Source organism: Pedobacter sp. Leaf170 (assembly GCF_920984665.1).
Taxonomy (GTDB): domain Bacteria; phylum Bacteroidota; class Bacteroidia; order Sphingobacteriales; family Sphingobacteriaceae; genus Pedobacter.
In genome coordinates this window covers 173,015-288,357 of the sequence record NZ_CAKLBP010000004.1, presented here as the reverse complement: position 1 = coordinate 288,357, position 115,343 = coordinate 173,015, and the positions used below count along the sequence as shown (strand labels likewise).

The 115,343-nt window shown below is 35.8% G+C and carries 107 protein-coding genes and 1 riboswitch (2 of these 108 running past the window's edge); of the genes, 50 read left to right on the top strand and 57 right to left on the bottom strand.

Going from position 1 to position 115,343, the window contains the following annotated elements; translation table 11 throughout:
• On the top strand, positions 1 to 422 hold the 3' end of the coding sequence (gene glmS, locus LUA90_RS12050) for a glutamine--fructose-6-phosphate transaminase (isomerizing) (protein WP_231460525.1). The gene continues 1,417 nt to the left of window position 1, outside the view; only the last 422 of its 1,839 coding nucleotides appear in the window; its start codon lies beyond the left edge, outside the window; its stop codon occupies positions 420 to 422.
• 65 nt (positions 423 to 487) lie between these two features.
• Here the strand turns inward: glmS and LUA90_RS12045 are convergent, their stop codons facing one another.
• Together LUA90_RS12045 and mutY are read right to left on the bottom strand one after the other, a co-directional pair.
• Positions 488 to 928 carry a single-stranded DNA-binding protein gene (locus tag LUA90_RS12045; RefSeq protein ID WP_231460524.1) on the bottom strand — a complete coding sequence of 147 codons (441 nt, stop codon included), beginning with the start codon at positions 926 to 928 and terminating at the stop codon, positions 488 to 490.
• Positions 929 to 990: 62 nt separating this feature from the next.
• Entirely contained in the window at positions 991 to 2,052 is a 1,062-nt protein-coding gene (gene mutY / locus LUA90_RS12040; protein ID WP_231491079.1) for an A/G-specific adenine glycosylase, read from the bottom strand.
• A gap of 171 nt (positions 2,053 to 2,223) precedes the next feature.
• On the opposite strand from mutY, the gene LUA90_RS12035 reads away from it, so the two are divergent.
• From LUA90_RS12035 to LUA90_RS12010, 5 genes are all read left to right on the top strand, one after another.
• Entirely contained in the window at positions 2,224 to 2,526 is a 303-nt protein-coding gene (locus LUA90_RS12035) for an HU family DNA-binding protein (protein ID WP_055909222.1), read from the top strand.
• An 11-nt stretch (positions 2,527 to 2,537) separates the two neighbouring features.
• Positions 2,538 to 3,413 (top strand): M48 family metallopeptidase, encoded by an 876-nt coding sequence (locus LUA90_RS12030; protein WP_231491078.1) that lies wholly within the window; start codon positions 2,538 to 2,540, stop codon positions 3,411 to 3,413.
• A 281-nt stretch (positions 3,414 to 3,694) separates the two neighbouring features.
• Complete coding sequence (locus LUA90_RS12020; protein WP_231460521.1) at positions 3,695 to 5,245, top strand: Rne/Rng family ribonuclease; 1,551 nt, start codon at positions 3,695 to 3,697, stop codon at positions 5,243 to 5,245.
• Positions 5,246 to 5,402: 157 nt separating this feature from the next.
• Complete coding sequence (radA, locus tag LUA90_RS12015) at positions 5,403 to 6,779, top strand: DNA repair protein RadA (protein WP_231460520.1); 1,377 nt, start codon at positions 5,403 to 5,405, stop codon at positions 6,777 to 6,779.
• Positions 6,780 to 7,132: 353 nt separating this feature from the next.
• Complete coding sequence (locus LUA90_RS12010) at positions 7,133 to 7,597, top strand: DUF4920 domain-containing protein (RefSeq protein ID WP_231460519.1); 465 nt, start codon at positions 7,133 to 7,135, stop codon at positions 7,595 to 7,597.
• 56 nt (positions 7,598 to 7,653) lie between these two features.
• On the opposite strand, the gene LUA90_RS12005 is transcribed toward LUA90_RS12010, so the two are convergent.
• From LUA90_RS12005 to LUA90_RS11980, 6 genes are all read right to left on the bottom strand, one after another.
• A complete protein-coding gene (locus tag LUA90_RS12005) occupies positions 7,654 to 8,421 on the bottom strand; it encodes a ThuA domain-containing protein (protein WP_231491077.1) in 768 nt (255 codons plus the stop codon).
• Between the two features lie 25 nt (positions 8,422 to 8,446).
• Positions 8,447 to 8,881 carry a low molecular weight protein-tyrosine-phosphatase gene (locus LUA90_RS12000; protein WP_231491076.1) on the bottom strand — a complete coding sequence of 145 codons (435 nt, stop codon included), beginning with the start codon at positions 8,879 to 8,881 and terminating at the stop codon, positions 8,447 to 8,449.
• A 62-nt stretch (positions 8,882 to 8,943) separates the two neighbouring features.
• On the bottom strand, positions 8,944 to 9,750 hold the full coding sequence (locus LUA90_RS11995; protein ID WP_231460516.1) for a S1/P1 nuclease: 807 nt from the start codon (positions 9,748 to 9,750) through the stop codon (positions 8,944 to 8,946).
• Between the two features lie 2 nt (positions 9,751 to 9,752).
• Positions 9,753 to 10,307 (bottom strand): fumarate hydratase, encoded by a 555-nt coding sequence (locus LUA90_RS11990; protein WP_231491075.1) that lies wholly within the window; start codon positions 10,305 to 10,307, stop codon positions 9,753 to 9,755.
• A 247-nt stretch (positions 10,308 to 10,554) separates the two neighbouring features.
• Positions 10,555 to 11,952 carry a class II fumarate hydratase gene (fumC, locus tag LUA90_RS11985; RefSeq protein ID WP_231491074.1) on the bottom strand — a complete coding sequence of 466 codons (1,398 nt, stop codon included), beginning with the start codon at positions 11,950 to 11,952 and terminating at the stop codon, positions 10,555 to 10,557.
• A 409-nt stretch (positions 11,953 to 12,361) separates the two neighbouring features.
• Positions 12,362 to 12,706: a hypothetical protein gene (locus LUA90_RS11980; RefSeq protein WP_231460513.1), complete on the bottom strand. Its 345-nt coding sequence runs from the start codon at positions 12,704 to 12,706 to the stop codon at positions 12,362 to 12,364.
• A gap of 109 nt (positions 12,707 to 12,815) precedes the next feature.
• Between LUA90_RS11980 and LUA90_RS11975 the strand changes: the two genes are divergently transcribed.
• The 3 genes from LUA90_RS11975 to LUA90_RS11965 are packed head-to-tail and all read left to right on the top strand — an operon-like array spanning position 12,816 to position 15,529.
• Positions 12,816 to 13,835, top strand: a complete 1,020-nt coding sequence (locus tag LUA90_RS11975; RefSeq protein WP_231491073.1) for a Gfo/Idh/MocA family oxidoreductase — start codon at positions 12,816 to 12,818, stop codon at positions 13,833 to 13,835.
• Between the two features lie 15 nt (positions 13,836 to 13,850).
• Positions 13,851 to 14,624, top strand: coding sequence for a zinc-dependent peptidase (locus LUA90_RS11970; RefSeq protein ID WP_231491072.1), 774 nt, complete (start codon positions 13,851 to 13,853; stop codon positions 14,622 to 14,624).
• A gap of 14 nt (positions 14,625 to 14,638) precedes the next feature.
• Positions 14,639 to 15,529, top strand: coding sequence for a DUF6263 family protein (locus LUA90_RS11965; protein ID WP_231491071.1), 891 nt, complete (start codon positions 14,639 to 14,641; stop codon positions 15,527 to 15,529).
• A gap of 3 nt (positions 15,530 to 15,532) precedes the next feature.
• Here the strand turns inward: LUA90_RS11965 and LUA90_RS11960 are convergent, their stop codons facing one another.
• The gene (locus LUA90_RS11960) at positions 15,533 to 16,519 is read right to left on the bottom strand and encodes an alpha/beta fold hydrolase (RefSeq protein ID WP_231491070.1); all 987 of its coding nucleotides are present in this window, start codon (positions 16,517 to 16,519) and stop codon (positions 15,533 to 15,535) included.
• Positions 16,520 to 16,571: 52 nt separating this feature from the next.
• On the opposite strand from LUA90_RS11960, the gene hutH reads away from it, so the two are divergent.
• A complete protein-coding gene (hutH, locus tag LUA90_RS11955) occupies positions 16,572 to 18,101 on the top strand; it encodes a histidine ammonia-lyase (protein ID WP_231491069.1) in 1,530 nt (509 codons plus the stop codon).
• Positions 18,102 to 18,108: 7 nt separating this feature from the next.
• Here the strand turns inward: hutH and LUA90_RS11950 are convergent, their stop codons facing one another.
• The 4 genes from LUA90_RS11950 to LUA90_RS11935 are packed head-to-tail and all read right to left on the bottom strand — an operon-like array spanning position 18,109 to position 20,995.
• A complete protein-coding gene (locus LUA90_RS11950; protein ID WP_231491068.1) occupies positions 18,109 to 18,948 on the bottom strand; it encodes a hypothetical protein in 840 nt (279 codons plus the stop codon).
• Between the two features lie 3 nt (positions 18,949 to 18,951).
• Positions 18,952 to 19,326 carry a GntR family transcriptional regulator gene (locus tag LUA90_RS11945; RefSeq protein WP_231460506.1) on the bottom strand — a complete coding sequence of 125 codons (375 nt, stop codon included), beginning with the start codon at positions 19,324 to 19,326 and terminating at the stop codon, positions 18,952 to 18,954.
• Between the two features lie 19 nt (positions 19,327 to 19,345).
• On the bottom strand, positions 19,346 to 20,164 hold the full coding sequence (locus LUA90_RS11940; protein WP_231491067.1) for a hypothetical protein: 819 nt from the start codon (positions 20,162 to 20,164) through the stop codon (positions 19,346 to 19,348).
• A 3-nt stretch (positions 20,165 to 20,167) separates the two neighbouring features.
• Positions 20,168 to 20,995: an ATP-binding cassette domain-containing protein gene (locus LUA90_RS11935; RefSeq protein WP_231491066.1), complete on the bottom strand. Its 828-nt coding sequence runs from the start codon at positions 20,993 to 20,995 to the stop codon at positions 20,168 to 20,170.
• A 177-nt stretch (positions 20,996 to 21,172) separates the two neighbouring features.
• Here LUA90_RS11935 and LUA90_RS11930 point away from each other — a divergent pair, with 177 nt between their 5' ends.
• The 3 genes from LUA90_RS11930 (at position 21,173) to namA (ending at position 23,750) form a co-directional block, all read left to right on the top strand.
• Positions 21,173 to 21,568, top strand: a complete 396-nt coding sequence (locus LUA90_RS11930) for a DoxX family protein (RefSeq protein ID WP_231491065.1) — start codon at positions 21,173 to 21,175, stop codon at positions 21,566 to 21,568.
• Between the two features lies 1 nt (position 21,569).
• Entirely contained in the window at positions 21,570 to 22,559 is a 990-nt protein-coding gene (locus LUA90_RS11925) for an aldo/keto reductase (protein ID WP_231491064.1), read from the top strand.
• Positions 22,560 to 22,670: 111 nt separating this feature from the next.
• Positions 22,671 to 23,750, top strand: a complete 1,080-nt coding sequence (gene namA, locus LUA90_RS11920; RefSeq protein ID WP_231491063.1) for an NADPH dehydrogenase NamA — start codon at positions 22,671 to 22,673, stop codon at positions 23,748 to 23,750.
• Positions 23,751 to 23,817: 67 nt separating this feature from the next.
• Here namA and LUA90_RS11915 read toward each other — a convergent pair whose 3' ends face one another.
• Positions 23,818 to 26,133 carry a TonB-dependent receptor gene (locus tag LUA90_RS11915; RefSeq protein WP_231491062.1) on the bottom strand — a complete coding sequence of 772 codons (2,316 nt, stop codon included), beginning with the start codon at positions 26,131 to 26,133 and terminating at the stop codon, positions 23,818 to 23,820.
• Positions 26,134 to 26,249: 116 nt separating this feature from the next.
• Positions 26,250 to 26,582 carry a hypothetical protein gene (locus LUA90_RS11910; RefSeq protein WP_231460499.1) on the bottom strand — a complete coding sequence of 111 codons (333 nt, stop codon included), beginning with the start codon at positions 26,580 to 26,582 and terminating at the stop codon, positions 26,250 to 26,252.
• Positions 26,583 to 26,650: 68 nt separating this feature from the next.
• Here LUA90_RS11910 and hutU point away from each other — a divergent pair, with 68 nt between their 5' ends.
• The 3 genes from hutU to LUA90_RS11895 are packed head-to-tail and all read left to right on the top strand — an operon-like array spanning position 26,651 to position 29,335.
• Positions 26,651 to 28,321, top strand: coding sequence for a urocanate hydratase (hutU, locus tag LUA90_RS11905; RefSeq protein ID WP_231491061.1), 1,671 nt, complete (start codon positions 26,651 to 26,653; stop codon positions 28,319 to 28,321).
• A 4-nt stretch (positions 28,322 to 28,325) separates the two neighbouring features.
• Complete coding sequence (locus LUA90_RS11900) at positions 28,326 to 28,763, top strand: hypothetical protein (RefSeq protein ID WP_231491060.1); 438 nt, start codon at positions 28,326 to 28,328, stop codon at positions 28,761 to 28,763.
• Between the two features lie 5 nt (positions 28,764 to 28,768).
• A complete protein-coding gene (locus LUA90_RS11895; protein WP_231491059.1) occupies positions 28,769 to 29,335 on the top strand; it encodes a TlpA disulfide reductase family protein in 567 nt (188 codons plus the stop codon).
• A gap of 307 nt (positions 29,336 to 29,642) precedes the next feature.
• On the opposite strand, the gene LUA90_RS11890 is transcribed toward LUA90_RS11895, so the two are convergent.
• The 5 genes from LUA90_RS11890 to LUA90_RS11870 form a co-directional block, all read right to left on the bottom strand.
• Complete coding sequence (locus tag LUA90_RS11890; protein WP_231460494.1) at positions 29,643 to 30,320, bottom strand: OmpA family protein; 678 nt, start codon at positions 30,318 to 30,320, stop codon at positions 29,643 to 29,645.
• Between the two features lie 174 nt (positions 30,321 to 30,494).
• A complete protein-coding gene (locus LUA90_RS11885; protein WP_231491058.1) occupies positions 30,495 to 31,187 on the bottom strand; it encodes an ABC transporter ATP-binding protein in 693 nt (230 codons plus the stop codon).
• A 2-nt stretch (positions 31,188 to 31,189) separates the two neighbouring features.
• On the bottom strand, positions 31,190 to 32,662 hold the full coding sequence (locus LUA90_RS11880; protein WP_231491057.1) for a DUF5687 family protein: 1,473 nt from the start codon (positions 32,660 to 32,662) through the stop codon (positions 31,190 to 31,192).
• Between the two features lie 60 nt (positions 32,663 to 32,722).
• Positions 32,723 to 34,003 (bottom strand): replication-associated recombination protein A, encoded by a 1,281-nt coding sequence (locus LUA90_RS11875; RefSeq protein ID WP_231491056.1) that lies wholly within the window; start codon positions 34,001 to 34,003, stop codon positions 32,723 to 32,725.
• A 107-nt stretch (positions 34,004 to 34,110) separates the two neighbouring features.
• Complete coding sequence (locus LUA90_RS11870; RefSeq protein ID WP_231491055.1) at positions 34,111 to 35,418, bottom strand: MFS transporter; 1,308 nt, start codon at positions 35,416 to 35,418, stop codon at positions 34,111 to 34,113.
• A gap of 117 nt (positions 35,419 to 35,535) precedes the next feature.
• Between LUA90_RS11870 and LUA90_RS11865 the strand changes: the two genes are divergently transcribed.
• Complete coding sequence (locus LUA90_RS11865) at positions 35,536 to 36,267, top strand: class I SAM-dependent methyltransferase (protein WP_231491054.1); 732 nt, start codon at positions 35,536 to 35,538, stop codon at positions 36,265 to 36,267.
• 447 nt (positions 36,268 to 36,714) lie between these two features.
• Here the strand turns inward: LUA90_RS11865 and hisS are convergent, their stop codons facing one another.
• Positions 36,715 to 38,097, bottom strand: coding sequence for a histidine--tRNA ligase (gene hisS, locus LUA90_RS11860; protein WP_231491053.1), 1,383 nt, complete (start codon positions 38,095 to 38,097; stop codon positions 36,715 to 36,717).
• A 266-nt stretch (positions 38,098 to 38,363) separates the two neighbouring features.
• Here hisS and LUA90_RS11855 point away from each other — a divergent pair, with 266 nt between their 5' ends.
• Together LUA90_RS11855 and LUA90_RS11850 are read left to right on the top strand one after the other, a co-directional pair.
• A complete protein-coding gene (locus tag LUA90_RS11855) occupies positions 38,364 to 39,422 on the top strand; it encodes a nucleoid-associated protein (protein ID WP_231460487.1) in 1,059 nt (352 codons plus the stop codon).
• 680 nt (positions 39,423 to 40,102) lie between these two features.
• A complete protein-coding gene (locus LUA90_RS11850) occupies positions 40,103 to 40,666 on the top strand; it encodes a transposase (RefSeq protein ID WP_231491052.1) in 564 nt (187 codons plus the stop codon).
• Positions 40,667 to 40,878: 212 nt separating this feature from the next.
• Here LUA90_RS11850 and LUA90_RS11845 read toward each other — a convergent pair whose 3' ends face one another.
• The 6 genes from LUA90_RS11845 to LUA90_RS11820 are packed head-to-tail and all read right to left on the bottom strand — an operon-like array spanning position 40,879 to position 46,953.
• Positions 40,879 to 42,225: a DUF58 domain-containing protein gene (locus LUA90_RS11845; RefSeq protein ID WP_231491051.1), complete on the bottom strand. Its 1,347-nt coding sequence runs from the start codon at positions 42,223 to 42,225 to the stop codon at positions 40,879 to 40,881.
• Between the two features lie 18 nt (positions 42,226 to 42,243).
• Positions 42,244 to 43,221 carry a MoxR family ATPase gene (locus tag LUA90_RS11840; protein ID WP_231491050.1) on the bottom strand — a complete coding sequence of 326 codons (978 nt, stop codon included), beginning with the start codon at positions 43,219 to 43,221 and terminating at the stop codon, positions 42,244 to 42,246.
• Complete coding sequence (locus tag LUA90_RS11835) at positions 43,221 to 44,396, bottom strand: DUF4350 domain-containing protein (protein ID WP_231491049.1); 1,176 nt, start codon at positions 44,394 to 44,396, stop codon at positions 43,221 to 43,223. Before LUA90_RS11835 ends, LUA90_RS11840 begins: the two co-directional genes overlap by 1 nt.
• The gene (locus tag LUA90_RS11830) at positions 44,393 to 45,094 is read right to left on the bottom strand and encodes a DUF4129 domain-containing protein (protein WP_231491048.1); all 702 of its coding nucleotides are present in this window, start codon (positions 45,092 to 45,094) and stop codon (positions 44,393 to 44,395) included. The genes LUA90_RS11835 and LUA90_RS11830 overlap by 4 nt, the downstream gene beginning before the upstream one ends.
• Before the next feature lie 28 nt (positions 45,095 to 45,122).
• Positions 45,123 to 46,001 (bottom strand): hypothetical protein, encoded by an 879-nt coding sequence (locus LUA90_RS11825; RefSeq protein ID WP_231460482.1) that lies wholly within the window; start codon positions 45,999 to 46,001, stop codon positions 45,123 to 45,125.
• Between the two features lies 1 nt (position 46,002).
• Entirely contained in the window at positions 46,003 to 46,953 is a 951-nt protein-coding gene (locus tag LUA90_RS11820; RefSeq protein ID WP_231460481.1) for a stage II sporulation protein M, read from the bottom strand.
• Between the two features lie 142 nt (positions 46,954 to 47,095).
• Here LUA90_RS11820 and LUA90_RS11815 point away from each other — a divergent pair, with 142 nt between their 5' ends.
• Entirely contained in the window at positions 47,096 to 47,839 is a 744-nt protein-coding gene (locus tag LUA90_RS11815; RefSeq protein WP_231460480.1) for an RDD family protein, read from the top strand.
• A 5-nt stretch (positions 47,840 to 47,844) separates the two neighbouring features.
• On the opposite strand, the gene LUA90_RS11810 is transcribed toward LUA90_RS11815, so the two are convergent.
• The 3 genes from LUA90_RS11810 to LUA90_RS11800 form a co-directional block, all read right to left on the bottom strand.
• Entirely contained in the window at positions 47,845 to 48,570 is a 726-nt protein-coding gene (locus tag LUA90_RS11810) for an SGNH/GDSL hydrolase family protein (protein WP_231460479.1), read from the bottom strand.
• Between the two features lie 567 nt (positions 48,571 to 49,137).
• The gene (lipB, locus tag LUA90_RS11805) at positions 49,138 to 49,866 is read right to left on the bottom strand and encodes a lipoyl(octanoyl) transferase LipB (protein WP_231460478.1); all 729 of its coding nucleotides are present in this window, start codon (positions 49,864 to 49,866) and stop codon (positions 49,138 to 49,140) included.
• 15 nt (positions 49,867 to 49,881) lie between these two features.
• Positions 49,882 to 50,532, bottom strand: coding sequence for a 4'-phosphopantetheinyl transferase superfamily protein (locus LUA90_RS11800; RefSeq protein WP_231491047.1), 651 nt, complete (start codon positions 50,530 to 50,532; stop codon positions 49,882 to 49,884).
• Positions 50,533 to 50,604: 72 nt separating this feature from the next.
• Here LUA90_RS11800 and dcd point away from each other — a divergent pair, with 72 nt between their 5' ends.
• The 5 genes from dcd (at position 50,605) to purD (ending at position 57,249) form a co-directional block, all read left to right on the top strand.
• Positions 50,605 to 51,141: a dCTP deaminase gene (gene dcd / locus LUA90_RS11795; protein WP_231460476.1), complete on the top strand. Its 537-nt coding sequence runs from the start codon at positions 50,605 to 50,607 to the stop codon at positions 51,139 to 51,141.
• 84 nt (positions 51,142 to 51,225) lie between these two features.
• Positions 51,226 to 53,916 (top strand): TonB-dependent receptor plug domain-containing protein, encoded by a 2,691-nt coding sequence (locus tag LUA90_RS11790; protein WP_231491046.1) that lies wholly within the window; start codon positions 51,226 to 51,228, stop codon positions 53,914 to 53,916.
• Positions 53,917 to 54,069: 153 nt separating this feature from the next.
• Positions 54,070 to 54,831: an enoyl-CoA hydratase/isomerase family protein gene (locus LUA90_RS11785; RefSeq protein WP_231491045.1), complete on the top strand. Its 762-nt coding sequence runs from the start codon at positions 54,070 to 54,072 to the stop codon at positions 54,829 to 54,831.
• A 132-nt stretch (positions 54,832 to 54,963) separates the two neighbouring features.
• Positions 54,964 to 55,839, top strand: coding sequence for an SDR family oxidoreductase (locus LUA90_RS11780; RefSeq protein ID WP_231460473.1), 876 nt, complete (start codon positions 54,964 to 54,966; stop codon positions 55,837 to 55,839).
• Positions 55,840 to 55,977: 138 nt separating this feature from the next.
• Complete coding sequence (purD, locus tag LUA90_RS11775) at positions 55,978 to 57,249, top strand: phosphoribosylamine--glycine ligase (protein WP_231491044.1); 1,272 nt, start codon at positions 55,978 to 55,980, stop codon at positions 57,247 to 57,249.
• Positions 57,250 to 57,334: 85 nt separating this feature from the next.
• Here purD and LUA90_RS11770 read toward each other — a convergent pair whose 3' ends face one another.
• Complete coding sequence (locus LUA90_RS11770) at positions 57,335 to 58,477, bottom strand: TlpA disulfide reductase family protein (protein ID WP_231491043.1); 1,143 nt, start codon at positions 58,475 to 58,477, stop codon at positions 57,335 to 57,337.
• An 88-nt stretch (positions 58,478 to 58,565) separates the two neighbouring features.
• A complete protein-coding gene (locus tag LUA90_RS11765) occupies positions 58,566 to 59,747 on the bottom strand; it encodes a formimidoylglutamase (protein ID WP_231491042.1) in 1,182 nt (393 codons plus the stop codon).
• A 71-nt stretch (positions 59,748 to 59,818) separates the two neighbouring features.
• Between LUA90_RS11765 and LUA90_RS11760 the strand changes: the two genes are divergently transcribed.
• Positions 59,819 to 60,781 (top strand): NAD-dependent epimerase/dehydratase family protein, encoded by a 963-nt coding sequence (locus tag LUA90_RS11760; RefSeq protein WP_231491041.1) that lies wholly within the window; start codon positions 59,819 to 59,821, stop codon positions 60,779 to 60,781.
• A complete protein-coding gene (locus LUA90_RS11755) occupies positions 60,781 to 62,082 on the top strand; it encodes an HAD-IB family phosphatase (RefSeq protein ID WP_231491040.1) in 1,302 nt (433 codons plus the stop codon). The genes LUA90_RS11760 and LUA90_RS11755 overlap by 1 nt, the downstream gene beginning before the upstream one ends.
• 113 nt (positions 62,083 to 62,195) lie before the next feature.
• Here LUA90_RS11755 and LUA90_RS11750 read toward each other — a convergent pair whose 3' ends face one another.
• Positions 62,196 to 63,476 carry a voltage-gated chloride channel family protein gene (locus tag LUA90_RS11750; RefSeq protein ID WP_231491039.1) on the bottom strand — a complete coding sequence of 427 codons (1,281 nt, stop codon included), beginning with the start codon at positions 63,474 to 63,476 and terminating at the stop codon, positions 62,196 to 62,198.
• 15 nt (positions 63,477 to 63,491) lie between these two features.
• Positions 63,492 to 63,554: riboswitch (Fluoride riboswitch) on the bottom strand.
• A gap of 29 nt (positions 63,555 to 63,583) precedes the next feature.
• On the opposite strand from LUA90_RS11750, the gene LUA90_RS11745 reads away from it, so the two are divergent.
• Both LUA90_RS11745 and LUA90_RS11740 read left to right on the top strand, forming a co-directional pair.
• The gene (locus LUA90_RS11745; RefSeq protein WP_231491038.1) at positions 63,584 to 64,585 is read left to right on the top strand and encodes a tryptophan 2,3-dioxygenase family protein; all 1,002 of its coding nucleotides are present in this window, start codon (positions 63,584 to 63,586) and stop codon (positions 64,583 to 64,585) included.
• Positions 64,586 to 64,730: 145 nt separating this feature from the next.
• Entirely contained in the window at positions 64,731 to 65,795 is a 1,065-nt protein-coding gene (locus LUA90_RS11740; protein WP_231491037.1) for a branched-chain amino acid aminotransferase, read from the top strand.
• A 61-nt stretch (positions 65,796 to 65,856) separates the two neighbouring features.
• Here the strand turns inward: LUA90_RS11740 and LUA90_RS11735 are convergent, their stop codons facing one another.
• Together LUA90_RS11735 and LUA90_RS11730 are read right to left on the bottom strand one after the other, a co-directional pair.
• Entirely contained in the window at positions 65,857 to 66,264 is a 408-nt protein-coding gene (locus tag LUA90_RS11735; protein WP_231491036.1) for a hypothetical protein, read from the bottom strand.
• A 46-nt stretch (positions 66,265 to 66,310) separates the two neighbouring features.
• Positions 66,311 to 66,991 carry a hypothetical protein gene (locus tag LUA90_RS11730; protein ID WP_231491035.1) on the bottom strand — a complete coding sequence of 227 codons (681 nt, stop codon included), beginning with the start codon at positions 66,989 to 66,991 and terminating at the stop codon, positions 66,311 to 66,313.
• A 211-nt stretch (positions 66,992 to 67,202) separates the two neighbouring features.
• On the opposite strand from LUA90_RS11730, the gene LUA90_RS11725 reads away from it, so the two are divergent.
• Together LUA90_RS11725 and LUA90_RS11720 are read left to right on the top strand one after the other, a co-directional pair.
• Complete coding sequence (locus LUA90_RS11725) at positions 67,203 to 67,658, top strand: PA2169 family four-helix-bundle protein (RefSeq protein WP_231460462.1); 456 nt, start codon at positions 67,203 to 67,205, stop codon at positions 67,656 to 67,658.
• Between the two features lie 353 nt (positions 67,659 to 68,011).
• Positions 68,012 to 68,707, top strand: a complete 696-nt coding sequence (locus LUA90_RS11720; protein ID WP_231491034.1) for a bifunctional 2-polyprenyl-6-hydroxyphenol methylase/3-demethylubiquinol 3-O-methyltransferase UbiG — start codon at positions 68,012 to 68,014, stop codon at positions 68,705 to 68,707.
• A 2-nt stretch (positions 68,708 to 68,709) separates the two neighbouring features.
• On the opposite strand, the gene LUA90_RS11715 is transcribed toward LUA90_RS11720, so the two are convergent.
• On the bottom strand, positions 68,710 to 69,792 hold the full coding sequence (locus LUA90_RS11715) for an acyltransferase (RefSeq protein ID WP_231491033.1): 1,083 nt from the start codon (positions 69,790 to 69,792) through the stop codon (positions 68,710 to 68,712).
• A gap of 161 nt (positions 69,793 to 69,953) precedes the next feature.
• Between LUA90_RS11715 and LUA90_RS11710 the strand changes: the two genes are divergently transcribed.
• Positions 69,954 to 70,832: a glycosyltransferase gene (locus LUA90_RS11710; RefSeq protein ID WP_231491032.1), complete on the top strand. Its 879-nt coding sequence runs from the start codon at positions 69,954 to 69,956 to the stop codon at positions 70,830 to 70,832.
• Here the strand turns inward: LUA90_RS11710 and LUA90_RS11705 are convergent.
• The 7 genes from LUA90_RS11705 to LUA90_RS11675 all read right to left on the bottom strand — a co-directional run bounded on the left by LUA90_RS11705 (position 70,827) and on the right by LUA90_RS11675 (position 78,235).
• A complete protein-coding gene (locus LUA90_RS11705) occupies positions 70,827 to 71,753 on the bottom strand; it encodes a glycosyltransferase family 2 protein (protein WP_231460458.1) in 927 nt (308 codons plus the stop codon). The genes LUA90_RS11710 and LUA90_RS11705 overlap by 6 nt on opposite strands.
• A 13-nt stretch (positions 71,754 to 71,766) precedes the next feature.
• A complete protein-coding gene (locus LUA90_RS11700; protein ID WP_231460457.1) occupies positions 71,767 to 72,708 on the bottom strand; it encodes a glycosyltransferase family 2 protein in 942 nt (313 codons plus the stop codon).
• A gap of 13 nt (positions 72,709 to 72,721) precedes the next feature.
• Positions 72,722 to 73,612: a glycosyltransferase family 2 protein gene (locus LUA90_RS11695; protein ID WP_231491031.1), complete on the bottom strand. Its 891-nt coding sequence runs from the start codon at positions 73,610 to 73,612 to the stop codon at positions 72,722 to 72,724.
• Complete coding sequence (locus LUA90_RS11690) at positions 73,612 to 74,415, bottom strand: hypothetical protein (protein WP_231460455.1); 804 nt, start codon at positions 74,413 to 74,415, stop codon at positions 73,612 to 73,614. The genes LUA90_RS11695 and LUA90_RS11690 overlap by 1 nt, the downstream gene beginning before the upstream one ends.
• A gap of 1 nt (position 74,416) precedes the next feature.
• Positions 74,417 to 76,243: an ABC transporter ATP-binding protein gene (locus tag LUA90_RS11685; protein WP_231460454.1), complete on the bottom strand. Its 1,827-nt coding sequence runs from the start codon at positions 76,241 to 76,243 to the stop codon at positions 74,417 to 74,419.
• A 129-nt stretch (positions 76,244 to 76,372) separates the two neighbouring features.
• Complete coding sequence (locus LUA90_RS11680) at positions 76,373 to 77,359, bottom strand: glycosyltransferase family 2 protein (protein ID WP_231460453.1); 987 nt, start codon at positions 77,357 to 77,359, stop codon at positions 76,373 to 76,375.
• Positions 77,360 to 78,235, bottom strand: a complete 876-nt coding sequence (locus LUA90_RS11675; RefSeq protein ID WP_231460452.1) for a glycosyltransferase family 2 protein — start codon at positions 78,233 to 78,235, stop codon at positions 77,360 to 77,362.
• Positions 78,236 to 78,310: 75 nt separating this feature from the next.
• Between LUA90_RS11675 and meaB the strand changes: the two genes are divergently transcribed.
• Positions 78,311 to 79,216, top strand: coding sequence for a methylmalonyl Co-A mutase-associated GTPase MeaB (gene meaB, locus LUA90_RS11670; RefSeq protein ID WP_231460451.1), 906 nt, complete (start codon positions 78,311 to 78,313; stop codon positions 79,214 to 79,216).
• A 94-nt stretch (positions 79,217 to 79,310) separates the two neighbouring features.
• Here the strand turns inward: meaB and LUA90_RS11665 are convergent, their stop codons facing one another.
• Entirely contained in the window at positions 79,311 to 80,600 is a 1,290-nt protein-coding gene (locus LUA90_RS11665; protein WP_231491030.1) for an aminopeptidase P family protein, read from the bottom strand.
• Between the two features lie 171 nt (positions 80,601 to 80,771).
• Here LUA90_RS11665 and LUA90_RS11660 point away from each other — a divergent pair, with 171 nt between their 5' ends.
• From LUA90_RS11660 to LUA90_RS11640, 6 genes are all read left to right on the top strand, one after another.
• Positions 80,772 to 82,118: an OmpA family protein gene (locus tag LUA90_RS11660; protein ID WP_231460449.1), complete on the top strand. Its 1,347-nt coding sequence runs from the start codon at positions 80,772 to 80,774 to the stop codon at positions 82,116 to 82,118.
• Between the two features lie 94 nt (positions 82,119 to 82,212).
• Complete coding sequence (locus LUA90_RS19580) at positions 82,213 to 82,350, top strand: DUF6728 family protein (RefSeq protein WP_370634352.1); 138 nt, start codon at positions 82,213 to 82,215, stop codon at positions 82,348 to 82,350.
• Positions 82,351 to 82,358: 8 nt separating this feature from the next.
• On the top strand, positions 82,359 to 82,739 hold the full coding sequence (locus LUA90_RS11655) for a RidA family protein (RefSeq protein ID WP_231460448.1): 381 nt from the start codon (positions 82,359 to 82,361) through the stop codon (positions 82,737 to 82,739).
• Between the two features lie 2 nt (positions 82,740 to 82,741).
• On the top strand, positions 82,742 to 83,644 hold the full coding sequence (locus LUA90_RS11650; protein WP_231460447.1) for an EamA family transporter: 903 nt from the start codon (positions 82,742 to 82,744) through the stop codon (positions 83,642 to 83,644).
• 6 nt (positions 83,645 to 83,650) lie between these two features.
• On the top strand, positions 83,651 to 85,756 hold the full coding sequence (gene recG / locus LUA90_RS11645) for an ATP-dependent DNA helicase RecG (RefSeq protein WP_231460446.1): 2,106 nt from the start codon (positions 83,651 to 83,653) through the stop codon (positions 85,754 to 85,756).
• An 85-nt stretch (positions 85,757 to 85,841) separates the two neighbouring features.
• Positions 85,842 to 87,125 (top strand): MFS transporter, encoded by a 1,284-nt coding sequence (locus LUA90_RS11640; RefSeq protein ID WP_231460445.1) that lies wholly within the window; start codon positions 85,842 to 85,844, stop codon positions 87,123 to 87,125.
• 558 nt (positions 87,126 to 87,683) lie between these two features.
• Here the strand turns inward: LUA90_RS11640 and LUA90_RS11635 are convergent.
• From LUA90_RS11635 to LUA90_RS11605, 7 genes are all read right to left on the bottom strand, one after another.
• On the bottom strand, positions 87,684 to 87,902 hold the full coding sequence (locus LUA90_RS11635) for a PLDc N-terminal domain-containing protein (protein ID WP_231491029.1): 219 nt from the start codon (positions 87,900 to 87,902) through the stop codon (positions 87,684 to 87,686).
• A gap of 15 nt (positions 87,903 to 87,917) precedes the next feature.
• The gene (locus LUA90_RS11630) at positions 87,918 to 89,669 is read right to left on the bottom strand and encodes an ABC transporter ATP-binding protein (RefSeq protein ID WP_231460444.1); all 1,752 of its coding nucleotides are present in this window, start codon (positions 89,667 to 89,669) and stop codon (positions 87,918 to 87,920) included.
• Between the two features lie 106 nt (positions 89,670 to 89,775).
• Positions 89,776 to 92,961: a TonB-dependent receptor gene (locus LUA90_RS11625; protein WP_231460443.1), complete on the bottom strand. Its 3,186-nt coding sequence runs from the start codon at positions 92,959 to 92,961 to the stop codon at positions 89,776 to 89,778.
• A 492-nt stretch (positions 92,962 to 93,453) separates the two neighbouring features.
• On the bottom strand, positions 93,454 to 94,056 hold the full coding sequence (locus tag LUA90_RS11620) for a hypothetical protein (RefSeq protein WP_231460442.1): 603 nt from the start codon (positions 94,054 to 94,056) through the stop codon (positions 93,454 to 93,456).
• Positions 94,057 to 94,060: 4 nt separating this feature from the next.
• Complete coding sequence (locus tag LUA90_RS11615; protein ID WP_231460441.1) at positions 94,061 to 95,914, bottom strand: hypothetical protein; 1,854 nt, start codon at positions 95,912 to 95,914, stop codon at positions 94,061 to 94,063.
• Positions 95,915 to 96,106: 192 nt separating this feature from the next.
• Positions 96,107 to 97,426 (bottom strand): amidohydrolase family protein, encoded by a 1,320-nt coding sequence (locus LUA90_RS11610; protein WP_231460440.1) that lies wholly within the window; start codon positions 97,424 to 97,426, stop codon positions 96,107 to 96,109.
• Positions 97,416 to 100,439, bottom strand: coding sequence for an amidohydrolase family protein (locus tag LUA90_RS11605; RefSeq protein ID WP_231460439.1), 3,024 nt, complete (start codon positions 100,437 to 100,439; stop codon positions 97,416 to 97,418). The genes LUA90_RS11610 and LUA90_RS11605 overlap by 11 nt, the downstream gene beginning before the upstream one ends.
• Positions 100,440 to 100,553: 114 nt before the next feature.
• Between LUA90_RS11605 and LUA90_RS11600 the strand changes: the two genes are divergently transcribed.
• The 5 genes from LUA90_RS11600 (at position 100,554) to hflX (ending at position 105,810) form a co-directional block, all read left to right on the top strand.
• Positions 100,554 to 101,000, top strand: a complete 447-nt coding sequence (locus tag LUA90_RS11600) for a cytochrome B (protein WP_231460438.1) — start codon at positions 100,554 to 100,556, stop codon at positions 100,998 to 101,000.
• A gap of 480 nt (positions 101,001 to 101,480) precedes the next feature.
• On the top strand, positions 101,481 to 102,878 hold the full coding sequence (locus LUA90_RS11595; protein ID WP_231460437.1) for an anthranilate synthase component I family protein: 1,398 nt from the start codon (positions 101,481 to 101,483) through the stop codon (positions 102,876 to 102,878).
• A gap of 77 nt (positions 102,879 to 102,955) precedes the next feature.
• Complete coding sequence (locus tag LUA90_RS11590; RefSeq protein ID WP_231460436.1) at positions 102,956 to 103,558, top strand: aminodeoxychorismate/anthranilate synthase component II; 603 nt, start codon at positions 102,956 to 102,958, stop codon at positions 103,556 to 103,558.
• Between the two features lie 81 nt (positions 103,559 to 103,639).
• Positions 103,640 to 104,422, top strand: coding sequence for an indole-3-glycerol phosphate synthase TrpC (trpC, locus tag LUA90_RS11585; RefSeq protein WP_231460435.1), 783 nt, complete (start codon positions 103,640 to 103,642; stop codon positions 104,420 to 104,422).
• Positions 104,423 to 104,619: 197 nt separating this feature from the next.
• Complete coding sequence (hflX, locus tag LUA90_RS11580; protein ID WP_231460434.1) at positions 104,620 to 105,810, top strand: GTPase HflX; 1,191 nt, start codon at positions 104,620 to 104,622, stop codon at positions 105,808 to 105,810.
• A 69-nt stretch (positions 105,811 to 105,879) separates the two neighbouring features.
• Here hflX and LUA90_RS11575 read toward each other — a convergent pair whose 3' ends face one another.
• On the bottom strand, positions 105,880 to 106,233 hold the full coding sequence (locus LUA90_RS11575) for a four helix bundle protein (protein ID WP_231460433.1): 354 nt from the start codon (positions 106,231 to 106,233) through the stop codon (positions 105,880 to 105,882).
• 185 nt (positions 106,234 to 106,418) lie between these two features.
• Between LUA90_RS11575 and rbfA the strand changes: the two genes are divergently transcribed.
• Genes rbfA through LUA90_RS11555 form a run of 4 tightly spaced genes read left to right on the top strand, consistent with a single transcriptional unit; the run spans position 106,419 to position 108,583 of the window.
• Complete coding sequence (rbfA, locus tag LUA90_RS11570; RefSeq protein WP_231460432.1) at positions 106,419 to 106,796, top strand: 30S ribosome-binding factor RbfA; 378 nt, start codon at positions 106,419 to 106,421, stop codon at positions 106,794 to 106,796.
• A 6-nt stretch (positions 106,797 to 106,802) separates the two neighbouring features.
• Positions 106,803 to 107,495 carry a peptidoglycan DD-metalloendopeptidase family protein gene (locus LUA90_RS11565; RefSeq protein ID WP_231460431.1) on the top strand — a complete coding sequence of 231 codons (693 nt, stop codon included), beginning with the start codon at positions 106,803 to 106,805 and terminating at the stop codon, positions 107,493 to 107,495.
• Between the two features lie 44 nt (positions 107,496 to 107,539).
• Positions 107,540 to 108,193, top strand: a complete 654-nt coding sequence (locus LUA90_RS11560; protein ID WP_231460430.1) for a TonB family protein — start codon at positions 107,540 to 107,542, stop codon at positions 108,191 to 108,193.
• On the top strand, positions 108,194 to 108,583 hold the full coding sequence (locus LUA90_RS11555) for a hypothetical protein (protein WP_231460429.1): 390 nt from the start codon (positions 108,194 to 108,196) through the stop codon (positions 108,581 to 108,583).
• Positions 108,584 to 108,585: 2 nt separating this feature from the next.
• Here the strand turns inward: LUA90_RS11555 and LUA90_RS11550 are convergent, their stop codons facing one another.
• The gene (locus tag LUA90_RS11550) at positions 108,586 to 109,440 is read right to left on the bottom strand and encodes a diacylglycerol kinase family protein (RefSeq protein WP_231460428.1); all 855 of its coding nucleotides are present in this window, start codon (positions 109,438 to 109,440) and stop codon (positions 108,586 to 108,588) included.
• Positions 109,441 to 109,499: 59 nt separating this feature from the next.
• On the opposite strand from LUA90_RS11550, the gene LUA90_RS11545 reads away from it, so the two are divergent.
• Positions 109,500 to 110,474 carry an App1 family protein gene (locus tag LUA90_RS11545; RefSeq protein ID WP_231460427.1) on the top strand — a complete coding sequence of 325 codons (975 nt, stop codon included), beginning with the start codon at positions 109,500 to 109,502 and terminating at the stop codon, positions 110,472 to 110,474.
• A gap of 128 nt (positions 110,475 to 110,602) precedes the next feature.
• Here the strand turns inward: LUA90_RS11545 and LUA90_RS11540 are convergent, their stop codons facing one another.
• The gene (locus LUA90_RS11540; RefSeq protein WP_231460426.1) at positions 110,603 to 110,971 is read right to left on the bottom strand and encodes a YccF domain-containing protein; all 369 of its coding nucleotides are present in this window, start codon (positions 110,969 to 110,971) and stop codon (positions 110,603 to 110,605) included.
• A gap of 232 nt (positions 110,972 to 111,203) precedes the next feature.
• Here LUA90_RS11540 and LUA90_RS11535 point away from each other — a divergent pair, with 232 nt between their 5' ends.
• A complete protein-coding gene (locus LUA90_RS11535) occupies positions 111,204 to 111,554 on the top strand; it encodes a hypothetical protein (protein ID WP_231460425.1) in 351 nt (116 codons plus the stop codon).
• A gap of 114 nt (positions 111,555 to 111,668) precedes the next feature.
• On the opposite strand, the gene LUA90_RS11530 is transcribed toward LUA90_RS11535, so the two are convergent.
• From LUA90_RS11530 to LUA90_RS11520, 3 genes are all read right to left on the bottom strand, one after another.
• Entirely contained in the window at positions 111,669 to 113,960 is a 2,292-nt protein-coding gene (locus LUA90_RS11530) for a Tex family protein (protein ID WP_231460424.1), read from the bottom strand.
• Between the two features lie 273 nt (positions 113,961 to 114,233).
• Positions 114,234 to 114,605, bottom strand: a complete 372-nt coding sequence (locus tag LUA90_RS11525; protein WP_231460423.1) for an iron chaperone — start codon at positions 114,603 to 114,605, stop codon at positions 114,234 to 114,236.
• Between the two features lie 403 nt (positions 114,606 to 115,008).
• A protein-coding gene (locus LUA90_RS11520) for a pyruvate dehydrogenase complex E1 component subunit beta (protein ID WP_231460422.1) crosses the window boundary here: on the bottom strand, positions 115,009 to 115,343 show its final stretch. The gene runs 652 nt beyond the window's last position; the window shows 335 of its 987 coding nt (coding positions 653-987); its start codon lies off the right edge, out of view; its stop codon occupies positions 115,009 to 115,011.

The window sequence follows — 115,343 nt, the reverse complement described above, 5'->3', positions numbered from 1 at the left end:
TCTTAGGAAGAGGTAGCGGCTTTCCTGTAGCGCTGGAAGGTGCATTAAAGCTTAAAGAGATATCATACATCCATGCTGAAGGTTATCCTGCTGCAGAAATGAAACACGGGCCAATCGCATTAATTGATGAGGAAATGCCGGTTGTGTTTATTGCAACACAGAATTCATCGTACGAAAAGGTAATCAGTAATATTCAAGAAGTAAAAGCCCGTAAAGGAAAGGTTATTGCAATTGTTACACAAGGCGATACTGAGGTTAAGAAAATGGCTGATTACTGCATTGAAATTCCGGATGCTGACGAAGCATTTTTACCGCTGTTAGCAACTATCCCGCTTCAGTTGTTATCATACCACATTGCAGTAATGCGTGGTTGTAATGTTGATCAGCCAAGAAATCTTGCCAAATCGGTTACGGTAGAGTAGCATTGTATCCATAAAAAAAGGCAGCTTTTCTTTTGAAAGCTGCCTTTTTGCGTTTTATATGATAGTTAAAATGGTAAATCACCACTTTCATCGCCTGATCTTATTGTAAACTCATCCTCTATTTTAGTTTCTGAATTCGGTTGACTATGATTTGTGGCTTGCCCTGGTTCAAAATCACTTTTTCTACCTAGCATTGTAAAGTTTTCGGCAACAATCTCGGTTACGTATTTCTTTACTTTTTCTTTATCTTCAAAAGAACGGGTTCTAAGCTTTCCTTCAATGTAAACTAACTTTCCCTTTTGCAAATATTTCGAAGCAACCTCAGCCAAACCTCTCCATAAAACGATATTATGCCATTCAGTTTGTTCTACCCGCTTGCCGTCTTTATTATATGTTTCAGATGTGGCTAAAGGAAAGCTTGCTACTGTAACGCCTCCATCTAAGTGCCGAACTTCAGGGTCTTTGCCCAAATGTCCAACTAAAATAACTTTGTTAATTCCAGACATAAAAAATTTTTTTGGTTAGTTTTCAACTCAGTTGAACCAAAAAACCTTTAAAAGAAGGTTAGTTAAGTCTTCAAAATGCTTTCAGAAAATTCCTCAATAAAAGTTCTGATTACATTAGGTTTTGGTAATTCATCCAAGCTATTAAAAGAAACCCAATTAAGTTCCTTTTGTTTATTAAAGTTAAAGATATAATTTTTTAAAGCAAAAAATTGCACATGGATTATTTGGTGAGTTAATACATGCTTCTTATAACTTACCAGCTTAACCGCTGCAGTTTCTCCATATTCTTCTTTCAATGATTTTATAAAACTTTCATCATTGCTATCTGGAATATGCGCTGTTTCAATTGAGGGAAAATCATACAAATGTTGCCAGATATCTCCTTTTTGTCGTTCGCGAACCAAAATTTTGCCATCTGCAATGCATACGAAATAATTTAAATATCTAAATTTTTTTTCAGCTTTTGGAAGTTTAACAGGGAGCTGATTTACGATATTTTTTCTAAGCGCATGGCAATCTAAATTTAGCGGGCAAACCGCACAATTTGGAGATTTAGGTTTGCATTGAATTGCTCCAAACTCCATTATTGCCTGATTATACAAAGCCGGGTCGGGTATGTAAAGCAAATCATTAGCAAGATTGAAAAAATCTTTTTTGCCTTTTGGCGTGTTTATTGGAGTATCGATGCCGCAATACCTTGCTAAAACCCTAAATACATTCCCATCCACAACAGCTTTAGCTTCGCCCGAAGAAAACGACGAAATTGCCGCTGCGGTATACTCACCAACACCTTTAAGTTTGATTAATTCATGGTAGCTTGTTGGGAAAATTCCTTTATGTTCATTTAGCACGATTTGGGCTGTGGCGTGCATGTTTCTGCCACGAGAATAATAACCCAAACCTTGCCAGAGTTGTAAAACCTTGGCTTCGGTAGCGTTTGCAAAATCGTTAACGGTTGGAAAATTGGATAAAAACTTATTAAAGTAAGGCAGGCCTTGTTCTACCCTTGTTTGTTGCAAAATTATTTCTGAAAGCCATATCGTGTAAGCATCGTTTGTGTGTCTCCAGGGCAAATCTCTTTTATTGGCTAAATACCAGTTTATAATTTCATTTTGGAATGTCATCAGTGCAAATTACGGGCTAATAATTGGTTTTAAGAAAAAGTTGCAATACTCTGATAAGCGCATAGATAAAAAAATCATCTTTTATTTCCCTATCTCATTAAAAAGCAATACTTTTGCAACCCCAAATCAGTGATAATATTAAAATACACAATACATTATAAATAATAAAATATGACTAAGGCAGATATTATTTCAGAAATATCAACAAAAACCGGAATTGAGAAGGTTGATGTGCAGGAAACAGTTGAGGCATTCTTCAAGGTTATCAAAACTAGTATGATTGGCGGAGAAAATGTTTATGTTAGAGGCTTCGGAAGCTTTGTTGTTAAAAAGAGAGCGCAAAAAACTGCTAGAAACATCTCTAAAAACACTGCAATAATTATCCCTGAACATTTTGTACCGAGCTTTAAACCAGCAAAAGTATTTGTTGATAAAGTAAAAAGTAACTCAAAGAAAATTAAAGTAGAAGCCTAAGCCATATTAATGTGAATAGTAGCATCAGATTAAAACAAACTATCATTATCGGAGCGATTTTATTGCTTGTTGCTTTCTTATTTACAAGAGATATTAAAGGTTTAGTTAAGCCTACAGAAGAGAATGGTAAAATGCCTGCAGCTGGTCAGATTGCTCAGCAAGGTGTACCATCAACCTCTGGTTTAACGATTGAACAAACCTCTACAGCTGCTAAAAATGTAATAAATCAAAGCCTTGCTAAAGATATTACAAACTTAGAGAACAGCTATAAAGGTGCAAAAGGTGATGAAAAGGTTGAGTTTGCACAACAACTTGCCCAGAAATGGGATGATGTTGAACAGATAACACCATCGGCACTTTATTTAGAAGTTGTTGCAGAAGCAAAGCCATCTACAGCTAGCTGGTTAGCATCAGGTAACAAATTTTTAAAGGCTTTTGAAAGCACACAAGATAGTTTAGCACAGCCTGCGTTGTTGCAAAAAGCAAATGTATCTTTCAAAAAAGCACTAGAATTAGACAAAGAAAATATAGATGCCAAAACAGGATTAGGCGTAACTATAGTAAACGGCTTAGGCGCACCAATGCAAGGTATTGCAATGTTGCTTGAAGTGGTTGCTAAAGAACCTAAAAACGTAAAAGCAAACATGAATCTTGGTTTATTCTCTATTAAATCAGGTCAGTTTGATAAAGCAATTCCACGTTTTAATACGGTTATTGCAATAGCACCAACACCTGAAGCCTATTTTTATTTAGCTACGGCTTTAGAAAATTTAGACAAAAATAAAGAAGCTGTAGAAGCTTATTTAAAAAGCAAAAAATTAGCGGCAAATCCAACTTTATCATCTTTTATCGATAAGAAGGTTGCTGAACTAAAGAATAAAAATTAATTAACGGATTAATAAAAACATTTAAAACTTAAAATTATGCCAAGCGGTAAAAAAAGAAAAAGACATAAAATGGCTACCCACAAACGTAAAAAACGTTTAAGAAAAAACAGACATAAGAAAAAATAATTTCTTAGTTGATTTAGCCTTTTTAAACCTCATAGTTGTACTGTGAGGTTTAAATACTTATACAAGATTTTCTTTCGTATAGCGTTAGGGCTGTATCACTGTGTTCTTATATATTATCCATTTGTTAATAGGCGAAAGCCTTAAATCTGTAGCTGTTGGTAAAAGAATTAATTATCAATTCGACTCCTGCCGGAGTTACCATAGCGTTGATTGAAGACAAACAACTTGTTGAGCTTCATAAAGAACAAATCAATAATAACTACGCCGTAGGCGATATTTATTTGGGTCGCATTAAAAAAATTATGCCCGGCCTGAATGCTGCTTTCGTGGATGTTGGTTATGAAAAAGATGCTTTTTTGCATTATTTTGATTTGGGCCCTCAGGTACAATCTTTAATCAAGCTAACGAAGATCAAGCGAAATGGCTCGGTTACAGGCACATTATTAGATAATTTAAAACTCGAAGCCGATATAAACAAGGCTGGTAAAATATCTGATGTGCTAAGTAAAAATATGCTTTTGCCAGTGCAAATTGCAAAAGAACCTATTTCTACTAAAGGACCGCGTTTAAGTTCTGATCTATCAATTGCCGGCAGATATGTGGTACTGGTGCCATTCTCCAATACCATTTCCATATCAAAAAAAATAAAAAGTAATACCGAACGTAATCGTTTAAAAAAGATTATCGAAAGTATTAAGCCTCAAAATTTTGGGGTAATTATCAGAACCGTTTCCGAAGGAAGAGGTGTTGCCGAAATGCAAAAAGATCTTTTAGATTTAATTGCTAAATGGGAAACATTTATTAAAAAACTTCCTACTGCCGAACCTTCAAAAAGGGTTTGGGGCGAAATGGACAGATCATCAACGTTGATACGTGATATTCTGAATCCTGATTTTACAAACGTTTATGTGAGTACACCAGAATTGTACGATGATATTCGTTCTTATGTGCATGATATTTCTCCGGAAATGGAAAAAATTGTGAAACTTTATAAGCAAAAGGAACCTATATACGACCATTTTGGAATAGAAAAGCAAATCAAAAATGCTTTTGGCAAAACAGTAAACTTACCAGGTGGTTCTTACCTAGTTGTAGAGCATACTGAAGCACTTCACGTTATAGATGTGAATAGTGGAAACCGCACTGCCAGTAAAGAAAACCAAGAGGAAAATGCTTTACAGGTAAATAAAGAAGCGGCTAAAGAAATTGCCCGTCAGTTGCGCTTGCGTGATATGGGCGGTATTGTAGTTATCGATTTTATTGATATGCACAAGCCAACAAACCGTAAAATACTATTCGATTATTTGCGTGAGCTGATGTTATTGGATAGAGCGAAACATACCATTTTACCTCCAAGTAAATTTGGTTTGGTTCAAATTACCAGACAACGTGTTCGTCCGGAAATGAATATTGTTACGGTAGAAAAATGTCCGGCCTGCGATGGGACCGGAGAAATTAAAGCAAGTATTGTTTTAATGGATGATATTGAAAATAACCTGAATTATATTTTACGTGAGCAAAATGAAAAAGGAATTACACTTTGTGTACATCCATATATCGAAGCTTACATTACAAAAGGAGTTTTCAATCTTCAGCGCCGTTGGTTCTTTAAATATGGCCAATGGATTAAAGTTAAAGCACAATCAGCATATTACTTAACTGAGTTTCATTTTATATCTTCTAAAGACGAAGAAATAAAACTTTAATTTAAAATACATTTAGCAGAAAGCCTGGTTTTTATTAATCGGGCTTTTTGTTTTTCCATGATTTATTAAAGCCTTACTCGCCTAAATCATGTTCAAAAATATTACAGAATTTAAAGCCGTTTAAATTTAAATTCGTAAATCTAAAATCTAAAATCAATTGGCAAAATCTAAAACTGCATATTTCTGTCAGAGTTGTGGGTACGAATCGGCAAAATGGCTTGGTAAATGTCCTTCTTGCAATCAATGGAATACCTTTGTAGAGGAAATTGTTGAAAAAACGCCAGCCTCTGTACCAACCTGGAAAAACGAAACTACCGGAAGAAAAGTTAATAAACCAAGCAAGGTTGATGAAATAGAACAATCTGTAGAAAGACGAATATCTACTAATGATAAAGAACTAGATAGGGTTTTAGGCGGTGGTTTGGTTGAAGGCTCGTTGATATTAATTGGTGGTGAACCTGGAATTGGTAAATCTACACTGATGTTGCAACTTGCCTTAAATTTAAAAGGTAAAAAACTTTTATATGTTTCTGGTGAAGAAAGCGAGCAACAAATAAAGATGCGGGCGGAAAGAATTACCGAAAATCCATCATCTAATTGCTACATATTAACAGAAACATCAACCCAAAATATATTTAAGCAAATAGAAATTCTTGAACCTGATATTGTAGTTGTCGATTCTATACAAACTTTACATTCTGCACATATCGATTCTACACCAGGAAGTGTTTCTCAGGTTAGAGAATGTACTGCAGAACTGCTTCGTTTTGCTAAAGAAACCGGTACACCAGTTTTTTTGATTGGTCATATTACAAAAGATGGTGCGATTGCTGGTCCGAAAATTTTGGAGCACATGGTTGATACGGTTTTACAGTTTGAAGGCGACAGGCATCACGTTTACCGTATTTTACGTTCGATAAAAAATCGCTTTGGTGCAGCTGCAGAACTTGGGATATACGAAATGCAAGGAAGCGGTCTGAGAGAGGTTTCTAATCCTTCCGAAATTCTACTTTCGCAACGCGATGAAGAATTAAGCGGAATAGCCATTGCGGCAATGTTGGAAGGCGCAAGGCCAATGTTAATAGAAACGCAGGCTTTGGTTAGCCAGGCTGCCTACGGAACACCACAACGCTCGGCTACCGGTTTTGATACCAAACGTATGAATATGCTTTTGGCAGTTTTAGAGAAACGATGCGGATTTAGGCTGAGTGCTCAAGATGTGTTTCTTAATATTGCCGGCGGAATTCGAGTAGAAGATCCTGCAATAGATTTAGCCGTTTTAATTGCAATTATTTCTTCCCATCAGGATATTCCGGTATCGAGCAAAAACTGTTTTGCTGCCGAAGTTGGTTTGTCTGGAGAAATTAGGGCAGTAAATAGAATAGAACAGCGCATAGCCGAAGCAGATAAACTAGGTTTTGAAACCATTTATATCTCAAAATATAATTTAAAAGGTATTGATGCCAAAAAATATAACCTAGAAATTAAGGCTGTTAGCAAGATTGAAGATGTTTTTGGATTAATTTTTGGATAAATTAAATTAAAAGAAGAGGAATGCAATCCACAAATTTCCACAATACAGAGAATATATTCCTCACATCCCCAATTGATTTACTGTTTGCTATAATTAATTATTTTATACAATGTATTCATTTACAATGTGTTGCAATGTAAATTTACGATTTTTAAAATTTGGATTGGAAGTTGCCTAATACATTGTGTTGTACATCATGGGATGTGATCTATAACAATAGGGATGATTTTCCTCGTTAGTGAGAGCTAGCGAGGATTTTTTTTGCTTTATATTATTTAGACAAAAATTTAAATAACTTTGTAGCAGATAATTAACCGAATAAATTATAAACCAAATACTGAAAAAATATTATTATGAAAAAGATTATCCTAAGCTTGAGTTTTTGCCTATTTGCAGCAGTAACATTTGCCCAAGCTGATTTTAAAGGTCAAAAATTTGGAGCAGCTGTAACACCTGGCGATATCAAAACCGTAGCTAAAATTGAATCATCAATGGGCAATAAAAATGTTGCTGATATGAAGATTAAAGGCAAAGTGGTTGAGGTTTGCAAAAAGAAAGGTTGCTGGATGACCTTGGAAACACCAAATGGAGAGCCAATGCGTGTAACCTTTAAAGATTATGCTTTTTTTATGCCGATGGATATTGTTGGTAAAGATGTTGTTTTAGATGGTATTGCTAAAAAGCAAACTATATCAGTTGAAACCTTAAAACATTATGCTGAAGACGCTAAAAAATCGCCTGAAGAGATTGCAAAAATAACCGACCCAAAAAAGGAACTTGCTTTTGAAGCTAAAGGTGTTGTTATTTTAGATAAATAGAATACAGCAATCAAGACAAAAAGGGCTAACTGATATCAGTTAGCCCTTTTTGTTTGTTAAAATTTTGAAACTGCTTTTTTATAATTTAATCTCTTTTGATTTCCAATAGCGTATTTTATGCCGCCTAATAAATGATTTAGGAATTTCTCTTCAGTCCAACATTCTTTTGTATGCCCCATTGATGTATAAAAGGCTCTACCTCCATCGGAATTATGGTACCAGCTAAAGGGGTGGAAGGCTCCATTTTTTCCGCCTTTATATGAATTTTCATCAATAGAAATCAGCACCTTTAAATCTGGATTGATGTTCTTAAAGTTGTAAAGCTCATCTTTGTGCATCCAAACAGAATCGGTAAAAAATTTTGTTGAGGGATGGTTTTTGTCTTTAATAACAAAACGTGCTTCCTGTACTTCAGGATGGCTGATAAAATAAGCACCTACAAGCTTACCATACCAAGGCCAATCATACTCGGTATCTGTTGCGGCATGTATGCCAACAAAACCTCCTCCTGCCTGTATATATCTTTCAAATGCTATTTGTTGCTTATCATTTAAAACATCACCGGTTGTACTTAAAAAAACAACCGAAGCATATTTTTTTAAATTATCTTCAGTAAACACATCCGCATTCTCAGTGGTATCAACATCGAAATTATTTTTTATGCCAAGTTGCTGAATGGCTAATTTTCCGGTTTCTATTGAATTGTGCCTGAAACCCTTGGTTTTGGAGAAAACTAAAATTCTGGCCTGTTTTTTTTGAGCTGCGGAACTTTGTAATAGAATAATCGAAATAATAATAAAACAAAGGGCTAAAATTTTTTTCATATAGGTTTTGGTTAGGTTGATAAATTTAAGAAAGTTGTTTGATAATTTCTTTGCATCTTTCTTCAACCTGCAAACAAACTGGATTAAATAGTGCATTATCCCAATATGGGTCAGTAACTTCATCGTTATCCAAAAATAGTTTCACCTTTTTACGTTCCTCATCTGTTAAGGCCAAACTTTGAACATCCTTCAAATTGTTTTTATCCATTACAAAAATCAAATCGTAGTTTGCAAACATGCTGTGGTTAAATTGTTGCGCTTTTTGGCTGCTGATATCATAGCCTAGATGTTTTGCAGCGGCTACACTTCTGCTATCAGGTGCTTTACCAATGTGCCAGTTTCCTGTTCCGGCAGAAGCAATTTCCCAGTTTAAATTTCCCTTATCAGATAAATGACGCATAATACCTTCTGCTAAAGGAGAACGACAAATATTGCCGAGGCACACCATTAAAATTTTCATTTTTTCAATTTGTTAAAGTTTGAACAAAAAAAATCCTTCAAAAAGAAGGATTTTAATATTAACTATCCGTAAATATCGTTTAGCATTTTTGCTAAACGTATTCCACCTTTTAGCAATTGTTCGTTTAATGTTTCAACCCAATCAAAGTTATAACGGTAACTTAATTTTGAATCAGGTTTTGTTTTATCGTAAATTTTTGAACAAACCTGATACGATTCGTAAATACAATCTTTTAATGTTGTGTTTTGCCAGTTATAAAGTTGAACAGCAGATGGATGATTAATCGCTTTAGTATATTCTGTATAACTTAATTGTTGGTATTCGATTAACTGCTCATCCCAAACGCGGTGAAGGTTTGATTTTTCGTTAAACCAAAGCACTGAAATTCTATTTCCGCCTAAATCTTCTTTATGTGCAACATGCATAGGCTGACTTAAATCTCCAGCCATGTGAATTAACATACGTAAGGCTAATTTTTTTTCTTCCACAGTGCTGCCGGGCTTTTTTAAAATTGCAGTTAAATCAAGTATTTTGTTGTAAAGATTAGGTGCTTTCTCTGTTTCTAAAATGTTGTAAACTCCTTGTTTATCTAATCCTCCCGGGAGGTTAACAAAATGCCAGTTATAAAGGTAATTGTAAGCAGAATCTGATTTAATGAAATCGCCCCAGTTGGCCGACATTGCGATAGATTCATTGCCTAATATTGCCTGAATGGCTTTACGCGTTTTAGCTTTTAGGTAGCTATCAGCAATTTCGCCTACAACGCGGTGTCCAATCATGCCCCAGGCGTTCGCCTGTATTGGTAAGTAAGCCAGTAAACCTACGGTTGCAATGGTTGTAAGTTTCTTTTTAATTGATTTGATTATCATTTTTATAATTCTTTTTGTACGCAGGTTATTTTTTGTTTTAAAGAAAGCACAATTTCCCGTTGGTCGCTTAAACTTTCTAAAATTAAACTGTCGGTTGTTTTTTTCTTAATCAGGAAATTCTTGTCGTAGCGCCCAATACGATAGCAACCAGAAATTTTTTGTTTATAATTTGCATGGGTAAAGGTTGCGCCAACAAATAAAGTATCGCCTTTTACAGCATAAACACCTTTTGCATATTCTTTCCATATACCATTATTATAGCAAGAGTCTTCGTATAAATTTAACTTGCTTTTAGTTACTAAATCTATGTAGATAGAATCGCAAGAAATTTTGAAATGGTGTTGCGTGTAATTGCTTAATTTATCGCTAAAGGCAACAGAATCTTCATTCCAAACACCTTGCATAAATTCTTCTCCTTTACCTTGAATGTTAGGGCGAGGAGAACAAGCCGATAATAAAAGTAAAAAGTAAAAAGTAAATTGTAAAAAGGAGAAAATAGGGAGACGAAAATTGAGTCGCCAGTATTTCTTTAAATGATTTAGTTCTGTTTTTAGCATTTTTCGCAAGGCGATTATTTTTTAAGCACTATTTTAAGTTTACTAAACCCGATTGGAAAGGAAATACTTTTAATAAACCAATAAGGTTTTTAAAACCTTATTGGTTTGAGAAAGATTGAATTGTAAAGCGGGGCTGTCGTACCCGAAGAACGATTTGCCCTGCTTTACTAAAACCCTTAAATTCTCTAACATTTTTTATAGACGATAGAGAGAAGTTCCTCCCGTTGGGAAGGCTAGGTTGGGCTGATTACTTTAAATTTCCAACCATATCTTCCGGTCTTACCCACTCGTCAAACTGTTCGCTGGTTAATAAGCCCAATTCTACAGCTGCAGCTTTTAAAGTTTTGTTTTCTTTATGTGCCTTTTTAGCAATTTTAGCAGCGTTTTCATAACCAACATGTGGGTTCAAAGCTGTAACTAACATTAACGAGTTTTGTAAATGCTTTTCAATTTCCGGCAAGTTTGCTGTAATGCCTTCCGCACATTTAACAGTGAAAGAAACACAAGCATCGCCAATTAAGCGGGCAGATTGTAAAACATTGGCTGCAATTAAAGGTTTGAAAACGTTAAGCTCAAAATGACCAGACATACCGCCTACAGAAACCGCAACATCGTTACCGATAACCTGAGCGCAAACCATAGTTAAAGCCTCTGGCTGTGTTGGATTAACTTTACCAGGCATAATTGATGAACCTGGTTCATTATCAGGAATAACAATTTCGCCGATACCACAACGCGGTCCAGAACTTAGCATACGTACATCATTAGCAACTTTCATTAAAGCTACAGCCGTACGTTTTAAAGCGCCAGAAAGCTCAACCATTGCATCATGTGCAGCTAAAGCTTCAAATTTATTCGGAGCGGTAACAAAAGGCAAACCTGTTAGCTCGGCAATTTTCTGTGCCACTAAAACATCGTAACCTTTTGGTGTATTTAAGCCTGTACCAACTGCAGTACCACCTAAAGCCAACTCGGCAACCATAACTAATGCATTTTTAATTGCTCTAATACTGTTATCAATTTGTTGTACGTAGCCCGAAAACTCTTGCCCAAGCGTTAAAGGCGTAGCATCCATAAAGTGGGTGCGGCCAGTTTTGGTAATACCCGAAAATTCCTCAACTTTTTTTGCCAAAGCATTACGTAAGGTTTCTAAACCCGGGATAGTATTTTCTACTGTTAATTTATAAGCTGCAATGTGCATTGCAGTTGGGTAAGTATCGTTAGATGATTGCGATTTATTTACATCATCATTCGGGTGAAGCACTTTTTTATCATCAGCCAATGCGCCACCGTTAATTACATGAGCACGGTTTGCAATTACTTCGTTTCCGTTCATGTTACTTTGCGTACCCGAACCCGTTTGCCAAATCACCAATGGAAATTGGTCATCTAAATCGCCAGCAATAATTTCATCGCAAGCTTTAGCAATTAATTCCGCTTTATCGGCAGCAAGTACACCAAGCTCGGTATTTGCCAAAGCAGCAGCTTTTTTCAAATAACCAAAAGCATGAATAATTTCTTTAGGCATCGAACCTTCGGGCCCAATTTTAAAGTTATTGCGTGAGCGTTCGGTTTGTGCACCCCAGTATTTATCGGCAGGCACTTGAACCTCGCCCATGGTATCGTGTTCTATTCTGAAACTCATTATAATTTGATTTTTGTTGTCGCAAATTTAAGTTTTTTGCCTATAAAGCAAGGTATTATATTCGATATTTCCTTCGGGTTAATTACACTGATTTTAAGATTGCATTGATTCTTGTTTTGGAAAGGTGCTGGAGAGGTTTTTGGGTTTGGTTCGGCCCCGCTGATTCGCTACAATCTTTTTGTGATTGTTATGTTGAACTTGTCGAAATACTGCAACAAAAAGTATTTTCGCTGCCATCGGGTTTAGGAACAATGGAAACTGCACAAAACTGCAAATTTTAGATTTGGCTAAAGCCAATAACTGCATTTAAATTTACCCTTGGTTGAAACCAAACAGCAAGGATGGAATTACATTAGTAAACTCGCTCATTATTCATTGCCGTTTGGTTTCAACCAACGGAGAATATAAACTAAGAATAAATATCTTCGAAATAGCGAACCACTAAAGATTTCATTAAAAGCTCCTGCTCTAGCATTGTGTACGGAGGAATTGGTTTTATCAGTTTCCAATGCGGCCAGCCATCCTGGTCTACACCTTCTAATTCATAAAAATCCATCTCGCTTAAAAGTCTGCAGGTTGCAATATGCATCAACTCTTCTTTTTGGCGTTTGCTGTATTTTTTTGGTCCTTTTCCTAACTCCTGAACGCCAATTAAAAAAAGCATTACTTTTAAGTCAGGGAAATCAGAATCAAATTCTTGCGAAATCCTTTCTTGTAAAACTTTCCATTTAGCGTTAATCTCCGACGGTTTCATATAAGCAAAGATAGCGTAAAAACATTTACGCCTTAAAGTAAAAAGGTTATCGATAAAGAACAAAGCTTAATTGATAATTGTATTTTTACCTGTATTATAACGAGTAAATATGAATCAAGATAAAATAATAACAGCAGGTTTGTTGGCATACGGAATGTCTGGTAAGGTATTTCACGCACCTTTTTTAAATGCACATAATGGATTTAAATTAAAAGCTGTTGTAGAACGAAATACTAAAAAAGCTGCTACAGATTATCCTGAAATTTTAAGTTACAATAGCGTTAATGAATTATTGAATGATTCGGAAATTGAGTTGGTGGTTATTAATACACCAAATAATTTACATTACGAACATGCAGAAGCTGCCTTAAAAAGCGGGAAACACATTTTAGTAGAAAAACCTTTTACAGCAACTTCTGCACAAGCAAAAACTTTATTTGATGTGGCAGATTCAGTTAGGAAACAGATTTTCTTTTACCAAAACCGCCGTTGGGATAGTGACTTTGCTTCAGTAAAAAAGGTGTTGGCGAGTGGAAAATTAGGTAAACTTAATGAATTTCATCTGCGATATGATAGATACAGAAATGTTATCGGTCCGAAGGCTTTTAAAGAGCAAGCTATTGAAGCCAGCGGATTACTATATGATTTGGGTCCACACCTTTTAGACCAGGTTATCAGTCTGTTTGGTAAACCTGTTTCTTATCACAAAACCCTAGGCAAAAACCGAAAAGATACTGTAGTTGATGATTATTTTACCATTCAGCTGAATTATGAAGATAGCGTAAATGTTTTTGTAACCTCGAGCATGTTAGTTGTAAACCCACAGGCAGCCTTTGTTTTGCATGGTGTAAATGGAAGTTTCATAAAAGACCGCAGTGATAGCCAGGAAGAACAATTACTTTCTGGAATGAAATTAACTGATGATGGTTACGGGGTAGAAGCAAAAGGTAAGGAAGGTTTATTAACAACAATCGATAAAGAAGGTAATAAAACCGAAGAAATTATTCCTTCGGAAATTGGAAGCTATTTGCCGCTTTTTGAAGCTGTTTATCAATCGATAACAAACCATATTCCTTATCCGGTTAAGCGTGAGGATGTTTTAATCCAATTAGAAATTTTAGAAAGCTAAGCCTTAATTGAGAATATGAATTCACTACCATTTGCGTATTTAATACCAATTTTTTTAATTGCTTTGTATTTTATCCTTCGAAAAAAAAAGCCAAAGGTTGAAGCTTTAACAGCGGTTGACAAGCAAATTTTAAATGATTATGTAGGCTTTTATCAAAAATTAGATAAGGCTGATAAACTTCGTTTTGAGCAAAAGGTGGCCGATTTTTTCGCTTCCGTTCGGATTGAAGGCATTGAGCTGGAGTTAACAACTTTAGATGAATTGCTAATTGCCTCTAGTGCTGTGATACCGATTTTTGGTTTCGATGATTGGCAATATAAAAACCTGAGCAGCGTTTTGCTATATCCTGATACTTTTAACAAAGATTTCCAGTTTGAAGGTGGCGAAAGAAATATTATGGGTATGGTTGGTAGTGGATACATGAACGGGCAAATGATTTTATCGCGGTCGGCGTTAAGGCATGGATTTTCTAAAAGCGCTGGTAAAGAAAATACTGCCATTCATGAATTTGTACATTTATTAGATAAATCTGATGGAGCAACTGACGGCGTTCCAGAAAATTTAATGGCCCATGAATATACTTTACCCTGGCTAAAAATGATGCGTGAAGAAATTGAAAGGATAGAAGATAATAAATCGGATATAAATCCTTATGCAATAACAAATGAAGCAGAATTTTTTGCAGTAGTTTCAGAATATTTCTTCGAAAAACCAGATTTGTTTAAAGAAAAACATCCGGAACTGTACCTACAACTGAGCAGGATTTTTGCCCAGCAACCAGCAAAATAACAAAAAATCATTCTATGAAACTCTTAACCACAATTGCCTGCTTTTTAATCGTTACAAGCAGCTTTGCTCAAAAAACTTACACGCTTAAACAAGCTTTTCCGGTAGGTAAAAAGTACGCTTACACTATAAATTCCGACCAGATAATTAGTCAGAAAGTTGATGGAAAGGAATCCAATTATATTCAAAATGTTGGTACCGATTATACATTTGAAATTACTGAAGCCAAAGCTTTGGATAAAAATATAAAAGTGGTTTACAATCGTGTTCGGATAAAATCTGCCGGCATGGGCAACGAGCTAATTCTGGATTCGGATATTAATGAAGTTGGTAAACCAAACCCTTTTTCCGGGTTAAAGAATGCAAGTTTTAGTATGCTTCTGAGTGCAAACGGTAGCGTTAAATCGGTTTCCGGTGTAGAAAAAATGGTTACCGATATGGTTGGTAAAATTACAACCGATACGGCTCAAACTAGAGCAGTTAAAGCTTCGCTTTCTAAGCAGTTTAATGCCGAAGTGATTAAACAAACCATGGAATCTGCGTTAAAAATTTCCCCGGATAAACCGGTTAAAGTTGGTGATAGTTGGACAATCGTTTCGAAAGTAAACATTACCATGCCGATAGAATCAACAACGAAATACACCTTAAAGGAAGTGAAAGGAAATATTGGCGTACTAACGGTAAGTGGTAATCTTTTATCCAAGGGCGAATTTGAAGTTATGGGAACAAAAACTCAAACCGATTTAAAGGGTTTAAACATTGGGGATGCCCAGGTTGATTTAACCACAGGAATGATATCTAGCGGCCATACCAGATTAGAACTTTATGGTAAAATAAAATCCGCAGGCTCTGAATCTGATTTCGACTTAGAAGGCATCACAAAAATCACCGGGAAAGAAATTAATTAAATGTTATAAGCTTCCAGTTAAGGCTACCAAAAATTCTGTCGTAATTTCTATGTGTGGAATGTGTCCGCAAGCATCAAATTCTACAATTTTTGAGCCTGGAATTTTTAAAGCTGTATTCTTTCCTAAAAACCGGTATAACCCGTGGATGGCTTGTTGGTCGGGATTGAGCAAGCCTTTTCCAACAATGGTTTTATCATCTTTGCCAATAAATAAAATTGTAGGTACTTTAAGATTTTTAAACTCATCAACAACAGGCTGGTTGTAAATCATATTGTAAGTCAGCGCTGCAACTTTCGCATATCTTGGGTAATCGGCGCTAAAAGTTACACCCGCACCAATGTTTACCAAATATTCGTAATCAGGTTTCCAAACGGTAAAATATGAACTTCTGTAATATTTGCGAATGCTTTCGGCAGTATTTTTCAATTCGCGTTGGTACTGTTCCTCAACGGTTGATGCCGGTACAAATGTTTTGTAATCCTCTAGTCCAATTGGGTTTTCCAAAAGTAGTTTTTCCATCCTATCGGGATACATTAAGGCAAACCTGATTGCTAACATACCGCCCATGCTATGCCCTAAAATGGATGTTTTTTGGATACCCAAGGTATCTAATAGCTTTTTGTTCCAATTAACAAGCTGCTCAAATGTATAATTTATAATGGGTTTAGATGAACGTCCAAAACCAATCTGATCCGGAGCTATTACTCTAAAACCAACACCTGTTAAAGCCCTAATTACGTTGCCCCAATAGTAGCCGCCAAAATTTTTCCCATGAAAAAGCATTACCGTTCTGCCATTAGGTTTAATAGTTGGTGCAACATCCATGTAAGCCATTTTGATGTCCTGCCCATCAACATTTAGAGGCAAATATTTTAATGCATAAGGATAATTTACATTTTCTAAATTAATTGATAATGTATCTATTTTTTGTGCGTAAGTTGCTGATAACGGAAGAACGGTAATCGATATGAATAGGAAAAGTTTTCTCATGTGTAAAATATTTTATTGCAATTTAATTTGCTAACCGACTTAATTTATAATTTTGAGCCAACCAAATAGACTAAAAACCATGCCCGTTTTTTATATAGGTGAGCAGCCTTTGAGCATAAAAATTATTTCTAAAATCATAAAAGACGATTATATCATCGCCCTTGGCGATGCGGCAAAAGAGAGAATTACGAAATGCAGAACTTACCTTGATAACAAGTTAAAGCTTAATAATGAGCCTGTTTACGGAATTAATACTGGCTTTGGTTACTTACAGAACGTTAAAGTAGAACACCAGCATTTAACAACTTTGCAGCATAATTTATTGCTTTCTCATGCCTGCGGAACGGGTGCAGAGGTGCCTCAGGAAATTGTAAAGTTAATGTTGCTGTTAAAAATACAATCACTTAGCTATGGTTTCTCTGCAGTTTCGCTTAAAACCGTAGAACGTTTAGTAGATTTTTATACACACAATATTTTTCCTGTTGTTTATACGCAAGGTTCTTTGGGTGCATCTGGAGATTTGGCCCCGCTAGCCCATTTGGCTTTACCACTTATTGGCGAGGGAGAAGTGATTTATCAAAATAAAAAAATTAAAACTACCGAGCTTTATAAAAAATTAAGCTGGCAACCACTGGCGCTGCAATCTAAAGAGGGTTTGGCTTTAATAAACGGAACACAATTTATGAGTGCCTATGGTATTCACATGTTGATAAAAACAAATCAGTTGCTAAGCTGGGCAGATAAAATTGCTGCAATTTCTATTGATGCTTTTGATTGTAGAATTGAACCTTTTGATGCGTTAAGCCATCAGATTAGGCCGCATAAAGGTCAGCTGGAAACCGCTGATTTTATACAAAATTTTTTGAGTGGTAGTGAGATTATACAACAATCAGGCAAGCAAACGCAAGACCCATATTCTTTCAGGTGTGTGCCACAAGTACATGGCGCCAGTAAAGATAGCATAGCTTATATTAGCTCTGTTTTTGAGACTGAAATTAATTCTGTTACGGATAACCCGAATGTTTTTCCGGAGGAAGACAGAATTATATCTGCCGGCAATTTCCACGGACAACCTTTAGCACTGAGTTTAGATTTTCTAGGTATTGCCTTAGCAGAACTTGGCTCAATATCCGAAAGAAGAGTTTTTCAATTAATATCCGGACAACGCGGTTTGCCGCCATTCTTAGTTAAAAATGCAGGCTTAAATTCTGGCTTGATGATAGCGCAATACACTGCTGCATCAATTGTTAGTGAAAATAAACAACTTTGTACACCATCATCAGTTGATAGTATTGTAAGTAGCAACGGACAGGAAGATCATGTAAGTATGGGTGCAAATGGCGCAACCAAATGTTTACGTGTAGTTAATAACTTAGAAAATATACTGGCGATCGAGTTATTAACGGCTTGCCAGGCTTTGGATTTGAGAAGGCCTTTAAAATCATCAAAAAGAGTAGAAGAAATCTGGAATGCATACCGCCAATGTATTTCTTTTAATGATGCTGATAGAATTCTTGCTGATGATATAAAAAACTCAGTAAATTTTATGCAGAAATTTGAAGCACAAAACTTACTGAGTTAGAATTTATCTATTTATTAAACATTGATTTAATTATTGATGCTGAAGCATTTACCTTCGTCGAATCGGATAAACTGCCTGAAGATTTCAGCACTTGAATAGCATCGATGTTTAATTCTGTTTTGCCGGCTGTTTTAATCATCAAATCACTAAGCTGATGTTTTTCTTTTGCATCACCATAAATTTCGATGTTCGATTTCCCTAAAGCATCAATATTAATGGTTTTGAACATTGATTTTAAACTTCTAAAATTTGAATTATTTAAAATTACATCAACGTTGTTAATTTTATTGCTGTCGAAACTCAAATCAGCAACTTTATCGGTATTAATTTTTAAATGGTCTATCTCCGTTAATTCTTGAAAATTTAAACGATTTATATCTTTCGCATTAATAATAACCGAATCGGTTTTAATATCTAAAGTAAACCCGGTGGCTTTTGCAATATCAAAAGCCTTAACATTATTGGAATAAATATAGGCTGTTAAAGAATATTTTAATTTCTTGTCTGCATTTTTCAACTCAAACTGAAGGATACCATTATTATCAACTTTAACACCATAAATTTCCATTAAATCAGTTGGGATTTTGATGCCGGGTTTATCACTTTTTATAATAACAAAATTCACATAAGCATCGTTGCCATCTTTTAAACTTACGGCAGAAAATTGTGGTAATTCTTTGCTCGTGTAACCATCTAATGTAGATTTAAGTTCTGTATTTTCTTTTAAATTTTTATAGAAAGCCTTTTCGTTTTTGTAATTCATTTTAACATTTACCGCAATTACAATGATTGGTATTATGATTAGCGAAACGGCTAAGGCGATTAATAATTTATTACTTGTTTTCATGTTTTAAGCGTTAAAATTTTCTTTAACAAATGATTTGTATTTGGCCTCAAGTTCATCAAAACCGATGTTTAGTAAATAGATGTTTCTAAAAACCACCGGTAATTCATCATCAATAAACTGAACTTTACGATAACTTTTAACATTATCGATTGCATGTTCATCAACAAAAAAACCAATGCCTCTCTTGTTGTTAATAATGCCCTTATTTTGTAGTAATTCGTAAGTGCGCATAACAGTATTTGGGTTTACTTCCATTTGTACAGCTAATTCTCTTACAGAAGGTACTTTCTCGTCGGCTTTCCATTTTCCTAACAGAATGTGTTCGCAAACATAATCTGCTATTTGAAGGTATATTGCCTTATTATCTCTAAATTCCATGTGTATACCAATTAAAAAATTAAACCTCTTTTTCTTTTAGGCGGATGTATGCAATGGCCCAAAAAATTAATGTTAAGGCTGTTGTTATCAAGAAGATTAGTAAAAAGGCAAGGTCCTCTTTATGCTCACTAACATTATGATTTACATTTACCATATTGCGTGTAAAAAAGCTTGCCGACTTATAAATGATGTAACTCGCGGCCCCGATAAAAAGCATTACTGAAATAGCTGTTTTTATATAATGAAATCGGTTGAAATAGATTGATCCCAATAAAAATACGCTGGTAACCAAAAAGGGTACAGAAATAAAATACAATAGGTAAGTTCTGTAGTGTGCATCATCAAAAAGTTGAGCTGCAATGCTTTCTGCGGGTTTTACTGCCGAAATTCTAGCCTCATCAAATTTAAATTCAGAAAGGTTTGAATTAATGTATTTTACGAAAGATAAATCGACCAGGTAAAATAGTATCAGGTAAGTAGCCAAACTAAAAATTGCAGTGTAAAAAACACCTGCTAAAAATTTTTCAAATGAAGATGCTGGGTTCATTAGCTCAAGAATAGCCCTTGCTTTTTGTCCGAGTGAGGCAAAATAGCTGCTCGCAACAATACTTATAAAAAGAAAGCCTAACATTAGGAATAAACCATATCTAAATCGCATATCAAGATTGCCATCATTATCATAGTTATTAAATCTTAAGGGCGATGGCGCATTCCAGGCGTAAAAGCCTATAATTATGCCCATAATTACAAGCAGACTTACCAGGTATATCTTTCCAAAATCTAACCATTGTCTTTTTAGTAATAACCCGAAACGGTTAATGTTAAATGTATTGTTCATCGCTTAATTAAATAATGGTTTAAACTTGGTTTTCTCTGCCAGAATAGCATTAAATAGCAATTCCATATCCAGTCTGCTTTCTTCGTTATGATAGTTGGGCATTACGGCGTTAAAGCCAGATAATGATGGCTCTGCATAAATGATGCTTTCATCAACTTCTTTTATTTTTTTAAAAGTCAATTTTTCAGTAATTTCTTGTACCGATGCCTTCAATGCTACATCATTATCATCAAGCATAATAACGGTGTCTATGAGATTATCCAAATCTCTAACCTGGTGTGTTGAGATAATTATACATTTATCTTCGGTTAAAGCCGAAGCCATTATTTTTCTAAACTGAGCTTTGGAAGGGATATCCAAACCATTTGTGGGCTCGTCCATAATAATCAGCTTTGCTTCCGTTGCCAAACCAAACGCAATAATGAATTTCTTCTTTTGGCCATAACTCATATTAATAAGTTTGTTGCCTGCCGGGATATCGAATTCTTTAATTAACGAATCAAAATATTCATGATTAAAGTTTTTGTAGAAAGGTGCATTTGCTTTCAAATACGCATCAATTTTTACCGATGGCAAATACAATTCCTCAGGTATAAAACAAATTTGCTCCAGAAGCTGTGGCTGGCGCTTCGCAGGGTTAAAACCCATTACATCCAAAGTTCCGCTTTGGGCATAAACCAAACCAGCCAAATTCTTTAGGAGCGTAGATTTGCCCGCACCATTTTTGCCAAGCAAACCATAAATATGGCCATTGCTAAGTTGCATGCTCATATTTTTAAATAATAGCTTATGCTTGCTGTAACCAAAATTAAGATTGTCAATTTTTATCATCTCTACTGTATTAGTTAAATAATACACTAAAGTATCTTCTATTTTTCACATCACCAAATTATTTCTGATCTTTTTTCTCTTCCATTATAAAGTTTATGTAAAATGTGAGTTTAATATACTTTACAACCAAACATCAGGCCTTAGCCAATTGTATATTTATATGATAATAATGTTGCTATGGATAAAAATTTAGGCTATTTAATTAGCAGATTGGCCATTGGTTTAAGCTTTTTTGGACATGGATTGGTGCGTTTACCTAAGCTTGATGGCCTTAGTAAGTGGATGATGGGCCAGTTTGAAAAATCTATTTTACCCGATGCGCTGGTTTTGCCATTTAGTTATACGCTTCCAATATTGGAGTTTGTAGCAGGCTTAATGATTTTAATTGGCTTGTTTACCAGGCAAGGGTTACTGCTAGCTGGCGTAACATCGCTGGCATTAATTTTTGGTACAACTATGATAGAAAATTGGGAAGCTTTACCATCGCAGCTTATCCACGTGGCATTTTTATCAATCTTATTGGCATACCTTCCGTATAATAGTTATGCGGTTGATAAAATTTTAAAGAAATAATATGGAATACAGAAGAATTGGAAATTCAGATTTAGAACTTTCGGTAATTACGTTCGGTGCATGGGCCGCCGGTGGTTGGATGTGGGGAAGCACTGATAGAAATGATGCAATAGAAGCCATCAAAGCTTCGTATGATTTAGGTGTAACTTCTATAGATACCGCTCCAATTTACGGTCAAGGTGATAGTGAAGAAATTGTTGGTGATGCAATTAAAGGAATCTCGAGAGACAAATTGCAAATTGTTACCAAATTTGGGATGCGTTGGGATTTAGCCAAAGGCGACTTTGGTTTCAAGAGCAAAGATAATTCTGGTAAGGAGATTGATATTTACAAATATGCAGGTAAAGAAAGTGTGATTTACGAATGTGAACAGTCTTTAAAAAGATTAGGCACAGATTACATCGATTTATATCAAATTCATTGGCCAGATACAACAACTCCAATTAGCGAAACTTTTGAAGCGGTGAGCAAATTAATTGAGCAAGGAAAAGTTCGTTACGCCGGAGTTTGTAATTACGATGTAGCGCAACTAAAAGAAGCTGATAAGACCTTGGAAATTGTTTCAAATCAAATTCCATTCAGTATGGTTAATCGTGGTGTTGAGGACGAAACCGTGCCATATTGTATTAAAAAAAACAAAGCTGTTTTGGCTTACAGCCCAATGGAAAGAGGCTTATTGACAGGTAAATTAAAAGCAGACCATAAATTTGAAGCAGGAGATCATCGTCAGGGAAACCCATTTTTCACGCCAGAAAGCATAGAAAAAACAAATGCTTTTTTGGCAAAAATTAAGCCTTTGGCTGATGAAAAAAATGCAACATTGTCTCAATTGGTTTTGCGTTGGACAATTGAAAGACCTGGTATAACAATAGCCTTGGCAGGTGCCAGAAATGCAGATCAATCTAAACAAAATGCTGAGGCAGTAAAAGTAAAATTAAGTTCTGAAGAAATTGAATTTATAAACAAAGAACTTAAAAACGCAGGATTTTAAATTCAAGCTTACTACTTTTACTTGTCAGTTTGAGCCTTTCGAATACAATTATTAAGTCTCCGATAGGCTCAGACTTACATATTTCAATATATTACAAAAATCAAAACACGCATGTCTAAATTATTTTCTCCTTTTAAGTTAAAGGATATCACCCTAAAAAATAGGATTGTAATCTCACCGATGTGCCAGTATTCGGCGGTAGATGGTTTTGCGAACGATTGGCATTTAGTGCATCTTGGAAGCAGAGCTGTTGGTGGCGCCGGATTAATCATTCAGGAAGCTACAGCTGTAGTGCCAGAAGGTAGAATTACTCATGCAGATTTAGGTATCTGGAAAGATGAACAGCTCGATAAATTAAAGCAAATTGTATCTTTTATTCATGAAAACGGAGCAATTGCCGGTATTCAATTGGCTCACGCGGGAAGAAAGGCAAGTTGCGAGTTGCCATGGAACGGTGGAGAACAAATCGCCGAAGGAGAAAACAGTTGGCAAACAGTTGCGCCATCTCCAGTTCCGTTTAAAAGCGGTCAGAAAGCACCACATGAATTGAGTATTGAAGAAATTCAGGAAATTGTTTCTGCATTTAGAGCTGCGGCAAAGCGAGCAGTAGAAGCAGGCTATAAAGTTGTAGAAGTTCATGCGGCACATGGTTATCTTTTACATCAGTTTTTTAGTCCGATTAGCAATAAACGAAATGATATTTATGGCGGAAGTTTCGAAAACAGAATTCGTTTCGTGATAGATGTTGTTGAGGCAGTGCAATCGGTTTGGCCACAGGAATTACCATTATTTGTACGCATTTCTGCAACAGATTGGACAGAAGGTGGATGGAATGAAAATGATTCGTTGCAACTGGCTGCGGTTTTAAAAGATAAAGGCGTTGATTTAATTGATACCTCATCTGGTGGCAACGTTCCGGATGCGTTTATCCCGGCAGGACCAAATTATCAGGTTCCTTTTGCCGATAAAATCCGCAATGAAATTGGTATTTACACTGGTGCTGTAGGTGTTATTGTAGATGCAAATCAGGCAGAGGATATTTTGCAGCAAGGAAAAGCCGATTTGATTTTTATTGCTCGCGAATCTTTAAGAGATGCTTATTTTCCAACTCATGCCGCACAGACTTTAGGTGATAATATTGAATGGCCAAATCAATATGTAAGAGCTAAAAGAGAAACTTTTAAAAAATAGGTTTTCATAAAAAACGCTCCCAATAAATCGGGAGCGTTTTTGAGTTAAATCGGGATGATCTTCCTCGTTATTTTGCCAAAGTAAATGGCACATACAACCCAAAGGTTATATTTCTTCCTGGGTTAAAAACACCAAGACTCGGGTTTTCATAGTCGAAGCGACCAGGTTTATATCTGCTCAGAGCATCATAATATCTTTGATTTAATAAATTATTTGCCGATACTGAAAAACGTATCGGCTGTTTGCCTAAGTTAAAGGTTGCGCCAATTCCGGCATTTAAAAGTGTGTAACCACTTGTTGGCGTTTCGAAAACATCGTCAACACGATTTTGTTTGAAAGCAGAATTAATTCCAACAGAAACATACGCATCATTTGTACCTTTAATTTTTGGTTCAAAACGTAACTCATTTCTTAATGTACCTGCCGGGATAAAAGCCAAAGGACGATTTAGCGTAGTGTTTTGCGCATGTACATAACCGAAAGTATTTTCAAAATGAATGAAAGAAACCGGGTGAATGGTTAACGTTGCCTCAGCCCCATAAAGGTTCGCATTAACTTGTCCGTATCTGTAAACAGGGTAAACATCGCCTTCGGCAACAATGGTTTCGCCATTGTTTGATGCATAAATAAAATTATCAACGTAGTTGTTGTAAATGCTCGCGCTAGCGCTTACAATTTTACCCTCATATTCTAAGGCGGCATCAACCTGGTAACTGCGCTCCGGACTTAAATTTGCATTGCCGATTTCATATCTAAAAGTTCCTTCATGAATACCATTCGAGCCTAATTCTGCCGGGTTTGGTGCCCTGAATGCAGAACCAGCGTTTGCTTTAAAATTCAATTCATCATTAAACTGATGCGTAAAGCCTAAAGCACCGCTAACATTCGAAAATTTATTTTCAAACGGCGCAAAAACTTCTTCGCCTTCGGCAATTAATTGTTTTCCGTTATTTTTACGAAAATCATAACGTGCGCCAATCCTGAAAGTGTTTTTTTCCCAGTTCTTTTTTGCATAAGCAAAAGCACCAATACCATAAGTATTATAATCTGGCACTAAAAACTCTTCGCCTTTGTTTAAGCTTTTGCCTGCATCGGCACTTAAACCAAAAACTGGCTGCCATCCATTCGTTTCGTGGATGTAGTATTTTAAATCGCCTGTGTAAGTTTTAAGGTCGAAAAATAATGATGGGTCTGGTCCGTCTTCCAATTCTCTACGTTGATTTTGCTGGTAACCAAAATCAGCTTTTAAATTGCCATTACCTAAAACAAAATTGTTATTTAAAGCAATTTTAAAATGTCTAATGTCCTGCCGAGGGTAATCTAAAGTTCTGCTTTTAAAATCGCTATCTAAAAACGGGTCGCCATCTTCTTTAACAAAATTTCCATTGGCATCTGTTCCTCCTTCAAAAAAACCAATGTTATTTCTAAAATTTGAAACGTTTAAATGCGTGTATCCCCAGCTTTTATTTAAGCCAACCATTCCACTTAAAGCAGTTTCATTAAAACCAGAATTTGGGAAATAACCTGTGGGTGTGTTAAAAGAGTGGGCATTTTTATAAGTACCCCTGGCTCTCCACACAAAGCCATTTTCATTGCCATTCAGCATTAATGAATTTGCGGTTAAGCCGTTGTTGGTCGAGTAATTGGTTACAAACTCACCTTTCACTTGCCCTTCTGGTGCGGTGCTAGGCTCTAGTAAATTTATAACGCCACCAAGTGCATCCGAACCATACATTAATGATGCAGCACCACGTAAAATTTCTACCCGGTCAGATTTAAACTGGTCGATTTCTATTCCGTGTTCATCGCCCCATTGTTGCCCTTGTTGTTTAATTCCATCATCTAAAGTTACAATCCTGTTATAGCCTAAACCTCTTATAACTGGTTTTGAGATTGATGGACCCGTGGTAATTTGCGAAACCCCCGGAACTTTAGCTAATGCATCAATTAGATTTGTAGATGGTGCTAAAAGTTGGTCTTTCCCTACAACTGCAGATGAAGCGCTGTTTCGTCTGCTTGTACTACTAATCAGCGTTCCGGTAATTACTACTTCTTTGGTTTCAATCGCTGTAGATTTTAACGAAAATTCAATTGGAGCTGTACTGCTAAAATTTACAAGTTTTGCAACTTCTTTATATCCAATGTAATGAACTTCAACAAGATAAGTTCCTTTTGATGGAAGGTTTTTCAAAGTAAATTCTCCATCGGCATTGGTTACGGCGGTAACTTTCAAATCGGGAATAAATATGGTAGCACCTGGCAATGGCTGGTTACTTTCCGAATCAAGAACTTTACCTTTTATATCTTGCAGGGTGTTGGCAAAAGTGTTAATGCTAAATAATGTATATAGAATTACGAAGCCTATAAGCTGTAATTTTTTCATGTCTGTTTGTTTAAAATTTTGAAATAGAAAATTTAAGCATGCAAAGCGATGCCTTTTCTATCTCACAATAAAAAATGAATAATTGTTGTGGCATGAATATGCCTCAGAAGAAAAAATTAAACCAGCGGTGGTCCTCGTAACGAGGTTCGCTTTATCTCGGTGTAAAAACTTTTTAAAGTGGCTTCGGTTTGTCCGAATATTTTTACCGAAAGGTAAATTTTATAAAGAAACGCGGTATGAACATAGTTCTTTTCAAAGCCGGCATTACAAATTAGACAGTTATCTGCATGCGCCTGTACATGGCTTAAATGTTTACAGTTAACTTCCTTTACCGTTACCGGCGCTTGCTGGTGATGGTGGATAATATTCCATGGCGTTAATGCAATAGCAAAAACCATCAGCATAAATACCGATAGCAAATGGTTAATATGTTGCTTGTGCTTTTTCAACTTGCCAAAATTAGCAATTAGTATGCAATTATATATCTTTGGAAAGTAACATTGCCTTTATAGTAATTATGACGACAAAGCTAACCAATGGTTTAAACTTAAGCCAGAAACAAACGCCAACAGGCGCTGAACTGACTTGTAAAGGTTGGATACAAGAAGCCGCCTTACGTATGCTGTTAAACAACCTGGACCCTGATGTTGCCGAGCGCCCGGAAGATTTAATCGTTTATGGTGGTAGAGGTAAAGCTGCAAGGAATAAGGAATCGTTAAGTTTAATTGTAGCTGCACTTAAGGATTTGGAAAATGACGAAACGCTTCTAATCCAATCGGGCAAACCTGTTGCCGTGTTACCAACGCATGCTGATGCACCTAGGGTTTTGATTTCCAACTCACAACTTGTTCCAAAATGGGCAACGCAGAAACATTTCGATGAATTGGAAGATAAAGGTTTAATGATGTACGGGCAAATGACCGCCGGCTCGTGGATTTACATCGGCTCTCAAGGTATTGTTCAGGGTACTTATGAAACTTATGCTGCATTAGCAAAAAAGCATTTCAATGGCAGTTTAAAAGGTATGCTAAATGTTACTGCAGGTTTGGGTGGCATGGGCGGGGCACAACCTTTAGCCATTACCATGAATGAAGGCGTTTGTTTAGCTGCTGAGGTTGAAGAATGGCGAATTAAGAAGCGTTTGGAAACCAGATACATCGATGAAATTATTTATGATATAGATGAAGCGATAGATAAGGCACTACAATATACAAAAGATGAAAAGGCCATTTCTATTGGAGTTGTTTGCAATGCCGTCGAGCTTTTACAAAGATTGATCGACAGCAACATTACACCAGATACTTTAACCGACCAAACATCTGCTCATGATCCATTAATTGGCTATTTTCCACAAGGCTTAAACGTTGAAGAAGCGGCTAGTTTACGTAAAAATAATCCTGATGAATATGTGTCAAAATCGTATTCAACAATGGCAAAACATGTTCAATTGATGCTTGAGTTACAAAAAAGAGGCGCCATCACTTTTGATTACGGTAACAACCTTTGCGGTCGTGCTTTAGAGGTTGGCGTACAAAATGCTTTCGATTTTCCAGGTTTTGTTCCGGCATACATTCGCCCTTTATTTTGTGAAGGAAAAGGACCATTTCGTTGGGCAGCTTTAAGCGGCGACCCACAAGATATTTATCAAACCGATAAACTGATATTAGAGCTTTTCCCAGAAAACGAAAGCTTACACCGTTGGATAAAAATGGCTCAGGAACGTATTGCTTTTCAGGGTTTGCCAGCACGCATTTGCTGGCTAGGGCAAGGCGAAAGAGAAAAAGCCGGACTTGCTTTTAATAAGTTGGTTGCAGAAGGAAAGGTGAAAGCGCCAATTGTTATTGGTAGAGATCATCTGGATACCGGCTCGGTTGCTTCACCTAACCGCGAAACAGAAGCCATGCTCGATGGCTCTGATGCGGTTGCCGACTGGCCAATTTTAAATGCCTTGATTAATACCGCTGGCGGTGCGAGTTGGGTTTCTCTGCATCATGGTGGTGGCGTTGGTATTGGTTATTCAATCCACGCCGGTATGGTAATCGTAGCTGATGGAACGCCAGAGGCTGAAAAAAGAATAAAACGTGTTTTACATAATGACCCCGCAATGGGCGTTATCCGCCATGCAGATGCCGGTTACGACATTGCAAAAGATACTGCCAGAAAATTTAGGTTAGGATTAAAAGATTAGATAAATGTCGATATTTGAATGGTTATTTGAAATAAATAATCCCGGACCAACCGGTGATTTTGAAACTGGTCACCGCAGGTTAAACTGGCCACGAATTTGGATTCTTGCTGCTGGTTTAACTTCACTTCTTGTCGTCGGGTTTATCATTTACATAGGGCCTTTCAATCGCTTTCACTATTACGAATTATCTAACGCAATGCTCATCACAGGCTTAATAATTATCTATTTATGCGTTTCCTATTACGTTTACCCAAAACCCAATTTAGATAATATGGGTTTTTTAGGTTTTATAGATAATCCGTTTCGTTATACCGATGATATTAACCGTTTTATAATATACAGTCAAATACTTTTATTTCCTGGAAAAGTTCTTGCCATACCAATTGTTAATCTTTGGTTTGTATTTATTGCTTTTAAAAATGAGAAAAATAATATAAATTGAAACTCATGAAATTCATCAAGAAAAATATAGTTAGCACCTTATTAATCGTTTTCTTTTTACTTATAATTTTTGTGCCCGATGCTAAAGCCTTTTTAATGCGAGGCTTAATGGAAGTTGGTTTATTCTCGCCAAAAGTTGAGAAAACTGAAACTCCTAAAATGGATTTGTCGGGTATAAAATTTAGTAATGCAAAAGGAGAAATAACTGATCTGCACAGCTTAGAAGGTAAGGTAATTTTTCTAAATTTTTGGGCAACCTGGTGTCCGCCTTGCAGGGCAGAATTACCATCAATAAATAAATTATATAATCAGTTCAAAAACGACAAAGATGTAGTTTTTTTATTCGTAGATGCAGATAGTGATTTGCCAAAATCGATAAAGTTTATGGCTAATAGAAAATATGAAATGCCTGTTTACAAGGCAGAAAGCCAAATTCCTGAGCAAATTTTTTCCGGGTCTTTACCCACCACTGTAATTTTTGATAAGAAAGGTCGCTTTGCTTTTAAAAACGAAGGCATTGCAAATTACGCTAATAAAAAGTTTATTGAGTTTATAAACCAATTAAAGAAATAGCACGATAGTTTTTTGAAAAGCAACGATTGGTTTTTATGGCGGCCTTCAGTCCCGCTATCACCCATAGTCCCGAGAAAATCGGGAGCTATTTGGTTCTATCGGGTTTAGGCACAATGATTTGTGCTAAGAAAACCAGCAATATCGTCTTCTCGATTGACTGCAGCGAAACATAAAACCTAACTTAAAAGATTTATCACTGCGGTCGAAATAACGGTAATATTATTTTTATATTAAACAAAAAAAATCCCGATGTTTTGACATCGGGATTGGATATATAATGACCTCATAGGTAGAGGGAATTTTTAAATTATCCTTGTTTTTGTGCAGTAGATTTTAATGCATCATTTGCAACAATAACAATCTCAACACGACGGTTAGCCGCACGGCCAGCATCTGTTTCGTTATCTGCAATTGGCTCTGCAAAACCTTTACCAATTGTTACTAATCTTGATGAAGGTACACCTTGAGAAACTGCATAAGCTTTAACCGCTGCTGCTCTTCTTTCTGATAAACCTTGGTTATACTGTTCAGTACCACGGCTATCTGTGTGGCCAATCACTTTAATATCTGTATCAGGATATTGATTTAATGAAGCGGCTAAGCTCTGTACATTTGCTTTTGCTGCATCTTTTAAAGCAGTTTTATCGAAATCGAATAAAATACCACTATCAAATTTTACAATAATACCTTCTCCCTCACGAATTACTTCTGCATTAGGAATGGCTTTCTGAATTTCAGCTGCTTGTCTGTCCATTCTACGTCCGATGAATGCACCAGCTGTACCACCAATAGCACCACCAATTAATGCTCCTACTGCTGTGTTACCCGCTTTTTTACCAATTAATGCACCCACTACACCACCTGCAGCAGCACCAATACCTGCACCTTTTTGAGTCTTAGTTAAACTATCGCAGCTTTGCAATGCCATTGAACCTACTGCTAACCCTATACTTAATGTTGCTATTCTTACTTTTGAAATATTCATAATAATCTTGATTTATAATTCTGAATTGCATTATTCAAACACAATGCCAAAAAATATCTGTGTAGAGAATTAGTGTAATTTTCTTAATTCAGAGCAATAAAGAATAATTTAAAGCATAAAAAAAGAGCGTCCGGCTGTAGAACGCTCCTCATTTGTATCATTATTAGTACAAGGTTATGCAGAAAAATAACTTTCCAGTTCTTTCAATGTATTTTCGTCTGTTTTAAAATCTTTAATAACTACGCCTTTTTCTACAAGAATAATCCGGTTACAAACATCAGTTACGTGGTTTAAATCGTGACTAGAGATAAAGGTAGTCATGCTTCCAGCTTGAAGCTTTAATAAATTCTTTAAACGAATTTGCGTTGTAGGGTCTAAATTTGCAAACGGTTCATCCAGAATTAATATTTCTGGCTTTTGCATTAAGGCAGCGGCAATACCAACTTTTACCTGGTTTCCCTTACTAAAATCGCGAATATATTTGCCACTATTTAAAATCTCCCCATTAAAAAATTCCCCATATTGTGTAAGGTAAGCAGAAACATCAGCTATGCTTAAATTGTGCAAGCTGCCAATAAAAGTAAAATATTCTTCAGGTGTGAGGTAATCTATTAAAAAACCCTCATCTAAAAACGAAGCGGTATAATTTTTCCAATTATCGTTTTGCATTACGTTCTCGCCTTTTGATAATACTTCGCCACTGGTTGGGCGAATTAAATCTAAAAGCATCCGAAAGAATGTTGTTTTACCAGCGCCATTATTGCCTACTAAACCAACAGTTTCTCCGGCTTCGATATTTAAATCCTGAATGTTTACAACGGTTTTATCGCCATAAACTTTTTGTAAATTCTTAACTTCTAGTATCATAATTATTCTCTAAAGCCTTCGGCTATTTTATAACGTTGTAATTCTAATCTTTTAGCAATGTAGTTTACCCAGAAACCACGCATTAATAACATAATAAGGCCGAAAATGGAAACGGCAATTAAACCCCAATATGGTTTATCCAACATCCCGAAAGGAACATAAATTAATATCGGCGTTAATGCGTAAGGAAACATTAATAACCATTGTGTAGCGCCAGTTCCCTGATAATTAAAACTTGCCGCTTTTGTGATATCAAGGCGTTTGTAGTTTAAGGTAGCCAGGTATAAAACCACCACTGTACCAAAACCAATGTTGTATAAATATGCTGCAACATGTAACAATAATAACTTCGGACTCAAAAAGCCGTAAAAACTTGCCAGCAAAGTAATAACTGTACAGCCAATTGTAAAAAGTAAAAATTTTGCTCTGATAAAATCTTTGAAATTGATTTTGTTAGCCAAAATACCATCAAAATGTGCGCTTTGCCATGCGAACATGAACTGACCGTATATGATGATAGAAATGCCAGTCATAAAAATTGCACCGAACATCATTTGTCCGAAAGCATCTCTATCAATGGCTTTTTCTTTGTAAAAGATGAATCCGTAAAACAGAAAAAAGAAACCCATTATTACAGAAGAACGGGGTCTTTTATGGCGCAAAATTAATTTTAATTCCAATGCTGCAAGTTCGCCAACTCTACCAAATCTATTTAAGAATGCATAATCGGTACTTGCTTTTTTCTCTTGTTTACTGCTTAATTCTTCGGTATACAAGTTTTTAAGCAGGAAGCTGGAGTTAATGTAAAAAATTGCAACAGCAGCTAAGGTAAAGGCAAAGCCGATAAATGGCATTTTGGCGATGGTTTTAAAAACATAATCGGATGCAGCCATTACCGAAATAACTTTATAGTACTCCAGCGCAGCAAAAACTGCAAAAATAATTAGGCCAACAAGTGTATAGAGTACATTGCTTATCGATTTACGCTTAATGTACAGCGCCAAATAATTGTTAAAAATAGTTATAGAAAGTATGGTTACTACATACATTAAAGCGGTAAATATGCCATAAGTTGTACCGATTTTTAAAAATATAAAAGGTAAGAAAATAAATATCGGCCATAAATTAAAAGCAGAAAATAATGCCTTTAGGTTAAGGAAACTAATAATTTTACTTCTTGAGATTCTTAAATGCAGATAAGGAATTATACTTAGCGTTGGTAATTCTTGCAGTTGCAAGCGCATAATAAAATCTAGTGCGAAATAATAAAGAATTAAGCCGTTAAAACTTTTAATAACATCTTGATTTGGGAAGATTTTCGGCAGTAAAAATTGCATTCCGAAACCTGCACCAAGCGCAAGAACAAGAAAGTAAAGCATAAAAAAGCCCAAAACAATTTGGCCCGCAATACTGCTGCCCCGGTTCCGCGAACGCCAGAATGATTTCCATTGATGGCTTAAAAAAGTATTCAGCATATAGTTTTAGTTATTGATGTTGGTTTATTATTAGTATGCATTAGGCCAAAAATGTTACAGTTAGTAATTGTATTTTTCTTTCCAGTTTTGCCGTAACTTCTCTCTAAGTTTTTCTTCTGCCGGATTTTTGCCCGGATCGTAAAGTTTTGTTCCGCTCAATTCATCCGGAAAATATTCTTGCGTTTCGAAATTACCATCGTAACTGTGCGAATATTTATAATCTTTTCCATAACCAATATTTTTCATCAACTTGGTTGGTGCATTACGTATGTGCAGGGGCACAGGTAAATTGCCGGTTTGTTTAACCAAGGCTTGCGCACGGTTTATTGCTTCGTAAGATGCATTGCTTTTTACCGAGCTGGCTAAATAAGTTACGCATTGCGATAAAATAATTCTCGCCTCGGGATAACCAATTACATTTACTGCCGTAAAACAATTATTGGCAAGGAGTAAAGCGTTTGGATTTGCATTTCCAATATCTTCTGAAGAAAGAATAAGTAATCGTCTGGCGATAAATAAGGGGTCTTCTCCGCCTTCAATCATTCGGGCTAGCCAGTAAACTGCTGCGTTTGGGTCGCTACCGCGAATAGATTTTATAAAAGCAGAAATAATATCATAATGTTGTTCGCCCGCTTTATCGTACAATGCTAAATTCTGTTGTGCGTGGGCAAGCACATTTTCATTGGTGAGCGTAATTTTATCGCCACCAATTCCGTTTATGGCAATTTCCAGAACATTTAAAAGTTTACGGGCATCGCCACCAGATAACCTGATTAAAGCTTCGTGCTCTTTAATCGTTATTTTTTTTTGAGCCAGTACTGTATCTTTTTCAATGGCTGTTTGTAGTAAACCAGACAATTCATCTTCTGTTAATGATTTTAAAATGTAAACCTGGCATCTCGATAACAAAGCGGATATAACTTCGAAAGATGGATTTTCGGTTGTTGCACCAATTAAGGTTACTAAACCCCGTTCAACAGCGCCAAGCAAACTATCTTGTTGCGATTTACTAAAACGATGAATCTCATCAATAAATAAAATAGGCAAACCTAAAAAGCTATCTTTTAATTGGGCAGCTCTATCGATAACTTCTCTAATATCTTTTACGCCACTATTAATTGCACTTAAATTAAAAAATGGTCGGTCTAATGTTTGAGAAATTATGTAGGCAAGTGTTGTTTTGCCCACGCCTGGAGGTCCCCAAAAAATCATCGATGGTAGCTGGCTACTTTCAATCGCTTTGCGTAGAACTGCATTTTCGCCTACCAAATGCTGTTGCCCAACATATTCATTTAGGTTTTGCGGGCGCATTCTTTCGGCTAAAGGTGGCAGGTTTTGCATAATCGTAAATATATGAAAAATGATATTTGCCTGCTGATTATTACTGCGAATTTTAGCTTAGCCTATGTAACAAACCTATAATTGTTAGAATTAAAGCATCAGTAGCTTCAATCCTCAATTTTAGAATGATGTTTAGTGTCTTTCATGGTGGTATAAAGGATTAGGGAAATTAAAATGCATCCGGTTACATACCAATAAAAATAATTCTCGTGGCCAATGTTTTTAAACCAAAGCGCCAAATATTCGGCAGTTCCACCAAATATTGCTACTGTTAAAGCATAAGGCAAACCCACACCAAGTGCTCTAATTTCAGCAGGAAATAATTCTGCTTTTACCACTGCGTTGATGCTGGTATAGCCGCTAACAATAATTAATGCGGCTATCATTAATAGAAAAATAAGGATGGTATTGGTTTCATTTGCTATTCCGGTTAATATTGGATAAGTAAGCAATGCGCCTAAAACGCCAAAGCCAATTAGAAGAGGTTTTCTTCCAATTTTATCGGATAATAAACCAAATAAAGGTTGAATAATTGCAAATACCAATAACGAAGTAAAAGATAATGTTGTTGATGTTTCTTTACTTAAATGAACCGTGTTAACCAAAAATTTTTGCATGTAAGTGCTAAAAGTATAAAACGCAATTGTACCACCCAAAGTTAAGCCAACTACGGTTAGCACTTCTTTTGGGTATTGCATTAAAACGGCTATGCCGCCTTTTTTATCATCTACAGATTTACTTTTAAAAGCAGAAGTTTCGGCAATGTGCCTTCTTAAATACAAAGCAATGAAAGATAAAATTGCACCAATAAAAAATGGAATGCGCCATCCCCAGGCTTGTAATTCTGCCGGACTTAGCAGCCAATTCTGCAAAATGAGCTGTATGCCTAATGCCAATAACTGACCGCCAATTAACGTTACATATTGAAAGCTTGAGTAAAAACCACGATGCTTTTTCGCCGCCATTTCACTTAAATAGGTAGCAGATGTTCCATATTCGCCACCTGTACTTAAACCTTGAATTAGCCTGGCGAAAACCAATAATAATGGTGCAGCAATTCCAATTTGTTTGTAGCCTGGCGTTAATCCGATGATGAGTGAGCCAATGGCCATGATAAAAACCGAAATCGCCATTGATTGCTTTCTGCCAAATTTATCAGCAATGCTGCCGAATAACCAACCGCCTATTGGTCGCATTAAAAAGCCTACTGCAAAAATACCCGCACTGTTTAATAATTGTGCAGTAGCGTTGCTATTAGGGAAAAATGCAGGAGAAAAATACAATGCAAAAGCCGAATAGGTGTACCAATCGTACCATTCTACCAAATTCCCTACCGAGCCGCCAAAAATAGATTTCAGCCTGTATTTCACTTCATCAATTTCTCCGGCTTTAAAATCAGTTAAGGTTTTGCTCATCTTACAAGTTTATAAAACACAAATGTATGTTTTATGGTAAGATAGCAGTAGAATAATGTTTTTGCAAACAAATGCATAACTTCAATTATTCTGTTACTAAAAGTTAAGCATTTTGATATGAAAGATAATTTCTCTAACCAGGCTGCGGATTATGCAATATATCGCCCAACTTACCCGAAAGAGCTTTATGATTTTTTATTTTCTTTAGTTGTTAATAAAAAAGCTGCGTGGGATTGCGCAACAGGAAACGGGCAGGTGGCGAGAGAATTAGCTTTGCATTTTGAAGGCGTTTATGCTACAGACATTAGCAAAAAGCAGATTGAGCAGGCTTTAAAATTGCCAAACATTGTTTATCAGGTAGAATCATCTGATAAAGCAAATGTTGATGATGATAGTTTTGATTTGATTACCGTAGCGCAAGCGGTACATTGGTTTAATTTCGATGCTTTTTACAGCGAAGTTAAACGAACCTTAAAGCCTGATGGGATTTTTGCAATAATCGGCTACGGAATTATGCATATCGATAAAAAGGTTGATGCTGCTGTACACAAACTTTACGAAGATTTTTTGGGTAAATATTGGGACCCCGAAAGAAGGTACATCGAGGAGAATTATAAAACCATTCCGTTTCCTTTTGAAGAAATTACACCGCCTCATTTCTTGATAAAAACCCGTTGGAATTTTAATCAGCTAATCGGCTATTTAAATACTTGGTCTGCGTTGCAACATTACAAAAAAGCGAACGAAAGAAACCCGATAGAATACATGTTCACCGAGCTAAAAGAAGCCTGGGGCAGCGACGCTGAAAAAGATGTCCGTTTCCCGGTTTTGTTGAGAGTTGGAAGATAGATACTTAGTTGACCACAATGCTTTAGACAATATTCATTGCGAAATACGAAGCATCTTGGCTTAAAGACCTTCCAATAATTGCCTTTAAAAATATTTGAAAACGTTATTTCAGTAATTCTTCGGTAATTTCAGTCCCGCTTTCCTTTACAAGTCCGCACTCGTTCCTCGCTTACGGGCTTTTCAACCAATCGGGTTTAAGAACGAAGGTTTTTGGCTAAAGCCGCTAAGTGCTTAATATAAAACAGGCAGCTAAAGCAGCCTGCAATGAATGCCTTGTTATCTATTTTGCAGTGCTAATAAACTTGCAGACATTAATTGCCGTTGGTTTCAACCAACGGATAATAGTATAGGTAATTAATACACTAATATATTCGCAATGACGACCGTTTTTACAGAGGGACAAATTTTTTTAAATGGCCTGTGTCTTCACAGATCATTTATTAATTTCTATTTCAATAAATCCATAATGGCTAAGGCCGTCATTTTTTTCTGCTCGCCACTTTGCATATCTTTTAAAGTAAGCTCGCCGCTTGCAATTTCATCGCCACCAATTAACACCACGTAAGGTATTTTTTTTGCATCCGCGTACGACATTTGTTTTTTCAGCTTTGCTGATGTTGGGTAAAGCTCTGCAGCAATGCCAGCAGTTCTAAATTGTTGCAGAATTGGCAATGCAAATCGTTCAGCTTCATCATCAAAATTGCTGATTAAAACCTTTGTTCCAACTTCTGCAGATGCCGGGAATAAATTCAGTTCTTCTAAAACATCATAAATTCTATCCGCTCCGAATGATACACCAACGCCGGTTAAATCTTTTAAACCAAACATGCCGGTTAAATCATCATAACGGCCACCGCCACCAATGCTGCCCATAGCAACTTCGTTAGTTTTAACCTCAAAAATACAACCAGTATAATAATTTAAGCCTCTTGCTAGTGTAATATCGAGTTCTAATTTTGCAGTTAAAGGTAAAGTGTAAGATATAAGGCTTTCTACATATTCAAAAACCTGCTCAATTTCAGCTATGCCTTTTAATCCGGTTTCTGATTCTGCCAATACAGTTTTTAAGCTGGCCAGTTTCTCCTCGTTATTGCCTTCAAGCAATATTACCGGACGAAGTTTTTCTAAATCAGTTTCGGTAAAACCACGTTCCAATAACTCTTTACTTACACCATCCAAACCAATTTTATCAAGTTTATCTATGGCAACAGTCATGTCGATAATTAAATCTGGTTTGCCAATAATTTCGGCAATGCCCGATAAAATTTTACGGTTATTAATTTTTATATTGAAATCCTTTAAACCTAATTTGCTTAAAGCTTCATCGTAAATTAAAATAAACTCAGCCTCATTTAATAAACTTTTTGATCCAACCACATCAACATCGCATTGGTAAAATTCGCGGTAGCGACCTTTTTGTGGCTTATCTGCACGCCAAACGGGTTGTACCTGGAAACGTTTGAAAGGAAGTGTGATGTCGTTTTGGTGCATTACAACGTAACGAGCGAAAGGAACGGTTAAATCGTACCGAAGGGCTTTTTCAGATAGTTTTGATGTTGCCAGTTGTGAGTTGCGTGTTGCCAGTAATTGCTCATCGATTTTACTCAAATAATCGCCGCTATTTAAGATTTTAAATATCAGTTTATCACCTTCATCGCCATATTTTCCGGTTAAGGTAGAAAGGTTTTCCATGCTTGGTGTTTGAATTTCTGCATAACCATATTTCCTGAAAACCGTTTTAATGGTATCGTAAATAAAGTTGCGTTTCACCATTTCTACAGGAGAAAAATCGCGGGTACCTTTTGCTAAACTGGGCTTAATAACTGACATAGCCGCAAAAGTACAAAAAGGTTTATTAACCACAGAGATTTTAAAATAGACTATCTGTAAATTAAAATGGGAGATTTGCCTAATCACCCGTTGTTTTTTAAACCCGGTAGTAGAGGATACCGGCCTGTGCTTAAGGCCTGCGGGCGTATGAGCGAATAACGGGGCTACAGCTGCCAAGAATTACTGCTGAAACATTTTCAAATTATTATAAAATTTTAAAAAATCTGCATCTTTCTTTCCCATGGCTTTTACTTACTTTTGCCGCCATGATTTCATTTTTCGAAGCTTCGTTAAAGCAACTTTCTATACACCATACCGGCAATAAATTACTGGAAGAATATTACAAACTATCTGACGCACCTTTAAAAATTGAGGACGAAATTTTGGGTAATTTATTAATGCAGTATTTTTTAAAGCCTTTTGAAAAGGTGAATGAAGTTTTTCGCTTTTACCATCCGAGTGATAATTTGCAATTGAACGAAGTGTACCATTTTGCGAATGAGATTTTTGAAAATAACTCGCTTTTTCACGAAAATTCGGAACAGCTGGCAAAACATTTATATGATGTGGCGAACCATCCGAAAATTAAATCGGGCGAATTATATGTTGCCTATTTCGAAAAAGTGCAGATTGAAGGCGAGCAGCTTGATGTTTTAGGTATTTTTAAATCGGAAAATAAAGATACTTATTTGAAGGTTTACCCTGAGCAAGACGGTTTTAATGTGAGCTACGAGCAAGAAGCCATCAATATTAATAAATTAGATAAAGGTTGTTTGATTTTTAATGTTGAGAAAGAAGAAGGGTTTAAAATTGTTGTGCTGGACCAATCTAAGAGCAGCAATGATAGCGCAGTTTATTGGAAAGATGAGTTTTTGAAACTGAAAATTAGAAACGATAGTTATAACCAAACCAACAATGTGTTGGGCGTTTACAAAAACTTTGTAACTCAAAAGCTTGATGATGATTATGAAATAAGTAAAGCTGATAAGATTGATTTGCTTAACCGTTCGATGAAATATTTTAAGGAAAAGGAAACTTTTGATATTGAAGAATTCGGAAATGAGGTTATTGGTAATGCCGAAGGAATAGAATCTTTTAAAAACTACAAGAAAAATTACGAGGAGGAATATGAAAGTCCGATTGCGGATAGTTTTGAAATTGCCGATGCCGCGGTTAAAAAACAAGCTCGGGTTTATAAAAGTGTTTTAAAATTGGATAAGAATTTTCACATCTACATTCATGGAAATAAAGAAATGATTGAGAAAGGTTACGATGATGAAAAATCTATGAACTATTATAAAGTTTATTTCAGGGAAGAGGAGTAGTTCTGTTTAGTAGGTTTTTTAGGATAATTTTTATATGCAATTCTGTTTGTGAAGACACGGACCATGGTTAGGTTTGCATATATAATCTAATCTCTGCACCTCGGTCTGTGTCTCCACAGACCGAAATGTTGCAGGGAATTGCCCGATAAAAGTCATTAATAATTAATTTGTAATGGTCTGTGGAGACACAGACCATGGATTTGAAACATTTAGTTGTTTTAATTTTTTGCTGCACCTTGGTCTTTGTTTCCGCAGACCGAAATGTTGCAGGGAATTGCCCGATAAAAGTCATTAATAATTAATTTGTAATGGTCTGTGGAGACACAGACCATGGATTTGAAACATTTAGTTGTTTTAATTTTTTGCTGCACCCTGGTCTTTGTTTCCACAGACCGAAATGTTGCAGGGAATTGCCCGATAAAAGTCATTAATAATTAATTTGTAATGGTCTGTGGAGACACAGACCATGGATTTGAAACATTTAGTTGTTTTAATTTTTTGCTGCACCTTGGTCTTTGTTTCCACAGACCGAAATGTTCGTGGGAATTACCCGGTAAATGTCATTAATAATTAATTTGTAATGGTCTGTGTCTCCACAGACTGAAATAGTTAATAACAATCCTTCACTCAATTCTGTAAGAAGGATGTCTTTATAACCAAACTAAATATTAAATTTAAATATGCCTATCAAAGACTTATTTAAACAACGGCGCAATTCTGCAATGAATTTAGGCCAAATATATTTTTGGACAAGTACAATTAAAGATTGGAGCTGTGTATTAACCGATGATATTTATAAGCTAATCATTTTAAACTCATTAAAAGAGCTTATTGCAAGAAGAACCATCAAAATTTACGGATACGTTATAATGCCTAATCATATTCATATCATTTGGGAAATGCTGCAAATGAATGGCAAAGAAATGCCACACGCTAGTTTTACGAAATTTACCTCGCATAAAATAATTGAGGATTTAAAATTTAGAAACCTAATCTTACTCCAAAAATTTATTGTTAAGGAGTCAGATAGAAATTTCAGATTATGGCAAAGGGATTCACTAGCTATCTTAATTGATTCAAGAGATATGTTAGAGCAGAAATTGGATTATATTCATAAAAATCCATTACAAGAAAGGTGGAATTTAGCTCAGATTCCCGAAGATTATTTATGGTCTTCTGCGAAATTTTATATGAATGAAATTGACCCTTTCGAATTAATTTCTGATTATAGAACAGTTTTTTAAGAGGAAATAATTATCGAAAAGGTCTTTAAATTACTGGATGGTCTGTGAAGACACAGGCCATGGATTGGGTTACAGAGTAAATTTAATTTCGACTCGCCGGTCTGTGTCTCCACAGGCCGAAATGTTCCTGGGAATTACCCGATAAAAGTCATTAATAATTAAGTTGTAATAGTCTGATTCTCCACAGATTATGGGTTTAAATATTTAGTTTTTTAAATTTTTTGCTGCGCTTTTAATGCCAAGTATTGATTGATTACACTAATGGTTAATTTTTGCGGCGGAGTTAAAATTGATAAAATGCCACATCTGTTTAACTCTTTAACCATTAATTTCTTTTCGTAGATAAACTTTTCTGCTATGGTTTTATGGTAAATACCTTCGATATCTTTGGCGGGTTTGTTACTTAAACTTTTTAGCTCGGTATTTTCAAAAAACACCACTAAAAGCAAATGATATTTTGCTACCCTTTTAAGGTAAGGCATTTGCCTTTGCAAGGCAGATAAACTTTCAAAATTTGTGAAGAAAACCACAAGACTACGCTGTTTTATTACCGAACGGATAGTGCTGTAAAGCGCCTCCATATTGCTTTCTAGATAACGGGTTTTCTCTTTATAAAGCACTTGCATTATGTGGCTAAGCTGGGTTGATTTTCGCTCAGCCGGCACAATTGTTCCTATCGTTTCTGATAACGTTATTATTCCTGCTTTATCTTGTTTAAGCATGGCGACTTTTGATAGCGCAACGGTTGCATTAATGGCGTAATCGAGCAGACTCAAACCTTCGAAAGGCATACGCATTACTCTCGATTTATCGATTATGCAGTAAATATTTTGCGAACGCTCATCGGTATAAGTATTAACCATTAAACTATTTTTTCTAGCCGTAGCTTTCCAGTTTATGGTTCGGATGTCGTCGCCACCAACGTAATTTTTAATCTGGTCGAACGCTGTACTTTGTCCGATTTTGCGGATTTTTTTTACACCAAACTCGGTTAAATGATTAGAGGCGGCCATTAATTCATATTGGCCTAAATTTATAAAGGACGGATAAACCGGAAGGATTTTTGAGCCATCAAAATTAAATCTGCGGCTAACCAAACCTAATGCTGAGCTTACGTAAACCCTTATAAAACCAAAATCGTATTCGCCACGTTTTGTTGGCCTTAAATTGTAATGGATAGATTTGATGTCTCCGGATTTTAAACTTAATCGAAAATCTTTATCGCGTAATTGAAACTGAAAAGGAACTTCATCTATCACCCGAAGATTTACCCCAAAACCATATTTGTTTTTAAGCTCAATTTGAATCGGATTTTCATCGCCATTGCTTAATCTTTTCGAAGTTAATCGGCTTGCTTCAATTCCATTATTTATTCGATAAAGAATTACGATATTCAAAATCAATAAAATAAAAACAACACCAGTAAAAATTTCAGGAATTTCGCCCAACCAGTTAAAGAAAAACTTTAAAATAAATAACAATACACAGGTTGCCAATGCGGCAAATAACCTGTTGCTTAGAAATAAATTTTTATAATACTGTTGGAATATGTTTTTCAATTGGTTTTTGAGCTTAACTTATCTTGGAACTTCTATTCTTTTAATAATTTGATGAACAACGTCGGTTGTTGTAATGCCTTCCATTTCTTTTTCTGGCGATAAAATAATACGGTGTGCCAAAACCGGAACGGCAACGGTTATAATATCATCTGGCGTAACAAAATCCCGGTTTTGTATTGCAGCCAGGGCTTTTGCACTATGAATAATGGCCAACGAAGCTCGTGGTGAAGCACCCAAATATAAGGATGGGTTATTGCGTGTTTCATTAACAATTTTTGCAATAAATTCAATAAGTTTTGGTTCTACAAATAAACTCCGAATGGTTTCTCTGGCCGACTTAATTTGCTGAACCGATAAAACTGGTTTTACTTCATCAAGCAAGGTTTTGTTTACCAAGCTATGCTGCTTCATCAAAATCTCCGTTTCTTCTTCCAAGGATGGATATTTAACTTCAATTTTAAATAAAAACCTATCCAGTTGTGCTTCGGGTAAGCGATAAGTGCCTTCTTGCTCAATCGGGTTTTGCGTTGCCAAAACCATAAAAGGCTCTTCCATCAGGTAAGTTGTACCATCAATGGTAACCTGGCGTTCTTCCATTATTTCGAAAAGTGCAGATTGTGTTTTGGCAGGGGCACGGTTAATTTCATCAACCAAGATAATATTGCCAAAAATTGGACCTTTTCTAAATTCGAAGTCGCCGCTTTTGGTATTGAAAATTGGTGTTCCTAATACGTCAGAAGGCATTAAATCGGGTGTAAATTGCACCCTCGAAAATTGTGCATCAATTGATTTTGCCAATAATTTTGCACTCAGGGTTTTGGCAACTCCTGGTACGCCTTCAATTAAAATATGTCCGTCAGAAAGCAAGCCAACAATTAAAAAATCGATAACCTGTTTTTGCCCGATAATAATATTGCTAAGTACCGAGCGAATGTGATTTACGGCATCAGTTAATGCTGATAAATCTGTACGTTGATTAAATTGTTCCTCTTCCATTAGGTTTTTGTGTTTTTATAAAAATCTTCTATAATCTGGTTTAAGCCAATTAATTCTGAATCGCTGTAATTTTTAAGCGTTGGAATTTGAGTAATGTAGCGTGTTAGCGATTTCGCCATCGCTTCATTAATACCGGTTTTTTGCATCAGGGTAATTGCAAAAGCGCTGTCGATTTCATTTGTTCTGATGTAATATCGGCTTCGTAAATGCTCTAGCAGATAACTTATTTTCTTTTGAGCGATGTCAAGATTGTTATGCTCGTGGTAATATACGCTACCTACAACCTGGGCATATTCTACAGATGTGTTCGTGTAGGGATCTGCAATCGGGATTATTCTCTGTCTTCTTTTTATATCATAAAAAACAAAAAGCAGCAAACTAAAAATACACAGATAATAAGCATATTTTAATTCAGGATGTTTAAAAAATACCCTTAAAATATTAGTTTCTCCGGCATCAACAATGTTGTAGTAATCATCAAAAATTAAAGTGTTTGTACCTTTTAAATAACTCAAAGTTTTGGCAGCATATTCAGGACCATATTTATCGAGCATATTACAGTTGCTGTAAAAGCCTGGCCCGGCAATTACATAAAGAGCACCTTTACCAAAATTATAACTGATAAAATTTGGTTTATTGTTCGCATCAACACCCAATACTGTTGCTTTTGCAGTATCTATACTTCGATAATATTGATTGCCAATGCCTTTATCAAAACCATAATTTACAACTGTTTTTAAGGCCGGATTTGTAAAATTTATTGAACTGCCATCCTTATTGAAATTATAAGCAGTTTTTATTTTTAATGCTTCCTCTGCATGATTACCCAAGGTGTAACTGGCAATAAACACTTTGTTTCCAGCGCTTGTAAACTTCTTTATCTGCTCAAAATCGACTTTTGTAATTTTTATTTGCGGCGCAATAATTAAATAGCTTGCATTAGTATAATTTTTGCCTTTTAGTGTGTTGTAAATTGGCATAGCCGATGCTTGCTTTTTTACGCCCGGCAAAACATCCTGAAGTTGGTTGTACAGAATATACGTTCCGTAAGGAATTTTGCTCTCTTTTTTATAAGATGGAGACCAATCTGTTGGTGTTGGCTTATTAAACTGAGCAATAAGATAAACCAATATCAGTATTAAGCCAATGGCAAAATATATTTTATAACCCTTCATTTTATTGCCGAGTTAAACTGGTTAAAAGATTGGTTAATTGGCTCGAATTTATTTTCATCAACAGGGAAATCTCCATACCAGATATAATCAAAGTGGTGTGTAAGCTTTCCGAATTCCGATTTCAACTCTGGTTTATTAATTTCTGTTAGGTAGTTATAATTGGTTTTCTCTGGTTTCCAATCAATGATGTTGGAGTCGCTTAATTTTTTTAAAGTTTTTAAATACAACAGCCTCACCGCAAGACGATATTTTCCTCGGTCGATTAGCTTTTGAAGCTCTTTTTCGTAGTCAATTTCATGGATATTTTCATTTAAAACATCGTATTGAAGAATGGTTTCTTTTGATTTTTTACTAAAAATATTTTCTGAGCCAATTATTTTTACGATGATGTAAACCAAAATGGCTATGCCGATGATAATGAAGAAATATTTTGAGCCAGGTGTAGAACCTGCAGTGGTTATTAACCTCGAAACCATTTGCCAAAACCACATCCAAAACCTATCCCACAGAGATAAATCTCGTGTTTGAGCTTCATCATATTTAAATTCTTTTTGTTCTTCATAGGTTTCAATTGCTTTTTTATCAAAAGCTAAGGGCGAAACTTTACTGCTATCTATTTTTACAGCTAGCTGTGGTTTTGGTTTATTATTTTGCGCAATAGCCTTCGCTCCTGCAAAAAGCAATAGAAAACAAATCAAGAATTTAAAAACCAATTTTAGCATGCGCTTAATATTCTTCGGGGCGGTAATCAACTGGTTTTTCTTCGTTTCCAAATGTAGAGATACGCTCCATTAAGCCAGCGCTTTCCTTTTGCTCAACCAAACTAAAGTAAGATAGTGCTATGGTAATGATGGGTATAACGGTACACACCTGGCAAAGGTATTGTAAAACTGTGCTCAGCATTGTAAATACTAACGACATTTGTGGCTTGCTGCCCGAAAATAAGCCAAGCATGCTAAATAATGTGGTGGGCAAAACTACAAATGACATGCAAGCGTATACAATTATCCAAATGATAAACAGCGTACCGAAAGTTATCCAAAAGTTATCCTTTATTAATTTGAAACTTCTGCCAAAGGCGTAGCCTAAAGTTCCATTTTCGATAACAATAATGGGGAAAACCAGCGAAATGATTGGTAAGAGCCAAAAACCAGGTAGTAAGCAAAAAACAAAGCCAACAACAAGCAGTAGGCCTAATAAAAGTGAACTGCCAAATACTCTAAAGAAATAATATTTAATATAGCCCCAAACTTCATCGGTAGTTGGTGTTTGGTTACCTTTTTGTACATAAATTGCTATATATGATAACGTCGTAACCGTAGTGCATGCATAACCCGCTAAGGAGAATAGTATTGCCATGAAATATTCTACGCCATATAATTGCGACCTATATCCTCTATTTCTTAATCCATCCATATTATTTATAAAATTTACGGCTTTGTATTGTTGCAACAGCATTGCCAGCATTCCGGCTAATACAAAAAGCCCGCAAAATATATAGTAGGTTTTAATTAATGGTTTAAAATTTTGTCGGATAAAGGTGAACGTATCATTAATTATCTGGCCGAAATCGCGTATTTTCTTAAATTCAATTTTATTGAGCATATTAATTTAGTTGTGTTTGCAGATAGATTTTTTTAGGATAAATAAAAACATACCAGATTATAAAAGCGGCAGAGCCGATTAATATAGAACCACTTAATGTCCAGTGCATTTCGGTATGTCGGGTAATAAAACTCTCAAAAAATGCGGCAACTATGAATATTGGTACAAGTCCGAGCACAATTTTTAAACCATCTTTAGCGCCTTTTAAAACAGATGCCATTCTGGTATATGTTTTTGGAAACAGGAAGCTATTGCCTAAAACTAAACCTGCAGCACCGGCCAAAACGATTGCCGATATTTCTAAAGTTCCATGAATCCAGATTACTAAAACCGATTGAATACCTAAACCTTTGCTAAAGAAAAAGTATTGAAACGAACCAAGCATTACCCCATTTCTAAATAGTGAAACAATGCTTCCGAAAGAGAAAATTATGCCTAAAACGTAGGTGTACAAAGAAACGAAAATGTTGTTAGCGCCAATCTGGATAAACATAAGCACTGGGTTTTGTTGTTTATAAACGCCAAATGGGTCGCCCTTTGCAATGTTATCATTCGTCATATTTACATAACCATCGCCTAAAATTAGTCTGATAAATGTATCATCATATTTTGCCGAAATAGCGCCAATTGCACAAGAAACTAAGAAAAAGGCCAATGCGTAAAAAACCTGCTTTCTATGTTGGAAAAAGAGCAATGGAAGTTCAGTTTTCCAGAATGTTAGAAAGCGGTTTGATTTTTCCTTCTTATTTTTATAAACCGAACTGTGAAGTTTTGAGGCTAAGCCATTTAAATAAGCTGTAGTTTTCGAGTTTGGATAAAAAGTTTTGGCGTAGGCTAAATCATTTGTTATTTCCGTAAAGCGATCGGCCAATTCATCAGGACTAGCCTGTTGCAAATCATTAAATCGTTGCCACTTTTCGGTATTTTGTTTAACAAATAAAGCTTCTCTCATGAATAGCTGCTCAAATCTGTGGTTAAAATAGTTTAATTTTTTTCCCTAACAAAATATAAAGCAAATGCTTAATTATTTTACAGATGAAAAAATTACGTTTGTTAAACTACTATCTATCCATAAAAAAAATTATGTTTGAGACATGGAATCCATTATAATTAGCACTGCTCAAAACGTTGATATTGAATATGAAATTGCTGGATTAGGCGAGCGCATTGCCGCCAGACTAATAGATCTTGCTGGTTTTGCTGTTTTATATATTGTGGTTTTAATTTTAATGGTAGCCGCTCAATTTAGCACCTCTGGTAATGTTTCTATCGTATTAATAATTTTATTTGCGGTTATTTTTATTTTTTACGATTTGGTTTGCGAAATGATGATGAACGGGCAAAGCTTCGGAAAGAAAATTATGAAGATAAAAGTCATTAGCCTTGATGGCGGCCAACCAACTTTTGGACAATATTTAATGCGATGGATTTTCAGAATTGTTGATTTTGGTGTGTGGTTTGGTTGGGGTGTTGTTGCACTAATTTCGGTGGCGGTAACCGAAAAACACCAGCGTATTGGAGATAAACTAGCGAAAACAACACTGATTAAAACCGTACCAAGAACAAAAATTGATAATGTTGCTTTTAGCTTTTCGCTGCCTGAAGATTACCAGCCAACTTTTAAAGAGGTTTTGCATTTAAACGATAGAGATGCAGAACTTGTTTATGAGGTGTTGACGGGTTATTACACCACTGGAAATCCGGATTTAATTTATGCCATGTCTGCGAAGATTAAAAACCACATGGCTGTAAATCTTCCTGCCGGGATGAATGAATTACAGTTTTTAGAAACCGTTATGAAGGATTATAAACATGTTACCGCAAACATGAATGTTTAGTGGATTTATTTAAGCACGCTAGATATTTTCGGCTCGAGTGCAGATGCCCAATTGCTGTACATTTTGCCACTTGGGTGTAAGCCATCGCTTGCAACAAGTGTTAAATCGTTTGCAGCCATCCGTGAGCCAGGCGTAATATTGGTAAAACTTACGCCAGTATCATTAGTTATTTTTTCAGCAGCGCTGTTAAAAGCGTCAATTTCTTTTGCAATAGCATCTGCAGATTTAAAGCCGCTTTTGGCAAAAGGAGTTACACCCCAATCCGGAATTGAAACTACAAAAACCCTTGCTTTTTTTCCACCGGCAAAACCAATAGCGGTTTCCAACAGCTCACGAAATTCTTTTTTATAGGTTTCTAAACTATAACTTCGGTATTGGTTGTTTACACCAATAAGTAGCGTAACGAAGTCGAATTTTTGAGAAATTTTTGCTTGTGCTATTGCGCCTTGAAGTTCATCAGTTGTCCAGCCGGTTTTGGCAACTATTTTTGGGTTTTCAACCGTAAAACCGTTTTTAACTAATAAATTTTTTAGCTGATAGGGGAAAGAATCATTTTGTTGTACTGCCTCGCCAATGGTATAAGAATCGCCCAAGGCCAGGTAGGTAAATACGCCTGTAGTATTTTTGGTTACTAATGAATTGTCGGTCGAATTTTTTGCAGGCATCGTTTTTACTTTAGTGCATCCCGAAGATAGAAAAGAAAATAAAATGACGCTTAATAAAATTTTCATAAGGCAATTTACGGAAAAGGAGCTTATGTGGTTTTAAGTTATTCTGTGATTTCGAACGTTGATAGCGCAAACTGCTCATCGAAACCTTTTCTTTCTTTTATAAAAATTTCTCTTCTTAAAATAAAGATGTTATTCTTTTTTTAATTAGAAGCGCAATGTCTGTGATTCTTTGGTTGGGTTCTGTCCCGCCAATGCTGCAATCTTTAAACAACTTCTGTGTTGCTGCGGCACGAAGCAGCTATTTCATTGTTTGGAGACCCAATAATTTCAAGGTTACTGCAATTAAAGTATTTCCGCTTATGTCGGGGCTATTTTTAAAGCATGTACAAACTAACCCAAAACCGAATCGAAAAATTCTTTATGGCTTTCATCTATTAATCCGTTTGTTGAAACCAACGGCAATGAATATTTGGCATTATGCGGGCTTTAGGCGGAAAACTTTGTTCTTAAACCTGATAGAGCCAAATAGCCCGGAGCGAGGCACGAGCGAGGACTATAGGCGATAGCAGGGCTGTAAGCCGCCAAATGAACAGAACCTTACATTTTCAAAATAAAAAACGTAGAAAATTAAATCAGTTTCATTTTAAAGAGTGCAGCAATATGATTTTTTAGTTTCTTCTTTACGTCTTCAATATCGGGTTTGTAGCCCAGCTCATGGGCTAAAGATGTAACGGCTTTATCATCAATACCGCAAGGAACTATGTTTTTAAAATAATCTAAATCTACGTTAACATTAAAAGCAAAGCCATGCATGGTAACCCATCTGCTGCAACGAACGCCCATTGCGCAAATTTTGCGGGCTTTTTCATTATCGGCATCTAGCCAAACGCCGGTGTAGCCATCGTATCGGCCACTTGCAATACCATAATCTTTTAGTGTCAAAATTACCGCTTCTTCAAGCGTTCGGAGGTATAAATGAATATCGGTAAAGAAATTATCTAAATCTAAAATCGGGTAGCCAACAATTTGGCCCGGACCATGGTAAGTAATATCGCCACCGCGATTTATTTTGTAGTAAGTGGCTTGCTTATCTTTAAGTCCTTGCTCATCTAAAAGCAAGTTTTCCGGATGCCCGCTTTTGCCCAGTGTGTAAACATGCGGATGCTCGTTAAAGATAAGATAGTTTGGAGTTGGTAAATTTGTACCATTAACGCGGTTTTCGCTTTTAATGGCAACAGTTTTATTTAACAAATCTTCCTGTTTATCCCAGGCTTGCTGGTAATCTGTTAATCCCCAATCTAAAAATTGTGTTAAAACTAACTTATCCGTATTATTTTGCTCGCTTGCCTCTTTCATTTTTCTTTTAACGGATTAGTTTTGCGCAGCTTGTACATAGCCAACCATATATCCATCTGCCGTTTTAAAATAGTTTACGGTTAATTCGCGGGTGCCGGTTGGTAATTCTACAAGCGCATTTAAACTGCCTGCACTTTTTAACTTAAACGGTTTGATGTGTATATGTGCTTTAAATTCAAGTACTTTTTTGCCGTGCCACTTGTAAATGGCTTCCTTTGCACACCAACATACGTAAAGTCCTTCGGTATTATCGCCAATTTGCCTTTGGGCAAGCTCAATATCGTTTAAAAACTTATGCTTAATGCTTTTTATTTTATGTTTTATCAGCTCAATATCTACGCCTACCGCATAATCTTTGCTAATCATAACAGCCGCATAATCGTAAGAGTGGCTTAAAGAAATTTTGTAATCGAAGTTTACCAGATAAGGCTTTCCATCTTCATCAAATTTACAATCTATGTACTCTGCAGTATTTAGTAAGGTACGAAGTAGCAAGCGGGTGCTTAACCAATGCAGCAATCGTTTTCCATTGTTTAAAGATGAAATGATATCAAGTTCGTGCTGTTTTAATTGTAACCCGGCTAAGAGTTGCGCTTCCGTTTCCTCAATTTTCCAGATGGCCAGAACAGAATGTTCATCGATATTTTTATTATAAACTATTGGCATTTATAAAATTGAAATTTAACATGCAAAATTATCTTAAATAAATGATAATTTAGGCCAAAAATACGCATAAAAATGATATTATCTGATAAAAGGATTTTAGAAGAAATTGAAAAGGGAACGATAATAATTGAGCCTTTCGATCGCAGTTGCTTAGGTACCAATTCGTACGATGTACACCTTGGAAAATATTTGGCAACGTATAAAAACCGGGTATTAGATGCCAAAAAACATAATGAAATAGAGCATTTCGAAATTCCGAAGGATGGTTTTATTCTGCATCCGGGTACCTTGTATTTAGGTGTAACTTTAGAGTATACAGAAACGCATAGCCATGTGCCATTTTTAGAAGGTAAAAGCAGCACCGGAAGATTAGGTATCGACATTCATGCTACAGCAGGTAAAGGCGATGTTGGTTTTTGCAATACCTGGACATTAGAAATTTCTGTTGCGCAACCTGTAAAAGTTTATGCAGGTATGCCTATTGGGCAATTAATTTACTTTGTTGTAGAAGGCGATGTAGAAACGATGTACAACAATAAAGGCAATGCAAAATATAGCAATAAAACAACTAAACCGGTAGAAAGTATGATGTGGAAGAATAACTTTTAGCGCTTTCTATTTTCATGTAAAATTCATAATTATATGCCTCAGGTTTTGTACCTTGAGGCATATTTTATTTATAAACTACGCCAGATGAAAATCAAAATCTCGCTCCTGCTCGGTTTTTTTGTTGTGCTTTTAGGTTTCGCAGCATTTAAATTGGATGATGATCCTTTTACGCAATTGCTTAAAAAGCTAGAGGATTATTCTGCCAAGTATCCTCAGGAAAAAGTATACCTGCATTTAGATAAACCTTATTATGCCATAGGCGATGATATATGGTTTAAAGCCTACACCGTTAATACCAAAACCCTCGAGCCATCTCAAATCAGTAAAATTTTATATGTAGAACTGATTAATGAAAAAGATTCTTTAAAACGACTGATTAAGTTGCCCATAATTGGCGGTATTACCTGGGGCGATTTAAAACTTATAGATTCGCTTGGCGAAGGTAATTATCGAATCAGAGCCTATACCAACTACATGCGCAATTTCGGAACAGATTTTTTCTTCGATAAGAATATTAAAATTGGTAATGGTTGGGCGAATAAGGTTTTCACTTTTACGCAGTATACATTTAGTAAAGAGAATAGCGCAGATAAGGTAAACGCAACGATAAAGTTTGAAGATAAAGACGGAACGCCTTATAAAAATAATGAGGTAAATTACGAGGTGCAACTGGATTATAGAACAGTTGCTAAAGGCAAAGCCACAACAAACGACGCTGGAGAAGCAAGCGTAAGTTTTACCAACAATCAATCTTTTCTAAATAAAAAAGGAAAAATTGTTGCCACCATTACTTTAGATAATAAGCAAAAGATTGTTAAGTCTATCCCAATTACTTCAACAAGTAATGATGTAGATGTACAATTTTTACCTGAAGGTGGCGCAATGGTTGAAGAGCTGCCACAAAAAATTGCGATTAAAGCCATAAACGGTGCTGGGTTGGGCGAAGATATTAAAGCAAAAATTGTTGATGACACCGGCTTTGAAGTAATGAGCCTGGCCACTACACATTTAGGTATGGGAAGTTTCGTTTTAAACATGCAGCCAAACAAAGCCTATACTGCAAAAGTTACCTTTAAAGATGGTTCTCAAAAAGATTTTAAATTGCCTTTAGCGCTAAAGAGTGGCAATGCTTTATCTGTAAATAATTTAGATACAGGAAAGGTTACTGTAAAAATTATGACCAGCGCCGACAGGATTAATGGTGATGAATTGAAGATTGTGGCACAACAAGGTGGTAATATTTACTATGTTTCAAAAGCTAAAGTAGATAAACAGTTATTAACAGCTACAATTTCTAAAAGCAAATTGCCGGCTGGTATAATACAGTTTACTTTGTTTTCAAATGATAATACGCCTATTGCAGAACGATTAATCTTTAATAAAAATAGAGGCGATATAATTGATTTAAAAGTAAATTCAGCTGAGGTTTCTAACTTAAAGAGAGGCAAATCAACAATTAGTTTTAATGCCTCTAATAAACAGCAACCTTTAATCGGCAGTTTTTCTGTAGCAGTTACCAATACCAACAAAGTTGCTCCTGATGAAAATAATGAAAGTAACATTTTCGCAAATCTATTGCTTACTTCGGATTTGGCAGGTTTTGTAGAAAAGCCAAATTATTACTTTTTAAAGGATGATGTTACAACTTCAAAAAACTTAGATGATTTGCTCTTAACGCATGGCTGGAGAAGGTTTTTGTGGAGAAACGTAATCAACAATGTTGGTCCGGCATTAACTTACAAAGCTGAACAATCAACTTCAATTAGTGGTACGGTTACAAAAGGAGGCAAGCCTGTTCCGAATGGAAAAGTAATGATAATGGCTACAAAAGGTGGCTTATTTATCCAAGATACAATTACAAATGCCGAAGGTAAATTTAGCTTTGATAATTTAGAATTTAACGATAGTGTAAGGTTTGTGGTGCAAGCCAGAACGAAAACAGATAGAAAGTTTGTAGAAATTAAACTTGATGCCGTACCCAATCAAATCATTACCAAAAGTAAAAATGGTGCCGAAATTGATGTAAATGTTAACAATACTTTGATGAAATATATTAAAGAAAGTGATAATTACTTTAATGAAATGACCAGGTTAGGGTTGCTGGAAAGAACTATAAAACTAAACGAAGTTACGGTAACGGAGCAGCGAAATCCAGCAAAAAACTCTGCTAATTTAAATGGCGCTGGTCGTGCAGACTTTATCATAACTGCAAAAGATTTATCGGCTTGTGTTATGCTTTCGCAATGTTTAAACGGAAGAATTCCATTTGTAATTTGGCGAAACGGCATCCCTTATTCAACAAGAAGTCAAAATACACCTATGGCTGTAGTGGTTGATGGTATGAATGTAGAGCCTGATTTTTTAGATATTCTTAATGCTAATGACGTTGAAACGATTGAAGTGTTGAGAACGCCTGCTAATACAGCTATTTATGGAAGCAGAGGCGCTGGTGGCGTATTAATTGTGACTACAAAACGTGGTGGAAGTGATAATTTAGCAAGTGTATATGCACCAGGTGTAGTAACAGTAAATCAAAAAGGCTTTTCTATTTCCAGAGAGTTTTATGCTCCTAAATATGACGATGCAACAAATAGCACAAGAGCTGATTACAGGAGCACAATTTACTGGAATCCGCAGGTGGTGAGCGATAAGGAAGGTAAAGCATCATTCAGTTTTTATAATGCAGATGAACCCGGAACTTACCGCATGGTTATAGAAGGCATTGATGCTGAAGGCCATTTTGCCAGGTCGGTATCAACATTTGATGTAAAATAGCAATATCAAATACTCTATTGGAGAGTATTATCTTAAAATGGATTTCCCATTTTTGATATTAACTAGCTAAAAAATAATAAATTTGAATTAGTATGCATGCATACTAATTCAAATTTATTATTTTGCTTAACATTCAACACTAATACCAATACTATGAACACGATTAAAGTTAGCGTAAAAGATCGCCTGGCCACCATTACTTTAGATAGAGGCAAGTCAAATGCCATGAACAGGGAGTTGGTTACCGAGCTTAACGATATGCTGGATAATATATCGAAAGATGATAACATTGGTGGTGTTATTTTAACAGGTAAAGCCCCTTTCTTTTCAGCAGGATTAGATCTGGTAGAGCTTTACGGCTATAACGAGGAGGAGGCAAAAACTTTCTTCGAACTATTTTTCAAATTTACAGCAAACCTGGTTGGGTTTAAAAAGCCAATTGTAGCGGCAATTAGTGGCCACAGCCCTGCGGGTGGCTGCGTTATGGCTTTAGCTTGCGATTATAGAGTAATGGCTGAAGGCCAGTTTATCATTGGTTTAAATGAAGTTCCGGTTGGAATTATTGTGCCTAATAGCATCTTCCAATTATACTCATTTTGGATTGGTACTGCAGAAGCTTCAAGAAGTTTGTTAACCGGTAAATTATTTAATCCGGAAGAAGCTTTAAAGATTGGTTTGGTTGATGAGGTGGTAAAAAACGAAAGTTTATTAACCGCTGCAGAACGCAAAATAAAGAAATTTATGGAGCTTGAAAGCAACACCTGGTCGCAAAGCAAGTTAAATATCCGAACGGATTTAATCGCTGCAGTAAGCGGTGAGCAATCTGAAACTTTAGAGAAAATATTAGCACAATGGTGGGCTCCATCTACCAGGCATATTTTAAAAACCATTTTAGAAAACCTGCAAAGGAAATAGTTATGTATTCATAAATTAACAATTGTTCAATTACCAATTCGGCAATTAAACGCTTAATCAGTTCAATAACTAACCAATTGAACAATTATTCAGTTCAACAGTTAAACAATCAACCAGTAAACAACCAGATATATGTTAAATTTTAATCAACCAATGTTACGCGATGATGCCTTAAAAGGTAAAACAATAGTAATTACCGGAGGTGGAACAGGTTTAGGAAAAGCGATGGGCGTTTATTTCCTCAAACTTGGTGCTAATCTGGTCATTACAAGTCGTAAGCAAGATGTTTTGCAAAAGGCTGCTGATGAGATGGAGGAAAAAACGGGAGGTAAAGTTTTAGCTGTAGCATGTGATGTTCGGGAAATTGAGCAGGTTGAAAATGTGCTTGCTAAAACGATAGAAAAATTTGGCAAGGTGGATATCCTTTTAAATAATGCTGCGGGTAATTTTATATCTCCAACAGAGCGATTATCGGCCAATGCATTTTCTTCAATAATCGATATCGTGTTAAAGGGAACGGTTAATTGTACTTTAACTTTTGGTAAACATTGGATTAAAGAAAAACAAACTGCTACAGTTTTAAATATCGTTACAACTTATGCTTTTACGGGTTCAGCTTATGTTGTGCCTTCGGCATGTGCAAAAGGTGGAGTTTTAGCATTAACCCGTTCTTTAGCGGTAGAATGGGGCAAATACGGCATCCGGACAAATGCAATTGCACCTGGTCCTTTCCCAACAAAGGGCGCCTGGGAAAGGTTGCTTCCAGGAGATTTGGCGAAGAAATTCGATTTTAAAAACCGTGTTCCTTTAAAAAGAGTGGGCGAGCATCAGGAACTTGCAAACCTAGCTGCATTTTTAGTAAGCGATTTCTCTGGTTATATTAATGGTGAGGTTGTTACCATAGATGGTGGCGAATGGCTGCAAGGCGCTGGTCAAATGAATGGACTCGAAGCTATCCCAAATGAAATGTGGGATATGTTAGAACAAATGACACGAAGCGCTAAATGATGTAAAATGTAATTATGGAAAATGGATAATGAAATGCTTGCCCATTATACGCTTGCAGCTATGCATCATCCATAATTTTATCATATTTTCCATCATCCATCTACCATTTTCCATCCCTCATTTATTATCTTTGCCAATATGAATATCTTACTATTAGGTTCAGGTGGCAGAGAAAGCGCATTCGCCTGGAAAATGAGCCAGTCATCACACTGTGATAAACTAATAATTGCACCGGGTAATGGCGGTACTGGTGCTTATGGTACTAATATCAACATCAGCGTTAACGATTTCGATTCAATCAAAAAAATTGTTTTAAAGGAGCAAATTGATATGGTTGTGGTTGGGCCTGAAGAACCCCTGGTAAATGGTATTCATGATTTCTTTTTAGCCGATTCTACTATTGCACATGTGCCAGTTATCGGACCAAAAAAAGAAGGCGCAATTTTAGAAGGTAGTAAAGATTTTTCTAAGCAATTTATGGAGCGACACGGTATTCCAACCGCTGCATCGCGTTCATTTACTCCAGATACTTTGGAAGACGGTTTAGCCTATCTGCAAAACCATGCTTTACCAGTTGTTTTAAAAGCTGATGGTTTAGCTGCGGGTAAAGGTGTTTTAATCTGTACTGAAACTATCGAGGCCCAGGAGGAATTGAAACTAATGCTTGGTGGCAAATTTGGCGCTGCCGGAGCAACAGTTGTAATCGAGGAATTTTTAAGCGGAATAGAACTTTCAGTTTTCGTTTTAACGGATGGCGAAAATTACATAACACTGCCAGAGGCTAAAGATTATAAACGCATCGGTCAGGCCGATACAGGTTTAAATACTGGCGGAATGGGTTCGGTTTCTCCGGTACCTTTTGCATCTGCAGAATTTCTAAATAAAATTGAAGAAAGAATTATTAAACCAACTGTTAATGGTTTAAAGAAAGATAACATCGATTATACAGGCTTTATTTTCTTTGGCTTGATAAAAGTTGGCGATGAACCTTACGTTATCGAATACAATGCCCGTATGGGTGATCCGGAAACGGAAAGTGTTATCCCAAGGATAAAAAATGACTTGGTTGAGCTTTTCATGGCAACTGCCAATAAAACTTTAAACCAGGTTAAGTTGGAAATTAGCGAAGAAACGGCGGCAACGGTTATGATTGTTGCAGGTGGTTACCCTGGCGAATATTTGAAAGGAAAAGCGATTTCAGGAATTGAAAATCTTCGTCACTCTAATGCTTTCCACGCCGGAACATTGTTAGATAACGATGTTGTTAAAACAAATGGCGGACGAGTAATTGCAATTACAAGCTTGCAAAAAGATTTATTTACTGCGCTTCAATCTGCAACTGCCGATGCCGGCAGAATTTATTTTGATGGTAAATATTTTAGAGAAGATATCGGTTTCGATTTGATTTAAAAATCAGTAAAATATAAAAGCCACAGATTAACCGATTTTCTTCAATTGAAATCTGCTAATCTGTGGCTTCTTCGTTTAAAAGAACTTATTTCGTTTTACTTCCTAAAAGTTCTTGTAATTTACTTTGTAAAGCTTCTTCTCTTAAACCTTTGGCGATAATTTTTCCGGTTGGGTCTATTAAAAAGTTAGCAGGAATAGAACGTATGCCATACATTACAGCAACTTCATTTTCCCAATATTTTAAATCTGAAACATGTGTCCAGGTTAATTTATCATCTGCAATGGCTTTAACCCAAGCATCTTTAGCGCCTGGTCTATCCAATGATACACCTAAAACGGTGAAACCCTTGTCTTTAAATTTATTGTAGGCAAGCACAACATTAGGGTTTTCTTGGCGGCAAGGGCCACACCATGATGCCCAGAAATCAACCAAAACATATTTGCCTTTAAAATCTGATAATTTTACCGGTTTTCCATCAACATCATTTTGTGTAAAATCCATAGCCATAACACCAACAGCAGTTTTTTTGGTTGCTTCTAAAGTTTTTGCTAAAGTTGTACCAATTTTGGTTGCTTTTAGTTCCGGACTTAAACCTGCGTAAGCCATTTCAACCTGGGCTTGCGCATCCGGGTCGCCAGAAAGTTGACTAAGCGTCATTAAGCTAACGTATGATTTTGGGTTACTTTTCGCGAAGTTTAAATATACCGGAGTCATTTCCTCTGAAATCTTCGAATATTTTTCTCTTAAAGCACCAACAATCGCATTATCCTTTTTTTGCTCTGCAGAAAGTTTTTCATATTCTGCATCAATTGCGCTTATCCGCTCTGCAATAGGTTTTAAATTAGCTTTTAGTTTAGCATTGTCATTATTTGCAGGTGTACCACTAACGGTCATTGATTTTATCGAATCTACCGAACTTACAGTAATAACTCCTGGCTCTAAATATAAATTAGCGAAATCTAAATTTTTTGTATTTGCACCTTTAACATAAGGATTTACTTTGCTGAATAGATTTGCTGATAATGGATCGGTAACGGTTCCTTTAAATTCAAATTTACCGTTGCTTACCGTTGCCGAATCTGTTTTACGCTGACTATTTTCGCTGTAAATCAGATAAATCTTGTTGCCGGTTTTTAATGCTTTGGCATCACCTTTAATTGTAAAAGGCTTTTGAGCCATTGCAGCCAAAGGCAAAATTGCCATAGCCGCTAAAATTATTTTTTTCATTGGTTTATTTTATTGGTTGTGAGGGATTTAAACTCTAAAAATCAAATGTATAAAAATGTAAGCTTAACAAATTAAAAATTTTGTAAAATTATGCAAGCTTTTGATAAGTGCGCCACCACAAATCGGGCATTTCTCCGTTAACGGCGGTTTGATAGTCGTCATAGCGACAAGGAACCAAATGATATCGTTCATTTTTCGATTGCTGCGCAGGATAAGGTACCTGCATCCACCACCTGTCAGATTTTTTGCTTTTCACAAATGTCATCTCTCCCGAACCATCTTTTAAGCTCGTTCTGTAAATGATAAACTGAGATTTTGGTGTTAGTGGAAAGTCTTTTTTACGGGCGTAGAAACCATCTACAAAATACCAAACCATTTGCGCAAGTAAAAAGGCCGTCTGTCCGTTATTATCGTAAGCCGGATTAAATTCATAAAAACCGATAGAGGTTAACTTATCATTCATGCCTGCATATCGGGCAATTCTGCATGCCTCTTCCCCGTCAAATCCGTTGGGTGTGGTATTTGCATTGGCAGCAGCATCCGCAGAACGTATGGCGCCAATATCAAAACTTACCATATTCGCATTGCGGATAATTGGTTCTGTGAGTGTTATATCCTGAGCAAATTCGCCTACACGGTGAGCATCAAAATAAAGCTTATCCATAACATTTAAGCTCTCTTGATTTACAAAATAGGTTTGATAACCCAGGTTGCTGAAATTGAAAAGATAGTTAGGTTGGTGTAAGAATATTTTGTTTAAATAGCAATCAGAACGGGTTTCTATGCCTTCACTTTCGTGTCCATCAATATCAAATTGATTATCTACCACTACTAAATCAACTTTCTGCTCCAAATCTTCGTAGCCCAAATATTGTGCATAGGTAAGGTCTTGGCCGCCGCCAATAATTACCGGAATTATATTGTTTTTGATCAACTCAGAAACCGCCATTTTTACGGCAATATATGTGTCGGCAACAGAAGCACCTGGTCTGATGTTTCCTAAATCAACGATTCTGCTTTCGAATGCGCCCTCGTTTAGCTTGTAAAATTTTTCTCTCAAATAATCCGGAGCAATACCACAACCTTCATTATTCACTGCATTTCGTCCATCTAGCACACCAAAAATAGCAATATCAAATTTGTTTTCCTCCAAATCTGGAAATGATTCAGTATAAAATTCGGCTTTTAATCCCAGCTGACTGGTAAGAAAACCTTGTTTTGGTGTAAACTGATCAATATTTAAGGGAGAAAAGAAATCGGTTAATGACATATATTTAAAAACTATCGCCTCAAATATCTATTTTTGAAAGCGTATTTTCACCAATAGCCCAAAAAAATATAATGATACTCGTAACCGGCGGAACGGGATTTTTAGGATCTGAATTAATAAAACAGCTTACTGATAATGGTTTAGCCGTTCGGGCGTTGAAGAGAGAAACTTCTAAAATTCCATCCTTATTAAAAGGCATTAAATTAATAGAATGGGTTGATGGTGATATAAATGAACCATCATCGCTTGAGGATGTTTTTGTGGGCATTACAAAAGTTTTTCATTGTGCAGCTTTTGTTTCTTTAGATTCGAGCTATAAAAAGCAGCTTTTTCATGTAAATATCGAAGGCACATCAAACATTGTAAATCTTTGTGTGGATAATAATTGCCGGTTGCTTCATGTAAGTTCTATTGCTGCATTAGGCGAGCCTAAAAAGGGAAAGCAAATTACAGAAAAGGATTTTCGGGAATATGATGCAAAAGCTGATGCATACGGGCTTTCGAAATATGAAGCCGAAATGGAGGTTTGGCGTGGCATAACCGAAGGTTTGGATGCTGTAATCGTTAATCCATCGGTAATTATTGGTAAAAACGCTGGTTTTGAAGGCAGTGGCGCAATATTTAAATTGGTAAAAGGTGGTTTTCCGTTTTACACAAATGGCGCATCTGGTTTTGTAGATGTAGATGATGTAGTAAAATCTATGATTGCACTAATGGATAGTGAAATTACTGCAGAACGTTACATTGTTTCCTCAGAAAACATCCATTACAAAGATTTATTTAGGGCTATTGCAAATGGTTTTAATGTTAAAGCGCCAACTAAAGAAGCCAAACCCTGGATATTGGGTATAGCCTGGAGAGCGCTCAAATTTTTCTCGGTTTTTAGCAGAACTCAACCCTCAATAACAAAAGATACAGCACGTAGCAGCGTTACTTTAAGCTACTATTCAAATGATAAAATCGTTAACCAAATCGGCATACAATTTAAGCCACTTTCAAATAGCATTGCAGAAATTACCCAACACTTAAAATAATGCCTAAACAAAAAGCCTACTACATTATTGATTTTGATAGCACTTTTACGCAAGTAGAAGCCTTAGATGAATTAGCCAGAATTTCACTAAAGAAACACCCTCAAAAAGAATCAATTTTTCAAAAAATTGAGGATTATACCAATCTGGCAATGGAAGGAAAATTATCATTTTCAGAAAGCCTGGCTCAAAGGGTAAAATTGTTAGAGGCCGATGAAGAGCATTTAAAACAGCTGATAAAACATCTAAAGAAAAAGGTTTCTACTTCTTTTTCTCGAAATGCTGAATTTTTTAAAAAACATGCTGATGAAGTTTTAATAGTTTCTGGCGGATTTAAAGAGTTTATAACGCCGGTTGTTAGTCAGTATCACATAAAAAAGGAAAATATTTACGCCAATACTTTTGTAACCACAGGCGATGGCAAAATTATAGATTATGACCATGCCAATCCTTTAAGTGAAGAAGGAGGAAAGGTTAAACTGCTTCAACATCTCAAGTTAGAAGGCGAACTCTTTGGCATTGGCGATGGTTATTCTGATTTCCAATTAAGAGAAAGTGGCTTAATAAATAAGTTTTTCGCCTTTACAGAAAATATTGCACGTGAAAGTATTGTGGCAAAAGCCGATCACGTTACGCCAAGTTTCGATGAATTTTTATATGTGAATGATTTGCCAAGGGCGATATCGTACCCTAAGAATCGAATTTTATGTTTAGTTTTAGGTGATGTTGATCCAAAAAGCATTGCATTATTAAAAAATGATGGCTTATCTATCAGACATAAAGCAAGTTTTGAAGAAAAATATGTTAAAGATGTTGGTGTAATTTTGCTGGCAGATGGTGAGAAAATTGATAAAACACAATTAAAAAATGCAGTGAAACTGAAAACCATCGGTTATCTGGGTAATTCAAAAAACAAAGTTGATGCAGAGCTTTGTACCAAAATGGGTATTATAATATTTGATGACCCAAAAGCAAATCCGCGTAATTTCGATTTTATACCTAAAAGGATGATTGATTTTATGAATAGTGGTGCAACATATTTAAGCTCAAACTATCCTAATTTGCAATTGCCTAAAATCGATAAATCACATCGCTTAATTCACATTCACAAAAATGTTCCGGGTATTATGGCACAAATTAATACCGTTTTTGCTAAACATAACATCAACATTGTTGGACAATTTTTAATGACAAACACTGAAATAGGTTATGCCATCACAGATATTAACACCGAATACGATAAGCAGTTATTTAAAGCGCTGAAAAAGATTGAGCATACTATAAAATTCAGGGTTTTATATTAGGTCATCTTAAATTTTAAGCCTCGGTATGTATCTTATATCCCTCAGTCTGTGTCCTTGCAGACTGAATTAAATCAATATACCTCATAATTTGTATCCTCACAGAACGATAAAAATTATAAGATCTTTTTAGGTAAGTAGAATTTAGAACTCCCAATCTTTTGAGCACTGTAAATGCCGTTGTGACCAGAAAATAAGTACGCAGCAACACAAGCTATCGCGATGTAAATCCCGCTTGTGCTGCCAAATAGCTCTATACCCATTATCATACAGGCTAATGGTGTATTAGCAGCGCCAGAGAATACAGCCACAAAACCCATTCCCGCTAATAATGCAACAGGTAATGGGATAAAAATGCTTAAAAAACTACCAAGTGTGGCGCCAATAAAAAACAATGGCGTTACTTCTCCGCCTTTAAAACCTGCACCTAAAGTTAATGCTGTAAGAAATATCTTTACCGCAAAGGCATAGTAAGGCTGTTGTATCTGGAATGATTCAACTATCGCCGGAATTCCTAAACCAATGTATTTGAAAGCATCTGTAGCAAAAATTATAATCACCAGAATTATGCCTCCAATAACGGGCCTTAGCGGAGGATATTTTATCTTGGAAAAAAGCGTACTAAAGCCATGATTTAAAGATGAAAATAGGCGGGCGGCTAAACCAAAAAGTACTCCGCCACATAGGGTATAAATTAAATTTAAAGCATTTAGTTGAGGTACAAAATCTACATGATAATGGGTATGGCCAACGCCCCATATTTTGCAAACATAATCGGCAATTACCGCCGTTAAAAAAGATGGTAATATGGCGGTGTAAAATAAACTTCCGATGATAAAAACTTCTAAACCGAAAATTGCACCGGCCAACGGCGTACCGAAAACAGAGGCAAAGCCGGCACTTATGCCGCAAATTAGAATAACTTTTCTATCAGCCGGGCTTAGTTTAAACAGCTTTGTAAACTGATCGGCAAATGCTCCTCCAATTTGAACGGCAGTACCTTCTCTTCCGGCAGAGCCGCCAAATAAATGAGTAATGATTGTGCCGGCGAACACCAGTGGCGCCATAATAAGCGGGATAACCTTTTTAGGGCTTTGAAGTTCTTCTATTAAAAGGTTATTGCCTTTTACTACCTCTTTTCCGAAGTAATGATATAACAATCCAATTGCTAAACCTGCAAGCGGGAGCAAATAAATGATTTGAGTATGCTGTTCGCGGTAATCGGTTACATATTCTAAGCTCACTAAAAATAAAGCCGAAGCGCTGCCAACAATTGCACCTAAAATAGCAGAGATTAAAAGCCATTTAAAAAGGTTTAAAAATAGAACTCGAAACTCTTGTTTAAAGAATTGAGAAACAGACAGAAGAAAACCTTCCGTTAATTTTTTAACAGGCATTTTTATCAATTTAAATAAATCGTAGGAGTCATCAGCCTGTTTTGGCGGTTTTGGCGGTACCCCATCGCCATCAGTCAAAAGTATAAATTTTAGCCTTTTGTTGCAAAATGTTTATCACCTTTGTTTGGAAACAAATTACGCAATGGATTTTACCCCTGAAATTAAAGATAAACTTAACCAGTTTGCAGGAAAAATATACGGCAATGGGACAGGATATGGCTTCATATCTGGATGGTTTGTTATATGCTGATTTTTTAACATATTGGGATTATATTCATCTGGATACTTTATTAAGTCTGCAAAGTCCTAAAACGCCTTTCCCTGATGAAGAAATTTTCATCATGTATCATCAAATAACCGAGCTTTACTTTAAGCTTGCCTTGCATGAATTTAATCAGGTAGCAGAACACAAAAACCTTAACGTTGAATTCTTTACAACCAGAGTAAAAAGGATAAATGCGTATTTTAATGCGTTAACAACTTCTTTCGAGGTGATGGTTGATGGCATGGAAAAAGATCAGTTTCTAAAATTCAGAATGTCGCTTTTACCCGCAAGCGGATTTCAATCCGGGCAATACAGAATGATTGAAATTAGTGCAACAGATTTTATTCGTTTAACGGATAAAAGTAAAAGGGAAGCGTTAAAAGAGGCATCGATAGAAGAACAGTTCGAACATATTTACTGGAAATTTGGCGCTACAGAACTTTCATCTGGCAAGCAAACACTTACTTTAAAACAGTTTATAAAGAAATACGCCGCTCAGTTTTTGCAACTGGCAAAAGACAGAACTTTAACTAACTTTTCTGCCCTTTACCATAACCTCGAAGCACAAGGAGCGGATGTACGCCTATTAGCCGAAGAATTAAGAAAGCTTGATTTGTATGTGAACGTTGAATGGCCTTTATCACATTATAAATCAGCAGTTAGATATTTAGAAAAAGACCCAACTGACATTGCCGCTACAGGTGGTACAAACTGGCAGAAATATTTGCCGCCGCGTTTTCAAAAAAGAATTTTTTACCCTTTTTTATGGACTGATGAACAGATGGATGAGTGGGGTAGAGGATGGGTGCTTAGTGTGCTTAAAACACTAAAGAACAAAGATTAATATGCTCAAATACTATTAAAATCGCTCGTTTTTTTATAACTTGCAAAAAAATATTGACTGAATTAGAACCTTATAAATGATTGAATTTCCAGAATTCAAAACCATTCATTCATTCAAAATTCAATCATCCAAAATTTAAATTACAATGACTGAAACATTAGATATTAACATAGTTAAAGCAGATAAAACCCGTTTATCAGTTACAGATTTTTCTCAGCTGCCATTTGGGAAGGTTTTTACCGACCACATGTTCACAGCAGATTACGAAGATGGTGAGTGGAAGAATTTACAGATTTTGCCTTATGGTCCAATCGAAATGAGTCCGGCTATTTCTGCTTTACATTACGGACAGGCAATTTTTGAAGGTTTGAAAGCTTACCGCCAGCCAGATGGTAAAATTAGTGTTTTCCGTGCTGATAAAAATTTTGAGCGTTTTAATAAATCTGCAGCCAGAATGTCGATGCCATCTATCCCTGAAGAAATTTTTATGCAAGGTTTAGCTGCTTTAATTAATATAGATGAAAAATGGGTGCCTGCTCAAGATGATTATGCATTGTATATTCGTCCGGTAATGTTTGCAACAGACCCATATTTGGGTGTTAGAGCTTCTGATACCTATAAATTTGCTTTGCTTACCACACCAACTGGTCCATATTACAGCAGCGCTTTAAAGGTTAAAATTGAAACCGAATTTACCAGAGCCGATGAAGGTGGTGTAGGTTATGCGAAAACTGCCGGTAACTATGCCCGTTCTTTGTATCCATTTGAACAGGCAAAAAAAGAAGGTTACGATCAGTTAATATGGACAGATTCTGTTAATCATGAGTACATTGAAGAAGCAGGAACCGCAAACTTAATTTTTGTTATCAACGGTAAATTGGTTACACCTTCGGTACGAAGTACTGTTTTAGATGGTGTAACTCGTGATACAATTATTAAATTGGCTAAAGCTGCTGGTGTGGAGGTTGAAGAGCGAAGAGTTTCTGTAAAGGAAGTTATTGATGGAATTGAGAGTGGTACTTTAACAGAAGCTTTTGCAGCTGGTACAGCGGCTACTGTAACTCAAATTGGTGAGATTGGTTATTTAGGCAAAACCTACAAGTTAACTGATTCTTCTACCAGAACAGTTTCTAATGGCATTGCTAAAAAGCTTAATGATATCCGTTACGGATTGGCAACTGATGAATTTGGATGGAACTGGGTGTTATAATCCGAAAATTATAAATCAAAAGCAAAAAGCTCCAAATTTTAAATTTGGAGCTTTTTGCTTTTTAATAAAATAACTGTGATAAAACGTTAGAAGCCGTGTTGTTGCTTGGTTTTAAAGCGGCAAACTTTGTAAGTTGAGCAACTGTCAAAACGGTTCCTAATTTAGATTTTAAACCGCTTGTTAATTTTGAAAATTTGCTCTTGTAAGCTGCCGGATCTGTTTTTTGAGTGGACATAATACCAGCCTTTTGTATAAGAAAATCTTTTATAATAGATGTTACGGATGGTTTTTGAGCAGGTGTTAAATTTAATGCAGGTGTTAATTTACCCAAAATGCCCGACGTTAAACCATTAATATTAAAACCAGAAGCCGCTACCGCCGCGGTGCCAACTTTGTTTAAAATACTTTGCGCCTGTGCTGCAAAGTTTAAGCTCATTAAAAGAGCTGTTGCTACAAATAATTTTTTCATTTCGTGTTGTTTTACGAATATAAAATTTTTTACTCCTTTCAGGAATTTATTTGTTTGCTAATTTCTTTTTGGCATTATCCAAGTAAATATAATTGAGCATGCAATAAGATGCGATGGCGCCAAAAGTATGCCATAAAAAGTGAGTTCCAACATCGAGTATTTCCCATTTATCGGCAATTCTAAAAGTTAACGCAAATATAAATGCAAGCAATGCAAAGCCTACCCATTTACCGTTTCTCCATTCGTCTTTTAACAAATATCCAAATACCGGGAATAAAACCAATGCAGCCATAAATGCATAATTTAGGTTTACAAATATCTGGAAATCGCCACCGGTAAACTGTTTACGCAACACAAACTGAAAAACTGCATATAACAACACTATCAACAACGCAAAATACCATCTGGTAATTTTAGCCAGAAAATAAACCCCGGCAGATAAGCATAGCAGCATTATGGGCACCCAGTCCATCATGATAAATATTGGCCACCTTCTTAAACCGTGATACGTTGTGCCTCCAATACCACCAATGTAAAGCAGAATTAAAGCAAATGATAAGAACTTATGTGTTTTAAAATTGCCCCAAACTTTAAAGCTAAAGTAAATTGCAATAGCCAAAAAGAAACAACTTGTTATGGTATTTAGTGGTTCAGGGAAAAAGTTCGCCAGGTTGGTCTCGGTATAAATTGTTCCGCCATCTGGCGGATTCTGGATAAGTTCGCTCATATTAACAAATGCGTTTTTGATTATTTGCAAGGTGCATTTATAAACCTGGTATTTCAACCTTTTTGCTTTATCATTAGGTAAAAAAACTGCGACCAGAATTTAACGGCCTGGTAACATTATAGCCATTAGGTGTAAGCTTTTTAGATTAGCACAAACATTTTTTTGGATAGCGATGTTGCTTAAATACATCAAAACTATAAAAATTAATAACATGAATACGACAACATTAACAGCAGAGGTTTTGAACGATTTAGTTCAAATTAATAACGATAGAATTGAAGGATATGAAAAGGCTCGCAAAGAACTTAAAGATGGTGATGCCGATTTGAAATCTTTATTCTTAAGCATGATAGAAGAAAGTCAGAAATATAAGTTGGCCTTAGCCCAAGAAGTTGGCGTATTGGGTGAAGACATTGAAACAGGAACTACAAATTCAGGAAAAATTTACAGAGCCTGGATGGACGTTAAAGCATTATTTACCGGCCACGATCGTAAAACGGTATTAAATAACTGCGAATTTGGTGAAGATGCAGCCCAAAACGCTTACAAAATGGCTTTAGAAGTTGAAGGTGTTCCTGCCAATATCAGAGAATTAATTTCTGAGCAGAAAGCAGCTTTGAGAGTTTCTCATGATAAAATTAAAGGATTACGTGATGCGGAGGGGTAATCGTTATAAGCGATTTAAATTCCAGATGATAATTTAGGTATTCGTGATGTTTTATTTATTATTGTAAATAAAATTAATCTACTTTGAATACAGAAAACGCATTAAAGGGGAATAATAAATTATGTAAAATTTGTTATTCCCCTTTTTCAGATACCTACCTTGTTAAAGAAATGATGTTCGGGTTTAGAGATGAATTCTCTTACAATCAGTGCTCAAGCTGTGGTTGTTTACAAATTGCCGAGTTTCCTCAAAACATTGATAAATATTATCCCCCATATTATTATTCTTTTAATGCTGAAACGGCGCCCTTAAAACGGCAGCCATTTATAAAAAGAATTGTAGGTAACTTCAGGTTGAAAAAGCTTTTCAAAAAGGACCGTCCAGCCCTACGTTATTTAAAGCCTATTGATGTAAATTTTTCTAATAAAATTTTGGAAGTAGGTTGTGGGAAAGGAAGGCAGATTTGCGATTTATTCAATCTTGGTTTCGAAAATATTGAAGGTGTTGATAAATTTATTCCTCAAGAAATTGATCATGGCTTCGGCGTTCGTATACTGAAAAAAGATATTGAAGAACTTAAACCTAACAACTATGATTTAATTATTATGAATCATGTTTTGGAACACATGCCAGAGCAACTGAATGTACTAAAAAATTGTAGAAGACTTCTAAAAGATGAAGGATGCTTGTTAATTGCCATTCCAATCATCGCGGAAGCTTTTGAAATATACAAGGAAAATTGGGTTCAACTAGATGCACCAAGACATTTTTTTCTGCATACTGTTAAAAGTATGAATATTCTGGCGGAAGAAACAGGTTATGAGATTAGACATAAACTTTTTGATTCATTAAGTTTTCAGTTTTGGGCAAGTGAATTATACAAAAAGGATATTCCGCTTTTTCCCGAAGAAAATAATCGACTGGCTTACCCGGTAGAAAAATATTTTTCTGAAGAAGAGATAGAAAATTACCAGACTAAAGCAGCTAAATTGAACGCAGAGGGAAGAGGTGATACGGCAGTTTTTTACTTATTTAAGAAAGCAAATTAACACTACTGTCCAACTATCCATTTTATTTTATCGAATTTATTGATGACGTAAACAATAAAGTAACTAGCTAAATACACAATGAAAAATCTGACGTATTGAAGAATTACTAATTCAAATGAGGTCTTCCCTTCTGGCCCGATTTTTAAAGGATTAAAAATTTGAGGCAATATTTGCATAATAATTATAAAATGGATTAAGTGTATTCCATAAGTGCTGCTTCTTGGATTCAACTTTTTTATCCATTTTGGGTTCCCAAGGCGATACAAAAACAAAAAGCAAACCAGAGAGTAGATGATGTTTGAAAATCTTAATGTATTATAAGGATCGCCTTGTATATTAGCATTAATTAAATAATAACTTTCCCAGCACGAAATTATTAAAGTAATCGTTGCAGCTAAGCCTAATATGATTACAGAACGTCTTTTAATCCATTCATTAAATTCTTTAAAATATTTATGAAGTATAACACCTAACCACAAATAAAATACAAATCCAAAAATGGCTGTAGTATGCGTACTGTAAATCCACTCATGATATAGATTAATAGAATAAAAAACAGAGCAAATGCCTAAAAATATACCGAGTTGATATTTATACAAGTATTTTCTAAATATCAATAAAAGTGAAATACTTCCAAGGAAATTGAGAATAAACCAAAAACTGGTTTTAACTATAATGTCATAAATCTGGTTGGCTAAACCCCAAATCGGTTTCTCGAACATTGGCGACCAACTTCCCTTTAAATACACAACAAGTAAATTGGCATATATTAGAATTAAAAATACAATTATCCAAAATAACCAAGGTTTAAAGGTTCCATCAAATCGTCTTTTTAAGTATTGTAAAGAAGTTGTTGTATGAATTTTATCACCAATCAGGAATCCTGCAAGTAAATAGAACAATATTGTACCGAATTTAAAAACCTGCATGGTGAAGAGCTGAATTGATTGCTCCATAACATCCTTAAAGAATTTAGGCTCCGGCCACATGTAAGTATGTTCTAAAACAATTGTGATAATTGCTATGAATCTTAGCGAATCAATGAAATCGTAATTTAATTTTTCTTTTTTAATAGGATCTGACATAATTATTTTGCAATAATAAGAACTATTGATTGATTATTGCTTTTTTAAGTAATCCATTCCTTTGGAAAAAACATTTTTAACATCTGTGTAATTGCAGAATATATTTTTCAAATACTTACTTTCGTTAGCTTTATACATTTATTCTTATATAATTCTTTACGATGATATCAATAATTATATCTTCAACGGATCCTCACTTTCTAGAAAATGTAACTAAAAATATTACTGAAACTATTGGAGTACCATTCGAAATTATAAGTTTCGAAAACAGTGAAGGTAAAAAAGGTCTTTGTGAACTCTATAACTCCGGCGCTAAAGTGGCAAAATATGAATTACTCTGCTTTATGCATGAAGATGTTAATATAAAAACTCGTAGTTGGGGCGAAATCGTTAATCAAGCCTTTATTGCTAATACTAAATTAGGACTTTTAGGGATAGCTGGCAGTGTCTACAAGGCATTAAGTCCATCTGGGTGGCATAGCAACTCAGAAAATACAGAAAGAAGCAATATTATTCAAACATTTAAATTTTCTGATAAAACGAAGCTACATCATACAAGAAATCCTGATGAGGAAGAATTTACCAAAGTGGTCTGCGTTGATGGTGTATGGTTTTGTGCTTTAAAAAAAATAGTATTTGAAAATCCTTTTGATGAGGAGATTTTTAAAGGTTTTCATGCTTATGATATTGATTTTTCATTACAAGTTGGAAAAAAATATGAAATCAATGTCCGTTACGATATCCTTTTGCAGCATTTTTCTGAAGGCAATTTTAATAGATCCTGGTTAAATGAAATCATCAAACTTCATCAAAAATGGAGCATATTTTTACCAATTACAACGGTTGACTTAGATAATAAAACTTTGCAAGGTATTGAGAAAAGAACATTTAAAGATTTTATAAATAAAGCCTTATTCTACGGAATTTCAAAGAGACAACTTTTTAAGGTATTATGGATAAAGAATGGAATCAGAAGATATAACTTCGCCTTATTTCTAAAACTAAACCGCTATTTGATAAGAAAAGTGTCGAGCTCATAACTCATTCAAATTAGCTAAACTTAACTTCCTTGCAAAATTTATCTTACTTACTGAGCTTTTTTTCTTTCGGTTAGCGATAAAAAATAGATTGTCATAATGCCTAACGATAAATAAAAATGCACTCAATCGTTTCTTACCAGACAATAGCATTTTAAAAGTGTAGTACGCTTGCTGTATTAGCTCTGGATTTTTATTGTTTGGATAATCAGAACATTTTTTTATCCAATTTAGGTTAATTTTAACCCGTTTGCCTGTATTTTTTATGTCAGGTTTTAAACCTAAATTATCTGTAATGCTATTCGTATGCTGGCGATAGCTGACTAAAATTTTGTCAATAAATTTAATAGTACCAACATTAACGGCTACATAGGCTAGCCACCAATCATGAAAGAATCTTGTGTCAAAAGGCAATAAATGCTTAGTTAATTCTTGCCTAAACATCGACGCATGCCCAGATATGCAGTTGAATAGCAAAAATGGCAAAGCATCCTTACCTTGGTACATATGGTATCTATTAGCCATCGAAGCTACATTTAATACTTCACCGTGTTCATTAATAAAATTAGAGTCATGATATATTAATTGATTAGTGCCTATTTCATTTAGTAATGTTTCGACTTTATTTAAATTCCAAATATCATCTTGATCACATAAACATATGTATTCACCAGAACATTTTGTAATAGCTTTTTCGAAATTTTTAGTATATCCTAAATTTATCTCATTTGAAAATATATGAATGCGACTGTCATTATAAGATTTACAGATTTTTACGGTCTCATCACTAGATTTATCATCTATTATGATAATTTCTAAATTTTGGTATGTTTGATCAAGAATACTTTTTAGTTGTTCTCTTATAAATAAAGCACCATTGTAAGTACATATCGCAATAGAGATTTTTGGGTTTTGGAATGTCATCAGCTTTAAACGATTAACTTTTACACTCTTTAATTATTAAAATCAACGTGCTTAAAAAAGATTTGTGGTACAATTTAAACAGCCGCTGTTGGTGGCAAGCTAAAAAAAAGAATAAAGAAAAGGCAAATCCATTTTTAGGTTTGTTCACTAACAACCGAATTATCTTATTGATGAACTTTAATTCCTTATTATCATTTTCGTAAAATGATTTGATTGTTATCAAATGCTTAATCCTCAGATTGTTTAAGTTTAATTTTTCAGCTTTTTTATCATTATTTTCAACTACTAGTCGTTGATTGTCTTTTGAATGCTCCGTAAATGTTAAGGAAAAATTATGTTGACGGTATTCGACTAAAGTTTCGGGAAGATATTGTATCTGTCCTGTAACAGTTGCGACATAAGCTAGCCAATGGTCATGAGGAATTGTATTAGGAAAAGGTAAAATTTTATTTCTTAAATCTCTTTTGAACATAATTGAATGACCGGCAATACAATTATTTAACAATAAATTTCTACCGTCATTATTATCAAGATAACCTATTGTTTGCGAAAGCGTTTTATTAAGCAATTTTCCTTTCTCATCAACTAAAGCTGAGTTATGATATATTAAAAGTGAAGCTTGATTAAAGCTATCCTTAAGTTTACTTAGTTTTTGTAAATCCCAAATATCATCTTGGTCACTTAAAGCAATGTAATCACCATTGCAATAAGAAATTGCCTTTTCAAAGTTTTTTATGTAGCCTAAATTTGTTGGATTCTGATAAATCTTTACGAATGAAAATTTTTGCTCATAATCTTTCAAAATTTCTAAAGTACCGTCTGTTGATCTGTCATCAACAATAATAATTTCTTTGTTAATATAATCTTGATTGACTAGGCTTTGCAGTTGTTCATGTATATGAATTTGCCCATTATAGGTGCACACGGCAATACTTATCAAAGGCAGATTTAACATGGTTCAAAATTAACTAATTCGATTTGCTTTCTCTATACATTATCTTCAATAACGAAAAAACTGAACGCTTTCTGATGTAATAAAGGGATGTGAAATTTGTTAACAGCAGTGTAAAAAGTTTTAAGGAGAAAGTATTCCTATTTAATTCATCGTAACCAATTAATAAAGATTGAATAAATTCTTTTAGTTTTTTTGGCGTTAGTGGATGACTTAAAAATAGATTCAGATGCATTTTTCTTAGTGATTTTGCCTCAATTTTATCTTTACTTGTTGAACTTTCTGTATGCTTACGGTGGCGCACAAGTTTATCTGTTAAATAGCTTATTTTACCGGTGCAAGCTGCTGTATAGGCCAACCACCAATCATAATAAAGTCCTGAAGGGAAATTTTGGATAAGTTTTAAAAGTTCTTTTTTAAATAAACAGGTATGGCCAGAAACACAATTATAGTAAAGGAGGTTTTTACTACAATTGCCTTTAACAAATCGGTGATGAGAAAGTGTACTTTTTCCTGTCGGCACGTCCTGGTCATCTATAAATTCCGAATCGTGATAAATTAAAAGATCATCTCCGATGTTTTTAATCAAGAGTGTAATTTTGTTTTCGAGCCAGATGTCGTCTTGGTCTGCAATTGCAATAAAATCGCCCACACAATTATTAATCGCCTTTTTAAAGTTTTGGTTAAAACCTAAATTAGAATCATTTATCCAGAATTTAATATTTCGATTTTTTGCTGCATAATCCTCTAAAATAGCAGCAGTTCCATCATTAGATAAGTCATCGCTGATGATGATTTCTACATTCGGGTAATCTTGATTTAGAATGGAATCAAGTTGTTTGGCAAGGAATTTCTCGCCATTGTAAGTGCATAGAGCAATAGAAACAAGCGGTTGTTTCACATCCATTATTTTCTGCGCTTTTGTAATCCGTTCCACATCCTAACAAAAAACAAGAACAAACCATTTCCGGTTAACTTGCCTAAAAAAGAACCTGATAAATGAAAAACCGTAGAATTCGTTTGTATCCAACGCGTTCTAAAAAACCTATTATATTTGTTTATTAATTCTTTTCTGATTCGGAAAAAATCGCCATCCCGATTTCCACGACTTTTGTGCGTGAGGTTAAAAGGGATTACGTAAGATGAAAAGCCATTCAATTCGGCTTGCAATACTAAATCAGTTGCGTACAAATGGAAGCCATTTAAATTATTCGAAACTTTAAGGTTTGCGCTATTTTTTACCAGCAGAAAATTTTCGTCCAAACCTGTTACTTTCAAAGGAAATTTGCCTTTGTTCATAAAGGTTCCGTCTGGGTAAGAAATATAATACACAATATGGTTTGGTCCGGCGGCCCCAGCATTCCCGCAAACACCCCAAGCGGTATCTAAATTATCAAGCTTAGCCAGGCAATTTATTAAATCTTCATAACCATCTTGATTAATTAAAACATCCTGATGGCAGATTATGATATACTTCCCTTTTGCTTTCTTTAAAAATAAATTAATAGCAGAAAAGGCATCAAAATTATTTTTTTCAGTGTTGTCGGCATAAATAAATTCACATTTATCATTGCTAAAGCCTTTGGATAAAAATGATTGAAGCATTTCATTGTACTCTTGCTTACGGGTAACAAGCGTACACACCGAAAATTCAAAAGCATAATTTTCTGCCTGAATCGAAGTGGCAATATTTAAAATGCTTGTGCTCATTTTAATCGTTAAAGGCTTGCATATCAATTAATCGTTTATATAAGCCGTTTTTAAGCATCAAATCCTGATGAGAACCTGTTTCAATTACTTCGCCTTTATCAATCACAACAATTTTATCAGCATGTTGTATGGTGCTTAAACGGTGTGCAATCACGATTGAAGTTCTATTCTTCATTAAATTGTTCAAAGCTTCCTGTACTAATTTTTCTGATTCAGTATCTAATGCAGATGTTGCTTCATCCAACAACATAATCGGTGGGTTTGCTAAAACCGCTCTTGCAATACAAACCCGTTGTTTCTGTCCGCCTGATAATCTGTTACCTCTATCGCCCACAAAAGTTTGATAGCCGTTTTCGGTATTTTCGATAAAGTCATGCGCATTGGCAATTTTTGCTGCCGCGATAACTTCTGCTTCGGTTGCATCTGGCTTGGCAAAAGCAATGTTATTGAAAATAGTATCGTTAAAAAGAAAAGATTCTTGGTTTACCGTACCCATATTGCTTCGAATACTTTCAACCGTTAAATCTTTATAATCAATACCGTCAATTTTTACAATTCCTGATTTTGGATCGTGGAAACGCGGAATCAAATCCATCAGCGTACTTTTTCCGCCTCCTGATGGACCAACCAAAGCAATGGTTTGTCCTTTTTCTATCGTTAAATTAATGTTTCTTAGAACTTGTTTTTCGCCATAATTAAAAGCTACATTTTCAAAAACTAGCGATTTTTCGAAAGTATTTAAGGATTCTGCGTTTGGCTTATTATTAAGCTCTGGTTTTGTATCAATTAATTCTAAAACACGCTCTCCAGCCGAAATACCAGAATGGATGCCGCTAAACGAATCTGTTAATGCCTTAATGGGTTGCATAACCTGACTAAAAGTAGCAAGGTAAACCACAAATTCACCGCCATTTAAACTTCCCTGACCGGTTAAAATCATGGTTCCGCCATAAAGCAAAATAAATACGACAACCAATACGCCTAAAGTTTGCGATACTGGAGAAGCAAGCTGTTGCCTTCTTGCCATTTTTCGATTTAAAAAAGAGTAGAATTTGTTCTCTTCTCCAAATTTTTCCTTAACTCTGTTTGATGCATTAAAGGCTTTAATGATTTTTATGCCACTTAAAGATTCGTCCAGAAAGCCAATCATTTTTGCAAAAGATTCATGTGATTGCGTAGCTTGTTGCTTTAACCTTTTCACTATTTTACTGATGATAAAACCTGAAACCGGAATAATCAACAATGAGAACAGAGTTAATTTAACTGATATAGACAACAATACAGCAATGAAAAATATTAATTGTAAAGGCTCTTTAAAAACTACCTGTAGTGTATTGGTTACCGTAAACTGTACAACCTGAACATCAGAGGCAACTTTAGAAATAATATCTCCTTTTCTTTCGTTATTAAAGTAACCAACATGTAAATTCATCACATTATTAAAAACGGTTTTGCGAAGATTTAGTAGGGTATGTACTCTTAAATCTTCCATATAACGTTGAGAGAAATAACGGAAGAAATTTGCAAGAAAAACGGTAATTACAATTACTACACAAATTATCTGAAGGGCATAAACATCGCCATGTTGTGCAGTAATTTTATCAATATAAGATTGAAAAAGCTCTCTCGGATCTAATAAAGAATGCTCTCCTGAAGTTGTGAAAGGCTTTGTGGTACTATCTTTTAAAAAAATAGCTTGCATTAAAGGCCCTAGTAAAGTAAATAGAAATGTATTAAATATTATGGCAAAAAGCGTTGCGATAACATAAGGTATAGCAAACTTTTCAATCGGTTTTGCAAAAGATAATAAACGAAAATATGTCTTCATTTTATGTAAAAGGGTATATGTAAAATGGAATAAGGATTAAAAATGTATCCAAGAAACCAAATTTAAACTTTGCAAATGTACGGTTTTGAAACAGACCTATAAGTTTTTCACAGCCATACAGGTTTAAAATTACAATCGTTTTATGTTCTTACCTTCAAGCGATTGATTGATGATTTGCATAATGCCGCTTACATCAATAGTAGAATTGTTCTTCTTCTTTAAATTGCTTAGTCTATTTCTGCTTGCCTCAATCTCGATTTTTAAATCTTTATATTCCTGTAAAGCATTCCAAATCCAGTATTTACCGGTCAGTATTTTTGGTATAATTTCGGCAAAAAGCAAATGCAATGGTAATAAAGTTAAGCGCAAGCCATTTAACTCAATTGCTTGTAATAAAAAGCGATTTCGGTAATATATTTTCTTAATAAAGTTTGATTTTATCTGCGTTTTGGTACTTCCACTAACGTGATGATAACAAACTGATTGGTGCTCATAATAACATTTCCAACCCAATTGCCATGCCCTTAAACTTAAATCAAAATCTTCTGAAGAAAATGGCGAGAAAATTTCATCAAAACCACCTAATTCTTTCAGTTTTTTTGCATCAACTAAAGCATTTGCACCAGAAAGATAAGCCGTATAAACATTATCATCCGTTGGGTTTTCGCTGTAATAAAACTTACTGGCTTTAATTCGGCAACCGCTGAAATATAAAAGCCGGGCAGCATCTTCAATTTTACTACCATCAACACTCATAATTCTCGCCATTACCCCAAAAGTGTCTGGTTTTTCAAAATACCTCCATTGCTGCTCAAAATAATCTGGTGTTAGCTTCACATCCGAATTTAAAAGTAAAATCAATTCATATTTCGCCTCGCGGATGCCATGGTTGCAGGTATAAGAAAAACCTCTGTTTTTATCGTTAACTAGAAGTTTAATGTTGGGGTAAACTTGTTGAATAAAACTGATGCTATCATCTTTCGAGCCATCATCTATTACAATAACTTCAAAATCAGTTTTTGCATTTTGGGCTGCAGTAAATACCGATGGCAGATAATTTTCTAACAAATGCTTGCCATTATAATTCGGAATTACAATTGAAACGCTTTTCTGCATCTATTTCACAATTTTATAATTACGGTACTCAAATAAGCGCAAACCGGTTAGGTCTTCAATCTTTTGCAGCAGTTTTCTTCTAAAATTCATTTTTGATGGAAGCTTGGTTAAATCCTGCTCAAACTTCCAGTTGGCTGCCTCAATTCTTTCGGTCATCACCTTTGGGTGACTTCCATTAAAATGTACCAACCTATCAGCATTATGCATATCAAACGAATTTTGAACCGGATAACGTTCTTCAATCCATTCTTCAGTTTGATAATATTGGTTAAAATTTCTAACCTTGCCTTGTAATCCTTTAGGAGGTTTTACCCAGCCATAATGGTAAATGTAGGCATCAATTAATTTAACTTTTAACTTCCTATCGTTAATTCTAAAGCCTTGCGCATCGCGGTAAGATTGTATGCCAGGAAGATTTTTTAAAATCCTGACTTCCCGTCTGTACCATCTTCTCGATTCCGCAAGGTAATCGTAAGAAGCATAGAAATGTTTGTATTTTAAAAGCAGCGCTTCAACGTTGTTGTTGTTTAGCTCCTGCTCCATTTCTTTCCTTATCAAAGGCAAATAATCTTCGTGAATGGCTTCATCACCCTGGATGTAAACCATCCAATCGGTATCTTTGGATATCTCGGCAATGGCTTTATTAGTTTCATCGGCAAAAACGAAACCACCTTCCTTTAGGCTGTCATCCCAAATTGTGTTAATGGTTCTGATTTTCGGGTCGATGCTTTTAACCAAAGCCGAAGTTTCATCGGTCGAATTCCCTAAGGCAACTACAAAATCATCACATAAGGGTAAAACAGAAAGTATAGCTTCCCGTACCGGATAATCGTTTGAAATTGCATTTCTGATAAAGGTAAATCCGGTAACTTTCATTTAAAAAATTAGTTGATGATTTTAGATTCTTAACGGTTTATATTTTTGTTTATTTGTACAAATATAGTTTTATTGATGAATACCAGTCTATCTGTAATAAGCGAAATTAAGCAGGGAAATATTAAAACACTTGCCCGAACTTTGAGTTTGGTTGAGAATAATATTTCGCCATCGGCAACGATTTTGCGGGAATTGGATAGTAAAACAGATGTTAAAGTTATCGGTATAACGGGGCCACCTGGAGCAGGAAAAAGTACGCTTGTAAATGCCATTACCGACCATTTTACACAACAAAATAAACGCATAGCGATTTTAGCGATAGACCCAACTTCGCCATTTAATTTTGGCTCTTTGCTAGGCGATAGAATCAGAATGGCTAATCAGTTTAATAAGCCCAATGTTTTTATTCGTTCTTTAGCCACCCGTGGTGCATTAGGCGGTGTTTCGGTAAAAACAATTGAAATGGTTGATGTTTTAAAAGCCAGCAATTTCGATTTAATTTTGGTGGAAACGGTTGGTGTTGGGCAATCTGAAGTGGAGATTGCCGGTTTAGCTGATAAAACCATTGTTGTTTTGGTACCCGAATCGGGCGATGAAATTCAGAATATAAAATCTGGATTGATGGAAATTGCAGATTGCTTCGTGGTGAACAAGGCAGATAGGGAAGGTGCCGATACTTTTGCTAATAACCTCAAAAAGATGGTTCATCAGGGCGTTAAAGAGCTATCTGTTTTTAAAACAATTGCCGATAAAGGTTTAGGTATTGATGATTTGTGCAATTGGATGATGAAATCTGATATCGATAATCAATCAGAAAGGAAAATATTTTTATTTGCCGAAAAAGCCCTTAAGCTTATCCAGCAGGAAAAAATGAAAAATATAGACAAAAAAAAGCTCCGCGATGCCGTTCGCGAAGCTTTAAAAAATGATAATTTTAATATCTATCGTTTTGCTGATGAATTTCAATCATCTCAAAATTAGTTTTGTGAGGAGATTGCTTCGTTCCTCGCATTGACGATGTGGCGGCCGTTACTACGATGAACGAAGCAATCTTTAGACTATAGCACTGCCATTTTTAACCATTCATAATATCTTCAATCTCATCAGCCTCAACAGGTATATCGGCCATTAAATCGATGTTGCCATTTGATGTAATTAGGATGTTATTTTCCAAACGAATGCCCAAACCTTCTTGAGGGATATAAATACCAGGTTCTACAGTTAATATATTTCCAACGGCAAATGGCGTGTACCGTCCGGCAAAATCATGAACATCAATACCTAAATGGTGCGATGTTCCATGCATAAAATATTTCTTGTAAGCTGGCCAAGCAGGATTTTGTTTTTTTACATCATCAGTTGATATCAAACCAAGATTAACGAGTTGTTCGGTCATAAGTTCGCCAACTTGTTCATGATAAGTATTCCAAACGGCACCATCAACCAACAATTTAGTAGCGCCTTTCATTACATGGTGTACGGCTTTGTAAACCTGTTTTTGCCTGTCTGTAAATTTACCGCTAACCGGTATAGAGCGACTCATGTCTGCATTGTAATTCGCATATTCTGCTCCAAAATCAAATAAGATTACATCACCATCTTTACATTCCTGGTTGTTATCATTGTAGTGCAAAATGTTTGCATTATGGCCGGAGGCAATTATTGGCGTGTAGGCATGTCCGGTTCCGCCCTGGCGGATAAATTCATGGATAATTTCAGCTTCAATCTCATATTCTTTAACGCCTGGTTTTGTAAATTTTAAAACCCTCACAAAAGCATCACGGGTAATTGCACAGGCTTTTTTTGTTAGTTCTATTTCAACATCAGATTTTACAGCCCTAAGCTGGCGCATAATGGGAGCAGAACGCTCTAAATGATGTAATGGATATTTAGTTCGTATATCATTTATAAATCTGATATCCCGATAGGGAACTGTATGCGCATATCTATCGTTTTCATTTGCGTTTAAATAAATATTGTCTGCGTAGTTAACTATGCTGTGTAATATATTATCGAAATCATCTAGCCAATAAATGCTTTTAATGCCCGATGAAGCCATGGCTTGGTCCTTTGTATACTTATATCCTTCCCAAACTTTTATGTAATCGTTGGTCTGTCTTAAAAATAGGACTTCCCTATACAAAGGATTAGGACAATCGGGATAAAGCAGCAATATTGTCTGTTCCTGGTCAATACCCGATAAATAAAATAAATCGGGATTTTGCTTAAAGATGAAGTTTTGATCGCCGCTTCTAGGGAATTCATCATTCGATTGAAATATAGCTAATGAGTTGTCTTTTAAATGTTTAACGAAATTTTTTCTATTTAAAACAAATAAATCCTGATTGATTTGGGGATATTTCATAATTATTATAGTGTAAAACAGGTAATGGCCAAATGTAAGAAAATGATAAAGGATAGTGAAGTTTGGAACGGAGTTTGTATAAAAGTTTGAAAATTTAATATTTTGTTTAATTTTGCAGTTACTAAAAAATTAATCAATTAAATTGTTTAACCCTTAAAAAAGAAAAAGATTATGAATTATTCTACTTTAAAGAAAAGTGTTGCGCTTTCTTTAGTGGCATTAACAGGAGTTGCTTCTCTTGCTGTCGCTCAGGATGCTCCTGCAACAACTTCTGCTGTCAAGGTATTTGGCGGTAGAGGACAGTACAGAACATGGTCAATTGGCGTACACGGTGGTGTATTAATGCCGATTGTTGCTATTGGTGGTACTAATGATTTTAACAAATGGGATGCTAACTTAGGTTATGGTTTAAATATCCGTAAGCAATTAGGTCACTCTTTTGGTTTAGAATTAAACGGAACTCGTGGTAAATTATCAGGTACTAACGAAGGTATTACTGGTGCTACTGTAAGAGAATTCGAAACAGAAATGCAATATGCAGTTGATTTACGTGGTGTAGTTAACGTTGGTTCTATCGATTTCTTACGTCGTGAAAACGCTGTAAGTTTCTTCGTTACAGCTGGTGCTGGTTATATGGCTTATGCTCCAAAAGTAACTTATACTAACGGTACAGTTGTAGACTGGAAAGGTAAAGCTTTAGGTCCTGCTGATGACAGACACGATTCCCCAAAAGATTACGTAAAAGCTATGTATATCCCTGTTGGTGCTGGTGTTAAATTCAAAGTTTCTGAGCGTGTTAACTTTAACTTAGGTTACACTATGAGCTTTGTTGATGCTGATAACTTAGACGGAGTTTATGCTAAAGGTCAAACTAAAGATAAATTCTCTTACGGTTATGCTGGTTTAGAATTCTCTTTAGGTTCTTCTGCAAAACCAAGTTTAGAATGGTCTAACCCATTAGCTACTATGTACGATGAGTTAAAAGATCCTACTTTACGTCAAGAAGTTGAAGCGTTGAAAAACCGTGTATCTGCTGTTGAAAAATCTGTTGAAGATTTGAAAAAAGATACTGATGGTGATGGTGTAGCTGATCAATTCGACAAATGCCCAGGAACTCCTGCAGGTACTGCTGTTGATGGTTCAGGTTGTCCTCTTCCTAAAATGGTTGCTGATACTGTTGCAAGTAATGTAACAGGTTTCGAAAAAATCTCTTTTGATTTCAACTCATCTGTATTAAAAACTGAGTCTTACCCTACTTTAGATAAATTATCTTCAGTGTTACGTGAAAACGGTGGTAAAGCAACTGTAACTGGTTACGCTTCAAGCGAAGGTACTGCTGCATATAACATGAAATTATCTAAAGACAGAGCTAACTCTGTTAAAACTTACTTAGTAAACTCTGGCGTTAACGCTAGTCAAGTTACTACTAAAGGTTTAGGCGAAGCTAATCCAATTGCTTCAAACGATACTGAAGAAGGTCGTATCCAAAACCGTCGTGTTGAAACTGCTAGAAACTAGTATTTCAATATAAAATTTTAGAAGCCCCGATTTATCGGGGCTTTTTTTATGCCTTTTAATTTTAAGGCTTCGCCTTTTTTGTTAAGTTTGCTTTATGTACTTCTTTAGAAAAAAGAATCCCGATAGGCCAAATAATATAAATTTAAAAATCATGCATTTTATAAATGCATTGGCCATCATTGTTTTTCTGGCAGGTATCATCTATAAGCTTGTTGAATGGCTTTCTAAATAATAAATAAAATGAAACAAATTATTAATACCACCAATGCGCCAGCGCCTATTGGTCCATATAACCAGGCTGTTATGGCTGGCAATTTCTTGTTTGTATCTGGTCAGGTTGCCATAAATCCTGAAAACGGTGAGTTAAATATGCCTAATATTGAAGAAGAAACACACCAGGTAATGCGAAATCTAAAGTCGGTATTATTAGAGGCTGGTTTAACTCTAGATAATGTAGTTAAAAGCAGTATTTTTTTAACAGATATGGGCAACTTCGCTGCGGTAAATGAAATCTATGGTAAGTATTTTACTTCGGATTTTCCTGCTAGAGAAACCGTTCAGGTTTCGGCACTACCAAAAAATGTTAATGTAGAAATTTCTGTGATTGCAGTTAAAGGCTAATTTTGGCAGCAAGCAAAGCGAAATATTTTACTGCCGGCATTATTCCTTACATTATATGGGGAACAATGTCGGTTCCTTTACGTAACATAAAGAGTTTTCCTCCTCAGGAAATTCTTTTTTATCGCCTCCTGGTTTCGATTATATTGGTGTGGGCAACAATTTTTATTTTTAGAAAAAAAGCATTATCAAATGATTTAAACTTTCTAAAATCGATATCCAGCAAGGAAAGAAACAAATTATTCGTATTAACCTTTCTTTCTGCAGTATTAATTACCGGTAACTGGTTTACTTACATTTATGCCGTTAATAGCGTAAGCTTAAAAGCCGCTGCATTCGCTTACATGGTTTGCCCTTTGCTTACAGCTTTATGCGGCTTTATAATCCTTAAAGAACAATTATCAAAAGCAAAAATTATAGCCTTAATAATTGCGTTTGTTAGCATTGCATTGCTGGCAACCGGTTCCTTACACGAAGTATTATGGGCAATAGTTGTGGCATCATTCTATGCGCTATACGTTATTGTTTTAAAAGTGATTAAGCATTTCGATAAGTTTAATTTTTTAGGCGTACAATTAATTATATCTGGTTTATTGCTGTTGCCCTTGTACTTTACTAATGCTGCATCTTTTCCGGTAAGTGGATTTTTTTGGGCACATATATTTTTAATCGCCATAATATTTACCATTATACCTCTATTCTTAAATTCTTATGCGCTTTTGGGTATGCCATCATCGGCATTGGGCATATTAATTTACCTAAATCCAATTGTAGCTTTCGCTGTAGCTTTTTTCTACTTTAAAGAACAGATAGATGTTCATCAGCTTTTTGCTTATTTGCTTTTGCTAGTCTCTATTGTTATTTTTAATGCACAATTGATTAAAAGTTTGGTTACTAATAAGCAGTAAGATATTTTGTTCAACTCGATTTTAGATACACCTGTTGAATTTATAAAAGGCGTTGGTCCGAGCCGTGCAGATGTGCTTAAAAAGGATCTCGGTCTTTTTACCTATCGGGATATGCTCTCGCATTATCCATTTCGATACATCGATAGAACAAAGTATTATAAAATCAATCAGATAAACCTCGATTCGCAATACATTCAAATTATTGGACGCATTGTAAGTAAAACGCTTGTTGGCGAAAAACGTACAAAACGAATCATTGCTGTGTTTAAAGATGAAACCGGATTAATGGAACTGGTTTGGTTTCAAAGTTTAAAATGGGTTGAAGAAAATATAATGGTTGGTGCAGCTTATGTAGCATTTGGAAAGCCTGCTTTATTTAACAATACCTTCAGTATTTCTCACCCTGAGATGGAATTATACCAAAGCAAGGTTGCAGGCAGGGGAAACCAGACACTGCAGCCCGTTTACAATTCTACCGAAAAGCTTAAAAAATTTAATCTCGACTCAAAAGGTTTGCAACGTTTAATTGCCGGATTGCTTGATCAGGTAATTCCGCAAACTGATGAAAATCTTCCGGCATACATTTTAAAGAAGTATCAGCTTCCTGATAAGCGAACCGCGTTATTGAACATCCATTTTCCTAAAAATCAAACTGATTTAAATGCTGCAGAACGAAGGCTGAAGTTTGAAGAATTGTTTTATATCCAATTACAGCTTTTGCACAATAAACAACTCAGGCAGTTAAAGTTTAAAGGGGTTTCGTTTGATAAAGTTGGCGAAAAGGTTAATCGTTTTTATTCAGAATTTTTACCTTTTGAACTCACAAATGCTCAAAAAAGGGTTATCAAAGAAATTAGGATAGATACGCAGCGAGGCATACAAATGAACAGGTTGGTACAAGGTGATGTTGGAAGCGGTAAAACCGCCGTGGCCTTGATGAGTATGCTTTTGGCTAATGATAATGGCTACCAAGCTTGTATGATGGCGCCAACAGAAATTTTGGCCCGTCAGCATTACGCGTCCATTACAGATTTGGTAAGCGATGATTTGGTTAGGGTAGCCATTTTAACGGGCAACACCAAAAAGAAAGAAAGAACCATTCTTCATCAACAATTGGAAAATGGTGAAATCGATATTTTAATAGGCACCCATGCTTTAATTGAAGACAAAGTTCAATTTAAGAATCTTGGTTTGGTTGTTATCGATGAACAACATCGATTTGGAGTAGAGCAACGTGCAAAGCTCTGGCGAAAGAATGTAATTCCACCACATATTTTGGTCATGACGGCCACGCCAATTCCACGTACGCTAGCCATGACTTTATATGGCGATTTGGATGTTTCGCAAATTGATGAACTTCCTGCCGGTAGAAAACCAATCGAAACCCGACACTTATTTGAAGGTCAGCGCTTAAGGATGTTTGGTTTTATGAAACAGGAAATTGCTAAAGGTCGCCAGGTTTATATTGTTTATCCATTAATAAAAGAAAGTGAAAAACTCGACCTTTTGCATCTTGAAGCCGGAATTGAGCAATTAAGCTATCAATTTCCACGGCCAGATTACCAGATTAGCATTGTACATGGTAAAATGCCTAATGCAGATAAGCAGTTTGAAATGCAACAGTTTATTGATGGTAAAAGCCAGATTATGGTAGCCACCACCGTAATTGAAGTGGGTGTTAATGTGCCCAATGCTTCGGTTATGGTGATAGAAAATGCCGAGCGTTTTGGCTTGTCACAACTACATCAGCTTCGCGGCCGTGTTGGTAGGGGTGCAGAGCAATCTTTTTGTATATTAATGAGCAGTAACAAACTAAGCAAAGAAGGTAAAATAAGGCTCGAAACCATGGTGAGAACCAATAATGGCTTTGAGATTTCTGAAATCGATTTGCAATTGCGTGGCCCTGGTGATATTACCGGAACACAGCAAAGCGGTGTATTAGATTTAAAACTTGCCGATTTGGCTAAAGACCAAGCCATATTATCTGAAGCCAGGAACACGGTGATTTCAATCTTTGAAACGGACGTAAAATTAGAAAAACCCGAACATGCAATTTTAAAAGCACATTTGCAGAGATTAGAAAGGGGCATTTCTTTTGATAAAATTTCTTAATTGCATTAGAAATAAATTACAATCTTATGCAAAAAGCTAATGAAGTTTTAATTTTTCAAAACGTAGTTTTGCATAAAAATTTCTAATGGCAGATTCCGAACCCAATACCAATGCAATAAAACCTGATACCTTTGCGGCATTGCGCTATAAAGAATTTCGTTCGTTTTTGGGCATGCGTTTCTTTTTTACCCTTGCCTATCAAATGCAGGCTGTTGTAATTGCCTACCATATTTACGATTTAACACACGATCCATTAAAACTTGGTTTAGTTGGCCTTTGTGAGGTTATTCCAGCCATCTGTATTGCACTTTACGGCGGTTACATTGCCGATAAAAGTGAAAAACGAGCTTTACTCCTCAAAATATTTTCGGGTGTTTGGTTTGTTTCTGTTTTAATGCTGATTATCACCAGTAAATATCTCCATTTAAAGGAAGATGTTATTGTGCTGATTATGTACGGTTTGGTTTTTTGCATAGGCATTGCAAGAGGTTTTTTCGGTCCGGCCACGTTCTCTTTAATGTCTAAAATTGTACCCAGAGAATTGTACCCAAATGCCAGCACCTGGAGCACCAGCAGTTTTCAACTGGCAACAGTAATTGGCCCATCTTTGGGTGGTTTAGTCAATTGGATTTGGGGCATAACCGCAGCTTATACCGTAATTGTGGCCTTTGTTACCATTGCGCTTATCTGTATCCTAAGCTTTAAAAAGCACGAAGCAACATACCTTCCAACCCAAAACATTTTTAACAGTTTAAAGGAAGGAATTCAATTTGTATTCAAAACAAAAATGATGGTTTGGGCAATGAGCCTGGATTTATTTTCGGTATTTTTTGGTGGCGCAGTGGCCTTATTGCCAATTTTTGCAAAAGATGTTTTTAACCTCGGCTCATTCGGTTTGGGTATGATGCGTGGCGCTGCTTCATTAGGCGCTGTAATCACTATGCTTGCCATGACACGCTTTTCGCCAATGGGAAAACCCTGGAGAAATTTATTAATTGCAGTAACGGGTTTCGGTTTAAGTATTATCTGTTATGGACTATCGAGAAATTTTTATTTAACCCTGTTTTTCTTGTTCTTAGAAGGTTCATTTGATAGCGTAAGTGTACTTATCCGCCAAACAATTATGCAGTTGCTCACGCCCGATGAAATGAGGGGAAGGGTGTCTGCCGTAAATAGTATGTTTATCGGTTCATCAAACGAAATTGGTGAATTTGAATCAGGGCTTACTGCAAAATACATGCGCCTTGTACCTGCCGTTGTTTTTGGCGGCAGTATGACTGTGGCTATTGCATTTATCACCTGGCTAAAAACAAAACCGCTTACAAAACTAAGTTTGCAAGATATTAACGAGCAAACTGCTAAAGGATAAAGAATTAATTATATTGATTTGGAAAGGCAGAACAGCACCAAAATTTAAGCATCCTCCTGCTTTTCCTCCAATCTTTTGTCAATGTAAGTATGAGCTTGTCGAAGACCTGCTCCAAAAAGTATTTCCGTGCAATCAGGTTTATTTACAAAAAACTGTGCTCCAACGTTGGTTTCCTTAGAAAAGAATCCGCGAAAATCTGCGATTCTTATCAATTAAAATCTGCGGGAAAAAACCTTAAAATTTCCTGTTCTTTCCCCAGATTAAATAAGTTATCGAGCCTAGAAACTGCGCCATAATAATTATGATAAACAAACCTGTGCTACAATGTTCGTTTCCTTAGAAAAAAATCCGCTAAAATCTGCGATTCTTATCAATTAAAATCTGCGGGAAAAAACCTTAAAACTTTCTGTTCTTTCCCCAGATTAAATAAATTATCGAGCCTAAAAACGGCGTCCTAATAATTAAGATAAACAAACCTGTGCTACTGTGTTCGTTTCCTTAGAAAAAAATCCGCGAAAATCTGCGATTCTTATCAATTAAAATCTGCGGGAAAAAACCTCAAAACTTTCTGTTCTTTCCCCAGATTAAATAAATTATCGAGCCTAAAAACGGCGCCATAATAATTATGATAAACCATAAAGCTTTAACACTAAATGCCATTTCACGATTTCGGGAAATATGATAAAGCGCAATTAAAATTAATATCAGCCATAAAATAGCCGGAATAACAATAAATAAAGCAATCTGATTGCTGTTAACGGTGGTTTGTAATAGCATAAATGTGTCGGTATATTATGCTTCAACAATCCGCTCGCCAATTTGTTGGCGCCACATTGCCTGATATAAGCCTTGTTGAGCAATCAGTTCTTCATGTTTACCTTGCTCAATAATGTGCCCTTTCTCCAAAACATAAATCACATCAGCATGCTTAATTGTTGATAAACGGTGCGCAATCAAAATGGTTATATGGTCTGTTAAGTCAGATACATTTCTAATCGTTTTGGTAATTTCCTCTTCAGTTATCGAATCTAAAGAGGACGTTGCCTCATCAAATACTAATATATCTGGTTGTCTTAATAAAGCTCTTGCAATAGATAATCGCTGTTTCTCACCACCTGAAACTTTTACACCACCTTCGCCAATTAGCGAGTCTAAACCTTTATCCGCACGGGCTAATAAAGTTTGGCAAGCGGCCTGATTTAATACTTTAAAACATTCCTCATCGGTTGCCGTTGGGTTTACGAAAAGCAAATTCTCTCTAATTGTGCCCGAAAAAAGTTGTGTATCCTGCGTTACAAAACCGATTTTTTCGCGTAAAGCATCTAAATCAATCTGCTTGCTCGAAATACCATTGTAAAGCACATCGCCATCTTTAGGTTGATATAAACCCACCAACAATTTAACCAAGGTTGTTTTGCCAGAACCTGATGGACCAACGAAAGCAATGGTTTGGCCATTGTGCGTTTTAAATGAAATATTTTCGAGTGCGTTTCTGTTAGCGGTTTGGTGCTTAAAACCTACATCACTAAAAGTTAAATCTTTTATTTTTTCTATGGATACCGGATTATCTGGCTTTTTATCAATCGGTGTGCTCAAGATTTTCTTGAAATTTCCTAACGATACTTCTGCCTCCCTCCAGGCTAAAATTACATTTCCTAGTTCTTGTAATGGTCCGAAAAGGAAGAAAGAGTAAAACAAGAAGGTTAAATACTGACCGGCGGTAATGGCATTATCGAATATAAGCAAGAGCAGAACTAAAATCATTGTACTTCTTACCAGGTTAACGGTAGTGCCCTGAACAAAGCTCATGCTACGAACATATTTTACCTTTTTAAGCTCCAAACCTAAAATTTTGTAAGTAGTTTTATTTAACCTTTCAATCTCCTGATCTGCTAAACCTAAACTTTTTACCAATTCAATGTTTCTTAGCGATTCTGTTGTAGAACCCGCCAAAGCTGTAGTTTCGCCAACAATAGAACGTTGAATGGTTTTAATTTTTCGGCTTAAAAACCAACTTACAAAACTGATGATTGGAATGGCAGTAAAATAAACCAGCGTAACTTTATAGCTTATCGAAATCGAATAAACAATAACGAAAATCATCCCGATTAAGCTTACGAAAAGAATGCTTATAAATGATGTGATGAATTTTTCTGAATCTAAGCGTACTTTTTGCAAAATGCCCAAAGTTTCGCCACTTCGCTGATCTTCAAAAACCTGATAAGGTAATTTTAACGAATGCTGCAAACCATCGGCATACATTTTTGCGCCAACCTTTTGTACAATAACGCTGGTAAAATAATCCTGAAAGTTTTTGGCTATTCGCGAAACCATGGCCGCACCAATAGCCAAGCCGATTAAACCTAAAGAGCCCCATAAATATTGGCTGTAGGTAAGTTTGTCTTTCTGATTTATAAAGCGATCTAAAATTCTGCCCGTTATATATGGGTCTAAAAGTGAAAAACCTATATTTAAACCTGCAAGCAATAACGCTAAAACCACAATCCATTTGTGGTTTTTCAGGTAGTCTAATAATAATCCCATTAAAGTTTTGTTGTTTGTAAGTGCAAACATAAAAAAAGGGAACGGATAAAAATCCATTCCCTTTTTTTATGACTTTTTAAAAAGATACGAATGTATCCTTCTGTTACTAAAATCCGTATCTCAAACCAATTTGAGCTTGCCATGGATTACCTGTTGGAATTACTACACCAGTGTTATTTAAACGGTAGTTGTAATTTGAGGTTGCAGCATCAAACCCGGTAACCGCATAAAGTGCTTGTGTACCTAAAGTTTCTGATGTGCCCCAGGTTTTCTTAAACAAGTTGGCTACGTTAAATAAATCGCCAGAAATTTCCAGGCTTTGTTTTTTGCGTGGTCCGAATCTAAACTCGTAAGCTAATCTTAAATCGAAAGTACCGTAAAAGCCATTTATACCGCCGTTACGTTGAGCAAAAGTACCTTCGTATTTGGTTATATAATCTTTTAAACTCTGGCTTGCATCGCCATTGGCTAATAATGTTTGTAAAGCTGTTCTTAACGCTGCCGGCACATTTGTATTTGATGGACTAAAGATGTATGCTAAGTCATTTGTGGCAACGAAATCGCCGTTTGTATTGCCTCCAGATAATAAACTGTATCTGGTACCACCAATACCCGAATATCGAATACCCGCTTTAATTCCATGGAATGATGGCAATGTACCATAAACTACAACTTTGTTTCTAAACTGACCATTTGAATAAGTCATATTACTTAAATTTCTAGGGTCATCAACTACAGGTAAAGATAAAGTTGCCGAATTTGCTACGTTACCATTAAACGAAGTATTGTCTTTCGAATCGTTGTAGGTAAAGCTGGCAGAGATTTCACCATCTTTAAAGTATCTCCATGTTCCATCTACAACTACAGCAAACTGATTAACTTTACCTTTGCTGTTTAACTCTAAAACTCTACCAAACGCATTTGTTAAACGACCGGTTTTCCAATCCGTAGTTCCGTTACCCGGAATAATTGTATTAGCAGGCACATATACGCCTCTGTTTCCTTCATTTGATAATGTAAAGAAAGGATTTGCAACCATGTTTCTATCAACGTACATGTAGTTGTTACGTGCTAATGTTACGTAGCCAGTAATACCAATACGTATTTTATCATTTATTAGTTTGTTGTAAGATAAGTTTGCTTTGTAAACCACAGGTACCTTAGCATCATCAGCATAAGTATTAATGGTTGGAATTTGTAGCGCTGCTAATGTTGGCGCTGTTGCGCTTCCGTTTCTGTAGCCAATAAAGTTAGGCGTTGGTACGCCTGTACCCGTAACATCAACCGTTGCGAAGTGTTTACCATCAAAGGTAAGGTTGTTAATGGTCATGTAGTTGTTAATATCTGAACCAAAAATACCTGCTCCAAAACGAACGAAATCTGTTCTGTTTTCATTAATATCCCAATTCAGCTGAACTCTGGGCTGAATTAAAAATTGTTTTAATTTATTATCAGTTCTTACCCCAATCGCATCAAATAACTGTTGGTTAAGTGGCGAAGTTGGATATTTACTAAAGTCTAAACGTATACCGCCTGTAAAGTCTAAACCTTTGCCAAGTTTAGTTTGCATTTGACCATAAATTGCAGAATTCCATAAATTTCCAACAACAGTTGGATCAGCAACTAAAGGAACTTCTCTGTAATAGCTGATTGGGATTAAGTTGTTAAAATTTTGTAAGGAGGTTTGTTGATTTCCTGCCGCGGCAGTACCCGATCTGTTAAATGTGAAACGACCATTAACCTCACTACCGTATAACGATTTGGCGTGGGTGTACATAATGTCTATACCGAAAGTATATTTAATTTTATCGGTGTTGTAATAGAAATTATCTACTAACTGGAAAACGTTATTGGTAAAACCTTCTTGCCCGAAACGGTGCCCACCAATTTGAACTGCTGTAGCTAATGTTGCCCCGGTAGTAGGAGAAATAGACTCTAAGTTGGAAACAACAGCCCTTGGTATAGCAAAACCTAATTCATCATTTTGAGTACTGGCCTGATAGGTATATAAATGTTGTAATTTTAGTTCGTTAGTTACTTTGCTGCTAATTGTAGAACGCAATGTTGCCAATAAACTGTTATCAACATTTTTATCGTTACCATAACTTTCATAGAAATTTATCGCAGTATTATCGCCTAAACCTAATGGATTTCTATCATTGGTGTAGTTATCTCTAACTGTTAATAAATTCTTATCATTAATTTGCCAGTCTAAACGAAGAAAACCTGCATCTGTACCTCTTTTTTTAGCAAAAGAACCAAATTGTTGGGTATTAGCAACGCCATATTTGCTTCTTGCAACTGCTAAGAAGTTATTTAACGTACTGTTTGTAATATTAAAACGAGCAACATCTGCATCAGAATTAATATCTGCAATTATCAAAGGACGAGAATCTCTTTGATGATCCCAGGCTGCGAAATAATGTAATTTATCTTTAATGATCGGTCCACCTAAGCTAAAACCGTATTGGTAAGTAGAGAAATCGTTAGTTCGAGGATTTCCTCTGATGTCATACTTACTTGCCAGGAAATCAGCACGGTTATAAGCAAATGCACTTCCGGTAATTTCATTTGTACCAGATTTTGTTACCGCACTAATGGTTCCGCCACCCGAACGACCCAGGCTAACATCATATTGGTTTGTAACCACTTTAAACTCTCTAACACTTTCTATCGAAATAGAATATGGAGCGCCACTACGGCTGGTTGTGCTGCCGGAAGATGTAGGGTTTTTAGCAGTCATACCATCAATAGTGAAATTGGTGGATGAACCTAGCTGACCAGATATACCACCAGGACCCGCCAAGGGCGATAAATCAGTTAAACTAGAAAAGTTACGACCGTTTACTGGTAAAATGTTCATCGTTTTTGATGAAATTTCAGTTGAAGCGCCAAATTGTTGTACTTTATTTTTTAATGAAGTACCGCTAACTTCAACATCGGTAAGGTTTTGTGAAGCTTCTTGCATATTGATAGAAACTTTAACCACATCACCAAGATTTAACATGTAACCACTTCTTGTTTGTTCGCCATAACCAATATAAAGTGCTTTAATTGAATATGGTCCACCTAAAGGAAGTTCTTTAAATGTGTATTCTCCTTGTGCATTTGTTGATGTTCTGGTTGTAAAACCTGTAGAATTGTTTTTAACCTGAACGGATACACCAGGGATTGGTTGTTTTTTTTCATCGGTAACAATACCGGAAATTGAGGCTTGGGTTGTTTGTGCTTTTAGGGAATTTGAAACACAAAAACACAGCATTAATACTGCTAGGAGTAAATTTTTTACCATGATAAGTTTTTCTGATTTTATGCTGCAAAGTTGCTGTAGTAGTATTAATTGAAATTATATTTATCATTAAGAAATGGTTTAGGAATAGTGTTTTTTTACCTTCTTTATTCATAAAAAAACGGCCAATAAATTAATACTGACCATTACTTGTTAAGTTTATGTTAGCTTATTTCTTTTCAGCTTCGCATTTATCGCTGAATTGCTGTTTGGGATGTTAGCAAAGTGCATCCTTAATAGGAATGATTTTAGGATTTCAAATCCTTGTTTCATCAAAACTTCGAGATGCCTTTCAGAACATCTCAGTCTGGTTTAAGTGTTCCTACGGATCACTTAAATTCCATGTGAAAAACAAGGTCTCCTGACCGACATTTGGCATTGAGTTGTATTAATTCACTCTAGGTCTTCGTTTTTTAATAATAATTTAAGTGACCGCTGAAAAAGCGAACACTTAAACTAGAGGGGGGTTAGGATAATTTGATACGTGTTACTTAATTATCGTTCAATATTTGTTCTATCTAATCCAAAGTAATCTATTAACCATCTGTTATCAACTTTTGTGAGCGTAAAAATGTATTGGTTAATATTAGTAATATCAAACTTTACTAATGCTTTATCATATATTATTCGAATTTTTGCAAAACGTCCCTCTTTTATGTGGTCCAATATATCTTCAGGCTCGAAACCAAAAATGGCATCAACATTCAAACCAGGAATTGCAAAGTCCCCCTCTCTGGCTGAATAAGGCTTTGAACCCTTGATATCATCAGCAATCTTTTGATGATACTGCCTTAAATCATTTATAAAAGATTCTGATAAATAATTACTTGATCTTAAGTGAACCAAATATTCTTCAACTGCTTTCATGTCTACACTTAACTTTATCATTGTATCTATTTGCTCACGAATAATAATTGGATGATATTCTATGCTCGGGTCGTTTTTTTTTGTTGTATCTAAAATTTGATCCATCCGATACCAGTTTAAAAAATTCAGAATTGTGCCTTTAATTTTTGCTATATCGTCATTACCTTTTTTTTGGCCATAACCAAAAGTTGAAAATATAGAAAGTATAAGTATAAATATTGGCTTCCTCATGATTCTATTTTTTTATGCTTTTCCGAACTTGAGTTATAATATAATCATGCATTCCTGCTAAATTTCTATAGCCTACTATAGCCGTTTTTCCTGTGATTTTTCCGGTTGCTGAATTATAATATAACCTATTATTATAACTTGCTCCGGTAGAAGGATTATTCGTTGCACTATCTACAAACTGAAAGTACTTACCATTAATATCGGTTCCCATTCCAACTATAACCACATAATGATCGGTGGAATTGTCTAGATTGGCAGCTGGTGGACCTGGTCTATTATCGACTCCTATTAATACTGGTATTTTTTGATTTAGCGAACTAATCACATAACTAATGGCTTTTTTAGTTTCAGCCAAATCTACGCCGTTTTGAGTAGTATAAATTGAAAATGTCTGCGATCCTGGCAAATAACCAGAACAGGTGTAACCCGCTTTACCAAGTTGTTCCTTAGCTAATATTAAACAACTTACATCTTTCGGTTGTCCATTAGGACCAATTGTTTGTCTTAATGGCACAAATTTTTCAAATTCTATTACCCTATTAACAGTAGGCCATGGCTGATTATCCTGATATTGCTGATAAACAGTTTGATCAGAATCAAATAATATTTGATCATCAGGGTCTGTCCAACTGTCTGCATCAGGATTGGTGATGATCGTAGTAGTTGGAAAAAACTGATTTGTAAAATCATTGAGATTTACACTAGGATTTTGCATTAAATACCCTACTGCCCAATTAATAAAATCCTTATTTTCAGGGGTATCTCCATTGGCAAGTGTATAATCTACAAGAGCACCATACACATTGCTATTTGATAATAAAAAGTTTTGTTTATTTAAATCGGTTATGCCCATATAGTTGGCCATATATTCTCTTGCTTCGAATATTGGACTCTCTGGCAAGGGTAGCCCATAACAAGACATAACCCACTCCTGCCCATTAGGAGCAGGATAATTTGGAACAGTATAATTTGGGTCTGGATTACAACTTGGCAGATAGTCCGTCCAGTTAGTAACGCCTCCACCACCTGAATGCGATGTTGGAGTCCATCCATCGTAATTTTGGCTATTATTATTTTCAGGCTCCTGGTCTGGTTCATCCCCTCCACCACCGCTCCATACAAGGCCACAAATTGTTTTGCCACAAACATTACAACTTCTCCAATCGCAAGGAGGCGCTGTGCAAGTGCAAACACCTGCAGGTAATCGTATACAGTATGATTCAGCATAAACAGGCAGAGTTAAATGCGTTTCGGTTGCAGACATTATTTTGCCTTTAGCTCCTAGAGCAGTTTTAGGTTGTGGCTGAACTGTGTTATAGGAGTAACACTTTATCAGTTTGCCAGCCCAGTCTTTTACAAATACTTGTCCTCTGTAAGCATTACTTTGTTTCTCAAGCCATGAAGCTTGTGGAACAAGCGACACCCACTCTGCATGAATTTGCTCAAGACTGTCTTTGTACATTAACAAATAATTTAACGAGCTAAAAGGTATAACTGATTTTGTTTTTGAATTAACAATTATTTCCGCTTTCCCGAAATCTAGAGGTATTTTAACCGCTTTGCCTGTCGAAATTAATTTTTCGTAAGCTTTATCCCAGATTGGTTGTTTACTATTTAGCAAATCATGTAAATTTACGCTGTTTGATAAAGGGCCATTGCTCATCAGCTTCTTAGGCTTCGCATTCTGCCTTAAGTTCGAATCAAAATAAGCTTTTGCCTCAGCAATAGAAATACCGTTATGAAGGTCATTAGATTCGGGTTTTAATAAATCTTTCTTACAACTTTGCGCCACAAATAGGCACATTAAGATTAGGCAAGCCATAGCTTTGCCTTTGCTGAGCATTAATTTATTCATCATTTTTTATAATTAGTTTCTGTTTGGTTAGGGATGATGAATACTTAAATATAAAATAATAAACTTAAACTTTAGCTAAAATGACATGAACGACATACGTGGCCACATGAACGACATAAAATAGCCTAAAAAATAAAAATCCCTCCACCGAAATGAATCGGTGAAGGGATTAAAATGATTTGTTAGATGATTAACTTATTTCTTTTCAGCTTCGTATTTATCGCTGAATTTTTTATCAAGCTGTTTATGTAGGTTATCCAGGTTAATATCTCTTCCCTGGATAAAAGCCTGCTCCACTTTGTTTGTTCTCATGTCCAAAGCATCACCTGCTGAAATAAAGAAAGTTGCATCTTTTCCGGTTTCGATACTGCCGGTAGTTTTATCTACACCCATAACCTTTGCAGCATTTAGCGTAATGGTTGATAAAGCTTTTTCTTTATCTAAACCCCAAGCGGTAACTGTTCCGGCCATAAATGCTAAATTACGTTGTTGCCAGTAGCCATCGATACTTAACACCACATTTAGTCCTGCGTTAGCTAAAATAGCTGCATTTTTATAAGGCATATTTACGTCATCGTCGTTATTATTTGGTAGTGCATGAGGTTGTTTTACCACGACAGAGATGTTATTGTCTTTAAGGAAATCGATGACCAAATAAGCCTCATCTGCGCCGGTGATAACCGGCGTGATTCCGAACTTTTTAGCAAAATTTACTGCCGCAACAATATCTTTCTGACTTTCGGCTGCGATGAATAATTTTTCTTTACCAGCGAAAACAGGTTTCATTGCTTCAAAACGCGTGTTAATTACTTCTGCTTTTCCCATTTCTGAGTATGCTTTTGCTTCGGCAAAGAAAGAAGTTAACTGGTTAATTGCTGCCTGCGTTCTTTCGTTAAGCATTTCCGGAGAAACCTGCGGGCGACCAAAACCGCCAAAACCACCACGGAAACGAGGCGTAACCGGCCAGGTCATGTGCATAGCATCATCCTTTTTAATCGCTGCATCTTCCCAGTTCCAGGCATCCAGTTGTACAACAGATGAACTACCAGATATTGTGCCGCCTTGTGGTGTAGGTTGTGCCATTAAAACACCGTTACTACGTAAGGTTGCCGGAACTTTCGAATCGGTATTGTAAGCCACAATAGAACGGATATGTGAGTTGAAATCACCTATTTCCTGATAATCTAAAGTTGCTTTTATAGATTCAGTTTCTGCTAAACCTAAATTTGTTGTTGCTGCAATTAAACCCGGATAAATGTGCTTACCCGAGGCATTGATGCGTAAAACATCATCTTGCGGAACCTGTCCATTCGCCACTACCGAGATAATTTTTCCGTTACCAAAAAGGATAGTTCCGTTTTCAATAACCGTTCCGTTGCCAACATGAACTGTTGCTCCGGTTATGGCAATGGTTTTAGTTTGTTTTTTTGCTGGCGATATGTTTGCCTGAGCAAAGCACATCAGGCTAGATGTTGATAAAGCCAGACTTAAGATATACTTTATGTTAGTGTGCATGGTCTGTTTCGTTTAAGTCTGCTGAATAATCTCCTAAAGTTTCGCAATTGTATAAACGTGGTGCAGGGCCAAACGGACGTTGTGTACGACCGCCGGTGTTTTTGCTTTCCAACATTTTTTGAATTAAGCGAGCTTTTTCTCCTTGTTGTGTTTTCATTACCTGAGCATCTTTTTCCAGATCCCAATAAGCCACGCCATCAACAAAAGTTTTTTCTGCTTTTGCATAAATAGATAATGGGTTTGCCGACCAGATTACTACGTCAGCATCTTTACCAGGCTTTAAACTGCCAACCTTATCATCAATATGAAGCATACGAGCCGGGTTTAAAGTCACAAATTTTAAGGCATCTTCTTCCGGAACATTACCGTATAGCACTGATTTTCCAGCTTCCTGATTTAAGTGACGAGCCATTTCCGCATCATCAGAGTTAAATGCTGTTCTTACACCAACGTTGTGCATAATTTTGCCATTGTATGGAATTGCCTCTGCAACTTCGTTTTTGTAAGCCCACCAATCAGAAAAAGTAGAAGCTGCAATGCCATGCGCTTTCATTTTATCAGCTACTTTATAACCCTCTAAAATGTGCGTAAAAGTGTTGATTTTGAAACCTAAACTATCTGCAACATGAATTAACATATTGATTTCGCTTTGCACATAAGAGTGGCAAGTGATAAAGCGTTTGTTATTTAAAATTTCAACAATTGCATCCAATTCTAAATCGCGGCGAACAGTATTACCTTTAACTGCTCTTGCTTTTTCGTACTCTTTTGCACGTGTAAATTCATCTACAAATGTTTGCTCAACGCCCATACGGGTAACCGGGAAACGTGCGCCAGTACCAAAATTACTTTGCTTAACGTTTTCGCCTAAAGCAAATTTGATGAAACCATCAGCACCTGCAAATTTTAATTCTTCTGGTGCTTTACCCCAACGTAATTTTATTAATTGAGATTGCCCACCAATGGGATTTGCCGAACCGTGTAAGATTTGTGAAGTAGTAACACCACCAGCCAACTGGCGATAAATGTTTACATCTTCAGAGTTAATGATATCCGCAATACGTACCTCAGCAGAAACAGACTGTGCACCCTCGTTAATGCCTCCGCTACCTGCAATGTGTGAGTGCTCATCAATTATACCAGCAGTTACGTGTTTGCCTGTACCATCAATAACTTTTGCACTTCCTGCTGATAAGCTTTTTCCAACGGCTTTTATTTTGCCGTTTTCTAAAAGCACGTCTGCATTTTGCAAAATTCCTTCTTTTTCGTTAGTCCAAACGGTTGCATTTTTAATTAAAACACTCTCTTGTTTTGGTATTTCTGTATTTCCGAAAGCACCGAAAGGATAAAGTAAAGAACCCATAGCTATTGCTGGTTTTGGTTCATCGCGTTTTGGCGTTTCTTTTGCAGCTTCTTTATAAGTTGCTGTAAATTTTCCAAAAGTTCCATCAGGCAAAGCTACTTCGCCTTTAAAAGTTAGTGGATTTGCAGAGGTTAAATAACCACTTAAACGAACATCTCCTTTAGGGTTTTTCTTTAAATTGAAGTTGATGCTTAGCCAGTCGCCGTTTCTGGTAAAAGTTGCAGTTGTTTTTGTGCTGTCTGCACCAGTTCTTTCAATTGCTGCACTAGAGCCGCTACCAGTTCCGGTAACTTTTAAAATTAATGCTCCAGCAATACCATCAACATTTAAATTATAAGTACCACGAACATCAGAAACATCCATTTTATTTACAATGAAACGTTTTCCTTGTACCCAGTTTTCGAAAATGATATTCTCTTTTTTAAATAAATTATCAGATGATATTAAGAAGTTGGCTACTTTACCTTTCTCCAGTGAACCCACTTTATCGTTTATACCTAATAAAGTAGCTGGTATCTCCGTTACCGAAGCTAAAGCTTGTTTCTCCGTTAATCCATTTTCTATCGCAGTGCGGATGTTTGTCCAGAAATCGCGTGTGTTATCTAACCCGAAAGAGGTTAATGCAAAGTTAATACCTGCTTTTTCTAAAGCTGCAGCATTAGTTGGTGCCATTTCCCAGGCTTTCATTTGAGTTAATGTAATGTTTCTTGCCTCTGCCGGGTCTTCTACATCATATGCTTTAGGGAAAGTTAATGGAATAATTAAACTTGCACCAGTCGCTTTTACTTCTGCAATTCTTTGGTATTCATCGCCAGTAGATTTAATAATGTATTGTTTACCAAACTCTTTACCAATTTTATCGGCACGAAGTACGTTTGCCCAACCATCAACCTCAAAAATTTGAGGCATTGCCTGTTGCTTGGCAAATTCATCCAAAGAAATATTATACTCTTCTTTTTGTTTGCCATACCATTGCGCATCGTAATAAGTTTGGCGAAGCAAAGCGATAGAACCCATTAATGAAGTCGGGTAATCGTTTGATGATGTTCCTTTATTAAAAGAATAATTGGCTGCGGTTTGATCTTTTAGATAAACGTTGTTATCTGCACCATCATTTAAAGTTACAGCGGCTGATACGCCGCGGGCAATACCATCGCGACTGATAGCGTTTACACTACCAAAGCCAGCTTTACGTAAATCATCTGCTTTTTTGCTATCAACTGTAAAAATATTTTTTACATAGGTTTCAGGTCTGATAGATTCGTTCCAACCGTATGCTCCTTTTTTGGTTGATACAAATATAGATTGGCGCTGACCGCCAAATCCGCGAGCCTGAGTGGCTGCATCTGGTGTACCATAACTCGAAAAGGCATCAACAAGTGATGGGTAAATAAATTTTCCTTTCAAATCTACAATCACATAACCTTTTGGAACAGCCAAACCAGCACCAACGGCTTGTATCGTTTGTCCTTTGATTAATAATGTTGCATTTGACAAAGTTTTTGTGGCATTTACTACAATTGTTGCGTTAGTAAAGGCAAACATTCCTGGTCTTGTATCGTATGAGCCATTAACAGGATAGGTGGTTTGCTGTGCAAACAGAATTGTAGAGGAAAATACCAGCGCTAAGGCGAGTAAAATTTTCTTCATAATATGTTTAGGGGGTTTATTTGCTTTAAAACTAATATAAATTACTGTTCAATTTGTTAATTAACCTATTTTTTACAATAAATATTTATTTTTGAGGGTTATAAAAATAAAATCATGAACGAAATTCTAAAAAGTGCGCATTCAGGTTGGCGCTATGTTGTTTTTGCATTACTAATTGTTGCCGTAGTTAAAGCATTATCGGGCTGGTTTGGCAACAAACCTTACACTGAAGGCAATAGAAAGTTAAACGTGTTTACCTTAATTAGTGCACACATCCAGTTGCTTATCGGATTGGTGCTTTATTTTACCGAAGGTTGGTATGCTATGAGCAGTAAAGGTGCGCCTGCGGTTCGTTATTTTAAAATGGAACACATCAGCATGATGATTATCGCAATTATTTTAATTACCGTTGGTAATGCGAAATCAAAAAAAGTTGCCGATGCTGTGGCTAAACATCGTACTATTGCCACCTTTTTTGGTTTGGGTTTACTTATCATCATTGTATCTATTGCCCTTATGGTTAAAGAAGTTCCGGGAAGAAGCTTTTTTGGTATTTCTTAATGATATGTTAATCAAATTTATTTGAAAAGCAAGTTTCAGCATATATTAAAGCAAAGCCCTGCCATTACTGCAATCTTTTTGTTTAAGGCAGGGCTTTAATTTAAGTTTCTGAAACAAAAAGTATTTTCGCGCTGTCAGGTTTATAAACTTAGGCCTCGTACATCTATTCATAGTCATACCCCTCAATTTGGTTAATAAATCAAACCATACATTAAACTATTTTTATAAAAATTTTCATTTTTCAAAATTCTTTATATTTTTGCTCTATATGATTAACAATATACATGCATGGCTTTGGCAAGGTAATTCAAAACAGAATTGCGCCGGCTGCGTATGATGAAAATATTCTATCATCCTAAATCTTAAAAAGAACCATTAAAGCCCGGCGTAGAACCACACGCCGGGCTTTTTATTTTTATAATAATAATTCAAAAGGGGAGAGATTGCTTCGTCGTTCCTCCTCGCAATGACGAAAAGATAATGTTTAAAATAAATACACAATACAAGAAAATGCTTGCCGATACCACTACTCCGGTTAGTATTTACCTTCGCCTTCGCGATGTTTATCCGAATAGTATTTTATTAGAAAGTTCTGATTACCATAGTAGAGAAAATTCTATGAGTTTTGTTTGTGCAGAGCCTGTTGCCGGAATTATTTTAAAAGGAAATCGGTTGGAAACTTATTTCCCCGACGGAACCGTTGAGATTAAGGAAACAGAAAACTTAACTGAAGAAATTGTGGATTTTAAAGATAAATTTAAGGAAACCGAAATCCCTGAAATTAAATTTATTACCAGCGGTTTGTTTGGCTATTTTACCTGGAACGCCGTACAGCACTTCGAAGATATTAAGTTCAGTTCTGAAACACCAGATGGTGAGGAAATTCCTGAAATGCAGTACCACTTATACCGATATATTATTGCTATAGACCATTTCAAAAATGAAATCACTTTGTTTAGAAATTCATTTGAAGGCGAGGAAGAAAGTGGTTTGGAGAAAATGGAATATTTAATTCAGAATAAAAACTATCCTGAATATAAATTTCAAACCAAAGGCGAAGAAAAATCAAACCTTACCGACCAGGGCTTTATCGATTTGGTAGAAAAACTTCAAAAGCATATTTACCGTGGTGATGTTTTTCAAATTGTGCCATCAAGAGCTTTTAAGCAAGCATTTACTGGCGATGAATTTAATGTTTACCGTTGCCTTCGTTCTATAAATCCATCGCCGTATTTATTTTACTTCGATTACGGCAGCTTTAAGCTTTTCGGTTCATCGCCGGAGGCACAAATCACCATAAAAAATAATACTGCAAATATTTTCCCAATTGCCGGAACCTTTAAACGTAGTGGTAATGATGTGGAAGATGCAGAGCAGGCAAAAAAGTTAGAGCAAGACCCAAAAGAAAGTGCAGAACATGTGATGCTTGTAGATTTGGCTCGAAACGATTTAAGCAGGCATTGTAATCGCGTTGAGGTTAAATCATTCAAAGAAGTTCAATATTATTCTCACTTAATACACCTCGTTAGTAAAGTTAGCGGCCATTTGCAAGATGATGTTAGCGCTTTTAAAGTTGTGGCAGATACTTATCCGGCCGGAACTTTAAGTGGTGCGCCAAAATATAAAGCCATGCAATTAATTGATGAAAACGAAAAACTAGGTAGAAATTTCTATGCAGGTGCAATAGGTTTTATGGGCTTTAACGAAGATTTTAATCATGCCATAATGATTAGAACTTTTATGAGTAAAAATAATGAATTGCATTATCGTGCTGGCGCCGGAATTGTAGCCGATTCTGTACCTGTAACTGAAATGCAGGAAGTGAATAATAAAATTGCTGCGCTTAGAAAAGCAGTTGAAATGGCGAAAGAGATTTAACCCCCAAACCCATAAAGGGGAGCTTAATAGCAAATTTTGAAGATTGTATATAAAGGATTTTTTTAGAAAGGATAGAAATGAATAATAGTAATATTCCCCCTTCAGGGGGCAAGGGGGTGGTTCTTGTAATCGATAATTACGATAGCTTCACCTACAATCTGGTTCATTTGATTAATGAGGTTGGTTATGAAGCTGAAGTGTGGCGTAATGATAAATTTGAGCTTGCTGATGTAGATAAATACGATAAGATTTTGTTATCTCCAGGTCCGGGAATTCCGGAGGAAGCGGGTTTGCTTCTTGATGTAATAAAAACTTATGCAGCCACAAAAAGTATTTTTGGCGTATGTTTAGGTCAGCAGGCCATAGCCGAAGTTTTTGGAGGAACGCTTTTAAACCTTGGCAGACCAATGCATGGTATTGCTACTCCGGTTACGGTTGTAGATGGCGATGAATCTTTATTTTGGGAATGCCCGCAAACCATTAATGTTGGGCGATACCACAGTTGGGTAGTAAGTAAAGAGAATTTTCCGGATTGTTTAAAAATCACAGCAAGAGACCACAAGAGCGAAATCATGGCTTTAAGACACGAAACACTAGATGTTCGGGGTGTACAATTCCATCCTGAAAGTGTGCTTACCGAATATGGTAAACAAATGATGGAGAACTGGTTGACCAGTTAAAAATAAACACGTCATTGCGAGGCACGAAGCAATCTCATCAATAGATTGCTTCGTGCCTCGCAATGACGATAGCTTAGAAAAATGACTATTTTAGATAAAATTGTATTACGTAAAAAAGAAGAAGTTGCTGATGCAAAGCAGTTGGTTTCAGTTGCTGATTTAGAGCAATCGACTAATTTTAACCGTACACCATATTCTTTTAAAGATTTCCTTTTGGCTGATGATAGAAACGGAATTATTGCAGAGTTCAAGCGTCGTTCACCATCCAAAGGTTTAATAAATGGAATTGCTGATGTTGCTGAAGTTACCAAAGCCTACAGCGATGCCGGTGCTTCTGCGCTTTCTGTTTTAACAGATGTTGATTTTTTTGGCGGTAAAACCGAAGATTTAATTGCAGCCAGAGCAGCCAACAATATTCCGGTTTTAAGAAAAGACTTTATTATTGATGAATACCAGATTCTGGAAGCTAAAGCCTGGGGTGCGGATATTATTCTCTTAATCGCTGCAATATTAACTCCAAAGGAAATTAGCGATTACGGCAAATTTGCACAAAGTTTGGGCTTAAATGTATTGTTAGAAGTTCACGATTTGGAAGAATTAGAACGCAGTATTTGCCCTAATTTAGATGCAATTGGTGTTAACAATAGAAATTTGGCTGATTTTACGGTTAATATCCAAACTTCTTTTGATTTGGTTAATAAAATACCGAATGAGTTTATGAAGATTTCGGAAAGTGCAATTAGCAATCCGGAAACGATAAAAGAACTTAGAAATGCTGGTTTTAACGGCTTTTTAATTGGTGAAAATTTTATGAAAACCGATAATCCGGGTGCTGCGATTAGGGATTTTGTAACGCATCTGTAATTCTTTCTTTGCCACGGAAGTACGTAATTTTTTCGTCATTGCGAGGCACGAAGCAATCTCAGTAGTAGATTGCTTCGTGCCTCGCAATGACGGCTGCCTTATGCAGGTCGCTTTTCTGTCTTTATAAAACTTTTATTACATCTCTATGGTTTCTATGTGAAATCACATTTTACAAATTTTGTATCTTTGTTGCATTAATGGGAAAACAGAAATTTTATGATACTGCGATAAAGCAGGAGCGGGTAATTTTGGTTGGTGTGGTTACACCCGGCGAAAAGGAAGAACAAACAAAAGAATATCTTGACGAGCTTTCCTTTTTGGTTGAAACCGCAGGCGGAAAAGTGGAGAAGGTTTTTACACAAAAAATGCTTAAGCCAGAGCGTGCTACTTTTGTAGGTACAGGTAAGCTCGAGGAAATAAAGGCCTATGTAAAATCAGAAGAAATTGATACGGTTGTGTTTGATGATGAATTGTCGCCATCGCAACTGCGAAATATTGACAGAGAATTAGGTGTTAAGGTTTTGGATAGAAGTAATCTGATTCTGGATATTTTTGCCAACCGGGCACAAACAGCTCAGGCTAAAACACAGGTAGAGTTAGCGCAATTGCAATATGTTTTACCGCGTTTAACTGGTATGTGGACGCACCTTGAGCGTCAAAAAGGTGGTATTGGTATGCGTGGTCCTGGTGAAACGCAGATTGAAAGTGATAGAAGGATAATTTTAAATAAAATCTCGCTGTTAAAAGAGCGTTTAAGAAATATTGACAAGCAAAACGAAACGCAACGCAAAAATCGCGGTCAGTTAATTCGTGTAGCGCTGGTAGGTTATACAAATGTTGGTAAATCAACGATTATGAATATGCTTTCGAAATCGGAAGTATTTGCAGAAAATAAACTTTTTGCTACGCTTGATACTACTGTTCGTAAAGTGGTGATTGAAAATCTTCCATTTCTTTTATCTGATACGGTTGGTTTTATTCGCAAACTTCCTCACCATTTGGTAGAGTGTTTTAAATCTACTTTAGATGAAGTTAGAGAAGCTGATTTATTGATTCATGTTGTTGATGTTTCGCATCCGAATTTTGAGGATCAGATAAACACCGTAAACGAAACTTTAAAAGATATTGGTGCAATTGATAAGGATATGATTTTGCTTTTCAATAAAATTGATGCCTATGTTTCGCCGGAGGTTGATGATGAAGACGACGATGGAAAATTAACGCTTGAAGAATTTAAACGCAGCTGGATGAGCCATGATAAGGTTCCGGTTTTATTTATTTCAGCAACTGAAAAGGAAAATATCGAAGAGTTTAAAACATTATTATACGATAAGGTTAAAGCAGCGCATGTTGCAAGGTACCCGTATGATAGTAATTTACTTTATTAATTGATAGAGTAAGCAATTTTCAAATTTCAATTATCAAACCAGCAAGGTGCGAAGTTTCGTAGATAATAGCTAAGCTGATTTTTTAATGATTGCATTAAAGATTAACATAAGTTGTTTTGCTTCATCAGCTAATGTAGATTTTACCAAATTAAGTTCAGGTTTGTCTTCTATGTCGATTAGATTTATCCAAAGTGCTGTTTCTTTAGCTTCTTTGCGACAAACTTTTACACGATATATAAAATCAGCTTTACTCAATGCTTCATTAGCTTCAATGTAATTCGCGGCAACTGAGCCTGATGAGCGTACAACTTGTTTAATATCTTGAATGTTGATGATTGTTTGACTAACGTTTTTACAGTATTTTCTGATAGATTGTGCAAAGTGAAATGTTCTATCTTCAAGATTGAAATTTGTTTCATTCATAATATGGCTTAATAAAACTTGGGATATTAGTTATCGAGTTTGATATTAGGAATGTTCTTAAATAAATATAGTATTTTTACAGCAATAAAGAATTTTGTAGTTGTTTTTCAGATACAATCGTTATTTTATTTTTTTGGCGTTTGTGGTTTGATAATTGACTATTGAAATTTGAAAATTTTAATATTATGGAAAGTAAACGTCAGCAAAAATTTGCAGGAGTGCTACAAGAAGAGTTAGCACAGGTTTTTCAGCGTGAGGGTGCTGCATTTTTGCCAAACACATTGGTAACCATCACTCGTGTGCGTGTATCGCCCGATTTAGCGGTGGCAAAAGTTTATTTAAGCTTTTTTAATACCAATAATACTACGCTTTCAATCAATACAGTAAATTCACATGCCGGAGAAATCAGGTATAAATTAGGGTCTAGAATTCGCCATCAGGTAAGGGTTGTTCCAGAACTTACTTTTTTTGTTGATGATACCAACGAATATGTAGAACGGATGGATCATCTTTTTGATAAGATTGCTAAAGAACCAAGACAACCAGACGAAGAAGCAGAATAGTTTTTGATGAAAACTTTTGAAGAAGTTATTTTAGCAAATAAATCTGTAGTTGGTAAAGTTGTCGATTTCAATCTACAAAGTGATAAACTATTAGCACTTGATTTTACCGCAGCAAATACGGCTTTAACAGATGAAATTTTAGATAATACAGATTTATTTTCGGCTTGGGTAAATAATGAACTCGAGGCGAATGGCGCCAAATATGGCATTGGCGGTTATAATGAACATAGAACCATCTACTCTAGAAGCAGACATTTTGATACTGGCGAAGAACCCAGACGATTGCATTTAGGTGTAGATATTTGGGCGCCTGCTTTAACTCCAGTCTATAATTTTTACGATGCTACCGTTCACAGCTTTGCCAATAACAATAATTTTGGTGATTACGGCGCAACTATAATTTTAAATTACAAAATAGACGGTTACGAATTTCATGCCTTATACGGTCATTTAAGTCTGGCCTCTTTAGATGGTTTAGAAACCGGTAAATTTATCCCGGCAGGAAAGGCATTTGCAACTTTAGGCATTAAAGAAGAAAATGGTTTTTGGCCGCCACATTTGCACTTTCAAATTGTAAAAAATATGGAAGGCTGTGAAGGCGATTATCCCGGCGTGTGTAAGTTTTCTGAACGCGAAAAGTATTTGGCTAACTGTTTAAACCCAAACTTGATTTTAAATTGCAGCCTGAAATCACTTTAATCTTTACGCTTTAGCCTTTTACCTTTTTTACGTAAATTAGATAGATGAAAAAGTTAATAACCCTTTGCTTTATTTTATGCACTATATTTGCACAAGCACAATTGCAGTTTAAAAATGGGCCGTCTGGTTTTGCAACTTTCATTAAGAATAACACCATTTATCCGCAATTTTCAAAACAGAATTGCATACAAGGCAGTGTAAACATCAGCTTTAAGTTAAATAAAAGCGGTAAAGTATACTCATCTAAAATTACAAAAGGAATTATTTCTGATTTGGATAACGAGGCGTTGCGTTTAATTCGCCTGAGTAGTGGAAAATGGCAGATACCGGCAGGTTATGATACCACTGTTACTGTTGTTGTTCCGGTAAACTTTAAACTTTCGGGTTACGGTTGCGAGGGTAAATCAAGTAACGAAATAAAATCTGCAATTAACGCTTTTTTAGCCGAAGAGGGATTAACAAATGCAGTAATTAATTTCTATAAAAACATTGATACAGCTAAACCTGGTCAAGAAGGTCAGATCTTAGCCATCAAAACGCAATTAGGCATTGATGATGAATATTTCGACTCGTTGATAAATATGGGCTTGAAAAAAATAAAACAGGGAGATAAACAAGGTGCCTGTGAAGATTTTACTACGGTTAAAAATCTGGGTAGCGATAAAGCAGATAATTATCTTTCTAAACATTGTAAATAAATGCGTTTAACCGTTAGAATTTTTGCCCTTTTAGATATTATCAGTATTGCTTTGTTAGCGCAGCCTTTTTGGCAAATTATTACGCACTTTAAAGAAATTCCACAAGAAACGCTATCTCAAGTTAGAGTCGTTTTAACACTGCCAATGTTCTTGCTTCTTTTTATATCGGCAGCAGGCTTAATCATCTATAAAAAGTTTGTGCTTATTGCTTATTACGTTCAATTTCCTATCCGACTTATCATCTGGGTTTTTACGGTAGGTTTCATCACGCTACTGCCCGAGCTTTTCAACCTGAAAGAACTCTGGTTTGATATCTTTTTCAAAATTTGTTTCATTGCAGAATTTTTCAGATTATATTTTACCATCAAAATTCATCGTGAAACATTTTAATGTTACACAATTACTGAAATAGCAGCAGGTAGTATCTCTGCTTCAACAGTGTTAATTTTTCCGATATATTCTCCGTCAACCTGGAAATGCGCTTTATGTTTCGATGCTATTTTTACGCTAGATGTTTGAAAAACCTCGATTTTTTTTGGGTTAAATGGAAGTTTGGTAAACCAGATCTTCAAAATTTCTAAGTACGAATAATCCTTTACCAATATAATTTCGAAAAGGTCATCGTCTAACTTTCCATCCGGATTTATTTTTAAACCAGTGCCGTACATGGTAGCATTTGCAATGGCAACCATCGCAGCTTTAGATTTTACGCTTTCGCCTTTAATTTTAATTTCTACATCCATGCGTTTGTGGTTCCATAAAGCATGCCAGGTAGCCTTTGCATAACCCCACATACCACGGTTGGGTAAAGTATCAAACTTTTTAACCAGATAAGCATTAAAGCCTAAATCAGACAAATGAATACAAATTTCATCATTTAACTTAACCAGGTGAATTTTTTTAGGCTTTCCATGTTCAATAATTTTTAATGCCTCTTCAATGTTTGTTGGTATGCCAAGTTCCTTTGCCATACCATTTGCAGACCCCGCTGGAATTATACCGATTGGCGTATCAGAATTTAGCAAGCATTCGGCCACGAGTTTTAATGTGCCATCACCACCTGCAGCAATTACTTTATCAGCTTTTGATTGGTCAATTTTAGATTTAATTTTATCCATCGAGCAATCATCCGGCAATTCAAATAAATCTATTTCAATATCTTTATCAATAAAATATTTCGAAATAACATCTTTTAGATCGATATCGTGGCTGCCTGAACCAGGGTTAATAATGAATAGTAATTTCATGAATGCAAGCTAATTTGCTCCTTTCAAAACAACTAAACACAAAGTCTGTTTTAAAATAGATGAATAAATCTACAAGCGTAAAGATATATCATGGTTACGGGCATACCCAAAATTTGGTGGTGTATGGTCACGTGTTTAAGCGGAAAGCAAAAACTGAGCAGATTTACAGCGAAAATCTATTTGTAAACATTGTTCACTTACTTAAATTATTCATTTTAAAACCTTATGCTTTTGTTAAAATACGCTTGCAATTTTTCGATCAAATCATCTACAATAAAACAGAAGCTGATGGCTTTTTTAAATTTGAATGGAAGGCAAACAGTGACGTTGAAGCCGGTTGGCATTATGTAAAAGTTGAGGCTTTAGCCGCAGATGATACCGTTTTAAGCTGTAGCGAGGGCAAAGTTTATGTGCCGCACATTACGCAGTACGCCTTTATTTCTGATGTTGATGATACCGTAATGGTATCGCATTCGGCAACCATAGGACGTAGATTACGGGAGTTGTTCATTAAAAATCCGCGAACGCGAAAAACATTTCCTGATGTGGCTAACCATTATCAGCTTTTGGCCAAATCTCATACGGAAGAAAACCAGCCAAATCCTTTTTTTTACGTGAGTAGCAGCGAATGGAATTTGTACGATTACCTTTTAGAAACTTTTAGATTTAATGAATTGCCTGAGGGGGCATTCCTGTTAAATACTTTAAAGAGATGGAAGGATTTGATACGTACCGGTAAAACCGGACATGAGGGGAAATTAATTAGAGTAATGCGGATTTTAGACGCTTTCCCTAACCAAAAGTTTGTGTTTTTTGGCGATAATTCGCAGCAAGATCCGGAAATATATACGTCTATTGCCGAGAAATATCCAAAAAATATCGAAGCCATCTACATTCGGAATATTAGACCCGAAAAGGTTGAAGAAAGCCTTAAATTATTCGAAAGGGTAAAGCCTTTTCCAATTAAGACCTGCCTTTTTAACAATAGCTTAGAGGCTATTGAGCATTCTAAACGAATAGGTTTAATTTCTTAGAATTTGGAGCGCAATTGTATTGCTCATCGGTTTCGATAGTCCCGCTTTCATTTCGCCATGAAAAATGGCTTCAATTCAATCGAGGGCTATTTAAATAAATTTGCTGCTTTTGGCAAGAAACAAACTGGTTATGAAATAGACTTTCCGAATGGCGTAAAAGCCAGGTTCATTAATTTAAAATGCTGCCTGCCAAAAGGAATACCAACAATTGTGATGCAAAGTAAAATACCGAAGAAAAGGTGTGTTAATGCAATCCAAAAACCTCCACATACTATCCAGATTAAATTCATAACGGTTGATAAACATCCGGTATTTGATGAAGTATCCGTAATTTTTACCCCAAATGGAGCCAGGCCAACAATTGCAAATTTAAAACATTGAATCCCGAAGGGAATACCAACAATAGTTAAGCACAATATTAATCCACCGATTATATATTCAAAGAATATAAATATTCCGCCAAAAATAATCCAGATAATATTGCCTATGAAATTCATTGTATATTTTTGTTTTAAATTATTTATACTGCATTTTTTTGCAATATATTATCCAATTCCGTCATTGCGAGGCACGAAGCAATCTATATGAAAAGAGATTGCTTCGTGCCTCGCAATGGCGATACCGTATTTGTTATTTTAAGATAATTCAAATGTAATTTTGTTACAGATAGCATAAAACAGAACACTATAATTTCTTTATTTTGGGATACACACAAAATGAGACCTTATTATGAAAAAAATTACTGCACTGGCAACGGCTGTTGCCTGCTTTGCACTATTTAGTGCTAAGGCCCAAACTATTAACGGCGTTCGCCTAAGCGATATCCATGCTGATTATGTTGAAATTAAGGGCTCGGGCAAACTATTTTCGGATAAAATTCTAATTTCTTTAGAATACGGACAAATTGTTACCGAATTTAATGACGTTGTTGTTAAAGATGATGCCGGTAAGCGAATGGAATTTAATTCTACTATAGATTTTATTAATAAATTTAAAAATTATGGGTACGAACTTTTTCAAGTGTATTCAGAACATGGGAAAGATTCAAGTAATGCTGTTTATGTTATGAAAAGAAAATAAGTTTTAGTCCGTTATTGCGAGGCAGAAGCAATCTCACTTATAAGAGATTGCTTTCCCGAAAAAACGGGACAAACGGTGCCTCGCAATGACGGAAGTAAAACGACGAATTAAAACCTATTTGAACATACCTTTCAGCTTCGCTAATTTTTCCTGTAAATCTCCATCAGCATCTTTTTGTTCATGCTTAGGCTTAAAATTAGGTTTTGAATTGTTCTGTTTAAAATCTTGCCTTGGCTTTTGTTCTTTAGACTTCGGACTTCCGACTCCCAACTTCGGATTATTTTCAGTCTTCATCGATAAAGAAATCCTTTTACGGGCAGCATCTACTTCCATAACCGTAACTTCAACCTTTTGGTGTACTTTAACAATATCGTTTGGATTTGCCACAAAACGGTTTGCCAGCTGACTGGTGTGAACCAAACCATCCTGGTGAACGCCGATATCTACAAAAGCGCCGAAATTGGTAATATTGGTTACAATTCCAGGCAACTTCATGCCGATTCGTAAATCAGCAATTTCATTTATGCCATCCGTAAAACTGAAGGCTTCGAATTGTTCACGCGGGTCGCGGCCGGGCTTTGCTAACTCTTTCAAAATATCTGTTAGTGTTGGTAGGCCGATTTCATTTGTAACGTATTGTTGCAATTTAATCTGCTTTTGCAAAGTTGTATCTTTCATTAATGCAGAAACGGTGGTGCCTAAATCTTTAGCCATTTTATCAACCACAGCATATCGCTCTGGGTGAACGCCGCTTGTATCTAAAACATTTTCTGCATTGCGAATACGTAAAAAACCGGCTGCTTGCTCATAAGCTTTACCGCCTAAACGTGGAACTTTTTTCAAACTTTCGCGGTTTTTAAAAGCTCCGTTTGTATTTCTATAATCTACTATGTTTTGTGCTAACGTTGGTCCTAAGCCAGAAACATAGGCTAAAATTTGTTTCGAAGCTGTATTTAATTCTACACCAACCGCATTTACAGCACTAATTACGGTATCATCCAGGCTAGCCTGTAATTTGTTTTGGTCAACATCATGCTGATATTGCCCTACACCTATTGATTTTGGATCAATTTTTACCAATTCTGCTAAAGGGTCCATTAAACGGCGGCCAATTGAAACCGCACCACGAACGGTAATATCCTGAGTTGGAAATTCTTCACGGGCAACTTCCGAAGCTGAATAAATCGAAGCACCACTTTCATTAACCATCACAATTGTAACATTTGGTAAATTTAAATTCCGCACAAAAGATTCCGTTTCTCTTCCAGCAGTTCCATTACCAATTGCAATAGCTTCTATATTATGCTTTTCGCAAAGCTGCACAAGCGTAGTTTCAGCATTTTTTACATTTCCTTGTCCGGTATGAGGGTAAATGGCCGTATTTTCCAAAAGTTTGCCTTGCTTATCTAAGCAAACTACTTTGCAACCTGTACGGAAACCAGGGTCAATCGCTAAAACATTTTTCTGTCCCATTGGTGCAGCCAACAACAACTGACGAGCATTTTCTGCGAAAACTCGAATGGCCTCTTCGTCAGCTTTTTGTTTAGTAAAAACCCGCAGCTCAGTTTCCATTGCAGGCTCTAACAAACGTTTATAACCATCTTCTAAGGCGTGTTGCACTTGTTTAGATGCAGCGTTATTTCCGGCAATAAACTGGTTTTCTAAAATTGATAAAGCTCCTTCAGCTGGTGGTAGTGCATCTAAGCGTAAAATCAGTTCTTTTTCGCCACGGCGCATGGCTAAAACTCGATGAGATGCGGCCGTTTTGACTGGTTCAGTCCACTCAAAATAATCCCTATATTTAATACCCTCTTCTTCTTTTCCTTTAATAACTTCCGATTTAAATTCGGCCTTTTCCTGGAAATAAGTGCGCATTTTGGTGCGTGCTTCAAGATTTTCCGAAATCATTTCAGCAATAATATCCCGAGCGCCCGCTAAGGCTTCATCCAGCGTATTTACGCCTTTTTCAGCATCTATAAATTTATCTGCCGCAGCATTTAAATCAAAATTCTGTTGGTCGAAAATTTGCAAAGCTAAAGGTTCTAAGCCTTTATCTTTCGCCATCGAAGCACGGGTTTTGCGTTTTGGTTTAAAAGGCAAATAAATATCTTCTAAAAATGAAATGGTTTCGGCTTCATTAATCTGCTTTTCGAGTTCAGGTGTAAGTTTACCCAATTCGGTCATCGATTTTAAAATCGCTTCGCGGCGTTTGTCTAAATCCCGTAATTGTAAAACTCTATCGCGTATTGCGGCAACCTGAACTTCATCTAAACTTCCGGTTAATTCTTTACGGTAACGCGAAATAAACGGAACGGTTGCGCCTTCATCTAATAAGTTTACTGTTGCGCTTACTTGTTTTTCTGCAACTTTTAGTTCGGCTGCAATTATTTTATGGTGAGTTAGCATATTCAAAAATTAATGCGGCAAAGCTAATCAGGATTTAAGGATTTTTAGAAATGATTTTTCCACCTTAAATTTTGAGTATTTAATCTTTAAGTGTACTAAGACTTGAATGTTTTAGATTTATTTTTTGGAAAGCAAAAACAGAAGATTTTATGATGGTCCGTCGGGCTTTACGCTATATTCCCGATGAAAAATCGGGAGATGCCGCTTCAATCCCGTTTAGATAACTTAAGTTTTTGCTGCTATGAAGGGCTACAAAGCGTAAAATTTAAACATTTATTTTTTCTCCTCTGCCTTCATTAAATCTCTTTGCGCTTTAAATTTGGTTATTTTTGCAATCAAATCCAGCGGCATTGGTTTATCAATTGGAAACTGAACTGCACCTTTGCTCCATTTATAATCTCCAAATTCGTGTTGAAAAGCCTCGATGCCTGAACCAGTAGGATAGAAGCCAATGTGTTTTTTATAGGCAGCAAAATAGACTAAAACCCTATTTTGCTTAAAAGCCGGCATTTTATAGCTGATTACTTCTGTAGCGTTTGGCACCGCATTATGAATAGTTTCTCTAATCTGCTGTAAAATTTCTTGCGTTTTAGCAGGAAATAATGCAATATATTCATCGATGGTTTTTGGCTCTATTTTCTCCATAATAATAATTTTTGCTGAGCTAATATAAAAATTATCGTTTGGTTTTTTGGGTTTGAGTAAGAACCGCACTGCGTTTTTTGCACAGGTTTTTGTAAAATAAACCTGACAGGAATGGAGATACTTTTTTGTCATACCAACGAAAAAGATTGCCACGTCGTTCCTCCTCGCAATGACGACAATTTGAGCATACAAAAGTTATAAAAAGATTGAAATGGATGGCGGGGCTACTGAAGGCGAAGAATTACTGAAGGTTGGTTTTCAAATTATTTGCCACTGAAATACAGAATTTATTTATTAAAGTAAGATTGCTTTCTGCCTTGAAATGACGTATAACGTAAAAATCCCCCAAATTGCTTTGGAGGATTTGTATATGTTTTGTCTTCGATTTGTTCAGAATGACAATTTATTTTGTTGCGTACATAACTTCTTTAACCGCTTTAATTACTTTCTCAGCATTTGGTAAGCTGGCTGCAATTAAAGTTGGCGAGTATGGAAGTGGTACATCTGCACAAGTGATACGTAAAACAGGAGCATCTAAATAATCAAAAGCTTGTTTTTGCACCATAAAGGCAATTTCACCAGAAAGTGATGCTAATGGCCATGCTTCTTCTACAACTACTAAGCGGTTTGTTTTCTTAACAGATTCGATAATTGTGGCGTAATCGATAGGACGAACAGTACGTAAATCGATAACTTCTACATTAATACCTTCTTTAGTTAATTCTTCTACAGCAGGGT

Excerpts from the sequence above, each read along its gene's own strand:
- LUA90_RS12045 (WP_231460524.1), bottom strand. The coding sequence starts at position 928 with ATGTCTGGAATTAACAAAGTTATTTTAGTTGGACATTTGGGCAAAGAC.
- mutY (WP_231491079.1), bottom strand. The coding sequence starts at position 2,052 with ATGACATTCCAAAATGAAATTATAAACTGGTATTTAGCCAATAAAAGA.
- LUA90_RS12035 (WP_055909222.1), top strand. The coding sequence starts at position 2,224 with ATGACTAAGGCAGATATTATTTCAGAAATATCAACAAAAACCGGAATT.
- LUA90_RS12010 (WP_231460519.1), top strand. The coding sequence starts at position 7,133 with ATGAAAAAGATTATCCTAAGCTTGAGTTTTTGCCTATTTGCAGCAGTA.
- LUA90_RS12005 (WP_231491077.1), bottom strand. The coding sequence starts at position 8,421 with ATGAAAAAAATTTTAGCCCTTTGTTTTATTATTATTTCGATTATTCTA.
- LUA90_RS12000 (WP_231491076.1), bottom strand. The coding sequence starts at position 8,881 with ATGAAAATTTTAATGGTGTGCCTCGGCAATATTTGTCGTTCTCCTTTA.
- LUA90_RS11995 (WP_231460516.1), bottom strand. The coding sequence starts at position 9,750 with ATGATAATCAAATCAATTAAAAAGAAACTTACAACCATTGCAACCGTA.
- LUA90_RS11990 (WP_231491075.1), bottom strand. The coding sequence starts at position 10,307 with ATGCTAAAAACAGAACTAAATCATTTAAAGAAATACTGGCGACTCAAT.
- fumC (WP_231491074.1), bottom strand. The coding sequence starts at position 11,952 with ATGAGTTTCAGAATAGAACACGATACCATGGGCGAGGTTCAAGTGCCT.
- LUA90_RS11980 (WP_231460513.1), bottom strand. The coding sequence starts at position 12,706 with ATGAAACCGTCGGAGATTAACGCTAAATGGAAAGTTTTACAAGAAAGG.
- LUA90_RS11975 (WP_231491073.1), top strand. The coding sequence starts at position 12,816 with ATGAATCAAGATAAAATAATAACAGCAGGTTTGTTGGCATACGGAATG.
- LUA90_RS11970 (WP_231491072.1), top strand. The coding sequence starts at position 13,851 with ATGAATTCACTACCATTTGCGTATTTAATACCAATTTTTTTAATTGCT.
- LUA90_RS11965 (WP_231491071.1), top strand. The coding sequence starts at position 14,639 with ATGAAACTCTTAACCACAATTGCCTGCTTTTTAATCGTTACAAGCAGC.
- LUA90_RS11960 (WP_231491070.1), bottom strand. The coding sequence starts at position 16,519 with ATGAGAAAACTTTTCCTATTCATATCGATTACCGTTCTTCCGTTATCA.
- LUA90_RS11950 (WP_231491068.1), bottom strand. The coding sequence starts at position 18,948 with ATGAAAACAAGTAATAAATTATTAATCGCCTTAGCCGTTTCGCTAATC.
- LUA90_RS11945 (WP_231460506.1), bottom strand. The coding sequence starts at position 19,326 with ATGGAATTTAGAGATAATAAGGCAATATACCTTCAAATAGCAGATTAT.
- LUA90_RS11940 (WP_231491067.1), bottom strand. The coding sequence starts at position 20,164 with ATGAACAATACATTTAACATTAACCGTTTCGGGTTATTACTAAAAAGA.
- LUA90_RS11935 (WP_231491066.1), bottom strand. The coding sequence starts at position 20,995 with ATGATAAAAATTGACAATCTTAATTTTGGTTACAGCAAGCATAAGCTA.
- LUA90_RS11930 (WP_231491065.1), top strand. The coding sequence starts at position 21,173 with ATGGATAAAAATTTAGGCTATTTAATTAGCAGATTGGCCATTGGTTTA.
- LUA90_RS11925 (WP_231491064.1), top strand. The coding sequence starts at position 21,570 with ATGGAATACAGAAGAATTGGAAATTCAGATTTAGAACTTTCGGTAATT.
- namA (WP_231491063.1), top strand. The coding sequence starts at position 22,671 with ATGTCTAAATTATTTTCTCCTTTTAAGTTAAAGGATATCACCCTAAAA.
- LUA90_RS11915 (WP_231491062.1), bottom strand. The coding sequence starts at position 26,133 with ATGAAAAAATTACAGCTTATAGGCTTCGTAATTCTATATACATTATTT.
- hutU (WP_231491061.1), top strand. The coding sequence starts at position 26,651 with ATGACGACAAAGCTAACCAATGGTTTAAACTTAAGCCAGAAACAAACG.
- LUA90_RS11900 (WP_231491060.1), top strand. The coding sequence starts at position 28,326 with ATGTCGATATTTGAATGGTTATTTGAAATAAATAATCCCGGACCAACC.
- LUA90_RS11895 (WP_231491059.1), top strand. The coding sequence starts at position 28,769 with ATGAAATTCATCAAGAAAAATATAGTTAGCACCTTATTAATCGTTTTC.
- LUA90_RS11890 (WP_231460494.1), bottom strand. The coding sequence starts at position 30,320 with ATGAATATTTCAAAAGTAAGAATAGCAACATTAAGTATAGGGTTAGCA.
- LUA90_RS11885 (WP_231491058.1), bottom strand. The coding sequence starts at position 31,187 with ATGATACTAGAAGTTAAGAATTTACAAAAAGTTTATGGCGATAAAACC.
- LUA90_RS11880 (WP_231491057.1), bottom strand. The coding sequence starts at position 32,662 with ATGCTGAATACTTTTTTAAGCCATCAATGGAAATCATTCTGGCGTTCG.
- LUA90_RS11875 (WP_231491056.1), bottom strand. The coding sequence starts at position 34,003 with ATGCAAAACCTGCCACCTTTAGCCGAAAGAATGCGCCCGCAAAACCTA.
- LUA90_RS11870 (WP_231491055.1), bottom strand. The coding sequence starts at position 35,418 with ATGAGCAAAACCTTAACTGATTTTAAAGCCGGAGAAATTGATGAAGTG.
- LUA90_RS11865 (WP_231491054.1), top strand. The coding sequence starts at position 35,536 with ATGAAAGATAATTTCTCTAACCAGGCTGCGGATTATGCAATATATCGC.
- hisS (WP_231491053.1), bottom strand. The coding sequence starts at position 38,097 with ATGTCAGTTATTAAGCCCAGTTTAGCAAAAGGTACCCGCGATTTTTCT.
- LUA90_RS11855 (WP_231460487.1), top strand. The coding sequence starts at position 38,364 with ATGATTTCATTTTTCGAAGCTTCGTTAAAGCAACTTTCTATACACCAT.
- LUA90_RS11850 (WP_231491052.1), top strand. The coding sequence starts at position 40,103 with ATGCCTATCAAAGACTTATTTAAACAACGGCGCAATTCTGCAATGAAT.
- LUA90_RS11840 (WP_231491050.1), bottom strand. The coding sequence starts at position 43,221 with ATGGAAGAGGAACAATTTAATCAACGTACAGATTTATCAGCATTAACT.
- LUA90_RS11835 (WP_231491049.1), bottom strand. The coding sequence starts at position 44,396 with ATGAAGGGTTATAAAATATATTTTGCCATTGGCTTAATACTGATATTG.
- LUA90_RS11825 (WP_231460482.1), bottom strand. The coding sequence starts at position 46,001 with ATGCTCAATAAAATTGAATTTAAGAAAATACGCGATTTCGGCCAGATA.
- LUA90_RS11820 (WP_231460481.1), bottom strand. The coding sequence starts at position 46,953 with ATGAGAGAAGCTTTATTTGTTAAACAAAATACCGAAAAGTGGCAACGA.
- LUA90_RS11815 (WP_231460480.1), top strand. The coding sequence starts at position 47,096 with ATGGAATCCATTATAATTAGCACTGCTCAAAACGTTGATATTGAATAT.
- LUA90_RS11810 (WP_231460479.1), bottom strand. The coding sequence starts at position 48,570 with ATGAAAATTTTATTAAGCGTCATTTTATTTTCTTTTCTATCTTCGGGA.
- lipB (WP_231460478.1), bottom strand. The coding sequence starts at position 49,866 with ATGAAAGAGGCAAGCGAGCAAAATAATACGGATAAGTTAGTTTTAACA.
- LUA90_RS11800 (WP_231491047.1), bottom strand. The coding sequence starts at position 50,532 with ATGCCAATAGTTTATAATAAAAATATCGATGAACATTCTGTTCTGGCC.
- dcd (WP_231460476.1), top strand. The coding sequence starts at position 50,605 with ATGATATTATCTGATAAAAGGATTTTAGAAGAAATTGAAAAGGGAACG.
- LUA90_RS11790 (WP_231491046.1), top strand. The coding sequence starts at position 51,226 with ATGAAAATCAAAATCTCGCTCCTGCTCGGTTTTTTTGTTGTGCTTTTA.
- LUA90_RS11785 (WP_231491045.1), top strand. The coding sequence starts at position 54,070 with ATGAACACGATTAAAGTTAGCGTAAAAGATCGCCTGGCCACCATTACT.
- LUA90_RS11780 (WP_231460473.1), top strand. The coding sequence starts at position 54,964 with ATGTTAAATTTTAATCAACCAATGTTACGCGATGATGCCTTAAAAGGT.
- purD (WP_231491044.1), top strand. The coding sequence starts at position 55,978 with ATGAATATCTTACTATTAGGTTCAGGTGGCAGAGAAAGCGCATTCGCC.
- LUA90_RS11770 (WP_231491043.1), bottom strand. The coding sequence starts at position 58,477 with ATGAAAAAAATAATTTTAGCGGCTATGGCAATTTTGCCTTTGGCTGCA.
- LUA90_RS11765 (WP_231491042.1), bottom strand. The coding sequence starts at position 59,747 with ATGTCATTAACCGATTTCTTTTCTCCCTTAAATATTGATCAGTTTACA.
- LUA90_RS11760 (WP_231491041.1), top strand. The coding sequence starts at position 59,819 with ATGATACTCGTAACCGGCGGAACGGGATTTTTAGGATCTGAATTAATA.
- LUA90_RS11755 (WP_231491040.1), top strand. The coding sequence starts at position 60,781 with ATGCCTAAACAAAAAGCCTACTACATTATTGATTTTGATAGCACTTTT.
- LUA90_RS11750 (WP_231491039.1), bottom strand. The coding sequence starts at position 63,476 with ATGCCTGTTAAAAAATTAACGGAAGGTTTTCTTCTGTCTGTTTCTCAA.
- LUA90_RS11745 (WP_231491038.1), top strand. The coding sequence starts at position 63,584 with ATGTTTATCACCTTTGTTTGGAAACAAATTACGCAATGGATTTTACCC.
- LUA90_RS11740 (WP_231491037.1), top strand. The coding sequence starts at position 64,731 with ATGACTGAAACATTAGATATTAACATAGTTAAAGCAGATAAAACCCGT.
- LUA90_RS11735 (WP_231491036.1), bottom strand. The coding sequence starts at position 66,264 with ATGAAAAAATTATTTGTAGCAACAGCTCTTTTAATGAGCTTAAACTTT.
- LUA90_RS11730 (WP_231491035.1), bottom strand. The coding sequence starts at position 66,991 with ATGAGCGAACTTATCCAGAATCCGCCAGATGGCGGAACAATTTATACC.
- LUA90_RS11725 (WP_231460462.1), top strand. The coding sequence starts at position 67,203 with ATGAATACGACAACATTAACAGCAGAGGTTTTGAACGATTTAGTTCAA.
- LUA90_RS11715 (WP_231491033.1), bottom strand. The coding sequence starts at position 69,792 with ATGTCAGATCCTATTAAAAAAGAAAAATTAAATTACGATTTCATTGAT.
- LUA90_RS11710 (WP_231491032.1), top strand. The coding sequence starts at position 69,954 with ATGATATCAATAATTATATCTTCAACGGATCCTCACTTTCTAGAAAAT.
- LUA90_RS11705 (WP_231460458.1), bottom strand. The coding sequence starts at position 71,753 with ATGACATTCCAAAACCCAAAAATCTCTATTGCGATATGTACTTACAAT.
- LUA90_RS11700 (WP_231460457.1), bottom strand. The coding sequence starts at position 72,708 with ATGTTAAATCTGCCTTTGATAAGTATTGCCGTGTGCACCTATAATGGG.
- LUA90_RS11695 (WP_231491031.1), bottom strand. The coding sequence starts at position 73,612 with ATGGATGTGAAACAACCGCTTGTTTCTATTGCTCTATGCACTTACAAT.
- LUA90_RS11690 (WP_231460455.1), bottom strand. The coding sequence starts at position 74,415 with ATGAGCACAAGCATTTTAAATATTGCCACTTCGATTCAGGCAGAAAAT.
- LUA90_RS11685 (WP_231460454.1), bottom strand. The coding sequence starts at position 76,243 with ATGAAGACATATTTTCGTTTATTATCTTTTGCAAAACCGATTGAAAAG.
- LUA90_RS11680 (WP_231460453.1), bottom strand. The coding sequence starts at position 77,359 with ATGCAGAAAAGCGTTTCAATTGTAATTCCGAATTATAATGGCAAGCAT.
- LUA90_RS11675 (WP_231460452.1), bottom strand. The coding sequence starts at position 78,235 with ATGAAAGTTACCGGATTTACCTTTATCAGAAATGCAATTTCAAACGAT.
- meaB (WP_231460451.1), top strand. The coding sequence starts at position 78,311 with ATGAATACCAGTCTATCTGTAATAAGCGAAATTAAGCAGGGAAATATT.
- LUA90_RS11665 (WP_231491030.1), bottom strand. The coding sequence starts at position 80,600 with ATGAAATATCCCCAAATCAATCAGGATTTATTTGTTTTAAATAGAAAA.
- LUA90_RS11660 (WP_231460449.1), top strand. The coding sequence starts at position 80,772 with ATGAATTATTCTACTTTAAAGAAAAGTGTTGCGCTTTCTTTAGTGGCA.
- LUA90_RS19580 (WP_370634352.1), top strand. The coding sequence starts at position 82,213 with ATGTACTTCTTTAGAAAAAAGAATCCCGATAGGCCAAATAATATAAAT.
- LUA90_RS11655 (WP_231460448.1), top strand. The coding sequence starts at position 82,359 with ATGAAACAAATTATTAATACCACCAATGCGCCAGCGCCTATTGGTCCA.
- LUA90_RS11640 (WP_231460445.1), top strand. The coding sequence starts at position 85,842 with ATGGCAGATTCCGAACCCAATACCAATGCAATAAAACCTGATACCTTT.
- LUA90_RS11635 (WP_231491029.1), bottom strand. The coding sequence starts at position 87,902 with ATGCTATTACAAACCACCGTTAACAGCAATCAGATTGCTTTATTTATT.
- LUA90_RS11630 (WP_231460444.1), bottom strand. The coding sequence starts at position 89,669 with ATGGGATTATTATTAGACTACCTGAAAAACCACAAATGGATTGTGGTT.
- LUA90_RS11625 (WP_231460443.1), bottom strand. The coding sequence starts at position 92,961 with ATGGTAAAAAATTTACTCCTAGCAGTATTAATGCTGTGTTTTTGTGTT.
- LUA90_RS11620 (WP_231460442.1), bottom strand. The coding sequence starts at position 94,056 with ATGAGGAAGCCAATATTTATACTTATACTTTCTATATTTTCAACTTTT.
- LUA90_RS11615 (WP_231460441.1), bottom strand. The coding sequence starts at position 95,914 with ATGATGAATAAATTAATGCTCAGCAAAGGCAAAGCTATGGCTTGCCTA.
- LUA90_RS11610 (WP_231460440.1), bottom strand. The coding sequence starts at position 97,426 with ATGCACACTAACATAAAGTATATCTTAAGTCTGGCTTTATCAACATCT.
- LUA90_RS11605 (WP_231460439.1), bottom strand. The coding sequence starts at position 100,439 with ATGAAGAAAATTTTACTCGCCTTAGCGCTGGTATTTTCCTCTACAATT.
- LUA90_RS11600 (WP_231460438.1), top strand. The coding sequence starts at position 100,554 with ATGAACGAAATTCTAAAAAGTGCGCATTCAGGTTGGCGCTATGTTGTT.
- LUA90_RS11595 (WP_231460437.1), top strand. The coding sequence starts at position 101,481 with ATGTTTAAAATAAATACACAATACAAGAAAATGCTTGCCGATACCACT.
- LUA90_RS11590 (WP_231460436.1), top strand. The coding sequence starts at position 102,956 with ATGAATAATAGTAATATTCCCCCTTCAGGGGGCAAGGGGGTGGTTCTT.
- trpC (WP_231460435.1), top strand. The coding sequence starts at position 103,640 with ATGACTATTTTAGATAAAATTGTATTACGTAAAAAAGAAGAAGTTGCT.
- hflX (WP_231460434.1), top strand. The coding sequence starts at position 104,620 with ATGGGAAAACAGAAATTTTATGATACTGCGATAAAGCAGGAGCGGGTA.
- LUA90_RS11575 (WP_231460433.1), bottom strand. The coding sequence starts at position 106,233 with ATGAATGAAACAAATTTCAATCTTGAAGATAGAACATTTCACTTTGCA.
- rbfA (WP_231460432.1), top strand. The coding sequence starts at position 106,419 with ATGGAAAGTAAACGTCAGCAAAAATTTGCAGGAGTGCTACAAGAAGAG.
- LUA90_RS11565 (WP_231460431.1), top strand. The coding sequence starts at position 106,803 with ATGAAAACTTTTGAAGAAGTTATTTTAGCAAATAAATCTGTAGTTGGT.
- LUA90_RS11560 (WP_231460430.1), top strand. The coding sequence starts at position 107,540 with ATGAAAAAGTTAATAACCCTTTGCTTTATTTTATGCACTATATTTGCA.
- LUA90_RS11555 (WP_231460429.1), top strand. The coding sequence starts at position 108,194 with ATGCGTTTAACCGTTAGAATTTTTGCCCTTTTAGATATTATCAGTATT.
- LUA90_RS11550 (WP_231460428.1), bottom strand. The coding sequence starts at position 109,440 with ATGAAATTACTATTCATTATTAACCCTGGTTCAGGCAGCCACGATATC.
- LUA90_RS11545 (WP_231460427.1), top strand. The coding sequence starts at position 109,500 with ATGAATAAATCTACAAGCGTAAAGATATATCATGGTTACGGGCATACC.
- LUA90_RS11540 (WP_231460426.1), bottom strand. The coding sequence starts at position 110,971 with ATGAATTTCATAGGCAATATTATCTGGATTATTTTTGGCGGAATATTT.
- LUA90_RS11535 (WP_231460425.1), top strand. The coding sequence starts at position 111,204 with ATGAAAAAAATTACTGCACTGGCAACGGCTGTTGCCTGCTTTGCACTA.
- LUA90_RS11530 (WP_231460424.1), bottom strand. The coding sequence starts at position 113,960 with ATGCTAACTCACCATAAAATAATTGCAGCCGAACTAAAAGTTGCAGAA.
- LUA90_RS11525 (WP_231460423.1), bottom strand. The coding sequence starts at position 114,605 with ATGGAGAAAATAGAGCCAAAAACCATCGATGAATATATTGCATTATTT.